98 protein-coding genes, 3 tRNA genes, 2 pseudogenes and 1 riboswitch (1 of these 104 running past the window's edge) are annotated in these 115,343 nt (G+C 60.0%); of the genes and pseudogenes, 64 read left to right on the forward strand and 39 right to left on the reverse strand.

Annotation, left to right across the window (positions count from 1 at the left end; translation table 11 throughout):
- Window positions 1-70: 70 nt before the first annotated feature.
- Entirely contained in the window at window positions 71-1,051 is a 981-nt protein-coding gene (locus AB5Y81_RS03950) for an IS5-like element ISKpn26 family transposase (RefSeq protein ID WP_201889691.1), read from the forward strand.
- A 209-nt stretch (window positions 1,052-1,260) separates the two neighbouring features.
- On the opposite strand, the gene AB5Y81_RS03955 is transcribed toward AB5Y81_RS03950, so the two are convergent.
- Window positions 1,261-2,348 (reverse strand): IS3-like element ISAs22 family transposase gene (locus AB5Y81_RS03955; protein WP_201889692.1). Its coding sequence is split into 2 segments (ribosomal slippage): window positions 1,261-2,096 and window positions 2,096-2,348, totalling 1,089 coding nucleotides; the frame shifts between segments, so codons are not numbered across the junction.
- Window positions 2,349-2,369: 21 nt separating this feature from the next.
- Between AB5Y81_RS03955 and AB5Y81_RS03960 the strand changes: the two are divergent.
- Window positions 2,370-2,513, forward strand: a pseudogene (locus tag AB5Y81_RS03960) (hypothetical protein); the annotation flags it as partial.
- A 26-nt stretch (window positions 2,514-2,539) separates the two neighbouring features.
- Here the strand turns inward: AB5Y81_RS03960 and AB5Y81_RS03965 are convergent.
- The 12 genes from AB5Y81_RS03965 to AB5Y81_RS04020 all read right to left on the reverse strand — a co-directional run bounded on the left by AB5Y81_RS03965 (window position 2,540) and on the right by AB5Y81_RS04020 (window position 21,273).
- Window positions 2,540-5,599, reverse strand: a complete 3,060-nt coding sequence (locus tag AB5Y81_RS03965) for a DEAD/DEAH box helicase (protein WP_201883049.1) — start codon at window positions 5,597-5,599, stop codon at window positions 2,540-2,542.
- The gene (locus AB5Y81_RS03970; protein WP_201883056.1) at window positions 5,600-7,660 is read right to left on the reverse strand and encodes an EH signature domain-containing protein; all 2,061 of its coding nucleotides are present in this window, start codon (window positions 7,658-7,660) and stop codon (window positions 5,600-5,602) included.
- Window positions 7,657-8,424, reverse strand: coding sequence for an OmpA family protein (locus tag AB5Y81_RS03975; RefSeq protein WP_024941047.1), 768 nt, complete (start codon window positions 8,422-8,424; stop codon window positions 7,657-7,659). The genes AB5Y81_RS03970 and AB5Y81_RS03975 overlap by 4 nt, the downstream gene beginning before the upstream one ends.
- Complete coding sequence (gene zorA, locus AB5Y81_RS03980; RefSeq protein ID WP_201883058.1) at window positions 8,424-10,484, reverse strand: anti-phage ZorAB system protein ZorA; 2,061 nt, start codon at window positions 10,482-10,484, stop codon at window positions 8,424-8,426. Before zorA ends, AB5Y81_RS03975 begins: the two co-directional genes overlap by 1 nt.
- A 173-nt stretch (window positions 10,485-10,657) precedes the next feature.
- Entirely contained in the window at window positions 10,658-11,371 is a 714-nt protein-coding gene (locus AB5Y81_RS03985; protein ID WP_005331303.1) for a M48 family metallopeptidase, read from the reverse strand.
- Window positions 11,371-14,502 carry a type I restriction endonuclease subunit R gene (locus AB5Y81_RS03990; protein ID WP_201883968.1) on the reverse strand — a complete coding sequence of 1,044 codons (3,132 nt, stop codon included), beginning with the start codon at window positions 14,500-14,502 and terminating at the stop codon, window positions 11,371-11,373. The genes AB5Y81_RS03985 and AB5Y81_RS03990 overlap by 1 nt, the downstream gene beginning before the upstream one ends.
- Before the next feature lie 74 nt (window positions 14,503-14,576).
- Complete coding sequence (locus AB5Y81_RS03995) at window positions 14,577-15,641, reverse strand: macro domain-containing protein (protein WP_201883062.1); 1,065 nt, start codon at window positions 15,639-15,641, stop codon at window positions 14,577-14,579.
- A complete protein-coding gene (locus AB5Y81_RS04000; RefSeq protein ID WP_201883064.1) occupies window positions 15,638-16,291 on the reverse strand; it encodes a DUF4433 domain-containing protein in 654 nt (217 codons plus the stop codon). Before AB5Y81_RS04000 ends, AB5Y81_RS03995 begins: the two co-directional genes overlap by 4 nt.
- Before the next feature lie 266 nt (window positions 16,292-16,557).
- Window positions 16,558-17,859 carry a restriction endonuclease subunit S gene (locus AB5Y81_RS04005; RefSeq protein ID WP_201883068.1) on the reverse strand — a complete coding sequence of 434 codons (1,302 nt, stop codon included), beginning with the start codon at window positions 17,857-17,859 and terminating at the stop codon, window positions 16,558-16,560.
- Window positions 17,859-20,306: a type I restriction-modification system subunit M gene (locus AB5Y81_RS04010; RefSeq protein WP_201883071.1), complete on the reverse strand. Its 2,448-nt coding sequence runs from the start codon at window positions 20,304-20,306 to the stop codon at window positions 17,859-17,861. The genes AB5Y81_RS04005 and AB5Y81_RS04010 overlap by 1 nt, the downstream gene beginning before the upstream one ends.
- A 185-nt stretch (window positions 20,307-20,491) precedes the next feature.
- On the reverse strand, window positions 20,492-20,938 hold the full coding sequence (locus tag AB5Y81_RS04015; protein WP_049636665.1) for a hypothetical protein: 447 nt from the start codon (window positions 20,936-20,938) through the stop codon (window positions 20,492-20,494).
- A 146-nt stretch (window positions 20,939-21,084) separates the two neighbouring features.
- Window positions 21,085-21,273, reverse strand: a complete 189-nt coding sequence (locus AB5Y81_RS04020; protein WP_021138010.1) for a DUF3283 family protein — start codon at window positions 21,271-21,273, stop codon at window positions 21,085-21,087.
- Window positions 21,274-21,387: 114 nt separating this feature from the next.
- On the opposite strand from AB5Y81_RS04020, the gene umuD reads away from it, so the two are divergent.
- Window positions 21,388-21,831, forward strand: coding sequence for a translesion error-prone DNA polymerase V autoproteolytic subunit (umuD, locus tag AB5Y81_RS04025; RefSeq protein ID WP_024941056.1), 444 nt, complete (start codon window positions 21,388-21,390; stop codon window positions 21,829-21,831).
- A complete protein-coding gene (gene umuC, locus AB5Y81_RS04030) occupies window positions 21,812-23,071 on the forward strand; it encodes a translesion error-prone DNA polymerase V subunit UmuC (protein ID WP_069554004.1) in 1,260 nt (419 codons plus the stop codon). The genes umuD and umuC overlap by 20 nt, the downstream gene beginning before the upstream one ends.
- Before the next feature lie 201 nt (window positions 23,072-23,272).
- Here umuC and AB5Y81_RS04035 read toward each other — a convergent pair whose 3' ends face one another.
- From AB5Y81_RS04035 to AB5Y81_RS04050, 4 genes are all read right to left on the reverse strand, one after another.
- A complete protein-coding gene (locus tag AB5Y81_RS04035; protein WP_201883175.1) occupies window positions 23,273-25,006 on the reverse strand; it encodes a UvrD-helicase domain-containing protein in 1,734 nt (577 codons plus the stop codon).
- The gene (locus AB5Y81_RS04040) at window positions 25,003-27,087 is read right to left on the reverse strand and encodes an ATP-dependent endonuclease (protein ID WP_201889693.1); all 2,085 of its coding nucleotides are present in this window, start codon (window positions 27,085-27,087) and stop codon (window positions 25,003-25,005) included. The genes AB5Y81_RS04035 and AB5Y81_RS04040 overlap by 4 nt, the downstream gene beginning before the upstream one ends.
- Before the next feature lie 373 nt (window positions 27,088-27,460).
- Complete coding sequence (locus tag AB5Y81_RS04045) at window positions 27,461-28,144, reverse strand: inovirus Gp2 family protein (RefSeq protein WP_201883973.1); 684 nt, start codon at window positions 28,142-28,144, stop codon at window positions 27,461-27,463.
- A gap of 499 nt (window positions 28,145-28,643) precedes the next feature.
- Entirely contained in the window at window positions 28,644-28,820 is a 177-nt protein-coding gene (locus AB5Y81_RS04050; protein WP_076362302.1) for an AlpA family transcriptional regulator, read from the reverse strand.
- Window positions 28,821-29,114: 294 nt separating this feature from the next.
- On the opposite strand from AB5Y81_RS04050, the gene AB5Y81_RS04055 reads away from it, so the two are divergent.
- Window positions 29,115-30,083, forward strand: coding sequence for a hypothetical protein (locus AB5Y81_RS04055; protein ID WP_201882704.1), 969 nt, complete (start codon window positions 29,115-29,117; stop codon window positions 30,081-30,083).
- 58 nt (window positions 30,084-30,141) lie between these two features.
- Here AB5Y81_RS04055 and AB5Y81_RS04060 read toward each other — a convergent pair whose 3' ends face one another.
- The gene (locus AB5Y81_RS04060; RefSeq protein WP_201882703.1) at window positions 30,142-31,467 is read right to left on the reverse strand and encodes a site-specific integrase; all 1,326 of its coding nucleotides are present in this window, start codon (window positions 31,465-31,467) and stop codon (window positions 30,142-30,144) included.
- Between the two features lie 316 nt (window positions 31,468-31,783).
- Window positions 31,784-32,584 carry a DeoR/GlpR family DNA-binding transcription regulator gene (locus AB5Y81_RS04065; protein WP_017763931.1) on the reverse strand — a complete coding sequence of 267 codons (801 nt, stop codon included), beginning with the start codon at window positions 32,582-32,584 and terminating at the stop codon, window positions 31,784-31,786.
- Window positions 32,585-32,839: 255 nt separating this feature from the next.
- Here AB5Y81_RS04065 and ltnD point away from each other — a divergent pair, with 255 nt between their 5' ends.
- The 10 genes from ltnD to AB5Y81_RS04115 all read left to right on the forward strand — a co-directional run bounded on the left by ltnD (window position 32,840) and on the right by AB5Y81_RS04115 (window position 44,881).
- Complete coding sequence (gene ltnD / locus AB5Y81_RS04070) at window positions 32,840-33,748, forward strand: L-threonate dehydrogenase (protein ID WP_279484745.1); 909 nt, start codon at window positions 32,840-32,842, stop codon at window positions 33,746-33,748.
- Window positions 33,745-34,995 carry a 3-oxo-tetronate kinase gene (gene otnK, locus AB5Y81_RS04075; RefSeq protein WP_279484746.1) on the forward strand — a complete coding sequence of 417 codons (1,251 nt, stop codon included), beginning with the start codon at window positions 33,745-33,747 and terminating at the stop codon, window positions 34,993-34,995. Before ltnD ends, otnK begins: the two co-directional genes overlap by 4 nt.
- A complete protein-coding gene (locus tag AB5Y81_RS04080) occupies window positions 34,988-35,620 on the forward strand; it encodes an aldolase (RefSeq protein ID WP_279484747.1) in 633 nt (210 codons plus the stop codon). The genes otnK and AB5Y81_RS04080 overlap by 8 nt, the downstream gene beginning before the upstream one ends.
- A 61-nt stretch (window positions 35,621-35,681) precedes the next feature.
- On the forward strand, window positions 35,682-36,455 hold the full coding sequence (otnI, locus tag AB5Y81_RS04085) for a 2-oxo-tetronate isomerase (protein WP_279484748.1): 774 nt from the start codon (window positions 35,682-35,684) through the stop codon (window positions 36,453-36,455).
- A 35-nt stretch (window positions 36,456-36,490) separates the two neighbouring features.
- The gene (gene denD, locus AB5Y81_RS04090; protein WP_279484749.1) at window positions 36,491-37,435 is read left to right on the forward strand and encodes a D-erythronate dehydrogenase; all 945 of its coding nucleotides are present in this window, start codon (window positions 36,491-36,493) and stop codon (window positions 37,433-37,435) included.
- A complete protein-coding gene (locus AB5Y81_RS04095) occupies window positions 37,432-38,934 on the forward strand; it encodes a GntP family permease (RefSeq protein WP_117404615.1) in 1,503 nt (500 codons plus the stop codon). Before denD ends, AB5Y81_RS04095 begins: the two co-directional genes overlap by 4 nt.
- A gap of 94 nt (window positions 38,935-39,028) precedes the next feature.
- Window positions 39,029-39,925 (forward strand): DMT family transporter, encoded by an 897-nt coding sequence (locus tag AB5Y81_RS04100; protein WP_279484750.1) that lies wholly within the window; start codon window positions 39,029-39,031, stop codon window positions 39,923-39,925.
- A 117-nt stretch (window positions 39,926-40,042) separates the two neighbouring features.
- Window positions 40,043-41,980 carry a methyl-accepting chemotaxis protein gene (locus AB5Y81_RS04105; RefSeq protein WP_279484751.1) on the forward strand — a complete coding sequence of 646 codons (1,938 nt, stop codon included), beginning with the start codon at window positions 40,043-40,045 and terminating at the stop codon, window positions 41,978-41,980.
- Window positions 41,981-42,488: 508 nt separating this feature from the next.
- Window positions 42,489-43,934 (forward strand): OprD family outer membrane porin, encoded by a 1,446-nt coding sequence (locus tag AB5Y81_RS04110; RefSeq protein WP_017763925.1) that lies wholly within the window; start codon window positions 42,489-42,491, stop codon window positions 43,932-43,934.
- Window positions 43,935-44,053: 119 nt separating this feature from the next.
- On the forward strand, window positions 44,054-44,881 hold the full coding sequence (locus AB5Y81_RS04115; RefSeq protein ID WP_279484752.1) for an SDR family oxidoreductase: 828 nt from the start codon (window positions 44,054-44,056) through the stop codon (window positions 44,879-44,881).
- A gap of 157 nt (window positions 44,882-45,038) precedes the next feature.
- Here AB5Y81_RS04115 and AB5Y81_RS04120 read toward each other — a convergent pair whose 3' ends face one another.
- Complete coding sequence (locus AB5Y81_RS04120) at window positions 45,039-45,371, reverse strand: DUF1904 family protein (RefSeq protein ID WP_065017474.1); 333 nt, start codon at window positions 45,369-45,371, stop codon at window positions 45,039-45,041.
- An 87-nt stretch (window positions 45,372-45,458) separates the two neighbouring features.
- Between AB5Y81_RS04120 and AB5Y81_RS04125 the strand changes: the two genes are divergently transcribed.
- The 4 genes from AB5Y81_RS04125 to AB5Y81_RS04140 all read left to right on the forward strand — a co-directional run bounded on the left by AB5Y81_RS04125 (window position 45,459) and on the right by AB5Y81_RS04140 (window position 49,015).
- Window positions 45,459-46,352 (forward strand): TraB/GumN family protein, encoded by an 894-nt coding sequence (locus AB5Y81_RS04125; protein ID WP_017782054.1) that lies wholly within the window; start codon window positions 45,459-45,461, stop codon window positions 46,350-46,352.
- 168 nt (window positions 46,353-46,520) lie between these two features.
- Complete coding sequence (locus tag AB5Y81_RS04130) at window positions 46,521-46,670, forward strand: DUF3149 domain-containing protein (RefSeq protein ID WP_010634864.1); 150 nt, start codon at window positions 46,521-46,523, stop codon at window positions 46,668-46,670.
- A 154-nt stretch (window positions 46,671-46,824) separates the two neighbouring features.
- Window positions 46,825-47,403: a DNA endonuclease SmrA gene (smrA, locus tag AB5Y81_RS04135; RefSeq protein ID WP_099359019.1), complete on the forward strand. Its 579-nt coding sequence runs from the start codon at window positions 46,825-46,827 to the stop codon at window positions 47,401-47,403.
- A 133-nt stretch (window positions 47,404-47,536) separates the two neighbouring features.
- On the forward strand, window positions 47,537-49,015 hold the full coding sequence (locus AB5Y81_RS04140; RefSeq protein ID WP_279484753.1) for a carboxypeptidase M32: 1,479 nt from the start codon (window positions 47,537-47,539) through the stop codon (window positions 49,013-49,015).
- A 69-nt stretch (window positions 49,016-49,084) separates the two neighbouring features.
- Here the strand turns inward: AB5Y81_RS04140 and AB5Y81_RS04145 are convergent, their stop codons facing one another.
- Window positions 49,085-49,486: a VOC family protein gene (locus tag AB5Y81_RS04145; RefSeq protein WP_024942943.1), complete on the reverse strand. Its 402-nt coding sequence runs from the start codon at window positions 49,484-49,486 to the stop codon at window positions 49,085-49,087.
- A gap of 201 nt (window positions 49,487-49,687) precedes the next feature.
- Here AB5Y81_RS04145 and AB5Y81_RS04150 point away from each other — a divergent pair, with 201 nt between their 5' ends.
- The 3 genes from AB5Y81_RS04150 (at window position 49,688) to AB5Y81_RS04160 (ending at window position 52,643) form a co-directional block, all read left to right on the forward strand.
- Window positions 49,688-51,253: an AlkA N-terminal domain-containing protein gene (locus AB5Y81_RS04150; protein ID WP_279484754.1), complete on the forward strand. Its 1,566-nt coding sequence runs from the start codon at window positions 49,688-49,690 to the stop codon at window positions 51,251-51,253.
- Window positions 51,250-51,729 carry a methylated-DNA--[protein]-cysteine S-methyltransferase gene (locus AB5Y81_RS04155; RefSeq protein ID WP_279484755.1) on the forward strand — a complete coding sequence of 160 codons (480 nt, stop codon included), beginning with the start codon at window positions 51,250-51,252 and terminating at the stop codon, window positions 51,727-51,729. The genes AB5Y81_RS04150 and AB5Y81_RS04155 overlap by 4 nt, the downstream gene beginning before the upstream one ends.
- A gap of 125 nt (window positions 51,730-51,854) precedes the next feature.
- Entirely contained in the window at window positions 51,855-52,643 is a 789-nt protein-coding gene (locus tag AB5Y81_RS04160; protein ID WP_042009179.1) for an SIR2 family protein, read from the forward strand.
- Window positions 52,644-52,787: 144 nt separating this feature from the next.
- On the opposite strand, the gene AB5Y81_RS04165 is transcribed toward AB5Y81_RS04160, so the two are convergent.
- The 4 genes from AB5Y81_RS04165 to AB5Y81_RS04180 form a co-directional block, all read right to left on the reverse strand.
- Window positions 52,788-53,159, reverse strand: a complete 372-nt coding sequence (locus tag AB5Y81_RS04165; protein WP_099359014.1) for an ASCH domain-containing protein — start codon at window positions 53,157-53,159, stop codon at window positions 52,788-52,790.
- A 110-nt stretch (window positions 53,160-53,269) separates the two neighbouring features.
- Window positions 53,270-55,129 (reverse strand): U32 family peptidase, encoded by a 1,860-nt coding sequence (locus tag AB5Y81_RS04170; protein WP_279484756.1) that lies wholly within the window; start codon window positions 55,127-55,129, stop codon window positions 53,270-53,272.
- A gap of 102 nt (window positions 55,130-55,231) precedes the next feature.
- Window positions 55,232-55,840 (reverse strand): LysE family translocator, encoded by a 609-nt coding sequence (locus AB5Y81_RS04175; RefSeq protein ID WP_010634872.1) that lies wholly within the window; start codon window positions 55,838-55,840, stop codon window positions 55,232-55,234.
- A gap of 128 nt (window positions 55,841-55,968) precedes the next feature.
- Window positions 55,969-56,910, reverse strand: a complete 942-nt coding sequence (locus tag AB5Y81_RS04180; protein ID WP_126882468.1) for a LysR family transcriptional regulator — start codon at window positions 56,908-56,910, stop codon at window positions 55,969-55,971.
- Window positions 56,911-57,112: 202 nt separating this feature from the next.
- Here AB5Y81_RS04180 and AB5Y81_RS04185 point away from each other — a divergent pair, with 202 nt between their 5' ends.
- The 11 genes from AB5Y81_RS04185 (at window position 57,113) to AB5Y81_RS04235 (ending at window position 69,848) form a co-directional block, all read left to right on the forward strand.
- On the forward strand, window positions 57,113-58,201 hold the full coding sequence (locus AB5Y81_RS04185; RefSeq protein WP_005303774.1) for a ketoacyl-ACP synthase III: 1,089 nt from the start codon (window positions 57,113-57,115) through the stop codon (window positions 58,199-58,201).
- Window positions 58,202-58,500: 299 nt separating this feature from the next.
- Window positions 58,501-59,715, forward strand: a complete 1,215-nt coding sequence (locus AB5Y81_RS04190; protein ID WP_279484757.1) for a methyl-accepting chemotaxis protein — start codon at window positions 58,501-58,503, stop codon at window positions 59,713-59,715.
- A 9-nt stretch (window positions 59,716-59,724) separates the two neighbouring features.
- Window positions 59,725-60,093 (forward strand): response regulator, encoded by a 369-nt coding sequence (locus AB5Y81_RS04195; RefSeq protein WP_005303778.1) that lies wholly within the window; start codon window positions 59,725-59,727, stop codon window positions 60,091-60,093.
- 14 nt (window positions 60,094-60,107) lie between these two features.
- On the forward strand, window positions 60,108-60,434 hold the full coding sequence (locus tag AB5Y81_RS04200; RefSeq protein WP_010634876.1) for an STAS domain-containing protein: 327 nt from the start codon (window positions 60,108-60,110) through the stop codon (window positions 60,432-60,434).
- Between the two features lie 26 nt (window positions 60,435-60,460).
- Entirely contained in the window at window positions 60,461-62,674 is a 2,214-nt protein-coding gene (locus tag AB5Y81_RS04205; RefSeq protein WP_017787734.1) for a chemotaxis protein CheA, read from the forward strand.
- 15 nt (window positions 62,675-62,689) lie between these two features.
- A complete protein-coding gene (locus AB5Y81_RS04210) occupies window positions 62,690-64,612 on the forward strand; it encodes a methyl-accepting chemotaxis protein (RefSeq protein WP_279484758.1) in 1,923 nt (640 codons plus the stop codon).
- A gap of 12 nt (window positions 64,613-64,624) precedes the next feature.
- Window positions 64,625-65,197, forward strand: coding sequence for a chemotaxis protein CheW (locus AB5Y81_RS04215; RefSeq protein WP_017763910.1), 573 nt, complete (start codon window positions 64,625-64,627; stop codon window positions 65,195-65,197).
- A gap of 65 nt (window positions 65,198-65,262) precedes the next feature.
- On the forward strand, window positions 65,263-67,434 hold the full coding sequence (locus AB5Y81_RS04220) for a methyl-accepting chemotaxis protein (RefSeq protein WP_123245450.1): 2,172 nt from the start codon (window positions 65,263-65,265) through the stop codon (window positions 67,432-67,434).
- Window positions 67,435-67,490: 56 nt separating this feature from the next.
- A complete protein-coding gene (locus AB5Y81_RS04225) occupies window positions 67,491-68,294 on the forward strand; it encodes a protein-glutamate O-methyltransferase CheR (RefSeq protein WP_017779178.1) in 804 nt (267 codons plus the stop codon).
- An 11-nt stretch (window positions 68,295-68,305) separates the two neighbouring features.
- Window positions 68,306-68,776, forward strand: coding sequence for a chemoreceptor glutamine deamidase CheD (gene cheD / locus AB5Y81_RS04230; RefSeq protein ID WP_017779177.1), 471 nt, complete (start codon window positions 68,306-68,308; stop codon window positions 68,774-68,776).
- Window positions 68,777-68,786: 10 nt separating this feature from the next.
- On the forward strand, window positions 68,787-69,848 hold the full coding sequence (locus tag AB5Y81_RS04235; protein WP_279463372.1) for a chemotaxis response regulator protein-glutamate methylesterase: 1,062 nt from the start codon (window positions 68,787-68,789) through the stop codon (window positions 69,846-69,848).
- A gap of 46 nt (window positions 69,849-69,894) precedes the next feature.
- Here the strand turns inward: AB5Y81_RS04235 and AB5Y81_RS04240 are convergent, their stop codons facing one another.
- A complete protein-coding gene (locus AB5Y81_RS04240; RefSeq protein ID WP_043147230.1) occupies window positions 69,895-71,127 on the reverse strand; it encodes a cysteine desulfurase-like protein in 1,233 nt (410 codons plus the stop codon).
- A gap of 335 nt (window positions 71,128-71,462) precedes the next feature.
- On the opposite strand from AB5Y81_RS04240, the gene AB5Y81_RS04245 reads away from it, so the two are divergent.
- From AB5Y81_RS04245 to AB5Y81_RS04280, 8 genes and pseudogenes are all read left to right on the forward strand, one after another.
- Window positions 71,463-71,547 (forward strand) — tRNA-Tyr (locus AB5Y81_RS04245).
- Between the two features lie 31 nt (window positions 71,548-71,578).
- Window positions 71,579-71,663: transfer RNA gene (locus tag AB5Y81_RS04250), tRNA-Tyr, on the forward strand.
- Between the two features lie 31 nt (window positions 71,664-71,694).
- Window positions 71,695-71,779: transfer RNA gene (locus AB5Y81_RS04255), tRNA-Tyr, on the forward strand.
- 134 nt (window positions 71,780-71,913) lie between these two features.
- Complete coding sequence (locus tag AB5Y81_RS04260; RefSeq protein ID WP_005303800.1) at window positions 71,914-72,186, forward strand: hypothetical protein; 273 nt, start codon at window positions 71,914-71,916, stop codon at window positions 72,184-72,186.
- A 741-nt stretch (window positions 72,187-72,927) separates the two neighbouring features.
- Complete coding sequence (locus AB5Y81_RS04265; RefSeq protein WP_017779174.1) at window positions 72,928-73,665, forward strand: EAL domain-containing protein; 738 nt, start codon at window positions 72,928-72,930, stop codon at window positions 73,663-73,665.
- A gap of 219 nt (window positions 73,666-73,884) precedes the next feature.
- Window positions 73,885-75,249 (forward strand): tRNA 5-hydroxyuridine modification protein YegQ, encoded by a 1,365-nt coding sequence (gene yegQ, locus AB5Y81_RS04270; RefSeq protein WP_005303943.1) that lies wholly within the window; start codon window positions 73,885-73,887, stop codon window positions 75,247-75,249.
- 1 nt (window position 75,250) lies between these two features.
- Window positions 75,251-75,499: a YfhL family 4Fe-4S dicluster ferredoxin gene (locus AB5Y81_RS04275; RefSeq protein WP_017779173.1), complete on the forward strand. Its 249-nt coding sequence runs from the start codon at window positions 75,251-75,253 to the stop codon at window positions 75,497-75,499.
- Window positions 75,500-75,523: 24 nt separating this feature from the next.
- A pseudogene (locus tag AB5Y81_RS04280) lies at window positions 75,524-75,610 on the forward strand (ferredoxin); the annotation flags it as partial.
- Between the two features lie 68 nt (window positions 75,611-75,678).
- Here AB5Y81_RS04280 and alr read toward each other — a convergent pair.
- Both alr and dnaB read right to left on the reverse strand, forming a co-directional pair.
- On the reverse strand, window positions 75,679-76,752 hold the full coding sequence (alr, locus tag AB5Y81_RS04285; protein WP_025202148.1) for an alanine racemase: 1,074 nt from the start codon (window positions 76,750-76,752) through the stop codon (window positions 75,679-75,681).
- A gap of 176 nt (window positions 76,753-76,928) precedes the next feature.
- Entirely contained in the window at window positions 76,929-78,323 is a 1,395-nt protein-coding gene (gene dnaB, locus AB5Y81_RS04290) for a replicative DNA helicase (RefSeq protein WP_123245446.1), read from the reverse strand.
- Window positions 78,324-78,768: 445 nt separating this feature from the next.
- Between dnaB and AB5Y81_RS04295 the strand changes: the two genes are divergently transcribed.
- The 6 genes from AB5Y81_RS04295 (at window position 78,769) to AB5Y81_RS04320 (ending at window position 85,270) form a co-directional block, all read left to right on the forward strand.
- A complete protein-coding gene (locus AB5Y81_RS04295; RefSeq protein ID WP_124249242.1) occupies window positions 78,769-79,626 on the forward strand; it encodes a Tim44 domain-containing protein in 858 nt (285 codons plus the stop codon).
- Window positions 79,627-79,784: 158 nt separating this feature from the next.
- Complete coding sequence (locus tag AB5Y81_RS04300) at window positions 79,785-81,326, forward strand: EAL domain-containing protein (protein ID WP_206865724.1); 1,542 nt, start codon at window positions 79,785-79,787, stop codon at window positions 81,324-81,326.
- A gap of 233 nt (window positions 81,327-81,559) precedes the next feature.
- Complete coding sequence (locus AB5Y81_RS04305) at window positions 81,560-83,398, forward strand: bifunctional UDP-sugar hydrolase/5'-nucleotidase (protein WP_279484759.1); 1,839 nt, start codon at window positions 81,560-81,562, stop codon at window positions 83,396-83,398.
- A gap of 86 nt (window positions 83,399-83,484) precedes the next feature.
- On the forward strand, window positions 83,485-83,826 hold the full coding sequence (locus tag AB5Y81_RS04310) for a DUF2956 domain-containing protein (RefSeq protein WP_279484760.1): 342 nt from the start codon (window positions 83,485-83,487) through the stop codon (window positions 83,824-83,826).
- Between the two features lie 125 nt (window positions 83,827-83,951).
- Complete coding sequence (locus AB5Y81_RS04315) at window positions 83,952-84,287, forward strand: hypothetical protein (protein WP_005303968.1); 336 nt, start codon at window positions 83,952-83,954, stop codon at window positions 84,285-84,287.
- 113 nt (window positions 84,288-84,400) lie between these two features.
- Entirely contained in the window at window positions 84,401-85,270 is an 870-nt protein-coding gene (locus tag AB5Y81_RS04320; protein ID WP_279484762.1) for a tetratricopeptide repeat protein, read from the forward strand.
- Between the two features lie 81 nt (window positions 85,271-85,351).
- Here AB5Y81_RS04320 and AB5Y81_RS04325 read toward each other — a convergent pair whose 3' ends face one another.
- Both AB5Y81_RS04325 and fkpA read right to left on the reverse strand, forming a co-directional pair.
- Entirely contained in the window at window positions 85,352-86,758 is a 1,407-nt protein-coding gene (locus AB5Y81_RS04325; protein WP_368146566.1) for a sigma-54-dependent transcriptional regulator, read from the reverse strand.
- Between the two features lie 139 nt (window positions 86,759-86,897).
- Entirely contained in the window at window positions 86,898-87,704 is an 807-nt protein-coding gene (fkpA, locus tag AB5Y81_RS04330) for an FKBP-type peptidyl-prolyl cis-trans isomerase (RefSeq protein WP_005303977.1), read from the reverse strand.
- A gap of 119 nt (window positions 87,705-87,823) precedes the next feature.
- Here fkpA and AB5Y81_RS04335 point away from each other — a divergent pair, with 119 nt between their 5' ends.
- Both AB5Y81_RS04335 and AB5Y81_RS04340 read left to right on the forward strand, forming a co-directional pair.
- Complete coding sequence (locus AB5Y81_RS04335; RefSeq protein ID WP_010634893.1) at window positions 87,824-88,792, forward strand: WD40 repeat domain-containing protein; 969 nt, start codon at window positions 87,824-87,826, stop codon at window positions 88,790-88,792.
- A gap of 14 nt (window positions 88,793-88,806) precedes the next feature.
- Entirely contained in the window at window positions 88,807-89,022 is a 216-nt protein-coding gene (locus AB5Y81_RS04340) for a SlyX family protein (RefSeq protein WP_005303987.1), read from the forward strand.
- A gap of 62 nt (window positions 89,023-89,084) precedes the next feature.
- Here AB5Y81_RS04340 and AB5Y81_RS04345 read toward each other — a convergent pair whose 3' ends face one another.
- Both AB5Y81_RS04345 and AB5Y81_RS04350 read right to left on the reverse strand, forming a co-directional pair.
- Window positions 89,085-89,723, reverse strand: coding sequence for a peptidylprolyl isomerase (locus AB5Y81_RS04345; protein WP_124249245.1), 639 nt, complete (start codon window positions 89,721-89,723; stop codon window positions 89,085-89,087).
- A gap of 232 nt (window positions 89,724-89,955) precedes the next feature.
- Complete coding sequence (locus AB5Y81_RS04350; RefSeq protein WP_010634894.1) at window positions 89,956-90,162, reverse strand: YheV family putative zinc ribbon protein; 207 nt, start codon at window positions 90,160-90,162, stop codon at window positions 89,956-89,958.
- A gap of 39 nt (window positions 90,163-90,201) precedes the next feature.
- Here AB5Y81_RS04350 and AB5Y81_RS04355 point away from each other — a divergent pair, with 39 nt between their 5' ends.
- From AB5Y81_RS04355 to AB5Y81_RS04370, 4 genes are all read left to right on the forward strand, one after another.
- Window positions 90,202-90,888, forward strand: coding sequence for a hypothetical protein (locus AB5Y81_RS04355; RefSeq protein WP_139752989.1), 687 nt, complete (start codon window positions 90,202-90,204; stop codon window positions 90,886-90,888).
- 182 nt (window positions 90,889-91,070) lie between these two features.
- Window positions 91,071-91,970: a chemotaxis protein gene (locus AB5Y81_RS04360; RefSeq protein WP_005304001.1), complete on the forward strand. Its 900-nt coding sequence runs from the start codon at window positions 91,071-91,073 to the stop codon at window positions 91,968-91,970.
- Between the two features lie 56 nt (window positions 91,971-92,026).
- On the forward strand, window positions 92,027-93,010 hold the full coding sequence (locus AB5Y81_RS04365; protein ID WP_208200463.1) for a hydrolase: 984 nt from the start codon (window positions 92,027-92,029) through the stop codon (window positions 93,008-93,010).
- A 107-nt stretch (window positions 93,011-93,117) separates the two neighbouring features.
- On the forward strand, window positions 93,118-93,360 hold the full coding sequence (locus AB5Y81_RS04370; protein ID WP_005304010.1) for a YheU family protein: 243 nt from the start codon (window positions 93,118-93,120) through the stop codon (window positions 93,358-93,360).
- A gap of 425 nt (window positions 93,361-93,785) precedes the next feature.
- Here AB5Y81_RS04370 and AB5Y81_RS04375 read toward each other — a convergent pair whose 3' ends face one another.
- Window positions 93,786-95,132 (reverse strand): UDP-glucose/GDP-mannose dehydrogenase family protein, encoded by a 1,347-nt coding sequence (locus AB5Y81_RS04375; protein ID WP_010634898.1) that lies wholly within the window; start codon window positions 95,130-95,132, stop codon window positions 93,786-93,788.
- Window positions 95,133-95,353: 221 nt separating this feature from the next.
- Here AB5Y81_RS04375 and arnB point away from each other — a divergent pair, with 221 nt between their 5' ends.
- The 9 genes from arnB to AB5Y81_RS04420 all read left to right on the forward strand — a co-directional run bounded on the left by arnB (window position 95,354) and on the right by AB5Y81_RS04420 (window position 104,409).
- Window positions 95,354-96,490: a UDP-4-amino-4-deoxy-L-arabinose aminotransferase gene (gene arnB / locus AB5Y81_RS04380; RefSeq protein ID WP_017763897.1), complete on the forward strand. Its 1,137-nt coding sequence runs from the start codon at window positions 95,354-95,356 to the stop codon at window positions 96,488-96,490.
- Between the two features lie 6 nt (window positions 96,491-96,496).
- Window positions 96,497-97,477, forward strand: coding sequence for an undecaprenyl-phosphate 4-deoxy-4-formamido-L-arabinose transferase (gene arnC / locus AB5Y81_RS04385; RefSeq protein ID WP_279484763.1), 981 nt, complete (start codon window positions 96,497-96,499; stop codon window positions 97,475-97,477).
- Window positions 97,474-99,465 (forward strand): bifunctional UDP-4-amino-4-deoxy-L-arabinose formyltransferase/UDP-glucuronic acid oxidase ArnA, encoded by a 1,992-nt coding sequence (gene arnA / locus AB5Y81_RS04390; RefSeq protein WP_279484764.1) that lies wholly within the window; start codon window positions 97,474-97,476, stop codon window positions 99,463-99,465. The genes arnC and arnA overlap by 4 nt, the downstream gene beginning before the upstream one ends.
- Window positions 99,458-100,357 carry a 4-deoxy-4-formamido-L-arabinose-phosphoundecaprenol deformylase gene (arnD, locus tag AB5Y81_RS04395; RefSeq protein WP_279484765.1) on the forward strand — a complete coding sequence of 300 codons (900 nt, stop codon included), beginning with the start codon at window positions 99,458-99,460 and terminating at the stop codon, window positions 100,355-100,357. The genes arnA and arnD overlap by 8 nt, the downstream gene beginning before the upstream one ends.
- A 69-nt stretch (window positions 100,358-100,426) precedes the next feature.
- On the forward strand, window positions 100,427-102,070 hold the full coding sequence (gene arnT / locus AB5Y81_RS04400) for a lipid IV(A) 4-amino-4-deoxy-L-arabinosyltransferase (protein ID WP_279484766.1): 1,644 nt from the start codon (window positions 100,427-100,429) through the stop codon (window positions 102,068-102,070).
- Complete coding sequence (locus AB5Y81_RS04405) at window positions 102,070-102,414, forward strand: EamA family transporter (RefSeq protein WP_017784357.1); 345 nt, start codon at window positions 102,070-102,072, stop codon at window positions 102,412-102,414. Before arnT ends, AB5Y81_RS04405 begins: the two co-directional genes overlap by 1 nt.
- Window positions 102,411-102,824: a 4-amino-4-deoxy-L-arabinose-phosphoundecaprenol flippase subunit ArnF gene (arnF, locus tag AB5Y81_RS04410; RefSeq protein WP_279484767.1), complete on the forward strand. Its 414-nt coding sequence runs from the start codon at window positions 102,411-102,413 to the stop codon at window positions 102,822-102,824. The genes AB5Y81_RS04405 and arnF overlap by 4 nt, the downstream gene beginning before the upstream one ends.
- Before the next feature lie 166 nt (window positions 102,825-102,990).
- Window positions 102,991-103,860 (forward strand): phosphoribulokinase, encoded by an 870-nt coding sequence (locus tag AB5Y81_RS04415; protein WP_010634905.1) that lies wholly within the window; start codon window positions 102,991-102,993, stop codon window positions 103,858-103,860.
- A gap of 15 nt (window positions 103,861-103,875) precedes the next feature.
- The gene (locus AB5Y81_RS04420; RefSeq protein ID WP_010634906.1) at window positions 103,876-104,409 is read left to right on the forward strand and encodes a DUF4136 domain-containing protein; all 534 of its coding nucleotides are present in this window, start codon (window positions 103,876-103,878) and stop codon (window positions 104,407-104,409) included.
- Window positions 104,410-104,471: 62 nt separating this feature from the next.
- Here AB5Y81_RS04420 and AB5Y81_RS04425 read toward each other — a convergent pair whose 3' ends face one another.
- Both AB5Y81_RS04425 and AB5Y81_RS04430 read right to left on the reverse strand, forming a co-directional pair.
- Window positions 104,472-104,768, reverse strand: coding sequence for an MliC family protein (locus tag AB5Y81_RS04425; RefSeq protein WP_005304042.1), 297 nt, complete (start codon window positions 104,766-104,768; stop codon window positions 104,472-104,474).
- Window positions 104,769-104,817: 49 nt separating this feature from the next.
- Window positions 104,818-105,222: an OsmC family protein gene (locus tag AB5Y81_RS04430; RefSeq protein ID WP_005304045.1), complete on the reverse strand. Its 405-nt coding sequence runs from the start codon at window positions 105,220-105,222 to the stop codon at window positions 104,818-104,820.
- 311 nt (window positions 105,223-105,533) lie between these two features.
- On the opposite strand from AB5Y81_RS04430, the gene crp reads away from it, so the two are divergent.
- Window positions 105,534-106,172 carry a cAMP-activated global transcriptional regulator CRP gene (gene crp / locus AB5Y81_RS04435; RefSeq protein WP_005304048.1) on the forward strand — a complete coding sequence of 213 codons (639 nt, stop codon included), beginning with the start codon at window positions 105,534-105,536 and terminating at the stop codon, window positions 106,170-106,172.
- Window positions 106,173-106,298: 126 nt separating this feature from the next.
- Complete coding sequence (locus AB5Y81_RS04440; RefSeq protein ID WP_010634908.1) at window positions 106,299-107,099, forward strand: putative RNA methyltransferase; 801 nt, start codon at window positions 106,299-106,301, stop codon at window positions 107,097-107,099.
- Between the two features lie 59 nt (window positions 107,100-107,158).
- Here AB5Y81_RS04440 and AB5Y81_RS04445 read toward each other — a convergent pair whose 3' ends face one another.
- The 4 genes from AB5Y81_RS04445 to AB5Y81_RS04460 all read right to left on the reverse strand — a co-directional run.
- The gene (locus AB5Y81_RS04445) at window positions 107,159-109,081 is read right to left on the reverse strand and encodes a glycoside hydrolase family 19 protein (RefSeq protein WP_279484768.1); all 1,923 of its coding nucleotides are present in this window, start codon (window positions 109,079-109,081) and stop codon (window positions 107,159-107,161) included.
- Window positions 109,082-109,156: 75 nt separating this feature from the next.
- A complete protein-coding gene (locus tag AB5Y81_RS04450; RefSeq protein WP_279484769.1) occupies window positions 109,157-111,535 on the reverse strand; it encodes a M66 family metalloprotease in 2,379 nt (792 codons plus the stop codon).
- A gap of 68 nt (window positions 111,536-111,603) precedes the next feature.
- Complete coding sequence (locus tag AB5Y81_RS04455; protein WP_279484770.1) at window positions 111,604-114,213, reverse strand: glycosyl hydrolase family 18 protein; 2,610 nt, start codon at window positions 114,211-114,213, stop codon at window positions 111,604-111,606.
- Between the two features lie 110 nt (window positions 114,214-114,323).
- Window positions 114,324-114,411: riboswitch (cyclic di-GMP riboswitch) on the reverse strand.
- 174 nt (window positions 114,412-114,585) lie between these two features.
- On the reverse strand, window positions 114,586-115,343 hold the end of the coding sequence (locus AB5Y81_RS04460) for a PAS domain-containing hybrid sensor histidine kinase/response regulator (RefSeq protein WP_279484771.1). 2,743 nt of this gene lie beyond the right edge of the window; the window shows 758 of its 3,501 coding nt (coding positions 2,744-3,501); the start codon falls outside the window, past its right edge — the gene reads right to left on this strand; the stop codon is at window positions 114,586-114,588.

Below are 115,343 nucleotides of genomic sequence, written 5' to 3' on the forward strand. Positions count from 1 at the left end.
AGGGAAGGTGCGAACAAGTTCCTGATATGAGATCATCATGTTCATCCGGAGCGCATCCCAGAGGGACATCATGAGCCATCAACTCACCTTCGCCGATAGTGAATTCAGCACTAAGCGCCGTCAGACCCGAAAAGAGATTTTCCTCTCCCGCATGGAGCAGATTCTGCCATGGCAGAATATGACCGCTGTCATCGAGCCGTTTTATCCCAAGGCGGGCAATGGCCGACGGCCCTATCCGCTGGAAACCATGCTACGCATTCACTGCATGCAGCATTGGTACAACCTGAGCGATGGCGCGATGGAAGATGCTCTGTACGAAATCGCCTCCATGCGTCTGTTTGCCCAGTTATCCCTGGATAGCGCCTTGCCGGACCGCACCACCATCATGAATTTCCGCCACCTGCTGGAGCAGCATCAACTGGCCCGCCAATTGTTCAAGACCATCAATCGCTGGCTGGCCGAAGCAGGCGTCATGATGACCCAAGGCACCTTGGTCGATGCCACCATCATTGAGGCACCCAGCTCTACCAAGAACAAAGAGCAGCAACGCGATCCGCAGATGCATCAGACCAAGAAAGGCAATCAGTGGCACTTTGGCATGAAGGCCCACATTGGTGTCGATGCCAAGAGTGGCCTGACCCACAGCCTAGTCACCACCGCGGCCAACGAGCATGACCTCAATCAGCTGGGTAATCTGCTGCATGGAGAGGAGCAATTTGTCTCAGCCGATGCCGGCTACCAAGGGGCGCCACAGCGCGAGGAGCTGGCCGAGGTGGATGTGGACTGGCTGATCGCCGAGCGCCCCGGCAAGGTAAGAACCTTGAAACAGCATCCACGCAAGAACAAAACGGCCATCAACATCGAATACATGAAAGCCAGCATCCGGGCCAAGGTGGAGCACCCGTTTCGCATCATCAAGCGACAGTTCGGCTTCGTGAAAGCCAGATACAAGGGGTTGCTGAAAAACGATAACCAACTGGCGATGTTATTCACCCTGGCCAACCTGTTTCGGGTGGACCAGATGATACGTCAGTGGGAGAGATCTCACTAAAAACTGGGAATAACGCCTTAAATGGCGAAGAAACGGTCTAAATAGGCTGATTCAAGGCATTTACGGGAGAAAAAATCGGCTCAAACATGAAGAAATGAAATGACTGAGTCAGCCGAGAAGAATTTCCCCGCTTATTCGCACCTTCCCTAAAATGAAAGAAGCCAATGCGGGGTAATCCCCCCATTTTTTGGAGCACTCAAAAGTAGAGGTCATGCGGCCTGTGCCAAGCGCTGTTTCGGCGTGTAGCCGCCCAGCGCCATATTGGGCCGCTCATGGTTATAAACCCACAGCCAGTTCGTGGCAAATTCCTGTAACTCATTCAGTGACTCAAACAGGTAATGGCCCAACCAGTCGTAACGCACAGTGCGGTTAAATCGCTCTATGTAGGCATTCTGCTGCGGGTTGCCTGGCTGGATATACCTCAGCGCAATCCTCTTCTGCTGCGCCCATTGCTTGAGCTCTTCGCTGATGTATTCCGGACCATTATCACAGCGGATTGCGGCTGGTTTGCCCCGCCACTCGATGACCTGCTCCAGCACCCGTTTGACTCGCGAGGCAGGCAAGGAAAAATCCACCTCGATGCACAGTGCTTCGCGATTGAAGTCATCGATCACATTAAACAACCGCACCGAACGACCATCGCTGAGCTGGTCATGCATAAAGTCCATCGACCAACAGTGATTCGGTTGGTCAGGGACTGCCAACGGCTCCGGCTTGGCCCGCACTAGCCGCTTCTTGGGTTTTATCCGCAGATTGAGCTCTAGCGCCCGATAGATCCGGTAGACCCGCTTGTGGTTCCAGCCAAAGCCTTTGACGTTACGCAGGTACAGGAAGCACAGTCCGAAACCCCAGTTGCGCTGGTTGGCGGTGAGGCGCAGCAGCCAGTCGGCAATTTCCTGGTTTTCATCAGCCAGCACGGGCTGATAACGGTAGCAACCCTCGCTCACCTTGAACACCTGGCAAGCCAGACGGATAGAAATGGCGTAATGAGCCACAGCCTTGGTCGACATCTCCCTGCGGGCAGATGGCGTCACCACTTTTTTGCCATCGCCTCGGAGATGATCTCAGCCTTTAGGCGCTCCTCGGCATACATCTTCTTAAGGCGACGATTTTCCTCTTCCAGCTCTTTGAGGCGCGCCATGAGAGAGGCATCCATGCCACCGAATTTGGAGCGCCACTTGTAGAAGGTGGCGGAGCTGATGCCATGCTCACGGCAGAGCTCAGGGACGGGTGAACCAGACTCGGCCTGCTTGAGGATGGCGATGATCTGTGCATCGCTAAAGCGTGATGTTTTCATGTAGAACCTCCTGCGTTCAAGATACGAGAAAATTCTACTTATGAGCACCTCAGTTTTTCGGGGGGATTACCGAGTTGGGGATTACACACCCAAGTTCAACCACGTTTTGGTGCACGTGCAATTGTCGAACGAAACAGGGTCTCCCTATTTTTGGATCGCTGCGGCGTCTATGGCGATGGCCCACTCCATTACTACAGACCCATGGCACTTGTCATTTCTCTTTCGCTGACGGCTTCGGGGGTGACCACTGCATCTTTCAGCATCAGCTTGCCGCGCAACAGGCGATCCAGATGGACATCGAACGCATCAAATCGCGGGTGAGTCAGGGTCGGCAAGTGGATAAACACTGGTTTTTGCTGGCCGATGCGGTAGACCCGGTCTGAGGCCTGGGCCTCTTTGGCTGGGTTCCAGTGACGCTCCAAGTGGATCACATGGTTGGCACTGACCACGGTCAGACCGACCCCTGCAGCCACAGGGGACATGATTATCACATTGAAACCGGCTTGAGCCTCGAACTGGCTGATCAGCTTCTTGCGCGTCAGATCCTCGACTTTACTGGCCACCGCCTTGGTGTCGCCATTGATGATGGCGATATCCAGGCCATAGATCTGATCCAGCCAGAGCTTGAGTACTCGCTGCAACCGCTTGGTCATCATAAACAGAATGACTTTTTCGTTCTGGCTACGGATCTGCTCCAGTAGCTGCAGAACAATGGTGAGCTTGCCGGATTCCTGCATGTACTGACGGGCCTGCTTGGCATCCTGACTGTAGAGCGCAGCTTCGTCATCCAGCCTTGGATGCAATGAGATGCTTCTGAGCCGGGAGAGTGCAGCCAGGGCCGCTCCTTGCATGTTTTCGTCACTAGCCCGGCGACTGCTATACTCATCGAGTACGGCATCATAGGCCTGCAACTGTAAGCCGCTCATGACGCGGCTCAATTCGGGGTGATAGCGTTGCAGCTGGCTATCTGCTTGCTGTACACCACTACATATGGTCTTGCTGGGTAGTCCCTTGAGCTGCTCCTCTTTGACTCGGCGTAACATGAAGGTACCTACGGTGCGGCGTAATTGCTCGCCGATTTGGATACGGATCAGGTCGCGTTCTTGCTCTTCGGCATTCAGAATGGGTTTTATCCAGCTGTCCCGGTAGTGTTGCCAGCTACCGAGCAGCCCGGGTTGGGCGGTATCCAGCAAACACCAAAAATCTCCCAGGCTGTTCTCCACTGGGGTTCCGGTTGCCAGCAGCTTGAAGTCAGCCTTGAGGCCTTTGGCTGCACGGGTCTGTAAGGCATTGGGGTTCTTGATGTTTTGCGCTTCATCGAAGATCACCATACCCCAGTCGATGCGGCAGAGTGAAAACTGGTAGTCCCGCAAGGTTTGATAAGTGGTGAGTACTAGCCGTCTGTCCATGTCCAGCCGATGGATCCCGGCCTCTGGGCCTATGGCCAGGGCATAGCGGATGCTTTGTTCATCTAGCATGCCGCTTTCATCTGCCAGCGAGGCCAACTGTACCGACTCTCTTTCTGCACCTCGGATCCGAAACCTCCCTAGATCACGACCTGCTTGCAACACCACCTGGTCGCGAAACGGCACGCTGTTATAGGTCTTGGCGACCTCATCTTCCCAGTTCTCCAGCAGACTCAGTGGCGCCACCACCAGAATGGGCTTTTCTGCCTGGCCCAGGCTGCGTTGACGATGCAGGTATTCACCGATGGTCACCAAGGTCATATAGGTTTTGCCCAACCCCATGTCATCGGCCAGCAGGCCGCCTTGCAGTCGGTAGAGATCCTCGGGATCTTCATGCAAGGCCACATTCAGCAGTTTTAGCATCCATTCGATGCCTTCTTGCTGGTGAGAGAAGGGCGTGCGCGCATAGCGTGACCAGTCAGGTGAGGCTGGCAGGGTGGCGAAATTGGTCTTGTTCAACAAGGTGGTATGGATGGCATCCGCCTCCTTGAGAATGACGGCAACGCGCTCTTTGACTTTTTCTTCGTCTACTGGTGTCTCAAGTGTGACTGATTCATCTGCTGGTTCATAGTCGAGGCCAGAATGGCCGGCAAGACGTTGCTTGATGGCGGTAACTTGTTTTTCCACTACATCGACGTTGGTGATGTCGATCGTCTGTTCACCAAAAGTCAGAGTGCTGGCGCCTTGGGCTCGTGCCGCTTGCAATAGATCTTCAAAACGTTGCAATTCCTCAGGCGACTGAATAAGTCCGCTGAGTACCTCCGGGGGTGATGGACGGGAGTCAAGAGCAAACCAATTGTTTTGGTTGGTATCCAGCCCGCCAAAGTCCATGTACTGTAGTCGGCCTACACCTGCGACCCTAATGGAGAAACCAACCTCGAGATTAACCAAGGCGGCATCCAAAAAAGCGGTAGGGGTGGCAATAAACTCATTGACCTTGTCGGCAGGAATGCGTGTATTGGCCAGTACGTTGCGGATCCCGGCCAACCGGGGTTCGTCCAGCAGTACTACGCGATTATCTATTCGCAACACGCCGCCATTAGCGCTCATATCTATCTGCGCCCATCGCTTCTGCAATTGATCTGGCGTGGATCCCTCTCCCAGACAGGGGCAAAGCTGCAGGCTACCATCCGGCATGCGGGTGGCTATGATACCTATGTTGTCCGGCACCACTACGTCAAGGCGCTCAAAATGACTAAGGTCGATGCGCATACCACTTCGTGCCGCCGTTTGCAGCTCGGCCATCAGTCGCAGGTTAGCGGTTTCGCCTCGCAGCTCGGCTGTCAGGGTCTCGTGTTGCTCCCAAGCCATCAGTCCCATTAATTCTGCTGGCGTCAGCCAATAGCATTCTTGGCTACCCAAGTACAGAAAGGGCCCTTTGCGGGTAAAGGGGGTTTCCCCTTCAGGCATACTGGCGGTAATGGCTACCCGAAAGCCGCTGTTACCGGTTCGGCCGTGAATCGTGGAGACAAATTGCCCGGGGAAGCGGGGCGGCAGGTCCAGGATCTCGGCTTGTTCGCCATCCATACCAGTGATGTCTTCTGCCTCAATATGAAAACCATTAGCAGTGGTCTCGGCCACACCCTGCTCGGCCAACATGTTGAGGCAGATGAGTTGCACCTTTTGCCGGGTGTTCCCCTGTCCTACTTGCAGTGATTTGAGCTCACTTGCTGGCAGGAAAAAATTCAACCCGCTGGAGTCAGGTTGGCTGTGAAAACCTAACTGGTTGTTGATGGCGTTGTCCGTGTCGCCAATAAAGGATCGCAAGAATTCGACTAAGCGCATTTAGTGGCCTTTATGATGCTCTTCATAAGCGGTTAATTCCGCGGCTGCTACGGATGTGAGGTGCCAGCCATATTGGCTGTTTTGCCAGCAGAGCGTACCAAGGGGCCCATAAAGCTGTTGATTGATCTCTTGAACTGTCATGCCCAAGACGTTGGCGCCATGACGAGCTCTGTCACCGGCATTGCTGGCAAAATATTGCAGTACCTTAAGCTCTAGCGGTTTGAGCTGGCTAACCCGGGGGCAGAGTTCGGAGAGCGAAGGCTCCGCAACAGTGTTAGCGCTGGTTATTTCATCCGAATGGGGTGTTGCTGGAGTGGGTTTGTTCTTGTATTTGAACCTGCCATTCAGCTTTGAAAGCTGCTCAGCTGATAACTTGTTCACTGCACGTGACGCATTCGCTGGGAGCTGCTGGGGTTCTTCATAAAGCTTGGCCTGATGGGATGCCTCCCTGACTTGATCTACTGGTGATGGACTGAGACTAGTTAGAGCTGACTGGTGAGTTATCGTGTCGACAAATGACTTGGCTGTCGGCTGGCTGGGAGTTGGCACCGGTGACCGTTTGGGATTGACTGCAGGGATGCCAAAGCGGCGAAGCTGGTATTGGTAGTCCTGGCGGCTCAGTAGTTGCTCCATATCCAGACCGATGCCGTTGTCTGCCAAGAAGGTGAAGACCTTGTGCTGCCAAGTGTGTGGTGTGTGGACGATGCTGGCGAGAGGAAGATTGCCATATCGTTTTTGGTAGCCAGCAGGAATGGTGGATGTCAGTGCGGCGTGGCTGAATATCCGTTTCTCATAAGTGGTCAGTATGTCACTTGGGGGCGCCAAATAGACCCAAATTTTGAAACTGTGGGAACCTTCAATCAGGTAGAAATCGCCACAGTCCAGATAGATCACCGCTTTATCGCTCATAGCCCCATCCATGGGAGCGAAGCTGGTTTTTACTTCCTTACCCAAAATCCCTTTAACGATTTGCTGGGCCCGGTTACCGAGTAGCAGACGGGTATTACGGATCAGTTTGAGTTTGAACAAGCCCTCCAGAAACAGCTTTCTGGCGGGAAACATCCGCTGTAATTCGTCGTTATGACTCTGGATCCCATATTGCTCAACGGCCTGCAAAAAGAGGCGAAGATCCTCTTTGGATAGCCAGCCTCTGACCTTTTGAATCCGTGCCTCGCCCAGTGGTTGCCACCATTGACGGTAATTTGTGGCGGCGCTGGATATGCGGGGATCGCCTGCCAGGTTGAGGATGAAGGTTTGCCAGGCATCGCTGGGCTCCTGGCCTGTACGGTCGATCAGGATCTCCAGCGCGGCATGGCCGATACAGCGGTCCCCCTCAAAGGGAGCCTTGCTGACCGAGGGTTTAAGTAGCTCATCCATCACAGGTGACCATTCGTCCAGTGACAAAGTGCGCAAGGTCTCGAGATAGAAGTGAGCCCGACAGATATCGCCATAGCGGCCATCATCTAGGCCTTGCAGGCCTAGTTCGCTAAATGTCGCACCAAGCTCGCGTCCTGCTTGTAGCGTCTGTTCGGCGAGCTGACGTGGGCCGTTCAGTCCAAGGAGTTTGTGCCCTTCTTGTTTTAGGCTGATGAGCGGGTTCGGCCGCAGGGTGGCAATACGAGGTTCTGGCAGTTGCTCCAGTTGTGACAGCAGTGCCTGTTCCAGCAGAGCACGAAAGCCATCATGTTGGTCTAGCAAGTCGAATTGGCGAAAGTAGAGCTGTACCAGTTGCTGAAGTGTTATTCGAGTCAGCCTGGGTTGTTGGGCATGCAACAGCGCGGAGAGGAGTTGGGGGCTGAGCAGCCGTTCGGCATACTGGTCGCCACTAAGCCAAAACCAACTGAGTGCACGAGCAGTGAGTCGGCGCTTCAGCAATCCAGGTAATGCCTCAAACCGGCCTGATATGGCCATGTTGCGCAGCAAGGTCAGCATCTGGCTGAAGGCGTCGTTGTGCCCTGCTGTCCCTTCCATCCTGGAAGCCTTCGTCTGGAGTTCGGTCCAGGCGTTTACCGTGGGTAGGCCCCAAGAGGTTGCCATGGATTTGGCCTCGGGCAACTTCATTGCTGAAGTTCCTCCTGCAGCCGTTCCTTCACTTGTTCGTACTGTGCGCTGTCTGGTCTGCGGATGGTAAAACGAATGTCGATGCGACGATTACGCTTAAAATCTGTCTCCGTCACTTGATTAGACACCGCTGGCCGTGTTTCTCCATAGCCACTGACCGAAAAGAGGGGATGGCCATCTCTATTTTTCAGCCGGGATAGTTGTTCATCACCGATGAGTGATTTTTCCCAAAACTGCCAGAGGGAAATGGCGCGGAAGGTTGACAGCCCCCAGTTACCCTTGCCCATAAAGCCCTGCAGGGGACGGTTGTCGGTATGTCCTTCGATGAAGATGGTATCTAGGAACTCCACTCGATTGTCACGAGAGATTACCATGTTAAGCACTTCGCCTATTTCCCTGGCCCGAGATTGATAGGTCGGACTTATATCAAAGGCGCCAGTTTCAAAGCCGAGCAGTTCGTTGGGAATGCTCAAGACGGTGTGATTCTGGCTGACCTCTACCTTGATGCCGCGCTTGCGCAGGGTCTCTACTGCTTCGTCAAGAATTGTGCGGCGTACTTGCTCGGCTTGTTTTAGCGCGACAATCTCTTCTTCAAACTTGGCTTGTTTATGCTCCAGCTCTTTTTGGATCTCCATCAGCTGCAGGATCAGGATCACCGAGGCCATAATAAAGATGACGAGCAGGGCGGACATGATGTCGGAAAAGGACATCCAGTAGGGATTTTCTTCGTCAACGTTGGTGGTTTGAGCTTTACGAAATTGCATCAGCGTTGCTCCAGCTCATCCAGCACACTGCTCATGGCTTCGGCCGTGTGATACATCTTGGTGGCATATTCCAGAGAAACCTTGTTCCACTGATCCATACGCTCATGAACCTGGGTGCTGACTTCGCTGGCGTATTTTTGCAGCCACTGTTCAGCCTGTTTTTCGATGGCTTCAACTTGGGAACGCAACGTCTCGCCTAAGGCATTGAATTCGGTTCTCACCCCTGTCAGGAATTGTTGCTGCGTTTGCTTCATCTCAACAAAGCCATGGCGAGCCTCACTGGCAGCCTGTTCGAAACGTTCTGCTCCCATCAGCAAGCCATCTTGCAATCTGGCCAGCATTTCGGCTTGTTGCTTGAGTTGATCAGTAAGTGCAGCATTTTGGCTACCGGCTTGCTCAATTTGTTGTGTCACTTGTTCCAAGCGCTGCCCCAGTAGATCGGCGGCAGAACGGACATTGGTGGAGAGCAGGCTTAGCTGATTGGCACTGCTGTCCATATGCTTGCTGCTCTGGGCTGCGGAATCGGTCACTTGCTGCAAGCGAGTCAGCAATTGCTGGTGCTGTTCCGCCATTTGGCGGCTTTGTTGTTGACCGGCTTGCACTGAGTCGGCTAAGGCGGTCAACAACGCTTGCTGCTGTTGTGTTACGTCAGTCAGCTGCTGTTGGAATTTATCCTGACGAATCTGTTCGCGAACATCCGCCTGAGCACCTTGTTGACTTAAGTTATCCAGCAGTTTGCCAACGGCATCCTGCAATGTGTTCTGTTGTTGCTGTACGGCCGAGGTCATAGCCTCGATTTGCTGTTGGCTCGCGGTGCCCAGACTGCCCAGCATTTTTTGTTGCTGCTCCAGTAACGTGGTTTGCTGTTGCTCATGTTGCTGGGCCAAGTCACCCATCATCTTACCAAATCGACTCTCCAACTGGCCTTGTCGTTCGTCTGCCGAATTGGCCAGTTGTTGCAACTGCTCCTGGAAACGTTTGGACTGCTCATCCTGAGCATCCAGGCTGCTAGTCTGTTGAGAGCTTAATTTACTAAACAGCTGTTCAAGACGTTCGCCCATGCTGCTGACGGCGATATTGACATCCGCGGCCACTTTTTCGAGCTGTTCACCCTGTACTCTGCCTGCCGAGCTCATACCCTCCATAAAGCTGCTTACCAGGTTTTCCATCACCTGGCTTGATTGTTGATTAGTGGAATGAACTAGGGTTTGGATGGCCGGCCCCATGATATTATTAAGTGTGTCAGTGAGGGCATTTTGCATAGCTTCGCTCATGCCATTGATGCTTTCCTGCAGCCTGTCACCAATTCGCTCGTGCAGCTCTTGTAGTGCTTCCTTGCTTTCTTTGCTGTGCTCGGCGATATGTACCAGGGATTGTTCCGCAGGGAGTCTTGGATAGAGGAAGTCAATCTTGTTTTGCAGGTCTTGAATATGGTTCAGCGCACTCCGCTCAAACAGCTTTTCAAGTAGATTGAGCAGGAGACTAAAGGTCACTCCCCAGACAGAGGTCATAAACGCTACAGCTGCGCCGGAGATCAGCTTGTTGATCCCGCTCTTCAGGGTTTCGATTTCGGTTGTGTTCCCCACTAGCCCTTCCAGTCCGATAGTTAATCCGACAAAGGTGCCAAGTACTCCTATCGCTACCAGAAAGCTGGGGGTGGCAGCCAGCAAACGGCTAGAGGTTAGGCCGGTCGCAAGGTTTTTTGCGTTGAAGAAATGCTCCGCATCAATCGTGTTGAAGAGCTGTTTCTTGTCAGAAGACAAGACAAGGCTTTCATCAAATTCTTGCCAGAGAAGGCCAATATTATCGGCATTCAGCGTTTTAGCTTTCTGAAGGGTTTCTCTGCGGGAGTCAGCCAATGTTTCTCTATCCTGCCCATCCAGCAAGGATCTCAATGCTTTGTTTTTTTCAATGAAGTTGCGGTAGTGCTTGAACAAAAAAAACAGGGATAGTGCAAAAATTAAGAAAGTGAGTGACCAGAACCATGCACTGATTCCATTGGTGGTGCCATTCAGCATCTGGCTAAAGTCAGGCCATAGGTGTTTAAGTAAATCCCACATGTCTAATCCCAAATGTTCAACTGATTCTTGAAAAAAACCGGCAGTCTTTAACCTAGTGTTTTGACCAGGTCGAGATAACGAATGAACAAAAACAAAGTAATCCGCTCAACAGATGAGCCGCGTCAATCTGGTTTTGCCGGCACCATACCACAAACTTACCTAACTACTTTTCCCTAATACCCCCACCGGTTAAACGCCAGCGGCATCTTGTTGAGCTTCTCGCGATGCTCGCGCCAGTTGGGCAGATGGGTATCCATCAGTGTGATAAATCGCTGGTTATGTTTGCGCTCTAACAGGTGAACCAGCTCGTGCACCACAATAAATTCCAGGCATTCGGGGGGCTTCTTGACTAATTCGAGGTTGATCCAGATGCGGGATGTATCTGTTTTGCAGCTCCCCCACATGGTCTTCATCCGTTTGATACCGACAAACGAAGGGGTGACGTTGAGCAAGGCCTGCCACTTGGCCATCAATATCGGCAGCCGCTGGCGTAGCAATTGGCGATACCAGCCCAGTAGCAAGGCTTCTCGCTTCGCGGCGTCATAATGAGCGGGAACCCGCATCCGGATCCACCCCCCTTGTAGCTTGACGCTGTGCGCTCCCTCAACCGGGATCACCTCCAATCTATAGCCCCGTCCCCAAAGGTAGTGCGTCTCGCCACTGCACATCTGGCGCTCGCTCTGACGTGGCTGCGCCTGAAAGTGGGCCTGTTGCTGCCGGATCCACGGCAAGCGTCTGACCACGGCCATTCTGATGGCCGTCTGTGACAGCGACGCCGGGGCCGAGACGCGCACGCGACCATCAGGGGGCAGCACATTGATGTGCAGGTTCTTGATCCCCTTATGCTGCAACTCCAGCGTGAGCTCACCAATGGTGATCAGGGGCATCAGTGGTACTCCTGCTGCGCTTTCACCAGCTCCATCACCTCGGCAACGGTCACATCGTATCCCTTGGTTTCTTCGGCAATGGCAAACGCGATCTCCCGCTCCTTGAAGCGATCGCCATACCAATCGGCCTTCTTGGTATAACGCACGGCGGTATCAATCCTGGCCACCAGCAGCTCATCCTTGCCCAGATTGTCATAGAGTGCCCGTTTGGCTGCCGTGTCTATGCTCTCTGGGTAGGCGCTCTGGCTATGGCTCTGTGGATATTTCACCTGCTTGGCCAGCTCGCGGACCTTTTCCAGATACTCCTGATAGGAGATGGCCTGCTGGCGGCGCAGATCGATCAGCTCATCGAGCAGCACCGACATCCTCTCGTAGTATTTGGGGTTGACCGGGTTCTCATCGACGATGGTCCGGCGCACGTTGTTTTCAATCGCCTCGGCCATCGACTCCTGATTGTCGCGCATCTCCTTGGGCAACCCATCCAGCGCCTCGGGGCCGCGCTGGATAATGAGCTCCAGCAGCCCCAGCTCCTCAAAGTCCATCAGCGTCTCGCTGGGATCGGCATCCACCCACAGATCCAGCATCTGGCGCATGCCCGGCTCGAACTGCTTCATATCCACCAGATCACCACTGGCCAGCTTGATCTCATCCCGGACCTTGGCGAAGTGTTCGACCTCCTGCTTAATCGAGGCGGCCTGCGAGGCGCTGTAACCCGCCTCCTCCAGCTCACCCGCCAGATTGGTAAAGGCGCGGATCAACTTGGCCACCAACTGATAGAGGGTCAGCCGCAATGCCTCTTTCTCGCTCAACGTCTCTTCATCGGCTCCCGGCTCACAACAGAAATAATGCTGATAATCGAGTTGCGACTTGGGCGCCTTCACCGGCTCACACAAGGCACGAACGGCTTCCAGAGCGTTATCCAGATCCTCTTTGGCCTGGGCCAGTCGATCCTTGAGCAGCCCGGCCACATCCTCCTTGTCATAACCCGCGAAGGCCTCGGCCGTATAGTCGTTGACCGTCTTCTCCAGCGACTTGAACAGGTCTTTGTAATCGATGATGTAGCCGTACTCCTTGTCGTCACCATCCAGCCGATTCACCCGACAGATGGCTTGGAACAGGTTGTGATCAGCCATCTTCTTGTCGATATAGAGGTAGGTGGCAGAGGGGGCATCAAAACCGGTCAGCAGCTTATCCACGACAATGAGCAGCCGCATCTGGCCCGGCTCTTTAATAAAACGCTGCTTGACCAGTTTTTCAAACTCTTCGACCCGCTTAGCCGCCTCATCCTCCGGCTGCTCGAAATAGTCGGCCAGCATCTTGCGATAGATGTTGTACTTGGCCAGCTTCTCCGTCAGCCCCTCGCCCGTCTCCTCGCCCTTGATCTCGCTGGCATTGGGTTGGTAACTGGTGACGATGGCGCACTTGCCAGCAAAACCGGCCTGGCTGAACATCTCGTAACTTTTGCAGGCTTGATAGACGCTGGCGCAGACCAGCATGGCATTGCCACGACCATCGGCCAGCCGGGGCTTGCGCTCGAAGTCGAGCAGAATATCGGCCACTATCTGCTCCAGCCGCGAACGACTGGAGAGCAGCTTCTGCATTGAGGCCCACTTCTGTTTAAGCTGCTGCTTGCCCAGCCGCGAGAGATCCTTGGTCTTGGTGTCGAACCACTCATCCACTTTCTTCTGGGATTTGACCCGCTGATCGATATCCCGCGCCTCGTAGCGCAGATCCAGCACCACGCCATCACTCACCGCCTCGTTGAACTTGTAGGTGTGAATGTAGGGGCCAAAGACCTCGATGGATTTTTTCTTGTCCTGCTTCATCAGCGGCGTGCCGGTAAAGCCGATAAACAGCGCCTCTGGCAACAGGCTCTTCATCGCCCCATGCAGCTTGCCGGACTGGGTGCGGTGGCACTCATCGACAAACACAAACAGCTGCCCCTTGGGGCTGAAGTCCGAGGGCAAGCTGCGGCGCATATCGGCAATAAAATCATCCGAGCTGCCATCATCTTCGTCATCCGACTCGCCTTCAGGCGTGCGACCGAACTTGTGAACCAGCGAGCAGATAAGCCAGGGGTTATGGGCATGCAGACGAGTCACCAGATCGGCCCCGCTTTTGGTGCGCAAGATCTCCTCCTCCACCCCGCTGAACACCTTCTCAATCTGCTCATCGAGTTCGGTGCGGTCGGTGATGATGAGCACCCGGCTGTCGGTCACATTTTCGCGGATCCACTTGGCTAGCCAGACCATGGTCAGGCTCTTGCCGCTGCCTTGGGTGTGCCAGATGATGCCGCCATCCCGACGGCGGATAGAGGCCTTGGCGGCACGGATGCCGAAATACTGGTTATGGCGGCAGGTCTTCTTGGTACCCGCATCAAATACGATAAAGTCGTGGATCAGCTCCAGAAAGCGCGCCTTGCTGCACAACTGCGCCAGATGCTGGTCCAGCAGATTGGCACTCGGCAGATCGACATGGTCGGAATGGATTGGATCGGCTGGCTCTTTCCACTCCAGATAGTATTTCTCGTGGGTTTCGATAGTGCCGTAGCGCACCCCTTGGGTGTCGTTGCCCGCCATCACCAACTGCATGGTGGTGAAGAAGTTACGGATAAAATCCTTCTTCTGGTTATCCAGGTTCTGGTGGATACCTTCAGAGACAGAGACGGTAGAGCGCTTGAGCTCAATGACGCCAAGGGCAATGCCGTTGACATAGAGCACCAGATCCGGCCGTTTCTTATGCTCGCCTTTGACCGTCACCTCTTCGGCAATGGCAAAGTCGTTGGCCTGCGGATTAGTCCAGTCAACAAGCCAGACGGTCTGGTTTTGCTCGCCTGCCCCTACTTTTTCCTTCACGCCATAACGCAGCAGGCGATAGACCTCCTTGTTGGCGTCATAGAGGATGCGCCCTTCGCCCAGGCTCGCCGCCCGATCCAGTTGCCTGAGCACCTTAGGGATCAGCGCCGCGTCCACTCCTCGCCCCACCAGCCAGGCGGTCAGCAGTTCCGGCTCGACATTGCGGTTGTTCTCCCGTGTATGCCAATCCCCCAGGTAGCGATAGCCCAGCTCCGCTTGAAATAACTTGATGACGCGGTTCTGGGTTGCCCGCTCCCGTTGGCCGACTGAAATCATGCTCTCTATCCCTGTTATTCTCTCAAGCCGCCGCGACAACCGCGCAGCCGCTGCTATTCGTTACACCAACGTCGTTACACCAATCCCTGCTGCAAACGGTTCAAGGCGATCTGCAGACTGCGATCATCAAACAGCCGCGCCTTGCGCTCACCCCACGGGGTTCCCGCTGGCCAGCGATGCAACCCCTCTCGCAGCGCGCTCAGCGTCGGCGCACAGCCCTCTTCGGCGATCAACCAATCGACCGTGGCCAATAACTCCATGCCATAGGGCGACTCAAAACCATCGATTAACGCGGTCGTCTGCTCCAGTATCGGTAAAAATGCTTTGGCCTCGGTCTGGAGATAAACGGCAAGCTCTTGTTTTTTGGCCTCATTAAACCAGATGACATCAAACGGCTTGCTATCCGGAATGCGCTTGTCGGACTGCAGATAACTGCCGTCCATCGCATTGAGCAGATGGGTCAGATTGTTGGCATAAGGGCCATAACGATGGGCCTTAAACTGCAACTGCAGCGGATCCCCCAGCGGGTTACGGCCAATGACCCGAGCCAGAAACCAGGCCAGTTTCTGGATCTCCAGCAAGCTGCACTCCATTCCTAAAAACCAGTAGCGGCGTACCAGTTCAGCAATCAAGGCCCGAGCCGGAGTCAGCTCCGCCACCCCGCCCCGCTTGGCCACATTTTGGTATTGGCTACTGGGCTCATAGAGCAGGATATCGATATCCAGATCGCCCAGTGCCGTTTCAATCGCCTGTTTGACCTCTGGCCAAGGCAGACCACCGTTGCCAGCCCCCAGCGGCGGAATGGCAATCGAAGAGACCTGCTGCGCCTGTAACCAGGCCCGTAGATCCTGCAAACCATCCTGGATCCACGCCATCTGTGCCGGATTGCGCCAGTGCTGTTTGGTCGGAAAATTCACGATCCAGCGCGGCCCCAGCAGCTCACCCGTCTGGGTAATAAACATCTTGCCGGTGACGACATCACACTGTTTGCACGCCTCGGCATAGGCGCGCATATTGGCCGGGAACCGCTCCTTGAACATCAAGGCGATCCCCTTGCCCATGACACCGACGGTGTTGACGGTATTCACCAGCGCTTCCACCGGAGCATCCAGCAGATTGCCTGTTGTATATCGAATCATCTGAAATACCACCCATCACGGACATAGACGGGGCGCGCGATCCCGACCCGATTCATGCATTGTTCCACGCTGTTCTTTATTTCTTCGTTGTAACACACCACGCCCAGCAACGCCTCGATGGGGCAATGTTGATGGATCAAGGCCTCGGCCTGATAGCGTTCCAGCTTGCTCAAATCGTCCGCATCACGCTTGAAGTCACGGCGCTGCAACAGTGGCCAGTCAATCCGCCCCAGATCGCCAAGGTCGACATAGAAATTGGCCCACTGGTAATAGGCATGGCTATCGGTAAACACAAACGGTAGCCCCAATTCAGCCATGCGATGCAGGCTGGAAACCAGGATCAGGATTTCATCATTTTCACGCCGGGGAACACCGCGCCCCGAGTGAATATTGCTGAGCATGGGCGAAAACGGCGTGAAGTAGAAGGGTACATAGTCATTCAACACGCCGTAAGGCGCCAGCGGCACCGGATGGCGTGCGCGCTTGGCAATCAGCTCCGGCAGCCCGATATGCACCCAGTGCGGGTTTTGCTGCTGACCATTCCCCGCCCACAGGCCATGGGTCAGGATCCATTCCAGGTTATCCCGATGCACGATCCGGAATATCAGCGCCTTCTGCGGATTCAGGCTCTGGCTATAGTCATAGGCCATGGGTGGCTAGCTCCTGCGATACCCAGCGCTTGATAAACACGCCAACGATGACCCCACCCGCTTTTCGTATGCGGGTGGCCGCTGTGCACGCCATCAAGCAACTCACAGTAAAAGTATCTCTTTCTTTTCAGATAGATAAACATCTATCGCGCCAATTAACAACGCCCCAGTCACGCAACAGTCAAGCAAATCCGGCGCTGGGTGGCTCCGGTGGCCAGGCTCGCGGCAGAGGCGGTCATCTGGTTGGGCTGCACTCATGCCCCCGTCTATGCCCCCACCGCCAGCGGCAGGCGGATTTTGCCGGTCAGCAGTTGTTGCATCATGCCTTGCTTCAAGGCGCGGGCCTTGTCCAGCTTTTGGGTCAATGCCTGCAGCTCGTTATCCATATCGGATAAAATAGTTGCGATGGCGGTTTGTTCTTCTGAACTTAACAATAGAAACGATAAATTTCGCAAATCACCTAACGAAAGGCCTTTTACCGTGCTCCCACTTCCAAGATCATCAATTTTTACTGCGTTCAGCTCAAACCAATAAAACAAATAACTGACAACAACATCGGAGTTTGGGAAAATTGCCTTCAAATCCTGATTAATAGCTACATCAACATCATAAACAACAGCTTTACCCAAAGCCATTCGGGTGGATGTGATCAATGTTCCTCGGGGTATCAAATTACTTGAGCTATTTGCAAGCCCTGTTTTTGTAATATATTCCTGAGCCATTGACGGGTTAAAAGTAGCGAAATCCTTTACGGTTACCCATGGTATTTCATTACCCCAATATGTTGGATTGGCCCTACTAGGAGTACCACCTCCGGTTACTTTTTGTATAACATCTCCAAGTGACACAACCTCCCAATCGTCCGGAATATCTCCCAGTTCGCTGGGCTTGTAGCCTTTGGGGGTGCCATCGGGGCGCAGGGCGAAGGCGGGCAGGCGGGTACGACCGGTCAGCAGTTGCTGCATGGTGGCGCTCTTGATGGCCTGTTTCTTGGCGATCAGCTGCTCCAGCGCATCGATCAGCGCATCGCTATCCGACAACACATTGGCAATGGCGGTTTGTTCTTGTTTAGTAGGAAATGGGATTGCGTAAGGAGTTATATGCTTATTATTAATTTGGGGAATGGATGTCGTATCCGCAACGGAGCTTAGTTTTTTATATATCAACTGATTGTACAAATATAGCGCATCTAAACTAAATGAGCATGTTAATGCCATTAAGTTAGTATCCATGAATGAGTCGCGCTTAAGCAATCTTATTTTATTTAATAAAATTGAAGCACCTCTCTTTGGAAAGATGACACTCCCCGCCCTAACTGTCTTTTGTGTGTCGATAAAATAAGGCGTTTCATCCGCATACATTAATCCATCATTCAACTGCTCTACTTTAAAATAAGGAATACCAGATTCCGTGAAATTGAATTTTGATGGACTTTCACCGCTATATATATCAACTAGCTCACCTAATGTCTTAATTTCCCAATCCTCAGGAATAACCCCCACTTCGGTTTGCTTATAGCCTACCGGGATCGCCTTGCCTGCTGCGTCTTGCATCATCTGCTCTGCCATTATGCCCACTCCAGCCCCATGCTTTTGAGATGCGCGGCCACCTTGGCCTCCAGATCTGCGACCTGCTGGGTCAGCTGCGGCAGGGTGGCGCGGTAGCGCTCCTCCAACTCCTTGACGCGGTTGGCCAGCTGCTGGGTAATGCGCTCAATCTCCGCCTCGATGGCCGCCTGCAAGCTGGCGCGCCACTTATCCTCCACCAGCAGTTGCTTGATCTCACCCTCTGTAAGCTTGGGGTAACGGGCAACCACGGCCCGATCCAGCGCCTCTTGCGCTTCTTTTACCGCCTTTTTAGCCTGGCTTTCGGCTTCGAACCGCTTGATGGCGGTTTTTAGCGCCGCCTTTTCCTCGGCATCGCTGGCCTGCTTGAGCCGCGCCTTCAGGCTGGCGGCGTTGATCTTGCCCGCGTCGTTGGCCGCGTCACTCAGCAGCCCCTCCTCGCCCCCCTGCTCTTCCAGATAGCTCTCCAGATGTTGACTTGCCTCATCCGCGGCGGCCTGCAGGGCGTCGATGTCGACCTGCTCATCGCTAAAGAAGCGGGCCACCAGCAGCGCCGGTGGCAACAGCTCGGCCTTGTATTTGCTCTTGCCTAGCACCAGATCCGGCGTCTCTTTAAGCTTTTCGCCCTTGTCGACTTTAAGCTCGCGCAGCACCTTGCCCGCCGCCCAGCCATCCTGGCAGAGCACATAGACATCGTCCTGCATCACGGCATGCCAGTAGTCCAGCAGCAGTTGGTAGATATCGTAGTTATCCAGCAGCGGCAGCGGCGCATAGGCGGCGAGCAGCGATTCGCTGATCTCCTCGATCAATGCCTTGGGCGATTCGCCCGGCTCAATCTCCGCCAGATGGCACTCTGTAAACCAACGTGAGAAGGGTTCGAGTGAAGCAGACGCAAAACAGACAAATTCGGGATGCGCCAGTATGGTGCCCTTGACCTTGGCGGCCGCCACCAGAGCATGGCTATAACCGGCATGGGCCGGAGCAAACAGATCGGCCCGCAGAGTCGGGAACACCTGCCAGTAAGCGCCCAGGGCGTCGATATCCCGATTGGGAATGCCGCCTTTGAGGTGCGCGGCCAGATCGTGCAGATCCTCGGCCTCGCTGGCATCGATATAGCGCGGAATATTCAGGTTGTAGTCGTTGGCGGCGATCTCGGAGAGCGGCACGGCGCGGCTGTAACGGGGGATCAGCTGCTCACGGGTAAAGGTATCGACGATCTTGTGGATGTCCTGCTCGCGCAGCCGGTTCTTGTTGCCATCTTTGATAAAGCCTTTGCTGGCATCGATCATAAACAGGCTCTGGCTGCTGTAGCCGCTGGTCTGGATGGCGCGCTGGTGTGCCGTCTCTTTGTCGATGACGATGATGCAGGCCGGAATGCCGGTGCCGTAGAAGAGGTTGGCAGGCAGGCCGATAATGCCCTTGATAAAGCCTTGTTTGAGCAGATTCTCGCGAATGCGCGCCTCGGCATTGCCACGAAACAGCACGCCGTGGGGCAGGATCACCGCCCCCTTGCCGCGACTGTTGAGGCTCTTGATGATGTGCAGCAAGAAGGCGTAATCGCCATTTTTCTCCGGCGGTACGCCCCAGACAAAGCGGCCAAACTCATCGTGCTCAGCATCCAGGCCGCTGGTCCAGTTCTTGTTGGAAAAGGGCGGGTTGGCGACGGCAAAGTCGAAGCACTTGAGCTGGTTGTTGCCCTCCTTCCACTGGGGCGCGGCCAGGGTATTGCCCTTCCAGATCTTGGCGGTCGGATTGTCGTGCAGGATCATGTTCATGCGCGCCAAGGCGCTGGTGGCGTTATCCATCTCCTGACCGTAGATGGTGAGCCCCTTGGGTCCCGCCTCGTCACTGGCCTTGAGCAGCAAGGAGCCGGAGCCGCAGGTAGGGTCGTAGACGGTGGCATCTTGCGGCGTCTGGCGGCTGATGCCGATCACCTTGGCCAGAATGCGCGACACCTCGGCCGGGGTATAGAACTGGCCCTTGGACTTGCCCGATTCGGTGGCGAAGTGGCGCATCAGGTATTCGTAGGCATCGCCTAACAGATCATCGCCCTCGGTGCGGTTGGCGGAGAGATCCAGCCCCTCGAAGATGCCGATCAGCTTGGTCAGGCGGTCGATCATCTCCTTGCCCTTGCCGAGCTTGTCTTCATCGTTGAAGTCGGCGATGTCGATCACGCCTTTGAGATCATTGGCTTCGGCCAGCGCCGAGATGGTGAGGTTGATCGCCTCGCCGATATTCTTATCGCCCTTGAGCGCCACCATGTCGTCAAAGCTGGCCCCTTGCGGCACCTCAATCATGGCGTAGGGGTTGCCCTTGGCCTTGTCGGAAACGTACTTCACAAACAGCAGGGTCAGCACATAGTCCTTGTACTGGGAGGCGTCCATGCCGCCGCGCAGTTCATCGCAACTGGCCCACAGGGAGGAGTAGAGTTCGTTTTTCTTGATAGCCATGGAAAGGGTTCCAATAAGAGTCAGTTTGCGCCAAGGGCGCATGGAAAACGAAAAGAGGCGATTGTTTGCACCCATACGGGTGAGCACGCCAGAGATTGCCAACGAGTTTACCCACTTGACCCCGTGGCAACCATGGTGGATATCACATCAGTGACGGATAGGCAGATCGTTTGCTGCAAAAGCCATCATTTGCCTTCCAGCAAGGCCGGCGGTGTGCTCTCGCCACGGCATTTGAGTTGCCCCAGCGCGTTGGTTCGACAGACGGTGCCATCAGATGCACGCAACTGACCAAGTGCATCTTCACGCCATGTCACCCGTTCACCGGTTTTGGCATTGCTGCCGCGAATATTGCCCAGCGTGTCTTGCCGATAGGTAGTGCCATCGCTCCCCTTAAGATTGCCGAGCGCGTCCTTACGCCAGGTCGTTCCGGTTCCCGAGTCTTTGATGTTGCCAAGCGCATCCTCACGTAAGGTGCCCTGCTTGCCATCGTCACATTGATAGCGGGTATGGCCCAATGCATCTTTTCGATAGGTGCAGTCGGCTGCAAACACGACTTGCGGCGTTAGGCTCAGCAGCAGTGCGGCCAGCGACCACTGGCGTGTCGCTAGCCAAAAGCCGGGTTGGTGACTCATTGCATCTCTCCTCTGACGTGAACTCGATTGACTATACCGGGCCAGCCGCTCAGCCTCGATACTGAGGTTTTTAACATGTCGTGTTTTCAGGCGGATGCGTGATGGCAAGACGTCCACTGAGGCGCGTTCAGTCCAGCTTGAGATAATTAACCTCGTTTGTATTTACCCACTTGCTCAAGAAAGTAGCTGCCCAGCTCACCCTTATGCTGGCTTGCTTCGCTTTCTGCGCTGGCCAAGTGACCGTTGCGCTCTTTCCATACGGCATATGCGGCAGCCTTCTCGACCTCGACCCGTTCTTGCTGCTCTTTCGGTAGGGCACACAGATTGTGACTCATACTGATCTCTTTGTTATTTGTTGGCGCCATGGTACGCCATCAGTGGCATGCGGGACTTGCGCTGGTTCAAAGGTGGTGCGCTATAATAGCTGTATATAAACACAGGTGTTTGCCATGAAGCTGTTAACCCCAGACCCATCACCCGCCGAGGTGACCATCCCGCTGTTCTTGCACCGCGCCTCTTGTGGCTTTCCCAGCCCAGCCAGCGACTATCTGGAAGGGAAGTTGGACCTCAACACCCACTGCGTGTCGCACCCTGCAGCAACCTTCTATCTGCGTGCCGAGGGGGAGAGCATGACAGGGGTCGGCATCTTTCCCGGTGACTTGCTGGTAGTAGATAAGAGCCTGACCCCGCGCCATGGAGATGTGGTAATTGCACTACTCGATGGCGGCTTCACGGTAAAGACCTTGCAGCTCAAGCCGAGGTTGCGGCTGTTGCCAGCCAATCCGGCGTTCGCGCCTATAGACCCTTGTATGAGCCTCTCTTTGGAGTTGTTCGGAGTGGTCACCCATGTGATTGGCAATCTGAGGCAGCGTGATGGCTATAGCGCTCGTTGATGTAAACAACTTCTACGCCAGCTGTGAGCGGCTGTTTCGCCCTGAGCTGCGTGGCCGCCCGATCGTGGTGCTCTCCAACAACGATGGATGCGTGGTGTCGCGCAGCCCCGAAGCCAAGGCGATGGGCATCAAGATGGCTGGGCCCTACTTCAAGATCCGCGAGCAGTTCGAGGCGCATGGCGGTGTGGCATTCAGCTCCAACTACGCGCTCTATGGAGACATGTCTGGCAGGGTGATGAGCACGTTGGAGACCATGGCCCCCGAGCTGGAGGTCTACTCCATCGATGAAGCATTCCTGTCACTGTCAGAGTCGTTTGCCGGGGACCTGACAGCCTATGGGCAACAGATCCGGCAGCGAGTTTGGCAGTGGACCGGCCTCACGGTAGGGGTTGGGATCGGCCCCACCAAGACCCTCGCCAAGCTGGCCAACTATGCAGCCAAGAAGTGGCCTGCCACGGGCGGCGTCGTGGACTTGCGTGACGAGCTGCGCCGTGCCCGGCTGATGGCTATCACCCCGGTGGACGAGGTGTGGGGCATAGGACGGCGCTTGGGGGCCAAGTTGGTGGCACAAGGCATCAACACCGTGGCTGACCTGGTGGCTAGCGATGCCAAAGGGTTACGCGCCCAATACGGCGTGGTGGTCGAGCGGATCGTACAGGAGCTGCGTGGCCTGCCTTGCGCAGAGCTGACCGTTGAACCGGCGGCGAAGCTGCAGATCCTCTCGAGCCGTTCCTTTGGTGAGCGCGTGACTGACCGTGGAGAAATGGCCCAAGCGTTGTCAGGCTTTATGGCTCGCGCAGCCGAGAAGCTGCGGGCCGAGGGGATGTGTTGCCAGCGGGTGCACCTGTTCGTGCGAACCAGCCCCTTTGACGAACGAGCCCCTTACTACAGTGAGCAGGCTGGCGTCCGGCTGGTCTGCCCTAGCGATGATACCCGGTTGCTGCTGCAGCAAGTGAACGTGCTGCTACCGCAGATTTGGCGCGACGGTTACCGTTATCAGAAGGGGGGCGTCATGCTGAGTGAGTTCACCCCCAAGGGGCAACAACAGGCAGATCTCTTTGCCCCGTCCTCCGCTCAATCAGATGCGCTGATGGCAGTGATGGACCAGATCAAAGCCAAGGGATTGGGGCGCGTAGGCTTTGCCAGCCAAGGCACTGGGTCGCCTGAGTGGATGATGCGACAAGAGCACCTGAGCCCCTGTTACACCACCCGCTGGGAGGACCTGCCGGTGGCGAGGTAGCCCGAGTCGATTAGCTATGGGGCTAGATGGTTACGCGTCAGGATTCAATACCTCCCAACGTCCGCACTTACGCGGCCCAACAAAACGTAATCGCCCATCTTTGACCAGTACGGTAACAGCTCTCTCCACTGTACTGGTCGACTTGCCAATCCGCATTGCGACTTGCCGACACAAGAAATTGTGCACGCCAGTATGAAACATCTATTCGGCAATAATAAGCTCTTCGATATTGTCATGTCCAAAAAGACGATTCACCGCTGCGAGAGCTGTATCCGGCATGCTCTGTGTGGCCAGCACGGCGAGTCGCGTCATAGGTCGGGAGATGGATACATAAAAGAGATTACGAGCACGATAGAAGCCCTTCGTGTTTTTTGCATTCAGCGCATTTGTCTCAATTAGCTCGAGTAGTTGTGGCCAGTTATAGTGGTTCCAGCCGCCTCCCAGCACTACAAGAACGTTCTCAAACTCCGAGCCCTTGACGCTATGTTGCGTAGCAAAGGCGGTTTGCTTTTCGATGAACTTGATCACCTCGACGACCTCTCCGTAAGGAATGTCCCGCAGCTTGCTGTACCGCATAAGTGCGGACGCATCCTCAGGTATGGGGTCGCCGTTTAGTGCGATGAGTTCTTCGTCACGCCGCAATACGCGGTCTGGTGGCGATGGACGTCTTGTCACCTTCAGGTGGTCAATGACCTGTCCGACCGTGCCTTCTGCACGCAGCTTCTGGAGAGCATCCATGTCGCGACGCCAACAGGCTTTGTCTTCATGTTTGGCTATCGCAGGACCGGATCCGAATGCCCTGAACATATCGCCGTAGCGAGATGCGCCGTAGGCTGCACATATGGGTTCAACGACTTCTGCAAAGAACTTGATCGTCGGGTCTTCCTTTTTTACGAACAGATCGTTACGGCCACTGAATACCTCAGCGAGGTTGGGATAGCCCTGTTCAGCGGCTAGGACGTTGTGGGTAAGCATCAGTACCTTCGTCCTGCTCAGGTCCCAGCCCTCGGCTTGCAGCCGTTGCATCAAATTTTCCCGAGTGCATCGGGCCAAATCAGGTGGCAGATCCTCTTTGGAGTGCCTGTCATTTGTCCGTTGACCTTTGTAAGCGTTGGTGTGAAAGAAGCGCGCCTCGCCCTTTGCCTCGGGGTCATGAACGGCTTGGTGTAGTTCAGGGCGCAGCTTATTCAGCACATCTACGACTGCGGGAACCGACCGAAAGTTGGAGCCTTTGGCAATTTCTTTGATCGGATACTCCGCGAGCTCGTATTCACTTCGATAAATGGTTTGCCAGTGGTCCCCAAATAGACCAACGAGGGGCCCGGTTTCGGGCTTTAAAAAGTGCTCGTTAATCGCCTCCATGAATTGGCGATGGGTATCTTGATACTCGTCGATAAAAATCACTGGAAACTGCTGGGTCAAGATGCGTCGAAATTTTTCCTTCTGTAGAAGCTTGGCCATCATCTCTGGGATGTCGTCGTGACTCAGCGTGACTCTGTCCATGTCGACGCCGAAGAATCCCAGGTCGTAATCCACAGGCTTTGAGCCAATACCTCCGCCTTGTTCGACTTTCTCTTTCCTATCCTCCATTTCCCCCACGAGGTCACGTAGCGCCTTCTGAAACTGGCGTAGGAATGCCCACGAGAAGCCATGGATGGTATTGACCAGAATAGCGGGATGATCCTCAATCTCCTGAGCAATCTCATTACGGGCAACTTCGGTGTAGGTGATGCAGGCTACCTTTTGCCCCGCTCGGATCAAGGCTGGGCCTCGCTCCGCAATCAATCGCTTCAGCGCGGCGACCAGGGAATACGTCTTGCCTGCGCCGGCACCAGCTTCAAGGCGAAAGCTGTGACCCGCATCAAGAGCCTCATTGATCTTTCTTTGAGCCTCTTGTGCAGCGATGAGTGCGGGATTCTCGTCAGGTTTAGTCATATTGCCTCCTCCTTGGCTGGCGCTTCAACGTTCTGTGTGGGTGGAGGAGGAGGGGCGGAAAGCCATGCCAAGCCTTCCTGGATATAGCGGGGTACCACCCATTCTTTCTCGCGAATGGCGAACCGCAAGGCCGTATCCGCTTTCGCGAGCCCCTGGGCGATCTCCCACGCTTCAGTGGCCTCGTCCTGTTCCTTTGGCCACTCAAATCGATCCGGGTTTGCTAAGACGAGCGCGTCTTCGTAGCTGCGGGCGCATACGTTCGTACCAGGCTTCTCTGCTATCTGATAGGCAATGCGACGGTAACCGCTTTGCTTCTCTTCGGCAGTCTTGGCAATAAGCTCGGCAGGAGTGATTTGCCAGTCATCCTTTCCATCGGTATCTTCGGGGCGAAACCATTCCTTGATAGCCGCGTTCGACGTCCGCTTGCCTTCAGCCACAGGGCACTTGTCCCAAGTCGTAATCGTTTTTCCTTTCTTGTTCTGCTTTTCAACAGGTTTGGTTGAGTCCAGGTCGGTGACGACCAAGGTCTTGAGTTCGAGAAAGTCGAGGAGTGGATAGAAGATGTGCGCATAAGCTCCGCCGACCTCGACGCAGGTCACGTACTGTCTGGCCAGCTTGTGCTTGTCGTCGAGCGACCTATCAACCAATTCGCACAGCCGAGGCATCAGCAGCCGCTCCGTCGTCCCCTCGACCATAATGGCCTTGTCCGCAAAGTACAGATCGCACTTGGTCAATGTCATGTACTGGTGCAGGAAGTTCTGGTCGTCGGGAGAGATACTGCTCATGCCCTTCTTGAAATCTTTAACCTTGGTCTGACGAGCATTTGCCTGGCTCGGCGACTCATTTAGGAAATACCGTACTGCTTCAAACGATGCGGCATTTGCAACATGCGGAGAATGCGTCGTGATGACGAACTGAACGCTCCACGCAGCTTCTTCGGGGTAGCTCGCCGACAGCTTTCTAATGGCGGCATTCAGTTGACTGATGAAAACCTCTTGCATCTGCGGATGCAAATGAGCCTCAGGCTCTTCGACGAAGATTAGATGTGTGGCTGGGCGGGTTGCCTTGGCTCGGTAGGCCTTGTGGTAGCTTTCGAGCTGCAACAACATGTAGATCAGATTGCGAGTGCCGAGGCCGTTATAGCCTTCCGGAAGATGTACCCCGTCTGTGCCGGTGTAGACCACTTTTGTGTGGTCCGAAAGCAGGGCCTCAACATTCAATGAGGTCTCGGGCCGAAGCTCGGTATCGTTGAGGCTTGGAAAGCCCAGAACTTCCATGGCAGGCAGCAGCTTCTTCAGCATTTCATCGAAGTTACCTTGAATGCTGCGTTCGATGCCTTCGACTGACGCCTTCAGCTTTGCCGCCAGATCCTGATCTCCTGCTGCGGCCGTAGGTGCGGAAGCGGTCTTGAATAGCGCGCTGAGCAGTTTGCCAATGACATCTGCGTCGCCATGCTTCGCATGGTCGAGCGTTCTTTGTGCTCGAACGAAATTGCACTGCAGTAAAGCCGCTAGTGCGGCCGTACCCTCAAAATCACGCCGATTGGTATCATCCGTGGGGTCGATGGCGAACACGTGAATGTTGTATGCCTTAGGCAAGGTACCGCGTAATGAGCGGAAGAAGTGTGTTCTTGACTCGACACCTTCTGGCTCGGCAGGTACATCGAGCAGAGTGTGGAGGGTTGCCAGCGTCGCTTTGTACTCGACGCGAACAATGGCTGTGGTGGAGTCAATATCCAAATCAATCACGAATGGCGAAAGAGGCCCAAAATTCGTAGCTGCACAGTCATAGCGAAAGGTTAGCGTAAGAGAGATCTTTGGGAGCACGGCGAGTACATCTTCTGGTTTTGCTCCCTCTTCTCTCAGCGTCTTTGCCTCGAAGAATCGTTCTCGCTGACTAGCCGAGAAGTCTTCCAAGCGAAACCGTGCCCCGGTCTCTCCGGTAAAACGATCAAAAATATCGGTGAACGATGTCTTTCCGCTGTTGTTGCGCCCTACGATTACCGTGGAGCTTTTCTCTAGCATGACTTCAACATCTTGAAGGAGCCGGAATCCCTCAATCCGAACCTTTTCAATCTGCATTCAATTTCTCCCGATAGAGCTAACCAGCACCTGTACCGCTGGGCTTGCACGCGCTGTAAGTCATGTGAATACGTTGTGGCTCACATGCTGTGATATAATCAAATGAAACCATGGTATACCACTGTGGGCTTACGCGGCTTGCTCTGGTTCACAATTGCTGGCTTCTAACACCTATAAAAACATGTGGATTAGATCTTCAGCTCCTGAGGATTTGGCGGGAGTTTATTACCAAGTTTACGGCAAGCATCTACGCTAAAGTGTCTGATGACAGTCAACAAGGGGAATTTGCTCAACAGATCCGGGAGTAGAAACTCCCGAATTGAATTTGAATGGCCAAGCATCCCCACTAGAGCCAGTGAATTAAGTGTGAACATTACCTTATCCGTTCACTACGCCCGTAATTACGTCCACCTTCTACTTTCGAACGCAATTTAAAGAAATATCCAATCCTCTCCAAGAATTTATAAAATTTCTCATTGTGCAGAACTGCATCTCTGCGATCAAATCGATACTCTGCGTCAGGAGGGAAATGAACCAAAGACGCATAGTCAGGGTATGCAAGCCTCAATGCTCTGCACCAAGCTTTACGAATACGCGTAGCCATGTTATCCGCATCAAAATTAGCGTAATCACCAAGATAACCGTAATCATCTCGGTTAAATAGTAGCACCACGTGATAATGAGGGTGCTGGCTTGTTACTTGCTCCTTTACCCAGATATAACCCAAGAAGAATGGTTTACCAGTCTTACCCTTACGATGACGTAACGCATGTATCTGGCTTTTTAGTGAAGCAATAAAGCGCGTAATAACCTTTTCCTCTTCTACCTCCGGTGGAAAGCTTGTCGGCATGTCCGGATCATCCATAACTGGTATATGAGGGAAACGCAGATCAACGCGTACAGCAAATACTCGTGGATGTTTATTCAAAAAGTTTATGATTACCTCCACGGATGTTTTCAGTTGTTCCAAGGATATTTTACCATGCTCGGCTTCAGCCACAACTTGCAAGTTGTCTAGCTCGTTGCCTATTAAACAATACCCGCCATTTGATTTCATATACGGCCCTATGATTTACATGGAATACCCATGCCAGTTGGTTAGATGCTCAGGTGACAGTACTCATCGTCATTAATGAGGACTGCTGCGTAAAACTTTACAGCCAACTGATACCTTGCTCTATTATCAACCTAGTGGGTTGATATACCAACCTGCATTTAGCACTCTGTGCTTTGCATATGCTGCGCTATGCCGATGTATACGGCTAATGGCTTGTATCTGACGTACAAGCCTGATGTATATCTGATTGGTATACACTTCGTGTATATCACATGTTCTCGTTGGTATACTCTGTGATACACTCTGACGGTGTATCACCCTCTCCCTCGATATATCTCCTACACCCTCTACCTTGGTATACACCTTGTGTGTATATATTACTATTACCGGACTTATCGACCTCCTTAATCACCGGGAAATACGTGATTATTTTAAATAAAACCCCAGTAATACCGGTTATTAAAGCAAGAAAATTACTCTGAACTTAGCTTGCCCTCTCCTATCTAGCAGATGCCTTCGAATCAATCCATTCTATTACTTCACTCTGCATCCAAGCGACCGCTCTAGGCCCTAAACGAACGACACCAGGGAACTCCCCTTTGCTCATCAAACGATAAATTGTCGCTTTGGATAGCGTCGTCATTTCCGTGACTTCTTTGAGTTTGATTAGTTTCATTTTTTGGATCCGGCTATTTTTCCATAGCTGGACCAACAATGTTAATATTTACGTTTATAGCTTCTCACATTGCCCCTAAGCCGATTAGCCATGCAGAAGAAACAATCACTAGTTTTCCCAGAGTGCTTCAATGCCACTAAGTAGGTTAGATTGCAGAGCCTGAGCCATGCACTCACAGGTCATCCCGCCAACATAAGCAACAATAAAAGCTTGAAAAATACCATGAAAAATCACACACTAAACGCAACCATAAATCAACACAAAACACTACAATGTAGATTAAGGGGGGGTATTATGGCAATTCATGATAATGGTGTGGATGTGCAAGTTTATAAGAAATTAGATGACCCTATTTTTGTGGACTACCTCTGGTATAGAACAGGTCAAATCAATCAAGCTCAAGCTGTAGATACACCACCTCGCCATATACTAATCAAGAATTTAAAAGATGCCTGCAATACTGCTAGTGCTTTTGCTTTTATGCATAACTACAATGTAAGAAATGAACGACCTAATGGACTTGAAAAATGGATTGACACTTTACTGGATGAATTTCACACAAGATGCCTTACAGAAAAACATTATTACTGGCTAGATAATAAAAATACGAGGCTGCATTACTTCACATGGAGATTTTTGAGTCACTTAGGTATATCCATAGAAAAAAAAGACCAACAACTAGAACATAAGTGCGTGTTTTTATTGAGCCCATCAATACTCGATGAAAACATAAAAACGCACACACACACTAATAAAAAATGGAATACTGAAATAAGTACGCAGGATATAACTGCACTTATCAACAGACTACCTTGCAACAAAATAGAAAAGGAAAAATTAGTACGAGCCATATCCGAATCTGCTGAATCAGCAATGAAAAATGATGATGTTAAGTTTTGGCTTAACAAACAAAACAAGGAAAAAACAACATGGCTACACAAATATCTTGAGCATAAAGAAATAGATTATGTCCCATTAGTTTTAAATGGTACATCAGCTCAAAAAGATGATCTTGTTTCATTTTTAGATGTATTAAGCATCACTAATATTGATAGATATAAACTTTTAGTTTCCAACATCAAGAAGGCATGGAGCCAAAAAGTATATCGTGATAAAAATCTAGAAAAGAAACAATACAGCATTAACATGAGTAAAGATATAGGTAATATTCTTGACGAACTAAGCCAAATGGAACAGAAAAATAAAAATACCATCATAGAAGAGTTGATTAGAGAGGCATACGCAAAACGGTGCGCAATATAAAAAATGGACTGAATGATTAAATCATTCAGTCCATCACTAAAAATCATCATAGCCACATTTACTTTCTATTAAAGCTCACCTTCACAACGTTATTAACTGCTGCTTCAGTAACAGGATCTTGCATCACCTCATCAGCTACCAGTCTCCCCCAATTAATCCAGACAAGTCGGGTTTTCTCGGTATGACGTGAACGGTGATAAGTTCTAATAAGTTTGTTAATGGGGGTGTGATTCAAGCAAAGCTCAATAACTCTTTCCTCAACACCTAGCCTTTCAGCCCAGTTAGTAGCCGCACTACGCCGCAAATCATGGACAGTAAATGGGTCCATATCAGGTAAACATCGTGCGATGAATCGCCTTAGAGCCCGAGTAATGGAATCAACTAAAATCGGCTCGATTTCATCTGTTTTTGGACGATCAGATTCGAATACTAAATCACCATTGGCATACTGCGCCTGCTCTTCAATGACCGATTTCGCCTGAGGGGAAATAAAGACAGTATGAGCTCTACCATTTTTGGTTTCAGGTATAGTCCATATATCATCTTTTATCTGTGAAAAACGCATATTAGCGACTTCACCTCTACGACATCCGGTCAGTATTAATAACTTAATCGCATTCGCAGCAGGTATAGAAATCGTTGCATGGCGAGAAACACCACGCCCTCCGGCCGCCAAGCTACCACCACTCCCAAGATCCTCATCTATCGCCTTCCATAACCTGCGCAATTCGGGGACGGTCAACCATCGCTCTCTTGGCGAGCCAGCACTGGCACCAAAATCTTTTGGGCGCAACAGTCTCGCAGGGTTGGCCTCAAGCAGACAGTGAACCACTGCATAATCTAACATCTGGTTAAGCGTTCCCAACCCTTTACGGGTTTCGTCTTTTGTTGCACGCCTAGTTATCTCTAACGCTTGTGCCAAGTGGGCACGAGTCAGATCGATTAAGCGAATGTTGCCCAGAGTCTTCTTGAGATGACGATTCCAACGATCCTGATGGCATTGGAGGGTTTTGGGTTTGACGACCTGAGCAACACGCTGTGCATCAAGCCATCGTCCAAGCAACTGATCCATCGTCAGGGCCGTTTCATTTTTAGCCTTTTCTTGCGCCGCAAACTTGGTGGGATCAATGCCCCGCTTCACAAGCAGCAACGCTTTCCCATGCTCCTCTCTGGCTTTAGCCAGAGTCAGGGCAGGATAACTCCCCAGCAACAATTCTCCTTCACTACCACCAATCTTGAAGCGATATACAAAACGCTTGAGGCCACTTTCACGGATTTCTATTTTGAGCCCGCCACCATGCTTCGATTGAATCGCATAGCGTTTCACTTTAACCCCTTCAACTGGCTTGAGTGACGAGATCTCCAAGTCTTTACTTATCGCCATCCGTACCCCTCCCCGTACCCCTCCAGTGCAGTGCATTGGAGTGAGACTTTATGAAACCCCTTGATACAGACATATTATGTAACCAGCTGTTTTTAATCAAAAAAACATTTCGTATAAAACCAACTGATTCTATATGAAACTAATAATTTCTGGACTCCTAAGGGACAGGCCACTGGTTCGACTCCAGTCGGGAACGCCATACAAAACAAGGGGTTGGCATCGTCATGATGCCAACCCCTTGCTCGTTTTTGGCCAAGGCCGCCGTTCGGCCGATGGCGAGTACGTCGGCAGCCCGTCGCCACCGACCCAGCCCGGACTAGCCTGCCAGCTCAGTGGAATAGTGTGCATCCCCTCCCAGCGGAACCAACGTGAGCCTGACACCGTGCTGGGCCAGCACCTCGCGCGCACTCTCGGGCAGTTGCCCGTCGCTGATGACCTGATCGATTGCTTCCCAGCCCACCACGTTGAAGGTACCCACCTTGCCGTATTTGGAGGAGTCGCAGATAAGTATTCGGGTCGCTGCAGCCTCCACCACGGCGCGCTTGACCGGCACCTTCTGCTCGCTGGGAGTGGAGATCCCCAGGGCATCCCAGGAGGAGGCCGACAAGAAGGCCACATCAAGGTGCAGATTGCGCAGGAAGTGGGCGGTCGCCTCGCCGGCGCAGGACTGGTTCTCCCGAATGACCTGCCCGCCGGTGTGGTAGAGGCGGCCACGGCCGTGCTCGATCAGGTAGGCGCACACCATGAAATCGTTGGTCACTATCATCAAGTCTTCCCGCGGCGCCAGCTCGCGGGCCAGCTCGAGGGAGGTGGTACCCGCATCCAGATAGACGGAGCTGCCCGCGGCCACCTGCGCCGCGGCACTGTGCGCAATGGCGAGCTTCGCCTCCTGCATCAGGCTGCGCTTGGTGGCGTGGGAGGGCTCGCTCTTGATCCGCTCGGAGAGGCTCACGCCCCCCGACACCGAGAGGACTCGCCCCTGCTCTTCGAGCTTCTGGATATCGCGCCTGATGGTCATGTGGGATACCTGCAGCCGTTCGGTCAGTTCCGTGATGCTGACGGCACCGCGCTCGGCCAGCAGGTGCAGGATCTGTTGCTGTCTCTCTACGGGGATCATGGGCAATCCGTAACGCTAAAACGAGCACCCATGTTACCCCAGCGGGATGGGAAATTTTGATAAAAAAGCAAATCAAGGCTCACAGTTCACAACAAATCACATCATAACCGCCACCAAAGTCACTCAATCGGCTCCTCATCGCTTTTAATAACAAAAATTAACACCATTGAAGTTAAATTTTGTGACACCTGCCTGATATTTCACCACCACAAGCCCCTACTATCGGTTCATTCGTTGTAATCGAGGAACTGACAGATGAGCAGACCCTATCACGTTGCCGTCATCGGCCTGGGCGCCATGGGCATGGGCGCCGCCCGCTCCTGCCTGCGGGCCGGGCTCACCACCTACGGCATCGATCTCAATGCAGAGGCGCGCAACCGGCTGCAACAGGCCGGTGCCGCCGCCGTCATGGCCGATGCCCGCCCCCTGGCGGAGACGCTCGATGCGGTGTTGCTGCTGGTGGTCAATGCCGTTCAGGTGCGCAAGATCCTGTTTGGCGAGCACGGCCTCGCCGCACATCTCAAACCGGGCACAGGCATCATGATCTCCTCCACCATAGCCGCAGAAGAGGCCGCAAGCTTGGCCCGCGAGCTGGCCAAGCTGGATCTGCCGATGCTGGACGCCCCGGTCTCCGGCGGCGCCATCAAGGCCGAGGCCGGCGAGATGACGGTGATGGCCGCCGGCGCCGATGCCGCCTTCGACAAGCTGGCTCCTGTGCTCGATGCGGTGGCCGGCAAGGTCTACCGGGTCGGCAGCGAACCGGGCCAGGGCAGCACGGTCAAGATCGTTCACCAGTTGCTGGCCGGCGTGCACATCGCCGTGGCCGCCGAGGCCATGGCGCTGGCCAGCCGGGCCGGCATCTCGCTCGACCTCATGTACGACGTGGTGACCCACGCCGCCGGCAACTCCTGGATGTTCGAAAACCGCATGGCCCGGGTGCTGACCGGCGACTATCAGGCCCGCTCGGCGGTGGACATCTTCGTCAAGGATCTCACCCTGGTGGCCGACACGGCGCGAGAGCTGCGCTTCCCGCTGCCGCTGGCGAGCACCGCCCTCAACATGTTCCTCGCCGCCAGCAACGCCGGCCACGGCAAGGAGGATGACAGCGCCGTCATCAAGATCTTCGACGGCATCACCCTGCCAGGCACGGAGGAGGCACGATGAAACTGGGCGTGATTGCAGATGACTTTACCGGGGCCACCGACATCGCCGGTTTTCTGGTGGAAAACGGCCTCGCCACCCTCCAGCTTGCCGGCATCCCGCCGGCGGTGGATCTCAGCGGGATCGATGCCGTGGTGATCAGCCTCAAGAGCCGCTCCTGCCCGGCGGACGAAGCGGTACGCGACTCGCTGGCGGCCCTCGACTGGCTCAAGGCGCGCGGCTGCCCGCGCATCTATCAGAAGTACTGCTCCACCTTCGACAGCACGGCGGCCGGCAACATTGGTCCGGTCACCGATGCCCTGCTGGCGGCACTGGAGAGCCGATTCACCCTGATCTGCCCGGCCCTGCCGGTGAACGGTCGCACCGTCTATCAGGGCAACCTGTTTGTCGGCTCCCAGCCGCTGGCCGAGTCGGGCATGCGCCACCACCCCATCACCCCCATGACCGACAGCAACCTGCTGCGGTTGATGGAAGCCCAGGGGACGGGCCGCGCCGGACTGGTGCCTTTCACCACCATAGCGCAGGGCCCTGATGCCATTGCCGACGCCTTCGAGCAGCTAACACAAGCTGGTGTGCGTTATGCCGTGGTCGACACCCTCACCGAGCAGCACCTGCTGGATATCGCCGCGGCCGCCATCGAGATGCCGCTGGTGACCGGCGGCTCCGGGCTCGCCATCGGTCTGGCCAGGTTGCTCGGCAACGGCAATCCGGCCGCCGCCCGCGCCGCGGGAAGACCGCTCGGCACCCGCGCCGTGGTGCTGTCGGGCTCCTGCTCAGAAATGACCAATCGCCAGGTGGCCCGCTATCGGGAGCTGGCACCGGCACTGGCCCTCGACGTGGTCGCTTGCCTGACGCAAGCCGACTACCCGGCCGAGCTGGCCCGCTGGGTGCTGGATCAGCCTTCGTCACCCGCCCCCATGATCCACGCAACCACCAGCCCGGATCGGCTGGCCGAGATCCAGGCCCGCCATGGCCGCGACGCGGCGAGCGAGGCGGTGGAGCAGTGCTTTGCCCGCCTCGCCGTGCTGCTGCGCGCCGCCGGCATAGACAGCTTCATCATCGCCGGCGGCGAGACCTCGAGCCGGGTCACCCAGGCCCTCGGCGTCGCCGCCTTCCACATAGGCCCGCAGATCGCCCCCGGCGTGCCCTGGGTGCGAGCCACCGACGCCCCCCTCTCGCTGGCCCTCAAATCGGGCAACTTCGGTGACGAGACCTTCTTCAGCCGGGCACAGGAGTTTTTCCATGACTGAACAGGCACTACGCGACACCATGGTGATGCTGGGCGCATCCCTTTTCCAGCGAGGCTATGCCACCGGCGGCGCCGGCAACCTCTCCGCCAAACTGCCGGACGGCACCCTGCTCGCCACCCCGACCGGCTCCTGCCTCGGCCGGCTCGATCCTGCGCGTCTCGCCCGGGTGAGCATGAGTGGCGAGCACCTGGGGGGCGATCGCCCCTCCAAGGAGGTGGCCTTCCACCTCGCCATCTACCACAACAAGCCGGACTGCCAGGCCGTGGTGCACCTGCATTGTACCCACCTGACCGCCCTCTCCTGCCTGGAGGGACTGGATCCGGCCAATGTGATCCGCCCCTTCACCCCCTACTACGTGATGCGGGTCGGCCAGCTGCCGCTCATTCCCTACTACAAGCCGGGGGATGCCCGCATCGCCGAGGAGCTAGGGCGCCGCGCCCCCGAAGGCAACGCCTTCCTGCTGGCCAACCACGGCCCCGTGGTGACCGGCAAGGATCTGGTGGACGCGGTCAACAACATGGAGGAGCTGGAGGAGACGGCCCGCCTCGCCCTGCTGCTGCACGGCCAGCGGATCCGCTACCTGAGCAAACCCGAGATCGACGAATTGAGGAGTCTGAAGCCATGAGCCAACTCTGGTCCGTCCCTCTGACCCGATACAAAAACAACGTATTGAGGAGCATCACATCATGAGCAAGTTTGCCGCCAACCTCACCATGCTGTTTACCGAGCAGCCGTTTCTGGAGCGCTTCGCGGCGGCCCGCGAGGCCGGCTTCGCCGCGGTGGAGTTTCTGTTCCCTTACGAGTGGCCGGCCGCCGAGCTGGGGCGCCAGTTGCAACTGCACGGTCTGACCCAAGCGCTGTTCAACATGCCGCCGGGCAACTGGGCGGCAGGGGAGCGCGGCATGGCCGCCATCCCGGGGCGGGAGGCCGAATTTCGCGCCCACCTGCCAAGCGTGCGCGACTACGCTCTGGCGCTCGGTTGCAGCAAGGTGCACGCCATGAGCGGCATCGTGGATCCGGCACAGAGCCTGGCAGCCCACCGCCAGACCCTGATCGACAACATCCGCTTCGCCGCCGACTTCCTGGCCGAAGACGGTATCAAGGTACTGCTCGAGCCTCTCAACGATCGGGATGTACCCGGCTACTTCCTGGCCCACCAGCTCGACGCCCTGGCCCTGGTGCAGGAGATAGACAGGCCCAACGTGGGGGTACAGCTCGATCTCTACCACGCCCAGATCATGGACGGAGATCTCACCCGTCTCATCGGCAAGCTGGGCCCGGCCATCGGCCACGTCCAGATCGCCTCGGTACCGGATCGCCACGAGCCGGACGAGGGGGAGATCGCCTACCCGCACCTGTTCAAGGTGCTGGAGCAGGCGGGCTACCACGACTGGATCGGCTGTGAATACAACCCCAGAGGCAACACCCGGCAAGGCCTGACCTGGCTGGCACAACAATAACGACCCTACACACGAACGAGTCTGAGGATAGCAAAATGCAGATCATCATCACCGGTGGAGGCGGCTTTCTGGGACAGAAGCTGGCCCGCGCCCTGTTGCACAGTTCCTTACCCTTCAGCGAGCTGCTGCTGGTTGACATTCAGGAGCCACCAACCCTGGCCGACCCGCGAGTGCGCTGCCTGCAGGCGGATCTGACCGCCCCCGGGGTAGCCGAGTCCCTCATCAGCGAACGCACCGCCGTGGTCTATCACCTCGCCGCCATCGTCAGCAGCCACGCGGAGCAAGACTTCGATCTCGGCTGGCAGGTCAATCTGGACACCACCCGCAGCCTGCTGGAGGCGTGCCGTCACGCCCGCCCAGGCATCCGCTTCGTGTTCACCAGCTCGCTGGCCGTCTACGGCGGTCCGCTGCCGGAACTGGTGGACGACGGCACCGCCCTCACTCCGACCTCCTCCTACGGCGCCCAGAAGGCGATGGGGGAGCTATTGGTCAACGACTACAGCCGCAAGGGCTACGTCGACGGCCTGGCGCTGCGTCTGCCCACCATCTGCGTGCGGCCTGGCAAGCCGAACCGCGCCGCCTCGTCGTTTGTCAGCAGCATCATCCGCGAGCCGCTGCAAGGAGAGAACGCCCTCTGCCCGGTGAGCCCGGAGCTGCGCCTCTGGCTCTCGAGCCCCGCCACCGTGGTGGCCAACTTCCTGCTGGCCGCCACCCTGCCAAAGGGGGATGCCCGCAGCATCAACCTGCCCGGCATCAGCGTCACCGTCGGCGAGATGCTGACGGCGCTGACCCAGGCAGGCGGCCAGGCGGCGCGGGATCGAGTGCAATTTGCAGCCGACCCGGCCATCGAGCGCATCGTGGCGAGCTGGCCGGGACGCATCGACAACCAGCGGGCCAGCGCCCTCGGCTTCGCGGCAGACAGGACGTTTGCCGAGATCATCGACAGTTTCATCACCCATGACATGCAGGAGGCATCATGAGCGACATCCCAACCCCCATCATAGGTCTCATCATCGCCGTCTTCGTGCTGGTGTTTCTGGTCATCCGCACCCGGGTGCACGCCCTGATCGCCATGCTGGCGGCGGCCTGCATCGCCGGGATCACCGGTGGCATGAGCATCGACAAGACCCTCACAGTCATCACCCAGGGCTTTGGTTCCACCCTCGGCAGCATCGGCATCGTCATTGGCCTCGGGGTCATGATGGGCCGCCTGCTGGAGGTGTCGGGGGCCGCCGAGCAGATCGCCTACAGCTTCATCAAGTGGCTTGGCAAGCGGCGTGAAGAGTGGGCGCTGGCCATCACCGGCTACATCGTCAGCATCCCCATCTTCGTGGACTCCGCCTTCGTCATCCTCTATCCGGTGGCCAAGGCGCTGGCGAAAAGCGGCAAGCGCTCCCTGCTCACCCTGGGGGTGGCGCTGGCGGGTGGCCTGGTGGTGACTCACCACACTGTGCCGCCGACTCCGGGCCCGCTCGGCGTGGCCGGCCTGTTTGGGGTGGACATAGGCGCCATGCTGCTGATGGGCATGGCCTTGGCCATCCCCTGCGTGGTGGGCATCGTCTTCTACGCCCAGTGGCTCGACAAGAAATATCCCGAATTTGCCCAGCAGGTGCAAAAGACCCCGGACGAGCTGCAGGTCACCTATGAGCAGTACCTCAAGGAGAAGGAGGGCAAGACCTTGCCGAGCCTGACCCTGTCGCTGCTGCCGATCCTGGTTCCCATCGTGCTCATCTTCCTCAAGGCCATCTTCACCACCCTCGCCACCCTGGAGGGGATGGACGGCCTGATGGCGAACCCGCTGGTGCAGGGCATCAACTTCATCGGTACCCCCATCATAGCGCTGGCCATCAGCGTGCTGCTGGCGGTCTACACCCTGGTGCCGCACATGGACAGGCACGCCACCGCCGCTCGCCTCGAGGAGGGGCTGCAATCCGCCGGCATCATACTGCTGGTGACGGGGGCCGGCGGGGCGCTGGGGGCCGTGCTGCGCGACAGCGGCGCGGGTCAGCAACTGGCCGAGCAAATCGCCCTGCTGCCCATCTCCCCCATCCTGATCCCCTTCATCGTGGCGACCCTGGTGCGCCTCATCCAGGGATCCGGCACCGTGGCCATGGTGACGGCGGCCTCCATCTCCGCCCCCATCCTGGCGCAGATCCCCGGGGTCAACATGCTGCTGGCCGCCCAGGCCGCCACCATGGGGTCGCTCTTCTTCGGCTACTTCAACGACAGCCTGTTCTGGGTGGTCAACCGCATGATGGGGATCTCGGACGTGAAACAGCAGATGATCGTCTGGTCCATCCCGACCACCATCGCCTGGGCCATCGGCGGCACCGGCGTCGCCCTGCTCAACCTGCTGTTCGGCTCCGGCGGCACCTGGCTGGATCCCTTGCTGCCCCTGCTGGTGCTGGCGCTCATCATCTGGGGCGTGCGTCGCCAGCAGTTGCCCGCCATCAGCAGCGCGGTGGCCGACAGCAAATAATCGCACTGCCATACCACCGAGGTATGGCCACCAGGGAGGGCCGGTCTGCTAGACTGGCCCTCTTTTTGTCCATTCATCTGCAAAGGAGTGTCGGATGTCTGCTACTTCGTGGTGGGACAAGTCCACCGGGCTGGCGCTGCTGACCATAGTGCTGTGGGCCTCGCTGGCGGCGCTCACCTCCCGGGTCACCAGCGTGTCACCGCTGGTGCTGGTGGGGCTGGTGCTGTTTTTCTGCGGGGCGGGCGCCCTGCCGTTCTGGCGTCAGTGGCGGGCTCGTCCGGTCAACTGGCTGGTGACCATCAGCGCCCTGCTGCTCTATCACCTGCTGCTGTTCATGAGCTTTCGCCACGCCCCCGTGCTGGAGGCGAACCTCATCAACTACCTCTGGCCGCTGTTCATCATTCTGTTCACCCCCTTGCTGCTGCCGGGTCACCCGCTGCACGGCCGTCACCTGCTGGCCGGCGCCCTGGGTCTGGCCGGCTCGGTGCTGGTGATGGTGAACGGCGAGCTGCAGCTGCAACAGGCCTATCTGCCGGGCTATCTGCTGGCGCTGGGGGCCGCCATCGTCTGGGGCGCCTACTCGGTGCTCTCGCGCCGGCTGCCGCCGGCCCCGGCGGTGATGACGGCGGCGGCCTGCCTGCCCGCCGGGTTGCTGGCGCTGCTGCTGGCCTGGCTGCTGGAGGGACCGCTGCCGGTGGCTCAAATTCCGGCCGGTGACTGGGGCCTCATCATAGGGTTGGCACTCGGCCCCATGGGGGCGGCGTTCGTCACCTGGTATCTGGCGCTGCGGGACGGGGATCCGCGCCGGATCGGGGCGCTGTCCTATCTGACGCCGCTGCTGAGCACCCTGCTGCTGGTGCTGCTCAACGGTGAGCAGCTGACCCCCCGCCACCTGCTGGCCGGCGCCCTTATCATGGGCGGCGCCCTGCTAGGCATGCTGGGCAAACCCCCGGCCCGCCACCAGCAGGAGGCCCCCGCCCTGCGGCCGTAAGCCAGCCCTCTCGACAGTCAGTCGGGTCGTCTGGCTGACTGTCATAAAAGCGCCATCTCTGCTGCTTAAGCTCACGCCGACGCCCATCGCCGTGGTTCAACAAGCAGGAATGCTGCCGTGAAAATTGCCCATTATGCCTCCCTCTCTTCTCTCGCTCTGCTGCTGGTCGCCGCCGTGCAGGTCGCTGCCCTCTGGCACGGCTGGCAACAGCTCAACCAGGCCGAGCTGGCCCAGCACCAGCACGAACGACTGCAGCAGCGGCTCACCGGTACCCTGCAGGGCACCCTGCGAGACTACCTCGCCAGCGGCGATCCGCTGCGGCTGACCGAAGCCGAAGGGGTGCGCAAGCAGGCGCTCGCCCAGCTCTCCCAACAGGATGAGGCGCTCACCACCTCGCTGCGCACCTTGCTCGAGCAGATGGGAGCGCGCATCGACAGCAACTATCTGGCGGCGGGCAAGCTCTCCGGCAACAGCCAGTGGCTGCTGCAAAATGCCGAGAACGAGCTGACCGATCAGGCCAGGGCGCTGCTGCGATACGGTCAGCAAGGGGCGACGGGGAGCGACCCGGCCAGCGCCGAGCGCTATCGCCAGCTGGCAGGCGACCTGCTGGCGGCCCTGCCGGCGCTCGCTCACCTGCGCCAGAACTACATGGAGCAGGCCAGCCCCAAGCTGCTGGAAGGGTTGCAATTCGAGCTGGCGGCCCTGCAAAAACAGGCCGAGCAGCTGGCGGCCCTGCCGAGTCTGGCGCTTTTCGAGGCGCCTCCCGCCGACGAGTTCACCCTGGGGGAGCCGGAGCGCAAGGAACTGGGGGATCTCCCCAAGGCCGAGCTGATCTCGCTGCTCAAGCGCTACCCGCAGGAGCTGGAGAACAGCCGCAAGGCGCTGCAACAGCAGCAGCAGGCACGCCAGGCGGTGCAGCAGGACATTGACCAGATGCTGCAGGCCACCGGCCAGATGGGCAGCGAACTGGCCGCCGCCCGCCAGGCGGTCAACCAGCGGCTGGCCGCCATCCTCGGCAGCCTGGCGCTCTGTCTGGTGCTGGTGGCCCTGCTGTTTGCGCTGGTGCAGCGCCGCTGGCTGGTCAGGCCGCTGCTACGCCTGCGCGCGGCCTTCCTGCAGCTCGACGAGACCGGGCAGGCCGAGACCCTGCCAGAGGGGCGCGAGCGCAACGAGCTGGCCGACATCGTCGCCAGCTACAACCGCCTCATCCTGCGCCTGCAACAGGATCAGCAGCAGAAAGAGGGCCAGCTGTCGGCGGTGTCGCAAAGCCTGCAGGGAATGGTCAACCAGGTGCAGGAGATCCATCACAGCACCCGCACCACGGAGCAGGCGGTGGACGAGAGCGATCTGATGATGAGCGAGCTGAACCAGCTGGCCGGCGAGGTGCACCAGGTGGCCGCCGAGATAGCGCAGCACGCCCAGCACAACGAGCACTCCATGAGCCAGAGCGAGCAGCTGGTGGGGGGCATGTTGCAGGCCACCGCCCAGACCGGGCTCGCCATCGACGAGAGTGGTGGCGCCCTGGCCCAGCTCAAGCGCTCGGTGGAAGATGTGACCGCCATCGTCGACGTGATCGGCCACATCTCCCAGCAGACCAACCTGCTGGCGCTCAACGCCGCCATCGAGGCGGCGCGGGCCGGGGAACAGGGGCGCGGTTTCGCGGTGGTGGCCGACGAGGTGCGCCACCTCTCCGCCGATACCCAGCGCTCCCTTGGCCAGATCACCGAGATCCTGACCAGACTGACCCAGGCGGGGGATCAGCTCGGCACAGTACTGGCGCGGATCACCGCAGAGGCCGCCGCCCAGCGTCAACAGGCGGAGCAGCTGCGCCAGACCACCCAGGCGGTGCGGGAGATGGCGCGCAGCACGGCGGTCATCGCCCTGCAGGGGGCCGACAACGCCAAGAGCCAGGAGCACAAGCTGGCCAGTTTTGCCGATCTCATCGGCCGCATCAGCCAGCACGCCCGCCAGGGCAGCCGCCTCTCGGTGCAGGTGTCGGAGCACATCCACCACCAAGCCAGCCAGATCCCGCGCATCCTCGGCCACCAGGCCTGATCCGCGCCGGTTCAGCCGGCGCCCCCAACCCGGCCCCTGCCATCGCGCAGGGGCTTATCTTTTTTTGTGGCACAAAATTATCTGTTATCCGCAGGTTAACGAGGAAAGATCCCTCTGCACAGTGCGATCCGTCCGGATCGGCCGGCAATTTCATCTGAAAACGTTGTCATCGCCGTTATGAGCGGGCTGGGAGTGTCCACAACGAGCGTCATGATTATTTGCACTCGGTCATATTTTTGAAACTTGGTGGGAACTTTCCATTGATATTTCGCACCGCGAACGTACTCTTGAGCTGTCCGATAGCCAAGTATCGGAACACAAAAAAACAAAATATGTGATGAACAGAACTGCACCCACCGCAGATGTGCCAAGACGTCGCGGCCGCAGCCGACATACTCGAACTTTTTGCCCTTCGGGGTCTTGATTGCAATGCCAATACCGAGCGGCGGGCACCTGCCTGACTGCCGGACAAAAAAAGCTAAGTCCATAAAATCAGGAGCAATACAAAATGGAAAAAGTGATCTTCAAACGTGCCGCATTGAGCGCAGCCGTCGTTGCTGCCATGCTCGCCCCCGGTATGGTGTTGGCTGCCGACGAAGCAGGTCCCGCCTATGCAGCCGCCGCCAGCAAATTCTATGAAGAAGGCAAACTCAACGGTGGCCTCTTCTACTTCCAGCGTGATCGTCAGCGTATAGACGGCGACCCCACTGCCAAGAACAAAGAAGGCAAGTACCAGTCCAACCTGAGCCACGCCACCACCCAGGCCTCCCTGAACTTCAACTCCGGCTACGCCTGGGACGTGGTGGGTATCGATGTGGGCGGTTTCGGTGCCTATGACCTGGCCGTGACCGAGAACCACCCGGTCAACCAGGAGAACGAATTCTCCTTCGCCGGCAACAAATGGGGCGAAAACTACAAGGACGGTTCCCCGGAAGGCGGCTTCAGCCTGGCCAACGCCTCGCTGAAATTCAAGGCGCTGGACGGTGCCCTCACCGCCAAGGGCGGCCTGACCCAACTCTACGTACCGGGCGTGATCGGCGTGAACTGGTCCTATCAGCCGGGTACCTACCGTGGTGGCCAGATCGAGGGTAACTTCGGTGGCCTCTACCTGACCTACGCCATCGCCGACGAGTACAAATCTCCCTGGTACAAGGAGACCCAGAAGTTCTCCCGCGCCAAGGCATGGATGGATCCGTTCGCCGATGAAAACGTCATCGACTACATCCAGGGTGTAGCGGCGCGTTACACCTTCGAAAACGGCACCTCCATTACCGGTTCTTACGGTAACTCCGAAAACTACATGGACAGCTACCACTTCAAGCTGGCCCACAAGTTTGACGTGCTGGGCGGCCTCTCCACCAGCTACCAGTTCTACGGCTCCGACACCGAGACCTATCAGAAGGGCGGTGCCGACATCGAGACTTACGACGGCCTGGCATGGCAGCAAGCGCTGACCGCCGCCTGGGGCATGGGTCCGTACGGCTTCCGTCTGGAAGGTCTGTGGACCAAGGCCGAGGGTAACGAAGGCAACTACCTGCCCCGTCTGACCCGTGGCTACGGCAACTCCCAGGGCGCGAACGAGATCTGGTGGGACTCCCGCTCCGACTGGAACGCCAACAACGAAAAAGCGCTGTTCTTCGGCGTGACCCGCTCCCTGGATGACCTGGTGGGCGCACCTGGCTGGTCCGTCGGTGTCTCCGGTGCCTACGGCTGGGATATCCAGAAAGGCGACGGCACCAAGGCCACCAACGGTGAAGATACCGAATGGGCAGCCAACTTCGACGTCATGTACACAGTGCAGGATGGCAAGCTGAAGGGCACCCTGTTCAAGCTGCACTACACCGATTACAACAACGACATCAGCCAGGGCGGCGGTTGGACCGAATACCCCAACATCTTCGCCTCCGAGAAAGACGTCAAGTTCCACATCATCATGCCGTTCACCATCCTGTAAGCAGGTGGTTGAAGTTAGCAAACCGGGCCGATTGGCCCGGTTTTCTTTTTTCTGATCAGCGGGTTAACATGCAAAGCCGCAGGCGCTTATGCCTGCACCGTCACCACAAGGATGCGCCCATGTCCCGCTTCGTTCTGATCACCGGCTGCTCCAGCGGCATCGGCCTGGCCGCCGCCAAGGCGCTCGGCCAGCACGGCTACACCGTCATCGCCTCCGCCCGCAAGGCCGAGGACGTGGAGCAGCTGCGCCAGCTGGGTTTGCTGGCCGTCGAGCTGGACTTGGCCAACGAGGCCAGCATAGAGAGGGGCGCGGCCGAGGCGCAGACACTGGCCGGTGGCCGCCTGTATGGCCTGTTCAACAACGGCGCCTACGGCCAGCCCGGCGCGCTGGAGGATCTGCCCACCCAGGCGCTGCGCGAGCAGTTCGGCACCAACCTGTTCGGCTGGCACCACCTCATTCGCCAGCTGCTGCCGGCCATGCTGGCGGCCGGCGAGGGGCGCATCGTGCAGAACAGCTCGGTGCTGGGGCTGGTGGCCATGAAATATCGCGGCGCCTACAACGCCAGCAAGTTCGCGCTGGAAGGGTACACCGATACCCTGCGCCTGGAGCTGGCCGGCAGCGGCGTGCAGATCAGCCTGATCGAGCCCGGTCCCATCGACACCCGCTTTCGGGCCAATGCCCGCGCCGCCTTCCTGCGCCACATAGATCCCGTCGCCAGCCGCCATCAGGCAGCCTATCAGCAGACCCTGAGCCGGCTGGAGCGCGAAGGGGGTGCCCGCGGTTTTACCCTGCCAAGCGAAGCCTGCATCGCACCGCTGCTGCATGCACTCGGCAGCCCGCGCCCAAAACACCGCTACCCGGTCACCTTCCCGACCCGGCTGTTCGGGGTGCTGCGCCGCCTGTTGCCAAGCCGCCTGCTCGACCGGATCCTCGCCAAGTCGGCCTGACGGCAACCGCTTCGCCCCCCGGCACGCCCGCACACTACTGGCAACCAGAGGCGACGACGCGCATCGTCGCCTCTCGTCTCATCTCCACCAACCGGCATCAGAGTGCAGCGCCAGAGTGGCTTGAATCAGCCAAGCCGCCATCCCTGGCCGTCCCCGCTCAGTAGTGCTGGCCGTTGCTGTAATAGCAGCTCTTGACGATGGGCAGCACCTGCACCACCACATAGGTCTGCTCCCCCAGCACCGCTTTCAGGTGGCGGGTGATCAGTGCCGCGGCCGCGTCCTGCAGCTCCTGCGGGCGTTCGAACCAGACCAGCTCGACGAACGGAAAGCCAGCCTCGCGCTCCCCTTCGCGCACCCAGTGACTGTCGATGCACTCCAGGGTGACGAACTCCGGTTTGCCCCCGGTGAGGGCACAGAGATCCGTCAGCAGGGGGGTACTTATCTGCTTGAGGGTGTCGACGGTGACGGCCCGGAAACGAAGGTGGGGCATGGGAAAACCTCTTGGCTGTGACAAATGAGGACTTATCATAGGGGTTATTGTGACGAAGAGAAGCCATCCGCTGACATAAGGTGCCCCATGAGACTCCATCGCCTGCTGCTCCCCTTCCTGCTCTGCCTGCTGCTGCCGCTGAGCGCCCTTGCCGACCCCGCCTTCTATCGGGTCAGCAAGGGCGATCAGCAGCACTGGCTGCTGGGCTCCATCCACGCGGGCAAGCCCTCGCTCTATCCGCTGCCCGACCCCATAGAGCGGGCCTGGCTGCAGAGCCGCGCCCTGGTGCTGGAGGTCGATCTGACCCACATCAGCCAGCAGCAGTGGCAGGAGATGGGGGCCATCACCCGGCTGGTGGACGGCAAGACCCTCAAGGAGCACATACCGCTCGACCTCTACCGGCGCACCATCATCGCCGCCGGCCAGAACGGCCTGACCGAGAACATGCTGGCCCCGCTGCGCCCCTGGTTCGCCGCCATCACCCTCACCCAGGCGGCACTGGAGCGCACCGATTTTCGCAGCGCGCTCGGGGTGGATCAGCACTTCGCCAAACAGGCCACCGACGGCGGCAAGCCCATCATCGGCTTCGAGACCCTGCTCGAGCAGCTCGGCTACCTCGCCAGCGTCGGTGACAACCAGACCCTGATGCTGGAGAGCACCCTGGACGAACTGCCCGAGCTCGAGCGCGGCTTTGGCGAAGTGATGAAGGCGTGGGAAGAGGGGGACGAGGCGACCCTCATCGACCTGCTCAAGTCGGAGATGGCGCCGCCCAAACTGCAGGCCTGGCTGGAACAGACCCTGCTGGCGGAGCGCAACCACAACTGGCTGAAGAAGTGGTCCACCCTGCCCAACGAGAGTTTCATCGTGGTAGGGGCGCTGCATCTTTACGGCGACCAGGGGCTGCTCGCCCTGCTGGAACAACAGGGCTGGCGCATCACCCCGCTCACCGAGCCGGGTCCACGCAAGCCGGCCCGCCAATAAGGCGCAGGCGGGGCCACACCGGCCCCGTCAGGGTCTTTATATGGGAGGGCGCTCACAGATCCGGCTGCCGATTTAATAACCACAAGGGGACTTGATCGAGATCATCTCTTTGCTCCCAAAGAGGTATCTATCATGCCTGTCATCAATGGGATGACAGGAGTGCACGAGATGGATTTTTGGATGAACCTGATGTTCGGCAACAGCGTGGGACTGATGTCCATGTTGGTGATTATCGGTACCTTCCTGCTGATCAGTTCCTACGCGGCTTATTTCATCTACAAGGTGATGAACGCCAAGCCGCCGAAAGAGGGCCAATAAGCCTGCGTCAGGCGATCCCCGATCGCCTGATCCCGCCCTCGCCTCCCCCTTTGCTCAGGGTCTGAGCAGACCCGCGCCACTGCCGCGCCCGCCACTTTCAGATCCGCCCCCGCCCGCTATAATGGCCGCTCATTCCACCTGCGGGGAGCCTGCCGTGTCTCAAAACGACGAACTCTCACTGTTTCGCAATGAAGTGGCCGATGTGCGCCCCATTCGCAACGACCATGTCCGCCTCCAGACGGCCAGCAGCCCGACCGACGCCCAGCTGGCGCGGCGCCAGGCCGCCACCGCCGAACAACTCGCCCTGGATCACCTCAGCATGGAAGCGGTCGAGATGCTCGACCCCCACGCCATCGTCGGCTTCAAGCGCGACGGGGTGCAGGAGGGGGTCTACAAGAAGCTGCGGCTCGGCAAGTACGAGCTGCAGGCGAGCCTGGATCTGCACCAGAAGACCCTGAACGAAGCGCGCCAGAACCTGGTGCAGTTCATTGCGGATTGCGAGCTGCGCGACATCCGTTGCCTGCTGATCCTGCACGGCAAGGGAGAGCGCAGCACGCCGCGCGCCCTGCTCAAAAGCTATGTCAGCGCCTGGTTGCCGCAACTGCCGGCGGTGATGGCCATGCACAGCGCCGAGCGTCGTCACGGCGGCGGTGGTGCCCTCTACGTGCTGCTACGCAAGAGCGAGCGTAAGAAGGCGGAGAACCGCGAACGCCACCAGAAGCGGCTCGGCTAGCCAGCGCCCGTCATCTGGTCAGTCATCCTAAGCCAGGGTGGTAAAACGCACGAGGGCAGTGTTAGCATCGATCGGCCCCGAGCATGCCAGGTACGGGGTGCACGCCATCAGGGACGATAACAAGGACAATCCCATGTCATATCAGAAACTTGAACAACATCAGCAGCAGCTGCACCGGCTCTCCCACCTCTCGGCCATCTGTGGCTGGGATCAGGCCGCCATGATGCCGGAGGGGGGCAACGAAGCCCGCGCCGAGGCCATGGCCGAACTGGGACTGCTGATCCACCACAAGCGCACCGCCCCCGAACTGGGCGACTGGATTGCCAAGGCCGAGAGCGAGCCGCTGGACGAGATCCAGCGTGCCAACCTGCGCGAAATCAAGCGCCACTGGCAGGATGCAAGCCTGCTGCCCGGGGATCTCGTGGAGGCGCTGTCGCTCGCCGGCAGCAAGTGCGAGCACGCCTGGCGCCGCCAGCGCAAGGAGAACGACTGGGCGGGCTTTGCCCCCAACCTCACCGAGGTGGTGACGCTCTCGCGCGAGGTGGCTCACCTGCGTGCCGACGCGCTGGGGGTACGCCCCTACGATGCCATGCTGGCGCTCTATGAGCCGGGCATGACCAGCGCCCGGCTCGACGAGATCTTCGGCGATCTGACCGGCTGGCTGCCCTCCCTCATCCAACAAGTGAGTGAGCAGCAAAAGAGCGAAACCATCCTGATCCCGCAAGGCCCCTTCCCCATCGCCGCCCAGCAGGCGCTCGGCCAACAGGTGATGGGGCTGCTCGGCTTCGATTTTGCCCATGGCCGGCTCGATGTGAGCAGCCACCCGTTCTGCGGCGGGGTGCCGACCGACGTGCGCATCACCACCCGCTACAACGAGCAGGAGTTCGTCTCCAGCCTGATGGGCATCGTCCACGAAACCGGCCACGCCCGTTACGAGCAAGGCTTGCCGCGCCAGTTGCTGGGCCAGCCGGTGGCCGAGGCGCGCTCCATGGGCATTCACGAGAGCCAGAGCCTGTTCTGCGAGATGCAGCTCGGCCATGATCCCGCCTTCCTGGCGCTGCTGGCGCCGCACATTCGCGCCCACTTCGGCGAGCAGGCGGCGTTGGCGCCGGCAAACCTGGTCAAGCTCTACAACCGGGTCGAGCCCGGCTTTATCCGGGTCGATGCGGACGAGGTGACCTACCCGGCCCACGTCATCCTGCGCTACGAGCTGGAGCGCGATCTGATGGAAGGTCGCATCGAGGTGGCGGACATCCCCGCGCTGTGGGACACCAAGATGCAGCAGTGGCTGGGGCTCTCAACAAAGGGCAACTACCAGAATGGCTGCATGCAGGACATTCACTGGACCGACGGCTCGTTCGGCTACTTCCCGAGCTACACGCTCGGTGCCATGTATGCGGCGCAGCTGCGCTTCGCGCTCGAGCGGGAGCTCGGCAGCATGGGCGAGCTGATCACGGCGGGCCGCCTGCCGGAGATCTTCGCCTGGCTGGGTCGCCACATCTGGTCCCAGGGCAGCCGCTACAGTACCGACGAACTGGTCAGCCGTGCCACTGGCGAGGCACTGAATCCGCACTGGCTGCGCAAACACCTCGAGCAGCGCTATCTGAAGTAGGGCCAGCGTGCCCACCAGCAGATAACAAACGGGGCCTCGCGGCCCCGTTTTTCATGGCGGCGTGGCGCCTCAGCGCCCGTCCGGCACGCCGGTGAACTCGCGCAGCTGCAGTATGTTGCCCTCGGGGTCAAACGCATTGCGCACCACGAAACCTGGCCCTGACCACTGCTGCGGCAGCAGGCCGCCACCGAGATCGGCCGCTTTCGCTTCCGCCCAGGCGAGGCTAGGCACGGTAAAGAACAGCTTGATGGCGCCCTGCTCGCGCAGCTGCGGCGGCGTGGTGATGACCACCTGTTCCGCATAGGGGGCTGGGATGGCGTGCAGCAACAGCTGGATGTCGGCGTTTTCCTGCACGATCAGCTCGCCACTCTGGCTGCGGATCTCCATCTGCAGCAGGGTGCGATAAAAGTGGCTCAGCAGGCCGGGATCCCTGGCATAGATCAGGGCGCCGGCACGTGCGGGTCCTGGCATGGCTCTCTCCTCCTTGGATGTTGTCAGCCCAGATTCGCACACTTGCCACATCAAACCGATCTGTTTTTCATACCGTGCACACGGCATCGGCTTTATTTCAATTGCTGTCCGTTTCTGGCTAGTCATAGCCCCCGTTCCTGCTTAGTCTCTCACTCATCCGGGCCGCCGTGCCCACCCCGTTTTCGGCGCAAGGAGCCACCGATGCCAACAGATCACGTCATGACGATGCCGCCGGCCCCAGAGGATGAGGCAGACCTGCCGCTCAGCGCCGAGCAGTGCCATGCCGCCCGCCTAGCCCGCGATGCACGTTTCGACGGTCGCTTCTTTACCGGCGTGCTCTCCACCGGCATCTACTGCCGGCCTGTCTGTCCGGCGCGGCCACCGCACGAGCACAACGTGCGCTACTTCCAAAGAGCCGCCGCAGCGGAGCAGCATGGCCTGCGCCCCTGCCTGCGCTGCCGGCCTGAGCTCGCGCCCGCCGCCCCCGGCGATCTGCCGCCGACACTGGCACGCCTGCTGGCCCGGATCGATCGCGGCGAGCTGGCGGAACGCTCGCTCACCGCGTTGGCGAAACAGGCAGGCATCAGTGAGCGCACGCTGCGCCGCCAGTTCGAGCAGCACCTCGGCGCTTCGCCAAAACAGGTGGAGCAGACGCGCCGGCTGCTGCTCGCCAAACGGCTGCTGACCGAAACCCGGCTGCCCATCACCGACATCGCGTTTGCGGCGGGCTTTGCCAGCATTCGCCGCTTCAACGATGCCTGGCAGCAGGCATACGGGCTGGCGCCGCGGGCGCTGCGCCGTCAGAGCGAGCCAACCGGCGGCGACGCCGCCCTGACGCAGGCTGCACCGCAGACCGAGGAGGGGGCGATGATCACGCTGCAACTGCCCTACCGCCCCCCGTACGACGTGGCGGCCATGCTGGCGTTCTACCGGCTGCGCGCCATTCCGGGGCTGGAGCGGGTAGATGGCGAGGGGTATGAACGCTGGCACCGGGTCGGCGATCGGCTCGCGCGGGTGCGCATCAGCCAGGGCAAGGGGCACAGCCTGCAGCTCAGCATCCATGATCTGCCGCCCGCCGCGCTGCCGGATCTGCTGTATCGGGTGCGCCGGATGTGGGATCTCGATGCCGACATGCAGCGCATCGGCGCGCGGCTCGGGCAGGATCCGCTGCTGGCGAGCCTGCAGGCGCGCTGGCCGGGAGTTAGGCTGCCCGCCGGCTGGGATGAGTACGAGGTGATGCTGCGCGCCATCGTCGGCCAGCAGGTGTCGGTCAAGGGGGCCATCACCATACTCGGGCGGCTGGTGGCGCGCACCGAGGCGCAATTCGGGGTGGCGCAGTTGCCCACCCCTGCCCAGCTGTGCGAGCTCAATCTGGACGGTATCGGCATGCCCGGCAGCCGGATCAGAACGCTGCAGGGGCTGGCGCAGGCGCTGGCCAGCGGCGAGTTGAGCTTGATCAGCGCCAGCGATGAGCAACTGCTGGCACTGCCCGGCATCGGCCCCTGGACGGTCGCCTACTGGCGGCTGCGCTGCGGACTGGACCCGGATGCCTTCCCCGCCTCGGATCTGGTGCTACTGAAGGCGCTGGGGGGCGGCACCAAGTTGCCGGTAAAAGCGGTATTGGCCCACAGCGAAAGGTGGCGGCCCTGGCGCGGCTACGCGGCGAGCTGGCTGTGGCATGCCATGAGTGAAGAGCCGGCCCTGCTGACCGAGTCGGCACCAGGCTGCGCAGCAAGCGACAACCAAGCAGAGGAGACAACCCCATGATCCGCTACGATATCTTGCCCAGCCGCTGCGGCGATCTGCTGGTGGCCATCGACGAGCGCGGCCTGCTGCACGTGGACTTCGTGGCGGGGCTGCGCGCGCTGCCCGACATGAGTGGCTGGCGACAGGACAAGGTGGCGCTGGCCCCTTTTCTCGCGCAATTTGAGGCCTATTTTGCCGGCCGCCTGCAACGCTTCACCCTGCCGCTCGCACCAAGAGGCACGGCGTTTCAGCAAGCGGTCTGGCAGGCGCTGTGCGACATCCCCTACGGCGAGACCCGCAGTTACGGCGACATCGCCCGCGCCATCGGCAAGCCCAATGCGGTGCGGGCGGTGGGCGCCGCGAACGGCCGCAACCCGCTCTCGATTATCATTCCGTGCCATCGGGTGATCGGCCAGAATGGCAGCCTGACCGGCTATGCGGGGGGATTGGAGATTAAAAAGGCGTTGTTGCAACTGGAGAATATCAGTGAAAGATAATGTAATGCCTATAAGCCATAGACACTATCTATCATAAAATAATATCCACCACAGATTTACGATTTCATCGATTTTTCTAACCCGAGTATAGTGGCAGAACCATATTTATTAAGGAGAGATTAAATATGGAGCAGCTACTATCGGCCTTTAGACAAGGCAACGTCATTCTTTTTGTTGGGGCCGGGGTATCGATGAACCTTGGCCTTCCATCATGGTCAACCCTGCTCGACAAGATCGCCAAGGATCTTGGCTATGAGCCTGAAATATACAAATCTTTTGGCGATCACTATGCGCTGGCAGAATATTATCGTTTACAAAAAGGCAGCATAGGCCCTTTAAGAAGCTGGATGGACAGAGTTTGGCATTCACCTGACATCGATATTTCAACATCCAAAGTCCATGAATACATTGCCAAAGCTAACTTTCCGATAATATACACCACCAACTATGACCGCTGGATAGAGCATGCCCTCGCATATTACGGCAAGCCATTTACCAAAATCGCATCGGTATCAGACTTTACCAGAATAAAAAGTGACAAGGTACAAGTTGTAAAATTCCATGGTGATTTTGATGATGACAAGTCCATTGTCATTGATGAGACCAGCTATTTTGAGCGGCTTGAATTCGAAACACCACTGGATATAAAACTGCGTTCGGATGTGCTGGGTAAATCAGTGTTGTTTATCGGGTATAGCTTGGCCGATATCAACCTGAGGCTTTTATTTTACAAACTTTCCAAATTATGGAAAGCCAACCGGGCGGGTGATGCCCAGCCGAAATCGTATATTTTCTCGGCCAAGTCGAATCCGGTACAAGAGGCCGTCCTTGAGCAATGGGGGATCAGCATGATCTCATCTGAAAAAGAGAACCCAGGAGAGGCATTAGAGGCGTTTCTGAATAAATTCCAATAATTGAAAATCTTGAAGGCACCTCCCCGCACCAGGCTTGCTCTGTGCAGTATCGAAGGGGCTGTGCGGCCACCTCACCACCTCCGATAACACTCTCCATGGGGATCACCCCACAAGCCGATGCCTGTTCCTCTGCCCAGCCCTGTTTTAGCCGCAATGTGCGCCCAGAACGCCCGAGCCGTCTACCTCATACAACTTCCTCTGCGCCGGCAAGACGGGCCCATCGACCACAGGGCGCACGTTGGACAGCCGCCATGCAAAGTAACCCGGCTCCCAGCCCCCGGAGCAGGCGGCCAACACCTCATCGGGTTGCCACTCATGGGCCTCCTCGATATCAACCAGGGCGACCGCTCGACCGGCCGGATCCACAGGATGATCGGCGCTGAGGTATCGGCCATTTTCAACGATCAGCAGGTCGCGAATGGGCAGTGAGGGAGGCAACCACGAGCGAACCTCGAGCGTCTTCTTGCCCGAAGCAATATTGGCACCATGGGGCGCCACGATGGAGAGTGCGAGCATAGATCCTTCCTTGCAGCTTGCTGGGGATCCCTGGCACAGGATGATACCTCAAGGCAAAACGGGTCACACAAACCCAGCCATGTGCATGGAACCTGGCGGCATCGTGCTCCTCAGCGCTTCAAACTCCCCATCACATGCATTTCACAGCGGTGACAATCAAAGCGCAGGCGGAAGGTCTCCTTGCCCATCTTGAGTTCCAGCGGCTCGGCCTTGAGACCGGGCACCTCGTTCGGGCAGAGGTTCTGGCTGTAACGGATACAGTGTTTGGTGATCATCAGCACCACTTCCCGCTCCTCCTTGTTCGCCTCATAGGCGGGGGCGATGCGCTCCACCCCGTGCTCGCGGAAGAACTGCTCGGCCGCGCTGTTGAGCACGTTGCCAAGGTAGGAGAGACGGTGCAGGGGATAGTGGATATCCCGCAGCGCGATGCGCCGCTCGGGGCGCTGGTAGCCGGCCAGACGGGCAGCCTCCAGCGCGGCGATGCCATCCCGGCGCAAACCGTTGAGCATGGATGCGGCAATGAATAGCGGGTGAGTAAACGCCAACTCAACCTTGCGCGCCACGAACAGGGTATTGCCGAGTTTGCCGAGCTGATCCCGCGCCTGTTGCAGTGCCCGTTCCGGGTTGTCGGCCGGCTGTTTGTCACAGGGGAGCGTGACGGTGGCACTGATGCCCTGCTCATCGGTGAGCGTGAGGCGCAATCCCTCATCACACTCTGCCAGCACCATATCGACCCGGATGCGGCGATCGGCGCTCGCCTTCTCCAGCACCTTGCTGAATGCCTGATCGTGGTTGCGGTAGATTTCTGTGCCCACCTTCAAGCCAGGCATACGCTCTGACAGGAGTAACTGCTTACCTTCTACTTTGTTCAGGCGCATCCCCACCAGCTCGTTGTTCGGCTTGAAGAAGCCGAGACCGTCGCCGTTGTTGAGGGTGACCTGCTTGCCGTCGATCTCGATGCCGTCCCTGGTGACGCTGGTGACCCGGCCCAGCGGCTCGCCCACGTATTTCGGGCTCTTGGTGGAGTCGATCCCGGGTTGGCGACCATGGAGGAAGTAATCGGTGCTGCCGCGGTTGAAGCTCTTCTTCGGATCAGGCGTGAAGCTGTAGCTGCAGCGGCCGGCCGAGGAGGCCACCAGATCGCCGCGGCGTTCCAGAATGGCGTCGAGCTTCTGGCGATACCAGGCGGTGACGTTCTTGACGTAGTCGAGTCCCTTGAGGCGCCCCTCAATCTTGAACGAGCGGATCCCCGCTTCGATCAGCGCCTCTAGGTTGTCGGTCTGATCCATGTCCTTGAGGGAGAGCAGGTGGCTGTCGGCCACCAGCACCTCGCCATCCGGCTTTTGCAGCGAGCAGGGCAAACGGCAGAGCTGGGCACATTCGCCACGGTTGGCGCTACGGCCGGTCCGGGCATGGCTGATGTTGCACTGACCGCTGTAAGAGACGCAGAGCGCACCGTGGATAAAGAACTCCAGCTGCACATTGGTGGCCGCGCTGATCTCGCGGATCTGCGCAAGGGACAACTCGCGCGCCAGCACCACCTGGGAGAAGCCCACATCCTGCAGAAACTTCACCTTCTCCGGGGTGCGGTTATCGGTCTGGGTACTGGCATGCAGCGCGATGGGGGGCAAATCGAGCGCCAGCAACCCCATGTCCTGCACGATCAGCGCATCGGCCCCCGCTTCATATATTTGGTGGGTCAGCCGCCGGGCCTGCTCCAGCTCGTGATCGTGCAACAGGGTGTTGAAGGCGACGAAGACCTGGGCGCCGAAGCGGTGGGCATGGCGCGCCAGCGCTTCGATATCCTCTATGCTGTTGCCTGCCGCGCTGCGGGCACCAAAGGCGGGGCCGCCCATGTAGATGGCATCGGCACCGTGATTGATGGCTTCGATGCCGTAGGTGAGGTTCTTGGCCGGAGCCAGCAGCTCCAACCGATTGTGGTGGCTTAACGGGTGCTTGTTCTGGTGCATGGTCTCGGAGTCAGGGCGGACAGCAAATGGGCGCCACTCTAGGGCATTGCCACCCTCCCCGCCTTGATCCCGCTTAAGATCACCGCAAAATACAGGATTGGATCAGAGCACCACCTTCAAGGCCAGCCCCAGCAGCACCAGACCGCTCACCTTGTCGATGACGAAGGATTTTGCCTTGAGCCAGGCCAGCACGGGACCACGAGAGAGAACCAGCGCCACCAGCACATACCAGACGGCGTCGATCCCGCCGGCGGTCAGCATCATGATGCCCCCCTCGCGCCAGCCGGTATCGGCATGCACAAACTGGCTGAACAGAGCGATGAAGAAGACCGCGAGCTGGGGGTTGAGAAAGGCCACCATAAAGCCTTCAAAGGCGCCTTGCCGACCGCGCAGCTGATGCACCTCTTCACTCGCCTCCCCCTTGGCGGGCTTGGCCAGCAGCGCCTTGACCCCGAGCCAGGCGAGAAACGCGGCGCCACCGTAGCGAATTACGTCAAACAACAGCGGGGTTTGAGTGATCAGGATGGCGAGGCCCAAAGCCGTTATCAGCGCATAGATGCCCACCCCGAGGCCGTGGCCAAGGGCGGTGGCCACGCCGTGCCCCTGTCCACCCTGCACCGTGTTGCGGATGATCAGTGCCAGGCTCGGCCCCGGGCTGATGGCGCCCATCACGCAGATTGCGGCCAGAGCCAGCCAACTCGTCAATTCCATGGTGTTCCTTGTCTCAAGCGGAAGATGAATGTCTGCGCTCAGGGTAAAGGGCCCCTGGTTATGCCAGAAGTGAAAGTTGGGAATAGAACCCATAGCCAATGGCTATAGGCCAACACAAGCGTCTGTTGCTAGCGGGGCGGGTTCAACACCTTGCGGCTCGCCGCCACCGTGCGCTGCAGGTGCTCGCGCAGGTAGGGATAGGCCAGTTCGCGAAACCACTTGTGGGCCGGATCCTGATGGTGGCGCTGATGCCACAGCAGATGATACTGCTGGGTGCGGCTGACAAACGGCAGATCGCAAAAATGCAGGGCGTGCTCACAGGATAGCTGCCAGGCGATGTGAGCCGGGGTGGTCAGCAGGCAGTCGGTGCGCAGCAACACCTCCACCGCCGCCTGAAAGAAGGGCACCCGGGCAAACCAACGCCGACTCAACCCCTGGGGTGCCAGCACCTGCTCCACCGGGCTGTCCTTGTCGCCCCCGCCACTCACCTGCAGGTGGGGCCAGGCGAGGTAGTCATCGAGACTGAGCGAGCGCCCCGCCAACGGATGGTGGCTACCCATCAACACCACCAGCCGATCTTCCCCCTGATGCAGGCCGCGGATCTGATCCGGCACCAGTTCGGTGATGGTGGAGACCATGTCCAGCTCGGATTGCCACAGCTGCGGCAGCAGACGCTTGTCCCACAGGCTGTACTCCAGCGCCGCCAGCGGCGCCTCCCTGGCCAGCGCCGCGCAGATGTCCGGCAGGATATGCTGGGCCACGTAATCGGAAGAGGCGAGCCGGAACACCCGCTCGCAGCGGCTCGGGTCAAAACCGGGAGCCTCGTAGAGTCGCTCCAGCGCACCGAGGGAGTCCGCCAGCTGGGCGGCCAGCGCCTCGGCCCGCGGTGTCAGCAGCCAGCGCTGCCCCTCCCGCACCAGCAACTCGTCGCCAAACTCGCTGCGCAGCTGGCCGAGCTGCTTGCTGATGGAAGGCTGGCTCAGGTGCAGCAGCTCCGCCGCCCGGCTGATGTTGCGGGTCTCCAGCAGCACCTTGAGGGTCGGCAGCAGGTTGAGGTTGGCTTTGTGCAAGGGGTGGTTCCATCCAGTGACGAAAGCCCTATCTTAGGGCAGCCAAGCTCCGCGGTTTAAGCGAAATTTCCCGCCGGCCCCCGCAACCTGGCGTGACCCTGCAGCCAGATAACCATGACCACAAGATGACAGTGGTTGCCCCGTGCGGCATAATTGCGCGATTTTCCGCCCGCGGGCGATCCACTTGAGAAGCGGTAACAAGATGAAATACGCCAATATCACAGGCTGGGGCAAATGCCTGCCTCCCTCCGTACTGACCAACGACGACCTCAGCACCATCATGGATACGTCGGATGAGTGGATCTACCCGCGCACCGGCATCAAGGCTCGCCGCATCTCCCACGTCAGCACCTCCGATCTGGCCACCCTGGCCGGCCGTCGCGCACTGGCCTGCGCCGGGCTGGAAGCCAGCGACCTCGACGGCATCATCCTGGCCACCGCCACGCCGGACAACCTGCTGCCGAGCGCCGCCTCCGCGGTGCAGAAGAAGCTGGGCGCCACCAATGCCGCCGTGTTCGACCTCAACGCCGCCTGCACCGGTTTCGTCTACTCCCTCTCGGTCGCCACCTCGCTGGTACAGACCGGCATGATGAAGAAGGTGCTGGTGATCGGCGCCGAGCGACTCACCTATCTGCTGGACTGGGCCCGTCGCGATACCGCCGTGCTGTTTGGCGACGGCGCCGGCGCCGTGGTGATCGAGGCGAGCGAGCAGGAGAGCGGCCTGATCGCCAACAAGCTGGGCTGTGACAGCGAGGCGCGCGAGATCCTGCACGTGCCGAACTTCGGTACCGACCGGGTGCGTTTTGCCGACATCGACGGCCTCTTCACCTTCAACTTCGAAGGCCAGGAGATCTTCAAGCGGGCCGTACGCGGCATGGGCGAAGCCACCAACACGGTACTGGCACAGGCCGGCATCGCACCGGAGCAGATCGATCTGATCGTGCCGCACCAGGCCAACATCCGCATCATCGAGACCCTCGCCAAGCGCATGAACGCGCCGATGGAGAAGGTGATGGTCAACATCGAGCACTACGGCAACACCTCCGCCGCCACCGTGCCCATCGCCCTGTGCGAGGCACTGGAGCAGGGCCGCGTCCAGCCGAACAGCTATCTGCTGACCGCCGCCTTCGGTGCCGGCCTGACCTGGGGCGCAGCCATCATCAAGTGGGGCGAGCGTGTTACCCCCATCAAGGCGTGCGAGGCCGAACTGCCGCCGTGCGACAAGAGCGCGCTCGAACTCATCGCCCATGCCGTGGAAGGGTGCCAAAAAGCCCACGCCAACGAGGCATAAAGCCGCCCGCACAACGCCGAGAGCCTGCCATATGCAGGCTCTTTTTCGTTCTCCCCTCCTTCCTTATTGTGCAGATACGCCATTCCCCGCCAGCAAGGGGCTGCAAGCTGCCAAGCGTCCCCTCCATATTCCATTTTTCTCAGTAACCCCAATCAAGAAAGAGCAATTTGTAACCAGGCGATTTTTTTGCGCTAACCTTACTGAGTTATTGATAATTAGCGGGTTGTGCTTGGCTCATTCGGTCTGACTGAAATGACGGCTCACCCTCTTCACATTCAAGAGCAGGGGCGAGTTTGCGTATGACAGACAACACACGGGCACACACCTTAGCCTTCTGGGAGCCGGTCAGCTGGGCTTGCGGCCTTGGCCTGGGCCTGTTCAGCACCCTGCTGTTGCTGCTCGCGGGCAGCCCCCTTCCTTATCTGCTGGCCAACCTGGCGGCTGCACTGGCCGCCACTCTCTGGAGCGCCCGCCACTACCACGCCAAACCCGCCGACAAAGAGAGTGAGGAGAAGCAGACCCCCCCATTTGCCGATAACGGACTCAACCACTCCATCATCGGGCTCGAGCAGGTATGTGAAAAAGCGGTGCCTATCTGGTCGCAACAGATTGAAAATTCTCGCCAGCAAACCGAAGGAGCCATGATCGATCTCACCCAGCGCTTCGCCGGCCTGACCACCAAACTGGAAGAGGCGGTCGCCGCCTCCCACAATGCCGCCGGCGATCTGGGTGGTGAAAAATCGGCCGGCATGGCCGCCGTGCTGGCCCAGAGTCAGGCCCAGCTCAATCAGGTCATCACCATCATGCACTCCACCCAGGCCAACCGCGATGCCATGCTGGCTGAGATCAAGACGCTCACCGCCTACACCATAGAGCTCAACACCATGGCGCTCGACGTGGCCAAGATTGCCTCCCAAACCAACCTGCTGGCCCTCAACGCCGCCATCGAAGCGGCCCGGGCCGGTGAGGCTGGTCGTGGCTTCGCCGTGGTGGCTGACGAGGTGCGCACCCTGTCGCGCCTCTCCAGCGAGACCGCCCAGAAGATGACCGACAAGGTCGACACCATCAATGCCGGCATCGGCCGCGCCTTCCAGATTGCCGAGAGCGCGGCCGGGCGCGACCAGGTTGCCGTCAGCGACGCCGAGCACGCCATCGAGCAGGTACTGGAACGCTTTCGGATGGCCACTACCAGCCTGGCGGAATCCGCTGCTCTGCTGCAGAGCGAGAGTACGGGTATTCACCGCGAAATCTCCGATGTCATCGTTTCGTTACAGTTCCAGGATAGGGTCAGTCAAATCCTCAGCCATGTGCGTCAAAACATGGACAGCCTCAACGACCACCTGGTCTCGTCTCGCAACAGAACACACCAGTCAGGCCCCATCCGGATCGATGCGGAGAGCTGGTTGGCGGACATGGAGCTCTCATACGCCACCGATGAACAACGCAACATTCATCACGGTCGCCAGCACCAGGCGGCAACCCCTTCCAGCAATGCGGATGTCACTTTTTTCTAGGAGAGAGATATGCCCAAAACAGTCCTGATAGTGGATGACTCGGCCACCATACGCCAGGTCGTCGGCATGACGCTCAAGGGTGCCGGTTACGAGGTGATGGAGGCCAGTGACGGCAAGGATGCCCTCAAAAAGCTCGATGGCAAGAAGATCAACCTCATCATCAGCGACGTCAACATGCCGAACATGGACGGCATCAGTTTCGTCAAGGAGGCCAAGAAGCTGGCCAGCTACAAGTTCACTCCGGTGATCATGCTGACGACAGAGTCCCAGGACAGCAAGAAGCAGGAGGGACAGGCCGCGGGAGCCAAGGCCTGGGTAGTCAAGCCGTTCCAGCCGGATCAGATGCTGGCTGCCGTGGCCAAGCTCATCATGCCCTGAGCCGGGAGGCGTTCATGCCGCTGCAAATCGAAACGGGTGAGCACAAGTGTGTCGTGACCATCTCGGGCGAGATGACCATCTACACAGCAGCCGAGCTGAAACAGGCGCTAACACCCCTGCTCTATCGCCAGCAGGAGCTGGAACTGGATCTCTCCCAGGTCAGCGAAATGGACAGCGCCGGTTTGCAGCTGCTGCTGGCGGCCAAGAAGACGGCGCAGCAGGGAGGCTATCCGCTGCATCTGGTCATGCACAGCCATGCCGTGCTAGATGCCCTTGAGCTGTGCCAGCTGGCGGCCTTCTTCGGTGATCCCACCCTCATTCCCCACGCCGATCACGCCTAACCGGTTCTGCGGACAAGGAGTCATTCGTGAGCATCAATCTTGATCAGGCCCTGCAAACCTATATCGCCGAGGCGCGCGAGCTGCTGGAGGAGATGGAGTCCGCGCTGCTGACCCTGGAGAACGACCCGGACAATGGCGAGCTCATCGGCGCCATCTTCCGGGCGGCGCACACCATCAAGGGTTCCGCCGGCTTGTTCGGCCTGCAACCCATCGTCAGCTTCACCCACATCGTCGAGGACCTGCTCGATCAGGTGCGCAACCAGCAGCTGGCGATCAGTGAAGCGCTCATCAAGGATCTGCTGGAGAGTCGGGATCACATCGAACGCCTGGTCAGCCTGGTAGCTGAACAGGGGGAAGCCCTTGGTGCGGATGAACAGGCTCAGGATGAGTTGCTGCGGCGCAATCTGGCTCGTCACCAAAGCGGCAACCAGACCACGCTGCCGGAGCGGACCCAGCCTGCCGATGCCGATCCGGTCAGCAAGGAGGAGGGTCATGTCAGCGCTACCTCCCTGTGGCACATCTCCCTGCGCTTTGGTCTTGACGTGCTGCGCAACGGCATGGATCCCACCTCTTTCCTGCGCTACCTCGGTACCATGGGCACCCTCTGCGCCATCGAGACCATTCACCATGCCCTGCCGGAGTGGGAACACTTCGATCCTGAGAGCTGTTACCTCGGCTACGAGATCGATCTGGACTCCCAGGCCGACAAGAGTGCCCTGAGCGATGTGTTCGAATTCGTGCGAGACGACTGTCTCATCAGCATCTTGCCGCCCCACAGCAAGATCGCCGAGTACATAGCGCTCATCAACGCCCTGCCGGAAGACAACGAGATGCTGGGGCAACTGCTGGTCAAGACCGGCGCACTGACGGCCAGCGAGCTCGCGCTCGGCCTGCAAGCCCAACATGAGCAGCCGCAGGCCGACACCAACAAGCTGGGGGAGATCCTGATAGCCCAGGGTGCCGTCAACGAAGTGGTGGTGGACGCCGCGCTCAAGAAACAGAATCAGAGCAAGGAGAACAAGAACAAGGAAGGACGTTATGTCCGGGTCCACGCCGACAAGCTGGATGAGTTGATCAATCTGGTGGGAGAACTGGTCGTGGCCAGCTCCGGCGCCAACCTGCTGGCCCAGCGTTCCCGGGATAGCCAGTTGCAGGAGGCCAATTCCACCATTGCCATGCTGGTCGAGGAGATCCGCGATGGTGCCCTGCGCCTGCGCATGGTGCCCATCGGCGATACCTTCAACCGCTTCCAGCGGGTGGTGCGGGATGTCAGCCACGAGCTGAACAAGGACATAGCGCTGGTGATCACCGGCGGCGACACCGAGCTGGACAAATCGGTGGTGGAGAAGATCGGCGATCCCTTGATGCATCTGGTGCGCAATGCCATGGATCACGGCATAGAAGCGGCCGAGAAACGGCTGGCGGCCGGCAAGCCGGCACGGGGCACCCTGACCCTCAACGCCTATCACGACTCCGGCAGCATTGTCATCGAGATCCAGGACGATGGCGCCGGCCTCAACAAAGCCAGGATCCTGCAAAAAGCGCAGGAGCGGGGGCTGGCAGCAGCCAATGCCACCCTGTCGGATCAGGAGATCTACCAGCTAATCTTCGAGCCCGGCTTCTCCACCGCGGAGGCCATCACCAATCTCTCCGGACGCGGGGTGGGCATGGATGTGGTCAAACGCAATATCCAGGCCCTGCGTGGCAGTGTCGAGCTGGACAGCAAGCCCGGCCTTGGCACCCGGGTACAGATCCGGCTGCCGCTGACTCTGGCCATCATCGATGGCTTTCTGGTGCGCGTCAGCACCACTTACTACGTCATCCCCCTCGATATGGTGATCGAGTGCGTGGAACTGACCCAGAGCGCGCTGGACGATACCCAGGGGCGCAACTACATCAATCTGCGTGGTGAAGTGCTGCCATTCGTCCGGTTGCAGCACTACTTCGATGTCGAGGGAACCCGTGGCCGCCGGGAAAATATCGTGGTCGTCAGCCATGGCGGCAAGAAGTCAGGATTGGTGGTCGACGAGCTGCTGGGGGAGTTCCAGACCGTCATCAAACCGCTCGGCAAGCTGTTCCAGCGCCTGCAGGGGATCAGCGGCTCCACCATTCTGGGTGGCGGCGAGGTAGCCCTCATTCTGGATATTCCCTCTCTGATCCAGCATGCCATCGACCAGGAGCTGGGCCAGCTGAGCCAGTACGCCATTCCACGTCTGCAATCCCAACCAAGAGTCAATTAACATCAGGAGCCTGACATGTTCAAAAACTCCACCATCAAACTACGACTCACCATTCTGCTCTGTCTGCTCTGCGTACTGCTGTTTGGCGTAGGTGTGCTCGGGCTCTACAACATGCATAGCAGCAACAAAGGGCTGCAGCGGGTCTACAACGACCGGGTGGTGCCGCTCAAGCAGCTCAAAACCATCTCGGACAACTACGCCGTCGCCATCATAGACAATGTCAACAAGGCCAATGCCGGTCTCGTCGGCGCCGAGGAGGCGTTGCAGCAGATCCAGCATGCCCAGCAGCAGATCAAGCTGGAGTGGCAACACTATCAGGCCACCAAGCTGACCGCAGCCGAACAGAAGCTGTCGGCCGAGGCCAACAGCCTGTTCAATACCGCGGATCGAGACATCACCAGGCTGGAGGCCTTTCTCTCAAATCAGCATGGTGTCATTGCGGATACGCTCAATGAGTTTGACGGCAAGCTATATAGCTCCATCGACCCCATCGGCAGCAAGATAACCGAGCTGGTCAGCCTGCAGCTCGACGTTGCCAAATCAGAATACGAACAGGCCCAGGCCTGGTATGACGTCATGCTGCTTACCATGATGGCTGTGGTCGCCGCCGGCATGGTGGCTGCAGCCTGGTTTGGCATCGTCCTCATTCGCAGCATCATCTCTCCCATCAACCAGGCCCTGCAGGTTGCCAACCACCTGGCGGACGGCAATCTCGACGTCACCATCGACATCGGAGCCCACGATGAAGCCGGCCAGCTGTTGCTGGCCATGCAGAACATGGTCAACAAGCTGACGTCCCTCATTACCGACATAGAAACGCTGGTGACCGCCGCCGTCGAACAGGGGGATTTCAGCTACAAGATTGAACTGGACGGACGGCAGGGTTACATCAAGCGCCTCTCCGAACTGCTCAATCGTCTCTCCAACGTGACCGACACCAGCCTCAACGACGTGATGCGCATTGCCACCGCCCTGTCGCAGGGTGACCTCACCCAGAAGATTGAGCAGCCCTACCCGGGAATTTTCGGTCAGACCAAGGATGGCCTCAACAGCACCATCGCCGCGCTGACCGCCATCATCGAGGAAGTTCGCAACGCCGCCGACAACCTGACCAACGCCTCCAACCAGGTCAGCACCACGGCCCAGTCCCTCAGCCAAGCCACCAGTGAGCAAGCAGCCAGCGTGGAAGAGACCAGCGCCTCCATTGAACAGATGAGCGCCAGCATCAACCAGAACACGGACAACGCCAAGGTGACCGACAACATGGCGAGCAGCGCCGTACTGGAGGCCACCGAAGGGGGCCGTTCGGTACAGCAGACGGTTGCAGCGATGCAGCAGATCGCCCGCAAGGTCAGCATCATCGACGACATCGCCTACCAGACCAATCTGCTGGCGCTCAATGCCGCTATCGAGGCGGCCAGGGCCGGTGAACATGGCAAAGGCTTTGCTGTGGTCGCCGCCGAGGTCCGCAAGCTGGCCGAACGCAGCCAGATCGCGGCGCAGGAGATAGGCGAACTCTCGTCAAGCAGCGTCGATACCGCCGAGAAGGCGGGCAGTCTGCTCGACAAGATAGTGCCCTCCATTCGCAAGACCTCCGATCTGGTACAGGAGATCAACGCTGCCTCCGGGGAGCAGGCCAGCGCCGCCAACCAGATAAGCCTTGCCATGAGCCAGCTCAATCAGGTGACCCAGCAAAATGCTGCCAGCAGCGAGGAACTGGCCGCCACTGCAGAAGAGATGAGCTCCCAGGCCAACGAGCTGCAGCAGACCATGGACTTTTTCTCCCTGCAAGGCAGCGGCCGCTCACCCAGACAGGTCGAAAACCTGCACAAGGGGGTGTCTCCCAGAGGCAAGTTTGTGATGCCGGCCCAGCCCCCGTTGCATGGCAATGTGGCTGCGCAACCGCAGGTTGACGAAACCGATTTTGTCCGCTTTTAACCGGAGAGCCTCATGAGCATGTCTACCGAAGTGGTCGCCCAGCCTGGCACGCTGGTACATGACAATCAGGGTGATGCCCAGTACCTGACTTTTCTCATCAACGGCGAGATGTTTGCCATCAACATTCTCGGGGTCAAGGAGATCATCGAATACGGCAACATCACCCCCATCCCCATGATGCCGAGTTTTATTCGAGGCGTGATCAACCTGAGGGGAGCCGTCGTCTCTGTGGTGGATCTCAACGCCCGTTTTGGCAATGCCCCCTCCAGCATCACTCGCCGCAGTTGCATCGTGATCATCGAGAACGTGCACCCGGACGACCCGGAACACGGCAATCAGGACATAGGCGTGGTGGTGGACTCCGTTTCCGAGGTACTGACCATCCCCTGCAACGAGATTGAGCCGCCACCAAGCTTCGGGGCCCGCATCCGGGCAGACTTCATCAGCGGCATGGGCAAGGTCAACGGCAAGTTCGTCATTCTCATCAATACCGAGAAGGTGCTCTCCATCGACGAGATGGCCCAGCTCAGCGAACTGACCCAGCAGCAGGAACGGCTGCTGGAACAAAAACCACAAACGCCATGACAACAACATAAATCAGCGTTTCGCTCCACCACACAGCAATGACATGTCGCACAAGGATAAGGCCCATGACTCAATCACTCTTTGGCAATCTGTTTGGCAACGGCAATGCTCATGCCTTGCTGCAGGAACAACTGCGCCAGTTGACTGGTGCAACCCGCAACCTAGCTCAGGGGATCCAGCAAGGCAAACAGCCCGCCCAGCTAGAGCTGGACACGCTCACCGGCCCTCTCAAGGAGCTCTGCCAGGAGTTCAATGCCGTACTGGGGCTGCTGGGAGATCGCCTTGGCAGTGCGCTCGCCGCCCGCGAGGCCAACCAGGCGCTCTACGAAGAAAACCTGCGAGTGCGCAAGGCGCTGGATGGTGCCTCGACCAATGTGATGATCGCCGATACCAATTTGAACATTGTCTACATGAATGAAGCCGTGCTGGCCATGCTGGGACTGGCAGAGTCGGATATTCGCAAGGATCTGCCGAGCTTCGACGTCAGGCATCTGATGGGCAAGAACATCGATACTTTCCACAAGGAGCCCTCCCACCAGCGCAACATGCTGGCCAAGCTGGACAAGACCTACCGCACCCAGATCACGGTCGGAGGCCGCACCTTCTCCCTGATCGCCAACCCCGTTTTCAATGACGGTGGCGAGCGGCTCGGCTCCGTGGTGGAGTGGGCCGACCGTACCAAGGAGATCGCCATCGAGAATGAAGTGAAAGCTGCCAATGCCGCCGCCAAGCAGGCGGCCGCCGAAAGTCTGCGAGTCAAGAAGGCGCTCGACGGGGCCAGCACCAACGTGATGATCGCCGATACCGATCTCAACATCATCTACATGAACGAAGCGGTCAGGGAAATGCTGGGCCAGGCTGAAACCGACATCCGCAAGGAGCTGCACCACTTCAACTCGGCCAACCTGATGGGCGCCAACATCGACAGCTTTCACAAGAATCCAGGCCATCAACGCAGCATGCTGGCCAAGCTGAACAACACCTACCGTACCCAGATCATGCTGGGGGGACGCACTTTCGCCCTCATCGCCAACCCGGTATTCGGCGACGATGGCGAGCGGCTGGGCTCCGTGGTCGAATGGTCGGATCGCACCAAGGAGGTCGCCATCGAGCGAGAGATGTCGGAAATCGTCCAGTCCGTCATCAATGGCGAACTGCACCGCCGCATGGACCTCACCGGCAAGAGCGGCTTCTTCCAGAACCTTGGGGAGGGGATAAATCGTATCGCCGAGGTGATCGACACCAGTCTCAACGACGTGATCAGGGTGGTTCAGTCACTGGCGCGCGGGGATCTGACCCAGCACATAGAGGCCGATTACCCCGGCGTATTCGGCACGACCAAGGACTCCCTCAACCAGACCATCGTCTCGCTCACCAACATTGTTACCGAGGTGCTGGGGGCATCCGACAACCTCTCCAGCGCCGCCGAGCAGGTCAGCGCCACCGCCCAGTCCATCAGCCAGTCCAGCAGCGAGCAGGCTTCCAGCATGGAGGAGACCAGCGCCTCCATCGAGCAGATGAGCGCCAGCATCAACCAGAACACCGACAACGCCCAGGTTACCGATGGCATGGCCAGCAAGGCTGCCAAGGAGGCGGTAGAAGGCGGCGAGGCGGTCAAGCTCACGGTCGATGCCATGAAGCAGATTGCCAAGCGCATCGGCATCATAGATGACATCGCCTACCAGACCAATCTGCTGGCCCTCAACGCCGCCATCGAGGCGGCCCGGGCCGGCGATCACGGCAAGGGTTTCGCCGTGGTGGCTGCCGAGGTACGCAAGCTGGCGGAGCGCAGCCAGGTAGCGGCCCAGGAGATTGGCGAGCTGGCCTCAAGCAGTGTCGACATGGCGGAGAAAGCGGGCCGTCTGCTCGATCAGATGGTGCCCTCCATCAACAAGACCTCGGATCTGGTGCAGGAGATCAGCGCCGCCTCCGCAGAGCAGTCAACCGGCGTCAGCCAGATCAACATCGCCATGAACCAGCTGAGCCAGGTGACCCAGCAGAACGCATCCTGCAGCGAAGAGCTGGCCGCCACCGCCGAGGAGATGAGCAGCCAGGCCGAACAGCTGCAACTGGCGATGGAGTTCTTCACCCTTGAGCGGCACAAGCTCAATGCCGGCCAGAAGGTGGCAGCCACCCGCACCGGCCCCCGCGGCCGCTTCATGCTCGAGAACAGTGCCGCAGAAGGTAATGGCAACCTGCCCCGACCCCACAATGACGGTGATTTTGTTCGCTTCTAACCCGGATGCGGGTGAGTGGAGCTCACCCGCACCCCGTTTGTTTCGGGAGTCCTTCCGTGTATCAGACCCAGTTGCATGATGATGAATTTGCGCAGTTTCAACGCTGGATCCACCAGACGGCGGGGATCGATCTGTCACCGGCCAAGAAGGCCCTGGTCGCCAGCCGATTGTCAAAACGGCTCTGTTACTATGAGCTGGAGAGCTATGGCGACTATTTCAGCCTGATCATGCACAACCGCGGCAGTGAACTGCAGATTGCGCTCGATCTGCTCACCACCAACGAGACCTACTTTTTTCGCGAACCCAAGCACTTCGAATTTCTCGGTAACAAGGTGCTGCGCCAGTTGCCAAAAGAGCGGATGGTTCGGATCTGGAGCGCGGCCAGCTCTTCCGGCGAAGAGCCCTACAGCCTGGCCATGACCCTGGCCGACCATCTGGAGCTGGGTAATTGGGAAGTGATCGCCTCGGATATCTCGACCCGGGTGCTGGAGCAGGCGAGAACGGGGCTCTATCCCATCGAACGGGCCCACAACATCCCGCTGCCATTGTTGATGAAGTACTGCCTGAAGGGGGTCGGCTTTCAGGAGGGCACCTTCATCATCGATCGCAAGCTGCGCGAGAAAGTGCAGTTTTACCATATCAACCTGAATCAGGAGTTGCCTGACATCGGGCTGTTCGATGTCATCCTGATCCGCAACGTGATGATCTATTTCAACCGGGAAACCAAGGGACAGGTACTGCAGCGGCTGGTGCCGCGCCTGAGAAAAGGGGGCTACCTCATCGTCAGTCACGCCGAGAGCCTGAACGGCCTGCCCCACGGCCTGCAACTGGTATCCCCTTCCATCTATTTGAAACCTTGAGTTTTTTCAGTATGAAAGAGGTCATGCTGCAACCGGGCGAGTTCTTCTTTGGGCAGGATGACGCCATCATCCGCACCCATCTTGGCTCCTGCGTGGCCATTACCATGTGGCATCCGGAGCAGAAGCGAGGTGGCATGTGCCATTACATGCTGCCCAGCCGCGGCCACAGCGCACCGGGTCTGGACGGTCGTTATGCCGATGAGGCAATCCAGCTTTTTATCCACGAAATAGGCAAGCACCCCGCCCCCATCCACGAATACGAGGTCAAGCTGTTTGGCGGCGGCAACATGTTTATAGAACAGCAAACGCTCAACACCATGAATGTGGCCATCAAGAACATCAAGGCGGCCTGGCAGCTGACCCAGCACCTGGGCCTGACCATCAAGGCCCATCATCTTGGCCATGCGGGACACAGAAGTCTGATTTTCGAGCTGGCCAACGGCAATGTCTGGGTACGTCATCATCGCTTGCCACACCGCTAAGGGGACGGGAATGAAACAGATAAGAGTCATGCTGGTGGATGATTCCGCCGTGGTGAGGCAGGTGTTGCAGGCCATTCTCGAGCAGGAGCCCGATATCAAGGTGATTGCCACCGCCTCCGACCCGCTGTTTGCACAAGAGAAACTGAAGAAGGAGTGGCCAGACGTGATCGTGCTGGACGTGGAGATGCCACGCATGGATGGCATCACCTTTCTCACCAAGATCATGGCCGAGCACCCCACCCCAGTGGTGATCTGCTCATCCCTGACCGAGAAGGGGGCGGAAACCACGCTGCAGGCGATGGCCGCCGGCGCCGTCGACATCATCACCAAGCCCACGGTCGGTCTGAAAAGCTTCCTGCAGGAGTCAGCACAAGAGCTGGCCATGGCGGTACGCGCCGCCGCCCAGGCCAATGTCAGACGCCAAGTCAGAACCCAGTCCACCACGGTCGCCCCCAAGCTCAATGCCGATGCCATCATTGCGCCAGCCAGCCAGCATGCCATGGCCCAGACCACGGAGCGGATCGTGGCGATCGGCACCTCCACCGGCGGCACCCAGGCACTGGAGGCCGTGCTGACTACCCTGCCCCGGGTCTGCCCCGGCATCGTCATCGTGCAGCACATGCCGGAGAAGTTCACCGCCTCCTTTGCCGAGCGGCTCAACAACCTGTGCCAGATAGAGGTGCGGGAAGCCAGAAGCAACGATCGGGTGATCCCCGGGCTCGCGCTCATCGCCCCGGGCGGCAAGCACATGCTGCTCAAGCGCAGCGGCGCCTACTATCACGTCGACGTGATGGACGGCCCCCTCATCAACCGCCACCGCCCTTCGGTGGACGTGCTGTTTCGCTCGGTGGCCAAGTTTGCCGGCAGCAATGCCACCGGCATCATCATGACCGGGATGGGGGATGACGGTGCGCGCGGGCTGCGCGAGATGCTGGAAGCAGGCGCCAATACCTTTGCCCAAGATGAGGCCTCCTGCGTGGTCTTCGGCATGCCCAAGGAGGCCATCAAGCTCGGCGCCGCCCGCCATGTCCTGCCGCTGCAGGATATCCATCACGCCATCGTGGGCCGCTAGCAGACAGATGAGGTGACACAGCCCGGCCTGACCGGGCTGTGTTGTTTCAATGCGGCATGTCGTCGAGCAGGGCGAACAGGCGATCAATCTCCGCCGAGGTGTTGTAGTGCATGCAGCCTATTCGCAGCACACCGTCGCTCACCCCCAACTGTTCCACCAGCGCCAGCGCATAGAAGTGGCCGGCCCAGCTGCACACCTGATGTTGCCCCAGATACTCGGCCATCTCGGCGGGACTATGACGGCTTGAGGTGAGGGCGAAGGTAGGAGTGCGCCCCTTGCTGCCCTGAATGCCGTGCAGGGTGAACCAGGGGCGCTCGGCCAGCCTGGCCAGCAGATGCTCGCTGAGCTGCCGCTCATGGGCCTGGCTGCGGGCAAACGCCAGATCGAGGCGAGCTTCCAGCTCATGCTCGGCGCCGTCCAGCCCGGACAGGGAGGCCAGATACTCTACGGTCGCTTCTACTCCCGCCAGCGCCTCCCAGCTCTGGGTACCGGTTTCCCACTTGTAGGGCGCCACATCTTTGGCCGGTTCAACCTTGTAGGGGGTGAAATGCGCCAGGTGGCGATGCTTGCCGAAGAGGATGCCGAGGTGCGGGCCGAAAAACTTGTAGGCGGAACAACCGAGGAAGTCGCAATCCCAGGCCTGCACGTCGATGCGCTCGTGGGGCGCAAAGTGCACCGCATCTACGTAGAGCAGGGCCCCCACCCCGTGCACCGCATCGGCGATACGCGGAATATCGACCAGAGTGCCCGTGGTGTTGGAGGCCGCTGTTACCGCCACCAGCCGGGTTTTGGGTCCGAGCAGGCTGAACAGATGCGCATAGTCCAACCCCCCGGTCGTCACATCGACTCTTGCCTGATGCACTACCACGCCACGATCCGCTGCCGCTTGCTGCCAGCTGGAGACGTTGGAGTAGTGATCGAGCGCGCTGACGATGATCTCGTCCCCCGCCTGCCACTCTCTGGCCAAGGCACGACTCAGCGCAAAGGTCAGGGTGGTGAAGTTGGCGCCGAACACTATCTCTTCAGCCCGCTCCGCCCCCAGCAAGGCAGCCACCGCCAGCCTGGCCCGCAGGGCCTGCTGCTCGGTCGCCCTGGCCGAGAAAAAGGGGCCGCCCAGATTGGCGTTGAAGCGGCCGAGGTAATCTGTCATGGCCGTGAGCACGGCGTGTGGTACCTGGGCCCCGCCGGGGCCGTCAAAAAAAACGGGGGTTTTGCCTTCAACCAACTGATTGAGAGCGGGGAACTGGCCGCGCAACACAGCGATATCGAGAGCCTGCATAGGAGAAGTCCACAATCCATGTTAACAGTTGAATAACATGGCGAGAGTAAAATGCGGCAGCAGCAATGTCCATCAGCGAAGCGGTCAGCCATCACACTTACAAAATAAGGTGAATTTTTCAGTATAAAACGCTGCCTGATGGCAACCGGCTAGTGCGACACCTCGCCTCGCCACCATCCTGATCAATGCCAGACAGCAGCAGGGAAGTCGTTGATAAGCGTGAAAAATGAGCGATAAATATCAAAAAATGACCGAATGATACTTTTTTGTCGCCAGATATGCCCGCAAGGGGTTCACAAAGGGCGAAGATCTGATAGTATGCGCCTCGCACTTGGGGAGGGGTTCCCGAGCGGCCAAAGGGATCAGACTGTAAATCTGACGGCTCTGCCTTCGAAGGTTCGAATCCTTCTCCCTCCACCATTCAAGTGCAACAATCAGGAAAATACCCCGTGGAGGGGTTCCCGAGCGGCCAAAGGGATCAGACTGTAAATCTGACGGCTCTGCCTTCGAAGGTTCGAATCCTTCTCCCTCCACCATCTTCCTGAACAATTTGTGTAGTACCCCTGTGGAGGGGTTCCCGAGCGGCCAAAGGGATCAGACTGTAAATCTGACGGCTCTGCCTTCGAAGGTTCGAATCCTTCTCCCTCCACCATCATTCAAGAAAACCCGGCCTAGTGCCGGGTTTTCGCTTTTCACGCATCTATCCATTTGACACTGTCAGATCTGACAATTGCCTGTGGGCCCGCTTTTGGAAACAGTATTGCCATATCGTTCAAGGACATGACCATGTTTGAGATCTGGGATGAAGCAGGGCAGGCGAAAGGATTGAACCTGCAGCAATTGCAACAGCGGCTGACCAGCTACCGGGGTGAGGTGATGGTGCGTTATATCAACCGCATCGGTTTGCCGACCACCCTGTTTCTGACCGTCGACAAGGGTCTCGCCTATCAGCGTTTCAAGGCAGACACCCCCCTGCTCGACTGGGACTGGCTGGCACAGGCCATAGAGCCAGAACAGCGCAAAACCCCATTGCTGCCGCTTGAGGCCGTTGCCCGCTGATAGTCAGCGCCCGCGATACCGTTACATGTAGAAATGAACTCAATATCGGTATTTATTTTAAAAATTCTCTCCAAGACTTTTACCACAAGCTACTCACTATAGCTGGCCATGCGGCGGGATATATCTTCTCAACCAAGCAGCACATTTCTTTAATTCCAACCATCATCCCCCCCACTCATCATGCCCCCTGCGAAATATCCCGCCAAACTATGAACCAATGAAAACAATCTTGATAAAATACATCGAAAGCTCGCCATCAATATTTTTGGTCAGTCACCAAGTCTGTTTCTCATAAACATTCTATTTTCCCCTCCCCTGCTGGCCTGGTTGATGACCCCAGAGGGAACGCCACCCAAGCCCTGCCGACTTTGCTCTGCTAAGGTGGTGAGCAAGGCAGGCCAGTTAGCGGGTAATCCAATGAATGGCAACCCTCACCAACACCTTGGCATCAGCAGTTTGAGCGCCCAATTTTTACCAAATCATGCTGACCTGCCATACAGCGTTGACATACTTGTTCAAGCCGAAATTTAGGCGCTGTTATTTAATGCCAGCAACCGGTTAGCTTCTCTGCATTATCACATGCAGTCAGGAAGTATTAATTTTATATAAAAAATATATTTCATCGAGGCACATAAATATATCCACCCGGCTAACTCACCCATATTATCAGAGAGTTCCTACAGAACATTCCGCGCTCCCTCCGCTATTATCCACGGCCATATCCGTCAACAGGTGAGTGCCGTGTTTGCATTTCAAGAAGAGTACCCAATGAGTGACATGGCAAGCATCCCGGTGGCCGAGCTTGCTGTGCCCTTCTATCAGCCGATCATAGGGCGGGATCATCAGGTCAAGGGCTATGAGGTGCTGGCCAGACGCTGGGATCCGGCTCAGCTGAGTTATCAGGGCATCGACTTTGCCTCCCTCAGTGAGGAGCAGTCACTGCATCTGGACATCGTCATGCTCAGAGCCGTCATGCGGGATCTGCCGACCCTGGCAAAGGCGGGCTCCTATCTGCTCTCCATCAACCTCAACCCGACCCTGAGCAGCCCCACCTATCAGAACCTGTTGTTGCTGGTGCTGATGCAGGCGCGCAAGCTGGGGATCGAGATCTGGTTCGAGGTGCTGGAGCACGCCCCGCTGCACCCTCCGCATCGGGCGCTGATCGAGGTGCTGCGCGAGCACGGTGCCCACATCGCCTGCGACGATTTTGGCACCCAGGCCTGCAACTTCCAGCGAGTGATGGCGCTACCCTACGAGATCATCAAGCTGGATCGCTCCCTGCTGCTGCAAGCCAGCAAGACACCCCATGCCCTGCGCATGCTGACCGGTCTGGTGGAGTACCTGCAGCGGCTTGGCATCAAGGTGGTGTGCGAAGGGGTCGAAACCCTGCAGCACATCGAGACAGCCAACCGGCTCTGCTGTGACTATCAGCAGGGCTACGCCTACGCCATGCCTTCCCCCCTCTCCCGCTGGGCCTGAGCGGCCCATTTTACCCGTCGACTCGCGCCGGGGATGATTCCCTGCCAAATTGCATGATACGGTGAGGGCGAGTACAATCTCGCACCCCGTTTATCCGGCCGATGCCGGGTATGCCGTGACCGGGTGTGCGGTGTGAGTATCCACTCCCGGCACAGCTCAACCCATACGACGCCATCAGGTGGCGCCGTCCTGATTTGCAATCAGACATAAGAGTCCGACATGTTTAAACCAGAATTGCTCTCCCCCGCAGGTTCCCTCAAGAACATGCGTTACGCCTACGCCTATGGCGCCGATGCCGTCTATGCCGGCCAGCCCCGCTACAGCCTGCGGGTGCGCAACAACGAATTCGATCACGAGAACCTGCAGCTCGGCATCAACGAAGCCCATGCCCTCGGCAAGCAGTTCTACGTGGTGGCCAACATCCAGCCCCACAACTCCAAGCTCAAGACCTTCATCCGCGACATGCGCCCCGTGGTGGAGATGAACCCGGATGCGCTGATCATGTCCGACCCCGGTCTCATCATGATGATGCGTGAAGCCTTCCCGGACATGCCCATTCACCTCTCGGTGCAGGCCAACGCGGTCAACTGGGCCACGGTGAAGTTCTGGCATCAGATGGGTCTGACCCGTGCCATCCTCTCTCGCGAGCTGTCGCTGGACGAAATCGAAGAGATCCGCATGCAGGTCCCTGAGATGGAGCTGGAAGTGTTTGTCCATGGGGCGTTGTGCATGGCCTACTCCGGCCGCTGCCTGCTCTCCGGCTACATCAACAAGCGCGACCCCAACCAGGGCACCTGCACCAACTCCTGCCGCTGGGAGTACAAAGTGCACGAGGGTAAAGAGGACGAGGTGGGCCAGATCGTCCATCGTCAGGAGCCCATCGCCGTGCAGAAGGTCGACCCGACCCTGGGTGCCGGCAAGCCGACCGATGCGCTGGTGCTGCTGGAAGAGTCCAACCGTCCGGGCGAGTACATGAGCGCGTTCGAGGACGAGCACGGCACCTACATCATGAACTCCAAGGATCTGCGCGCCGTCGAGCACGTGGAGCGGCTGACCAGGATGGGCGTCCATTCGCTGAAGATCGAAGGCCGTACCAAGTCCTTCTACTACTGTGCGCGCACCGCCCAGGTCTATCGCAAGGCGATCGACGATGCGGTAGCCGGCCGGCCGTTTGACCGCAGCCTGATGGGCACCCTCGAAAATCTGGCCCACCGCGGTTACACCGAGGGCTTCCTGCGCCGTCACAACCACAGCGAATACCAGAACTACGACTACGGCTACTCTGTCTCCGACACCCAGCAGTTCGTCGGCGAGATCACCGGTCGCAACGGCGACATGGTGGAAGTCGAGGTGAAGAACAAGTTCCTGGTGGGCAACAGCCTGGAGCTGATGACCCCGCAGGGCAACCTCAGCTTCAATCTGGAGCAGATGCAGAACCGCAAGGGCGAGCTCATCGATACCGCGCCGGGCAACGGCCACGTGGTCTACGTGCCGGTACCGAAGGAAGTGGACGTTAACTACGGCATCCTGCTGCGCAACCTCGGCGAGCGCGAGGACACCCGCCAGCCCCACTCGGCCGCCTGAGATGTCCCTGCTCATCACCGACAAGTGCATCAACTGTGACATGTGCGATCCCGAGTGTCCTAACCAGGCCATCAGCCTCGGCGAGGAGATCTACGAGATCGACCCCAATCGCTGCACCGAGTGCGTCGGTCACTACGAGAAGCCGACCTGCATCAGCGTCTGCCCTATCGACTGCATCATCTGGGATCCCGCCCATGTGGAGACCGAAGAGCAGCTGATGGAAAAGTTCGTGCGGATGCACAGGCAGTAACACTGGCATCAGCGTCAGCTCTACATGGACTGCATCCTCCGGGATCCCCTCCATATGGTGGAAACCGAAGAGCAGCTGATGGAGAAGTTCGTGCGGATGCACCGGCAGTAACATCGGTAATCCACAGGTATAAAAAAGCCCCGCATGCGGGGCTTTTTCACGTTTGGCGCTCACGGCAGCTAGACGTATTCCATAAAGACGCGGGAGGTGAGCTTGGTGATGAGCTCGTAGGGGATGGTGCCGATCTGGTCGGCCACCCGCTCCACCGGCAGCCCTTCACCCCAGAGCACCGCCTCGTCGCCCGCCTTGTCGGTGGCGCCAGGCCCCAGGTCCACCGTGGTCATGTCCATGGAGACGCGCCCCACCAGGGGCACGATGCGGCCATTGACCAGCACAGGCGTGCCGTTGGGGGCCATCCGTGGATAACCGTCGCCGTAACCGATGGCGATGACCCCGAGCCGGGTATCGCGATCCGACACCCAGTTGGCGCCATAGCCCACCGGCTCGCCCGCCTTGTGATCCCGCACCGCAATCAGTTGTGTCTTGAGGGTCATCACCGGCTGCAGGTCGTAATCCGCCGCCACCGTATTGGGGAAGGGCGATACGCCGTAGAGGATCACCCCTGGGCGCACCCAGTCGCAGTGGGAATCCGGCCAGGCCAGGATGCCCGCCGAGTTGGCCATGGCCCGCTCGCCCAAAAGCGGCGCGGTCAGCTGGCTGAACAGGTCGATCTGTTCGCGGGTGGTGGGCTGTTCCAGCTCATCGGAGCGGCTGAAGTGAGTCATGATATTGAACGGCTGCACCACGTTCTTGCACTTGCCGAGCCGCTCGATAAAGGCAGGCATCTCGTCGGCCCGCACGCCGAGCCGGTGCATGCCGGTGTCGAGCTTGAGCCAGGCCACCACGGGGGCGGGCAGCTCGGCCTGCTCCAGCGCCTCGAGCTGCTCCCAGGTGTGCACCGCGGTCTGCAGGTTGTTGGCCGCCAGCACCGGCAGGTCGGCGGCGCTGAAGAAACCCTCCAGCAGCACGATGGGCTTGACCACGGCGCAGGAGCGCAGCATCAGCGCCTCTTCGATGCGGGCCACCGCGTAGGCGTCCGCATCCACCAGGGTGCGGGCGACCGGCAGCAGGCCGTGGCCATAGGCGTTGGCCTTGACCACGGCGATGATCTTGCATTCGGGGGCGTGGCGTTTGACCACGGCGAGGTTGTGGCGCAGGGCCGCTGTATTGATTTGGGCGATAGCCGCTTTCATCTGTTTTCCCTTACGAGGGCATGATAACGCGCCAACGCGTCAGGCACCGGGTGGTGTCAGCCCTCAAATGTCATCGTCTAAGGCCGGACCGGCAGAATTGTCGAACCGGGAAAACTGTTTATGGAACTCTCTTTACCATCATCAGGGTGACGCACGCAGAGCGGGTCACCTGATGATCAGTAGTCATCATCAAACGCCGGACCCGCGTAGTTGTCAAAGCGCGAGAACTGCCCCTGGAAGGTGAGCCGCACCCGGCCGATGGGGCCGTTACGCTGTTTGCCGATGATGATCTCGGCGATCCCCTTGTCGGGGCTGTCGTCGTGATAGACCTCGTCGCGGTAGATGAACATGATCAAGTCCGCATCCTGCTCGATGGAGCCCGATTCCCGCAGATCCGAGTTGACCGGGCGCTTGTCGGCGCGCTGTTCCAGGCTTCGGTTCAGCTGGGAGAGCGCCACTACAGGGCACTGCAGCTCTTTCGCCAGCGCCTTGAGGGAGCGAGAGATTTCACCGATCTCAAGGGTACGGTTGTCGGAGAGGCTCGGCACCCGCATCAGCTGCAGGTAGTCCACCATGATCATGCTGATGCCGCCGTTGTCCCGCGCCACCCGACGGGCGCGCGAGCGCACTTCGGTCGGGGTCAGGCCGGAGGAGTCGTCGATGTACATCTTGCCCTTCTCGAGCAGCAGCCCCATGGTGGAGGAGAGCCGTGCCCAGTCCTCGTCGTCGAGCTGACCGGTCCGCACCTTGGTCTGGTCAATGCGCCCCACCGAGGCGAGCATACGCATGATGATCTGCTCGGAGGGCATCTCGAGGGAGAAGATCAGCACCGGCTTGTCGGCGGTGAGCGCCGCGTGCTCGCACAGGTTCATGGCAAAGGTGGTCTTGCCCATGGAGGGACGGGCCGCGACGATGACCAGGTCCGAACGCTGCAAACCGGCGGTCATCTTGTCCAGATCGTTGTAGCCCGACGAGACGCCGGTCACCCCGTTGTGGGGGGTCTTGAACAGCTCTTCAATCTTGTCGACGGTCTGCTCGAGGATGAGCTTGAGCGGCTGAGGGCCCTCGTTGGCGCTGGTGCGCTGCTCGGCGATCTGGAATACCTTGCTCTCGGCAAGATCCAGCAGATCGTTGGAGGTGCGACCCTGGGGCTCGTAGCCCGCTTCGACTATCTCGTTGGCGACCGAGATCATCTCCCGCACCACCGCCCGCTCGCGCACGATTTCGGCGTAGGCGTTGATGTTGGCGGCACTCGGGGTGTTCTTGGCGATCTCCACCAGATAGGCGAAGCCACCGGCCTCTTCGAGCTGCTCGGAGCGCTCGAGCTCCTCCTGCAGGGTGATGAGGTCGATGGGGTTGCCCGCATTGGAGAGCCGGGTCATGGCCTGGAAGATCAGGCGGTGCGGGCGGCTGTAGAAATCCTTGTCGATCACCCGTTCGGCGACCCGATCCCAGGCCTCGTTGTCCAGCATCAGGCCGCCCAGTACGGACTGTTCGGCCTCAAAAGAGTGGGGAGGTACTTTCAGCTGTTGTGTCTTGGCGTCTTTTTTCGCCGTCACTTGCTCTGCCATACACATAAAAACCGCAGCGGGAAGGGGACGGGAATTTTACAAAAGAAACCCCGCCATCGCGAGCGCAAATACGCGCTATTCACTTCTCTGTGGCCCAACCGCCCTCCTGTTGGTTGCTGCCATCGCCTCCTGATGTCCGTTGCCGCGCAAAACGGGGCTCAAACCACGATAAAGGGCCAGACCAGGGTCAGTTCACCCTTGCTCTGTCTGGTTTTGCTGCGCAGTTTGCGCTCCTTGCGGCTCAACCGTCTGTTTTTCATGGGACATACTCCTGCCATTGACACCCACACGACGTGGTTCTTCGTTCATGAATAATTCATGCCAATCATGGTACATATTGGCCCAAGCTGCGACACATTTAGGGACATGCAGCCTGCCATGCGCCTCGCTGAGCTTGCCAAAGCAGAGCATGCCCCACCCACTGATGAGAGTGAAAAGAGTCAAAATGAAAAAGATGCTGACCCTGTTTGCCGTGATCCTGGCCATTGGCCTGGGGGCACCTCACGCCGAAGCCAAGAAGTTTGGCGGCGGCAAATCCTTCGGCAAGAGCTACAAGACGGCGCCGGCCCAGCCCGCCGCCAAGCCGGTCGACACCAAGAACCCGACCGTGGGCGCCCAGGCACCCAAGAAAGGGGGCATGATGGGCGGCCTGCTGGGTGGTCTGCTGGCCGGCGGCCTGTTCGCCTACCTGCTGGGCAGCGGTGCCTTCGAAGGGCTGCAAGGGATGGACTTCCTGCTGATCGCCCTGCTGGCACTGGGCGGCGTATTCCTGTTCCGCACCCTGCGCAAGGGCAAGATGGCGGCATCGCAGCAGCAACAGACGGCCTATGCCGGCTATCAGCCGCCCCAGAGTGCGGCTCCCCAGCAGTTCGAGCAGAACCACAGCGCCCCGCAGGCCACCGGTTTCGCCGACAGCGACGTGCCGTTCCGCCTGCCGCCAGGTTTTGACATGAACGGTTTCCTGGCCGGCGCCCGCGATCACTACCGCACCCTGCAGGAAGCCTGGAACAAGAACGATCTGGAGAAGATCCGCGAATACGTCAGCCCCGAGCTGTTCGAGCAGCTCAAGGCCGACCGCGCCGAGCTGACCGGTGAGCAGCACACCGAGGTGATGTATGTGGATACCCAGCTGGTGCGCGCCGACTACGGCAGCGACTGGGCCCAGGTGAGCGTGCGCTTCAGCGGCCGCTACATGGATCGCCAGGAGCAGGTCGAGGAGGACATCAAGGAGGTGTGGCACCTCGAGCGCAACCTGGCCAAGGACAATGCACCCTGGCACATCGTCGGCATCGAGCAGCTGTAAGCTCGACCAGCCAGAGATGACGGATAAAGGCGGCCTGCGGGCCGCCTTTGCTTTTTGGAGGTCGCTGAAGCCCCTTGTGGTGGCTAGGAGATTGAGGTGTGATTGTGTAGTATGTCCGACCTTTTTTTGTTCAATTGAACCTTCACGAGGCGTGGTACATGGTGTTCCCCTTTCTGCGTAGCAGCAACATGCCTCGTCTCCTGGCCAGCCTGCTCTGCTGCGCCATCCTGATCCTCATCTCCCTTGCCACCCTCTACTGGCAAACCTGGTCGATGACCCGGCAGCAGGCCCAGACCGCCGCCGAACGCGCCATCACGCAGATCGACAGCGCCCTCTCCCATTCGACCCAGGCAGCCAGGGCGGCCCTGCCGCTGGCCAGCCGCCCCTGTCGCGAGGTGGCCCGCGAGCTGCGGGTGCTGGTCGCCACCTCCCCCTATGTGCGCTCGATCAACCTCTCCCGCAACGGCCGCCTCTACTGCTCCTCCATCTTCGACGAAATCGATCTCGAGGACCGGCTGCAGGACGATCGCCACGAGCGGCTCAGGCTGGAGGCCGTGACCCGGCTCGGACGCAAGCCGTCGCTGCTGTTTTATCACCTGAGCGAGGGGAACAACGCCGTGGTGGTCGCCATCAACCCCTATCACCTGAGCAAGCCGCTGCAGTGGCGCCTCGCCGGGGCGCACAGCTGGGTACAGATAGGCGAGCAGTGGCTCGACCTGCGTGGCAAGGTGCACGATGGCCAACCGCCCAGGCTGCGGGGCTTCAACTACCGACTCGACTCGGCGGCATTCAACTACAGCCTCAATCAGGGATTTCCGCTGAGCGCCGTGCTGACCACCACCCTGCAAAAACAGAGCACCATCATACTGCTGATCCTGCTCCTGGGAGGGCTGGCCGGCCTCGCCACCTACCGCTGGTGGAGCCATATCTCGACCCCGACCCAGGAGCTCAGACGCGCCATCATCAAGCAGGAGTTCATCCCCTATCTGCAACCCATCGTTGTCAGCCAGAGTGGCCAGCTGCACGGCTGCGAGGTGCTGATGCGCTGGCAGCATCACAGCCAGGGGCTGATCCGGCCGGATCTCTTCATCCCGCTGGCGGAGGAGAGCGGCCTCATCATCCTGATGACCCAGACCCTGATGCAGCAGGTGCGGCTGCAGTTCGCCCCCCATGCGGCGGCGCTGCCACCCCGCTTCCACTTCAGCTTCAACATCTGTGCCCGTCACTGCCAGCAGCTGAGCCTGGTGGATGACTGCCGCACCTTTCTCGCCGCCTTCGCCGCCAACGAGGTCACCCTGGTGCTGGAGCTGACCGAGCGCGAGCTCATCACCCCCAACCAGCTCACCGGGCAGCTGTTTGACGAGCTGCGGCAGATGGGGGTCAGGATAGGGCTGGATGACTTTGGTACCGGTCACTCCAGCCTCACCTATCTGCAGCAGTTTCACGTGGACTATCTCAAGATCGACCAGAGCTTCGTCGCCATGATCGGCACCAACGCCCTCTCCCGCCACATTCTCGACAGCACCATCAATCTGGCGACCCGGCTGGGGTTGAAAACCATCGCCGAGGGGGTCGAGACCCGGGAGCAGGCCGACTTTCTCACCGAGCGTCACGTCGACTATCTGCAGGGTTATCTCTATGGCCGCCCGCTCACCCCGCAACAATTTCTGCAGCGGCTGAACATCATTTCAACGCCCTGAATCCCGCCCGGGCACGGCAGGGTTGCATCACCCGCCGTGCTGATGGAAAATCCCCGCCGCGCCCCTGTCCTGCTGCGCAAAATCACGCAAACGTTTATTTGCTTTATTAATGTGCAGTAGCTCAAAGGAATCAGCTCTGTTTATTTCCAATTATTACTTTTTGCCTAGAATCGCCACACTCCTGTCATGCAGGAACGATATACAGGACTATAACAACAAGAGGAATATTACCGATGAAGAAGACGCTACTGGCCGTCACCGTCTCAATTACCCTGTTCGGGCTGACCGCCTGCAATTCAGAAAACAGCAGCAAGGAACATATTCCGCTGGATCTGACCATTGCCCACATCAATGATACCCACGCCCACCTCGACCCGACCGAAAATGCCCTGGCGATCCAGCCGAGCGGGCAGGAGCTGTTCAAGTTCAACGCCAAGCTGGGCGGCTATCCGCGTCTGAAGTTCAAGCTGGACGAGCTGCGCAGCCAGGCGGCCAGCGAAGGCCGCAACTTCATGGTGCTCAACGGTGGTGACGCCTTCCAGGGCACCCTCTACTTCACCCAGTTCAAGGGGGAAGAGGAGTCCCGACTGCTCTCCGACATGGGTATCGATGCCATGGTGCTCGGCAACCATGAATTCGATCTGGGCAACCAAGCAATTAAAGACTTCGTCTCACGGGTGAATTTCCCGGTATTGGCTTCCAATATGGTGAAATCCAGTAGCGCCACCCTGAAGGACAGCGAGAATATTCACGAATATGTCATTAAGGAAGTCAATGGCGAGAGCGTGGGTATTTTCGGACTGGTGCTGGAAAATATGCATGATATTTCCTCACCGGACAAAGACACCCAATTCCTGCCGATGATTGAGACCGCCCAGAAAATGGTCGACACCCTCAAGTCCAAGGGTGCCAACAAGATCATCATGGTCACCCATATCGGCCTGCAAAATGACCAGGCGGTCGCCAGGGCTGTCAACGGCATCGACCTGATCGTCGGCGGTCACTCCCAGACTTTCCTCGGCGACATCACCGAGCTCAACAGCATCGGCTACACCGCCCACAACCAGAACCCGGCCGACGACAACACCTATGCCCAGATCGTCAACAACCCGGACGGCGGCAAGACCTGTATCGTGCAGGCCGGCGAATGGGCCAAGGGCTACGGCCTGGTCAACGTCTCCCTGAGCAAGGAAGGCGAGCTCACCAAGTGTGAAGGGCGCAACACCCTGATGACCGGCGACGACTTCACCAAGGAAGTGGCCAAGAAGAAGGTTCCGCTGAGCGGCACCGAGCAGACCAACGTGGTCGACTTCATCAGCAAGTCTCCGGTCATCGAGATCGTGCCGGAAGACACTGCCATGCGCGACGTGATCGACACCGAGTACAAGCCGGCCGTGGCCGAGCTCGAGGCCAAGATCATCGCCGACGTGCCGACCAAGCTGCCCCACGTGCGCGTGCCGACCACCCCGGACGGCGCTGGCCTCATCGATCCCCTGGTGGCCGAATCGCTCTACTGGAAGCTCAACAAGCTCAACACCAAGGTGGACTTCACCATCCAGAACGCCGGTGGTGTGCGTGCCGACGTGAACGCGGGCCCGCTCTCGGTCGGTTACGTGATGGGGACCCTGCTGCCGTTTGGCAACAAGATCGCCGCCTTCAACCTCAAGGGCAAGGACGTGCGTGCCACCCTGGAGTACGCCGTTGACTACTCCATCGGTCTGGAGACCGGGATCGCCGCCTCCAGCGGTGCCTTCCCCTACGTCGGCCACCTGAGCTACACCTATGACGGCAAGCTGGCCAAGGGCTCCCGCATCACCAAGCTGGAGATGTTGGACGTCAACGGCCAGTGGCTGCCGCTGGATGATGAGAAGGTCTACCGCGTTGGTGCCAACACCTACATCGCTTCCGGCAAGGATGGCTACAGCGGTCTGCTCAAGCGCGAAGAGCTGCCCAACAAGGGTGACTACGTCGACTCCGGCGTGGGCGAGAACGAGATGTTCATGGAGTACGCCGAGTCCCAGGGCACCCTCAATCCGCTGCCCTATGCGACCGTGACCTACTACAAGCCCTGATCCGGCTCACAAGCTGTTGCAACGGCGCCTGAGGGCGCCGTTTTTATGGCATACTCCCCGCCAATCGATGCCGAGGAGACCCTTTGATGGCGAAGTACGACAAGATTTCCCCCGAGACCCAGCAGGAGGCGATGAAAATTGCCCGCGCCAACCAGAAACCGGGACAGACCAAGGAGCAGACCCAGCTGATCGCCCAGGGGATCCAGAAAGGCATAGACGAATACAAGAAGCAGATAAAGGCGCGGGCCCGCGAGGCCAATCGCCAGAAAAAACTGCAGGCCAAGGCCAAACAGTCTCACCCAGCGCAGCAGGATGAGGAGCAGGACGACATCGTCGAACTGGTGGAAGTGACCCGCCAGCATCCCCTGCCCTGGCTGCTGCTGGGATTGAGCTGGCTCGGCTTTGCCGCCTGGTACTGGCTGCGCTGAGACGCCGCCGGCAAACCTTTGCCTGGGATCTTCTTCACAGCCCGGGCCCTTGTGGCTGGTCATCCCGGCTGCGGGCTGATTAAATCCCGCCACTGCTGTTTACCCCCTTTTTCAGGATATCCGTTATGAACCCGGCTCCCCTCTACCTGTTGGCCCCCCTGGTGCTGTTTATCGTGACCCTGCTGCTCTATCGCATCTCGCCGCTGCGAGCGGTCGCGGCCGGCAGCGCCCGCTGGTTCATCCTGCCCGCCTTCACCCTCTTCATTCTGCTCATCATCATCAATGGTGCGGCAGACCCTAGCCTGCGCAACCCGGCCTTCCACTGGCTGATGCCGGGGCTCGGCTTTGCCCTCAGCCTGTTTCCGGCCCTGCCCAAGGCACTGGTGCCGCGCCTCGCCATCAAGGAGGGAGCCTTCGCCGCCCTCGGCCTGATGCTGATGAGCCTGGCCATGGTCTACTGACCGGCTGGCCGCTGCCGTTGCCATGACTCAAGGGGCGCTCTGTGACGAGGGCCCCTTGTACAAACAATGGCTTGCAGGCATCTTGGTGAAAGGATCGCCAGCAAGGAGGCCAGATGGACAATCCGCCTGATTTCATGGCGCAGTGGGATTACAAGGACCCCGCCGCCACCGCCCTGCGTTTTCATGCTCTGCTGCCCGAGGCGCGCGCTGCCGCCGACCTGCAATACGAGCTGGAGCTGCTCACCCAGATAGCCCGCACCCATTCGCTGCAACGCCAGTTTGCCGAGGCACACCAGCTGCTCGACGAGATAGAGCCCCGCCTCACCGAGGCAACCCCGCGGGCCCGCCTGCGCGCCTTGCTGGAGCGCGGCCGCACCTTCAACTCCGCCGGCGACAAGGCCAGCGCCAGGACGCTGTTTGAACAGGCGTGGCAGCTTGGGCTCAAGCACAAGGAGCTCTATCTCGCCATCGATGCGGCCCACATGGTGGCCATCGCCGCCCCGCTGGAGGAGCAGAGCCGCTGGCATCAGCTGGCGATGGAGCTGGCGGAGCGCAGTCAGGATCCAAAGGTACGCGGCTGGCTCGCCACCCTCTACAACAATCAGGGCTGGACCCTGTTCGAACTGGGCCGGCTGGAAGAGGCCCGCCAATGTCAGCAAAAATGCCTGGCCTGGCACGAGCAGCATAACAATCAGGCCAAGGCCTTTATCGCCCGCTGGAGTCTGGCCCGCCTGAGCCGGGCCCAGGGACAACACGAGCAGGCCCGGGCCGAGCTGACCCAGCTGAAGGACGACATGGCTGCCGCCGGCGCGCCCGAGGATGGCTATGTGTTCGAAGAGCTGGGGGAGAATGCGCTGGTGCTGGATGAGCCGGCCGCCGCCGAATACTTCGCCCGTGCCTGGTTTCTGCTGTCGCAGGATCGCTGGCTCAAGGCCAACGAGGCAGAGCGGCTGGCCAGACTCAAGGCGCTGGGCAAGCTCTAGTCAACCATCGTCAGAAACGCAGCGGGGCGGCCAATGGGCCGCCCCGCATGCTTCATCCCCCGAGGGGGTAGCCCCAGGACGTCAGACCAGGCTCGCCTCCTCCCAGCTCTGTTTCTTGCGATAGATGGTGGAGGGGCTGATCTCCAGCAGGGCCGCCGCCTTGGGAATATTGCCGTCACAGCTGGCGATGGCCTGCTCTATGGTCTCTTTTTCCACCAGCCAGAGCGGGCGGATCGGGGCATTGGACATCACAGGCTCGGTGCTGCCGACCGGCGCCGGGGTGGATACCGCCAGCGGCAGGCCCCCCCGGCTGCCGTTGAGGGGCGGCGGCAAGATGTCAGGGCTCACCAGCTCGCGGTCGTTGAGCACCACTATGTTGCGCACCACGTTCTGCAGCTCGCGCACGTTGCCGGGCCAGGGGTAGTCGAGCAGCACCCGCGCCGCCTCGGCATCGAAATCCTTGAAACGCTTGCTCTCTTCCTTCGCGTAACTCTGCAACAGGTTGCGCGCCAGCAGCAGTATGTCCTCGCCCCGCTCGCGCAGCGGCGGCAGGCTCAGCGGGATCACGTGCAGCCGGTAGTAGAGATCCTCGCGAAAACGCCCTGCTTTCACCTCCACTAGGGGATCCCGGTTGGTGGCGCAGACGAAGCGCACGTCCACCGTCTCCAGCTTGCCGCTGCCGACCCGCTGCAGGGTGCCGGTCTGGATGAAGCGCAGCAGCTTGCTCTGCAGGTCGAGATCCATCTCGCAGATCTCGTCCAGAAACAGGGTGCCGCCGTCAGCCAGGCTGGCCGCCCCCTTGCGATCCCCCTGGGCGCCGGTGAATGACCCCTTCACGTGACCGAAGATCTCGCTCTCCATCAGGTCATGGGGAATGGCGGCGCAGTTGAGGGCGATGAAGGGTTGCTCCCGACGCGGGCTGCACTGGTGGATGGCCTCGGCGCACACCTCCTTGCCGGTACCGCTCTCGCCGGTGATGAACACGGTCGCCTTGCTCGGCGCCGCGCTCTCTATGATGCGATAGACCGCCTGCATCGGCATGGAGGCGCCGATGAAACCGGCAAACGAGCTGCGCTCGAAGTTCTCCCGGTACTGGGCCACCAGCGAGCTGAGCTGCTGGTGCTTGAAGGCGTTGCGAACGGTGGCGCACAGCCGCTTGCCATCGAACGGCTTGGTCAGAAAGTCGAAGGCACCGAGCCGCATCGCCTCCACCGCCACATCCACCGAGCCGTGGGCGGTGATCACCACCACCGAGCAGGGCAGCTGCTGTTCGGTGATCTGCTGCAGAATGTCCATGCCAGACATGTCGGGCAGCTCGAGATCCAGCAGCACCACGGGGGGCGGGCTGCTCAGCAGCTGGGCCAGGGCCTGCTGGCCACAGTCGGCCCGCAGCACCTCATAACCATCCTGGGCCAGATACTGTTCATAGACCACTGCCAGACTGCGGGTATCTTCCACCAGCAGGGCTCGGGGTTTGCTTTCCGCCACGGCGCCATCCTTGCAATTGATTTTGTTGTCTATTTCGCCATCTTAGCACAGTTGGCGACTCTCTCTTTTATCCCGCCATTCGGCAGGATATACAAGCAAAAACGGCTCCCTAAGGAGCCGTTTTTTCAACGCGGGCCGTTTACTTCTTGGCGTTCTCGCCATCGGCAGCCGGCTTCTCGATGGCCAGCAGCTCAACGTCGAACACCAGCACGGCGTTGGCCGGGATGGAGCCTGCACCGTGCTCGCCATAGGCCAGCTTGGACGGCAGGAAGAACTTGAACTTGGAACCAACCGGCATCAGCTGCACGCCTTCGGTCCAACCCGGGATCACCTGGTTGAGCGGGAAGGTGGCCGGCTCGCCGCGATCGACGGAGCTGTCAAACTTGGTGCCGTCGGTCAGGGTACCGGTGTAGTGTACCTTGACGATGTCGGTGGCCTTCGGCTTGGCGCCGGTACCCATCTTCTCGACCTGGTATTGCAGGCCGGATTCGGTGCTCTTCACGCCCTCTTTCTTGGCGTTGGCGGCCAGGTACTCTTCACCCTTCTTCAGGTTTTCCACCGCATCCTTGTCAGCCTTGGCCTTGGTCAGCTCGTTGATCTTGGCATCGTATTGCTGCAGAACCTTCTGGATATCCTCGTCGGTCATCTTGGCTTCTTTGCCCAGACCGTCGGTGACGCCCTTCAGGATCACGGCATTGTCCAGCTTGATGCCGAGCTCCTGCTGGCGCTCCAGGGTATTGGCGATATAACGACCCATGGAGAGGCCAATTGCATAGCCGGATTGCTCTTCAAAGCTCTTGGCTTCAGCCTTGGGGGCCTCTGCCGGCTTGCTGGCTTCTGCCTTGACCTCTGCGGTATTCGCAGCAGTCTTCTCGTCTTTTTGGCAAGCAGTCAGACCTACGGCAACCGCCGCAGCCAACAGGGACACCTTCAGAAAATTGTTCATCAGTTTCTCCAAAACTCTAAATACCGCTCTCGGTTCCTTCGTGAAATGAGAGGTTTATCGTGATAAGCGCCTTATACTAACGCCGTGATCGCAGGTAACGAAAGCATGAGACAGGAAAAATGATAAAAAGTGCCATTTATCTCGTCGCGGTTTGCCTGATACTGACAGGCTGCGAACAGAGCTCATCGCCGGACCGGCAACTGACCCTCGCCAGCCAGGGGCTGCTGAGCGCCGATCTGGCCAGTGACGGCAAGCAGGCCATCGTCTCCAGCCTGGGCCAGGGCACGGTAGTGTGGGACCTGGAGCAGGACAAGGAGCGCTGGCGCTGGCGCCAGTCCGACAATCCGGACGACTTCGTCATCATTACCCGCTTCTCGGCGGACAACAGCCACGCCGTGACCGCCAGCCTGAATACCTTCGGGATCTGGCGCCTCAAGGATGGCCAGTCCCAAGGCTACTATTCGCTTCCTGAATCCAGGCTGAGGGACATCGCCCTCTCCGCCGACGGTCGCCAGGTGCTGATCGGCCGGGAAGACGGCAAGGCGGAGGTGGTGGACACCCGCACCGGCCGCAGATTGCAATTCCTCGGCCACACCGAGCAGGTCAACACAGTCGACATCTCCCCCAACGGCCGTTACGCCCTCACCGGCGGCAACGACTACAGCGCCTACCTGTGGGATACCCGCAGCGGCCAGGTGGTGTGGCGCTTCAACCACGCCGGCCGGGTGGTGCTGGCCCGGCTCGATCCGAGCGGACGGCTAGCCTTCACCGCCGACAGCCGCCAGGCCAGCATCTGGGATCTGAAAACCGGTAAGGAGCTGAGCCGGCTGCAATTCGACCACCGCTTCGAGGTCTACACCACGGCGCGCTTTGCCAACGACGGCAAGTGGCTCATCACCGGCGCCCCCTCCCGCCAGCTCTCCCTGTGGCAGGTGAGCGACGGCAGCCTGCTGCAGAGCTGGCGCGTCTCGCCCCATCCCAAGGTGAAACCACCGAGCGCAGTGGTCTACGGCGTGGCTTTGCGCGACAATAGCCACCTTGTCAGCGCCAGCTCCAGCGGCCTGGCCGAAATCTGGACTATCAAGTAAGGACCAAAAGGCCCATGAGTCAGCAATTAAACGATCGCCTCGAAACCCTGGAAAGCCGCCTCGCCTTCGCCGAATACACGGTGGAGCAACTCAACGAGGAGGTCACCACCCAGGGGCGCGAGCTGGATCGGCTCAAGCATCGGATCCAGCTGCTGGTGGACAAGCTGCAGAGCGTGCAGCCAAGCCAGATCGCCAGCATGGCCGAAGAGACCCCGCCGCCGCACTACTGAGTACGCAGCCATAAAAAAACCCGCGCCTGGCGCGGGTTTTTTTATCATCGGCCATGCCGTGATCAGTGCTGATGGCCCTTGCCACCGCAACCGCCGCCACCGCAGCAGCCGCCGTGACCATGGTCGTCGCCGTGGTCATGATCATGATCGTGGCCGTGATGGCCACCGCCGCAGCAACCGCCGTGCTCATGGTCGTGACCATGATCGTGGTCGTGGCCATGATCGTGACCGCAACCACCGGCACCGTGCACGTGGCCGTGGGCCAGCTCTTCGGCAGTGGCAGCGCGCACGTCCTTGATCTCGACCTTGAAGCCCAGGGTCACGCCGGCCAGCGGATGGTTGCCATCCACCTTGACGAACTCTTCGGACACTTCGACCACAGTCACCGGACGGTGACCTTCGTCGGTCTCGGCCACAAAAGTATCCCCTTCAGACACTTCCATGCCGTCGAACAGCTCGCCCGGCACTTCTTGCACCAGGTTCTCGTCGTACTCGCCATAGGCCTGGCTCGGCGTCAGGGTGACGTCGAACGCCTCGCCCACGCTGCGCCCTTCCAGCTCGGCTTCGAGGCCGGAGACCAGATAACGGGTACCGTGCAGATACACCAGAGGCTCTTTACCGACAGTGGTGTCGATGACTTCACCGTGTTCGTCGGTGACCGTGTATTCCAGCGTAACCACGCTCAGGGGAGCTACTTTCATGTCAGGGATCCTGCGGATAGAAAAAAACGGGCCCAGAATACCTCAAAAAGGCAGACAAGCATATGGTGGGCCCGGCTCAGTCGTGATGAAAAAGCCAGCAGGGGATGGCAATGCAAAGCCGCCCGCCATCCCGTTGGCCGGCGCTCATGGGAGTGAGCGGCGCGCTGGCCCGTGCAGGCCGGCGACCGCCATCAGCCCGAGGGAGAGGCACAGTCCGCGCTCTGCCCCTCCATTATTCCGGGCGAAACACCCCGATCACCTGCTCGGTCTCGCGGGTTACCTTGGCCACCTCGGCCTCGGTCTGCACCTGGGTGTCCCCGCACTCGACGCAGGTCACCTTCTCGACTCCATGCTCCATATACAGCATCATGGTGTCCATTTTGCCGCACGCCGGGCAGACAGCCCCGGCAATGAAGCGTTTTTTACGTCTGGTTTCCATTTTCGTTACCTCCGGGCAGCATCATATCAGGGTTTTTACATGCATCACGCCATCGAACATCAGCATTTTTTCACCCCCCATCTGCAAGTCGGCGTTCGCAAACGCGTGCCGGCAGGGCAACTGCTGCGGATTGCACGGGGTGCGGCGCTGCTGCGACTCGGCGCCCATGAGCTGCTGCTGACGGCGGGAAGCCACTTCTGGCTCTGTGCCGATGCCCTTGCCGCGTTTAGCCCGCTGGCCGGCTGCCGTTACGATCTGCTGACCTGCTCGGTGCGTGTCGACCAGCCCGCCCAGGCGGGCTGGCTGCAACCCGGCCCGCTGCTGGATCCCCTGTTCGACAGCCTGGCCGACTGGCAGCGCCCCCGCGACTGGCACGGCGCCTACGGTCACCGGCTGCAGGTGCTGCTCGACGAGCTGCAGGGCTGCCCCATCCAGCCGCAAGCAGATGTTGCGCTGCAGACCGCCTGGCAGGGGTTGGCCGCTGGCCAGGCTGGCGGCAACGAGGCATGGCAGCAGGCGCTGGCGCAGCGCGGTCTCAGCGAACCGGCACTGGCGGCCGATGCCCTGCGGGCGCAGTGGCAGCTGCTGCAGGCGGTGCGTCTGCTCAAGAGCGGCAGCAAGGCTCCTCAGGTGGCGAGCAAGCTCGGTTACGAGGATGAGCGCGCCCTCGATCACGCCTGCCAGCAGTGGCTCGGCTGCCCGCTGGCAACCCTGCTCGCGGTCTGACCGCCCTCTCGCAGCTCGGCCCCCGGCGGTTCGCACCAGGGCGGATCGCCGCAATAAATGGATGAAATGAGTCCAGTTTTACGGCAAACGGTCGTTAATAACGGAAGGGCCATTTCTCCTATAATCCTTTATGCTAGGGGCCTGAATCGACTGATACCGTTTTGACTCACAGGACATCTGCCATGAAAAGCAAGGCCAACCAATCCCAGGGCATGTTGCTGTTTCATCTCTCGGCCAAGCAATCCTTCGCCATCGGCACCCTCAAGGTAAAAGAGATAGTGCCCTACACCCAGCTGACGGCCATGCCGCACTCGCACCCGACCGTGCTCGGCGCCGCCAGCATGCGTGGCACAACCATCCCGGTGATCGACATGGCCATGGCGGTGGGTTATCGCCCGATCAGCCAGGAAGAGATGCCGCACTGCTTCATCATCATCACCGACTGCCGCCGCACCCTGGTGGGCTTTCTGGTGCGCGGCATCGACAAGATCACCGAATGCAACTGGCGCGACATAGCGCCGCCCCCCGCCTCCCTCGGCCACAACGTGTTCGTGACCGGCGTGACCCGGGTCAATGACCAGCTGATCCAGCTGCTGGACGTGGAGCTGATCCTCTCCCGGGTCTACCCGGACGACCCCAGCCACCTCTACCCGGTGCTGACCGACGTACAGCGTGAGCGGATCAAGCCGATGCGGATCCTGCTGGTGGATGACTCCTCGGTCGCCCGCCGCCAGCTGATGGCGGCACTCGATTACATCAACATCCCCTACGAGGTGTGCACCAACGGCAAGGATGCGCTGACCCTGATGCAGACCCGTGCCGCCCAGAAGACCCCCATAGACATCCTGGTGAGCGACATCGAGATGCCGGGGCTGGACGGCTACGAGCTGGCCTTCGAGGTGCAGAGCGACGCCAAGCTGGCGGGGGCCTACATCATCCTGCACACCTCGCTCTCGAGCGAGATCAGCGTGGAGCGGGCCCACCAGGTGGGTGCCCACGAGGCGCTGACCAAGTTTGAAGCCAACGAGCTGATCCAGGCCATGCTGCGCGGTGCCGAGCACCACGACAGCCTGCCGGCCTGATCCCGACGGCGAGCAGCCCGGCTGCTCGCCGTTTCCTTTTCTGTCCCGGACCCAGCATGCTGATCGAGAGCCACTTCCACGCCCCCTGGTGGGCGCGCAATCCCCACCTGCAAACCATCCTGCCCAAGTGGCTGCGCCGCCAACCGGCCCGCTTCGTGGCCGAGCGCTTCGAGCTGGCGGACGGCGACTTCGTCGATCTTGCCTGGAGCGGCGAGACAAGCCAGGATGAGCGACCGCTCATCGTGCTGTTTCACGGGCTGGAGGGAAGCATTCACTCCCACTATGCCAAGGGACTGTTCGCCCACCTGCAACGCCAGGGTAACGAGGCGGTACTGATGCACTTTCGCGGCTGCAGCGGCGAGCCGAACCGACTGCTGCAGGCCTATCACTCCGGTGCCATCGAGGATGCCCAGGCGGTGATCGCCGAGCTCGGCCGCCGCTTTCCCGGCAAGCCGCTCATCGCCATCGGCTATTCGCTGGGGGGCAACATGCTGGTCAATCTGCTGGCGCGCGCCTGCCCGAGCGAGCTGAAGGCGGCGGTGGTGATCTCGGCGCCGCTGCGGCTGGACAGCTGCGCCGATCGGGTCAATCAGGGCTTCTCGCGGGTCTATCAGCGTTATCTGCTGGGCACCATGCGCCACAACCTGCAGCAGAAGATCCGGCGGCAGGCGGCAGCCAGCGCCCGCTGGCAGCCGCAGCAGGTGTGCGCCATCGCCACCCTGCGCGACTTCGACGAGCAGGTCACGGCGCCGCTGCACGGTTTTGACAGCGCCGATCACTACTACCAGCGCTGCTCGGGCCTGGGGATGCTGGCGCAGATCCCCATCCCCACCCTGATGATCCACGCCGCCGACGACCCCTTCATGACCGAGGCGGTGATCCCGCAGGCGGAGCAGCTCTCCCCCATGGTGCGTTACGAGCTGAGCCGGCGGGGCGGCCACGTGGGCTTCCTGCACGGTACCCCTTGGCGGCCAAGATTCTGGTTGGAGGAGCGGATCAGCCAGTGGCTGCAGGAGCAGACTCAAGGTACGGGCCGGTAGCCATGGCGGCCGCTCTCTCACCTCATCGGCGGGCGGCCAGATAAATCCCTTGCGCTGGCCGACCACAGATAGACAATACCCGCTCTCTGGTAACGGAAGATGAAACCATGATAATCCCCTGGCAAGAGCTGGATGCAGACACCCTCAACAACCTGCTCGAGCACTTCGTGCTGCAGGAAGGCACCGAGTATGGCGAACAGGATGTCAGTCTGGCCGACAAGGTCGACGATGTCAGAGCTCAGCTGCAGCAGGGCGTGGCGGTGATCGTGTACAGCGAGCTGCACGAAAGCGTGAACATAGTGCCCAAGGCGACCCTCGACAGGGCGCAGGTGGACGACCTACCGCAATAGCCTGCCCTTCGCCGTTGCGGGCCTGCCACCCTGGCCGCCCTTCCCCCTGTCTGTTCCCGCCGGATCTCCCTGCACCCGATAAAACAACATGGCCCTGCGCAACTGCGCAGGGCCATGTTGACTGGCATTGCTGCCATCTTGCCGGATCTTGTTCATGCCGGTTCTGCAAACACCCTGCGCCCCTGGCGCGGCCTGTCCTCTCTCCCCGATAGCGGATAACGACAAGGTTGACCGCAATAATTAAGCGCCGGGTCATATCGACAAAATAGAATAAATAAAGTGAAGCGGTTCACAATATTAAATTATGATGACAAAACTCGCCCTCACCATAAAAATAGTGAGAGCAATATCTCGCTGCAGCCAATATCCAGCAGATTAATCCGCCACACAGCTGATTATTGATGGCGGCCCAATATGACAAGATGTTATTTCATTACCGATTCGCCCCGGCCGATGGCGTAATAATGGAACCCATGATCTTTCATGCGGCCCGGATCAAACAGATTGCGACCATCCACGATCAGGGGTCGCTTCAACGCCTGCTTGATAGCAGCAAAGTTGGGGGCCTTGAAGTGGTTCCACTCGGTGCAGATCACCAGGGCATCGGCCCCAAACAATGCGGCCTCCTTGGTGCCCATCAAGCGCAGCTTGTCGCAGTTGCCGTAGATCTGCTGGGCCTCCTGCATCGCCTCGGGATCATAGGCCTGCACGGTCGCACCGGCCTGCCACAACGCCTCCATCAGGGCCCGGCTCGGCGCCTCGCGCATGTCGTCGGTGTTGGGCTTGAACGCCAGACCCCACAGGGCGATGGTCTTGCCGGCCAGGGTCTCCCCTTCGGAGCGGAAGAACGCTGACAGCAGCTGAAACAGCCGCGATTTTTGCAATTCATTGACCCGCTCCACCGCCCGGATCAGCGGCGTGTCGTACTCCAGCTCCTGGGCCGTGGCCAGCAAGGCTTTGACATCCTTGGGAAAACAGGAGCCGCCATAACCACAACCCGGGTAGATGAACTGATAGCCGATGCGCTGATCCGAGCCTATCCCCTGGCGCACCATCTCGATGTCGGCGCCGACCCGCTCGGCCAGTCCGGCCATCTCGTTGATGAAGCTTATCTTGGTGGCCAGCATGCAGTTGGCGGCGTACTTGGTCAGCTCGGCGCTGCGCACATCCATGAACAGGATGCGGTCATGGTTGCGGTTGAACGGCTCGTAGAGCTCGCGCATCAGCTGGCGGGAGGCCTCATTGGCGGTGCCCACCACGATGCGATCCGGCCGCAGGCAGTCCTGGATGGCGGAGCCCTCTTTCAGGAATTCGGGGTTGGAGACCACGTCGAAGGCGAACGACTGATCCCGCTGCTGCAGGATACTCTTCACCCTGGCGGTCACCTTGTCGGCGGTGCCCACCGGCACGGTCGACTTGTTGACGATGATGACGGGCCGGTCACGATGCCGGGCGATGGTTTCGGCCACCGTCAGCACGTGGCTGAGATCGGCGGAGCCATCTTCCCCCGGTGGCGTCCCCACCGCCAGAAACTGCACATCACCGTGTTCGACGGCCTGTACGGCATCCGTGGTGAACACCAGGGCGCCGCTCTTGATGTTGCGTTGCAGCAGGGTGTCGAGCCCGGGTTCATAGATAGGGACATGACCGTCCATCAGGGCAGCCACCCGCTGTTCATCGACATCGACACAGATGACCTGGTGACCGACGTCGGCCAGCACGGTGGCCTGAACCAGGCCCACGTAGCCACTTCCAAATACAGTAATGTTCATATTGATACAACCAGAATGTCAGAGAATTTGTAATTTGGAAAAACAAAGAGTTTGGGGGGTTATAAATATTTATCACATTACCTAAGATGTCCGCACCAGTTAATTGTTACCAGCTGTTTCTGGACCATTGCAGGCCCGCTTTTATATCCGTATGTTGAGTAAAACCGTTTGGGGGAGCCCAATTTAATGGGCGCTGATTAATATTCTTTGTTGGATCTCATATGCAAGATTTTCTGCCATTTTCACGGCCAGCCATGGGCGATGCCGAGATAAGTGCTGTCTGTGATGTATTGAAATCGGGCTGGATCACCACGGGCCCGAAGAATCATGAACTGGAGCAGCAATTCTGCCATACCTTCGGCTGCCAGCATGCCGTTGCCCTCTGCTCCGCCACCGCCGGTATGCACGTCACCCTGATGGCGCTGGGCATAGGCCCGGGAGACGAGGTGATCACCCCCTCCCAGACCTGGGTCTCCACCATCAACATCATCACCCTGCTGGGGGCCGAGCCGGTCTTCGTCGACGTGGATCCGGATACCCTGATGACCAGCGCCGAGCTGATCGCCCCGCTCATCACCGCCAGGACCAAGGCCATCATCCCGGTGCACTATGCCGGTGCCCCCCTCGACCTGGACCCCATCCTCGAGCTGGCCGGCCGGCACGGTATTCCGGTCATCGAGGATGCCGCCCACGCGGTCGGCACCCGCTACCGGGAGCGCTGGATCGGCGCCAGCGGCACCGCCATCTTCTCCTTCCACGCCATCAAGAACATGACCTGCGCCGAAGGGGGCATGCTGGTGACCGACGACAAGGCATTGGCGGACAAGGTGCGGATGCTCAAATTCCACGGCCTGGGCGTGGATGCCTTTGATCGCATGAGCCTGGGCCGCAAGCCGCAGGCGGAGGTGATCACCCCGGGCTTCAAGTACAACCTGGCCGACATCAACGCCGCCATCGCCCTGGTGCAGCTGGCGCGCCTGCCCGAGCTCAACGCCAAGCGGGCCGAACTAGTGGCCCGCTATCAGGAGCGACTGGCCGGCCTGCCGCTGGCACCGCTCGCCGTGCCGGGCTACCCCCACCTGCACGCCTGGCACCTGTTCATGGTGCGGGTCGACCCCGAGCGCTGCGGCCTCGATCGGGATCAGCTGATGCAGGCGCTGCAGGAGCGTGGCATCGGCACCGGTCTGCACTTTCGGGCAGCCCATACCCAGAAGTACTACCGCGAACGCTACCCGACCCTCAGCCTGCCTCATACCGAGTGGAACTCCTCACGCCTGTGCACCCTGCCACTCTTCCCGGACATGACGCTGGCCGACGTTGACCGCGTGGTCGCGGCCCTTATCGACATATTGGAGTAACCAAACGTGAACAACACTGACATCAAGCTGGTTTCGGTGGTCATCCCCGTCTACAACGAGGAGGCCAGCCTGCCCGTGCTGCTGAGCCGGGTCACCGCCGCCTGCGATCAGCTGTCGCAGGATTACGAGGTGATCCTGATCGACGACGGCAGCCATGACGGCTCCACCGAGCTCATCAGCGAAGCCGCCGCCATTGAGGGCAGCAAGCTGGTCGGGGTGCTGCTCAACCGCAACTATGGTCAGCACGCCGCCATCATGGCCGGCTTCGAGACCGCCAAGGGGGATCTGGTGATCACCCTGGATGCGGATCTGCAGAACCCGCCGGAGGAGATCCCCCGCCTGGTGGAGGCCGCCATGCAGGGCTACGACGTGGTGGGCACCATGCGCCGCAACCGCCAGGACTCCTGGTTTCGCAAAACCGCCTCCAAGCTCATCAACAAGTCGGTGCAAAAGGCCACCGGCGTGCACATGAGCGACTATGGCTGCATGCTGCGCGCCTATCGCCGCCACATCATCGACGCCATGCTCTGCTGCCAGGAGCGCAGCACCTTCATCCCCATCCTGGCCAACAGCTTCGCCCGCCGCACCATAGAGCTGGAAGTGGGCCACGCCGAGCGGGCCCACGGCGAGTCCAAATACGGGCTGATGCACCTCATCAACCTGATGTATGACCTGGTCACCTGCATGACCACCACCCCGCTGCGGCTGCTCAGCATCGTCGGCAGCGTAGTGGCGGGCATCGGCTTTACCTTCTCCATCCTGCTGATCCTGATGCGCCTCATTCTGGGCGCCGACTGGGCCGCCGATGGCGTCTTCACCCTCTTTGCCATTCTCTTCACCTTTGTCGGCGTGCAGCTGCTGGGCATGGGGCTGCTGGGAGAGTACATAGGCCGCATGTACACCGACGTGCGCGCCCGTCCCCGCTACTTCATCCACCGGATCGTGCGCACCGCCACCACCCCTTCGCAACAGGAAGCTGAACAATGAAAGTCGTCGTCTTTGCTTATCACGATATCGGTTGCACCGGCATCGAGGCCCTGCTCGAGGCAGGCTACGAGATCCAGGCCGTCTTCACCCACGCCGACGATCCGGGCGAGAACCGCTTCTTCGGCTCGGTCGCCCAGCTCTGCGCTGAGCACAACCTGCCGGTCTACTCCCCCGAGGACGTGAACCACCCGCTCTGGATCGAGCGCATTCAGGAGATGGCGCCCCAGGCCCTCTTCTCCTTCTACTACCGCAACATGCTCAAGCAGGCGATCCTCGACATCCCGACCGTCGGCGCCTTCAACCTGCACGGCTCCCTACTGCCCGCCTACCGCGGCCGCGCCCCCATCAACTGGTGCCTGGTCAACGGCGAGACCCAGACCGGCATCACCCTGCACCAGATGACCGCCAAACCCGACGCCGGCGCCATCGTCGCCCAGCAGGCGGTGACCATTGCCGACGACGACACCGCGCTGACCCTGCACGGCAAGGTGCGCCTCGCCGCCCGGGCGCTGCTGGAGCAAGAGCTGCCCAAGCTGCGCGCCGGCGACATCCGCCTCACCCCGCAGGATGAGAGCAAGGCCAGCTACTATGGCCGCCGCACCCCGGCCGATGGCGAGCTGCACTGGCACCGCCCGGCCCGCGAACTGCACAACCTGGTCCGCGCCGTCACCCAGCCCTACCCGGGCGCCTTCAGCTTCGCCGGTGATCGCAAGCTGACGGTGTGGAAGAGCCACTGGCTGGCCCAGCAGAGCGACAAGCAGCCGGGCACCATCCTGAGCCAGGAGCCGCTGCGCATCGCCTGTGGTGAAGGGGTGCTGGAGATCGTGGCCGGTCAGGCCGAAGGCGGACTCTATGTGCGCGGCGCCCAGCTGGCCCGCGAACTGGGGCTGGTGGAAGGGATGAAGATCGGCGCCAAGGCGAGCAATGCCCTGCGCAAGGCGCGGCTGACCCGGGTGCTGATCCTCGGCGTCAACGGCTTCATCGGCAACCACCTGACCGAGCGCCTGCTCCAGGATGGCGGCTACGAGGTCTATGGCCTCGACATCGGCTCCAGTGCGGTGGATCGTTTCATCGGCCACCCCAACTTCCACTTCGTGGAGGGGGACATCAGCATCCACACCGAGTGGATCGAGTACCATATCAAGAAGTGCGACGTGATCCTGCCGCTGGTGGCCATCGCCACCCCCATCGAGTACACCCGCAACCCGCTGCGCGTGTTCGAGCTCGACTTCGAGGAGAACCTCAAGATCGTCCGCTACTGCGTGAAGTACCACAAGCGCATCATCTTCCCCTCCACCTCCGAGGTGTACGGGATGTGCGACGATCACAGCTTCGATGAAGACAGCTCCCGCCTCATCGTCGGCCCCATCAACAAGCAGCGCTGGATCTACTCGGTCTCCAAGCAGCTGCTGGACCGCGTCATCTGGGCCTACGGCAAGAAAGAGGGGCTCAACTTCACACTGTTCCGTCCCTTCAACTGGATGGGGCCACGTCTGGACAGCCTGGACTCCGCCCGCATCGGCAGCTCCCGCGCCATCACCCAGCTGATCCTCAACCTGGTGGACGGCACCCCGATCCAGCTGGTGGACGGTGGCGCCCAGAAGCGCTGCTTCACCGACATCGAGGACGGCATCGAGGCCCTGTTCCGCATCATCGAGAACAAGGGGAACCGCTGCGACGGCCAGATCATCAACATCGGCAACCCGGACAACGAGGCCAGCATCCAGCAGATGGCCGAGATCCTGCTCGCCAAGTTCGAGGCTCACCCGCTGCGTGACCAGTTCCCGCCGTTTGCCGGCTTCAAGCTGGTGGAGAGCAAATCCTTCTACGGCGATGGCTATCAGGACGTCTCCCACCGCCGGCCGAGCATCGCCAATGCCCGCCGCCTGCTGGACTGGGAACCGACCATCGAGATGGAACAGACCATAGGCAACACCCTGGACTTCTTCCTGCAAGGGGCGGTCACCACGGGAGTCGAGCATGACTGAGGTAGGTCTGCGGATCGACGTCGATACCTTCAGGGGGACCCGTGACGGGGTGCCCCGCCTGCTGCAACTGCTCGACAAGCATCAGGTCAAGGGGAGCTTCTTCTTCTCGGTCGGACCGGACAACATGGGGCGCCACTTGTGGCGCCTGCTAAAACCCCGCTTTCTGCTCAAGATGCTGCGCTCCAACGCAGCATCCCTCTATGGGCTGGACATCCTGCTGGCCGGCACCGCCTGGCCCGGCAAGTCCATCGGCAAGCAGCTCGGCTCCCTGATGCGCGACACCGACAGCGCCCATCACGAGGTGGGGCTGCACGCCTGGGATCACCACGGCTGGCAGGCCAACACCGGCCGCTGGGACGAAGCCGAGCTGATTCGTCAGACCCGGCTCGGGGTGGATGCGCTCAACCAGATCCTGGGGCGCGAAGTGGACTGCTCCGCCGCCGCCGGCTGGCGGGCCGACCCGCTCACCACCCAGGCCAAGGAGCAGTTCGGCTTTCGCTACAACAGCGACTGTCGCGGCAGCGGCCTGTTCCGGCCCCTGCTGCAGGACGGTCTCCCCGGCACCCCGCAGATCCCGGTCAACCTGCCCACCTTCGACGAGGTGGTGGGCCATCAGGTGACGGTCGACGGCTTCAACCGTTTTCTGCTGGATCAGCTGGCGACCCCGCCGGTGCAGGGCCCTCACGTCTACACCATCCATGCCGAAGTGGAAGGGATCGTGATGGCGGATCAGTTCGATGCCCTGCTCGGCGAAGCCAGGGCGCGCGGCATCCGCTTCGTGCCGCTCGGGGATCTGTTACCATCGGACCCGACCGGCTTACCTACCGGCCGGCTGGTCCGCGGCACCCTGCCCGGGCGGGAGGGCTGGCTCGGCTGCAAGGCCGAGGCCTGAAATGAATGACGCCACCTCGGGTGGCAGGACTAACCATAGCGCTAATCACACCATGCAACAGAGGATGTCATGACGTTGACCAAGTGGGCCCTGCCCCTGTTCTTTCTCTTCTTTTACCTGCTGCCGCTCGACCAGCGGCCGCTCTGGAGTCCGGACGAAAACCGCTACGCCGAGATAAGCCGGGAGATGGTGAGCACCGGAGACTGGGTCGTCCCCCACTTCCTGGGCTTGCGCTACTTCGAGAAGCCCATCGCCGGCTACTGGTTCAACAGCATCAGCCAGCAGCTGTTCGGTGACACCAACTTCGCCGTGCGCTTCGCCTCGGCCGCCGCCACCGGTCTGAGCGCCCTGCTGATCTGCTGGTTTGCCCTGCAGCTGTGGCAGTGCCGGCGCAAGGCGTTCCTCGCCGGACTCATCTATCTGTCGCTACTGATCGTCTACGGCATCGGCACCTACAGCGTGCTGGACGCCATGGTGACCCTCTGGCTCAACGCCGCCATGGTGAGCTTCTACATCATCCGCAAGGAGGGCTCCCTTGCCAGCCGGATCGGCGGCTATCTGCTGTTCGGCCTCGCCTGCGGCATGGGCTTTCTCACCAAGGGCTTCATCGCCCTGGCGGTGCCCGTGGTGGTCATAGTGCCCTACGTCATCTATCAACGCCGTCTGCTCGAACTGGTGCGCTTCGGGCCGCTGGCCATCCTGAGCGCGGCCCTGCTGGCGGCCCCCTGGGCCATCGCCGTGCACCTGCGCGAGCCGGACTACTGGCACTACTTCTTCTGGGTTGAGCACATCCAGCGCTTCGCCGCCGACAACGCCCAGCACAAGGCCCCCTTCTGGTACTACCTGCCCATGGGGCTGCTTGGTACCCTGCCCTGGCTCGGCCTGCTGCCCGGCGCCCTGCGCAAGGGCTGGCAGGAGCGCAAGATAAACCCGGAGACCCTCTACCTGCTGGCCTGGGTGGTGTTGCCCTTCCTCTTCTTCAGCGTGGCCAAGGGCAAGCTGCTCACCTACATCCTGCCCTGCTTCGCCCCGCTGGCCATGCTGATGGCCGCCAGCGCCGTCGACCTGCTCAAGGAGGGGAAAGAGCGGGCCTTCAAGGTCAACGCCTGGCTGAACGGCCTGTTCGGCCTCATCTGCCTGATCGTGCTGGCGGTGCTGGCCTTCTCCCCCCGCCACGCCGTCTACGGCGAGGAGGATCACGGTGCGCTGGCGGTGGCCATGGTCATCTTCGCCGGCTGGAGTCTGCTCGGCTTCGTTCAGCTCAAGGCCATCAGCCAGCGTTGGACCCTGAGCGCGCTCTGCCCCATGGTGCTGGCCATCGGCCTGCCCTGGGCGCTGCCGCAATCGCTGATCGACTCCAAGCTGCCGGAGCGCTTCATCGAGGCCAACCAGGCCGTGCTGATGAAGTCAGGCACCCTGCTGGCCAACGACGTCGGGCTAGCCTCCTCCCTCGCCTGGGGCACCCGGCGCAGCGAAATCAACCTGTTCGACAGCAAGGGGGAGGTCCATTACGGCCTCGGCTACCCGGATGCAGCGGGGCGCTACGTGGCCCGCGCCGACTTCCCGGCCTGGCTGGCACAGGCGCGTAAAAATGGCCAGGTGGCCCTGTTGATGAAGACGGATCGCGACGGCAACACCGGGCCCGTACCCCCCGCCGACGAGACCATCGTCAGCCACCGGCTGACCCTGCTCATCTACCACGGGGCCCAGTGATGGACATGCTGCTGCTGTTGCTGGTGTGCCTGCTGACCTGCAGCGGCCAGATGCTGCAAAAGCAGGCGGTCATCAGCTGGCAGCGCCGCCCCTGCAACCACTGGCAGAAGCTGCGTTCCCCCTGGCTCATCGCCAGCGTGGCGGCGCTCGGCAGCGGCATGCTGCTGTGGATCTACCTGCTGCAGCGGCTGCCGCTCGGCATGGCCTACCCCATGCTCAGCATCAATCTGGTGCTGGTGCTGGTGGGCTCCAGACTGTTCTTTCACGAACAGATCAGCTACCACAACTGGCTGGGGGTGGGCGCCATCATAGTGGGCGCCCTGCTGCTGGGAGGTTTGCTATGAGCGGCGGCCATCAGCAGGCGCTGAAGGGGTATCTCTACGTGCTCGGCAGCATAGTGCTGGTGACGGTGGCCCAGCTCGGCATGAAGTGGGGGGCGATCCAGTTGCCGGCCTGGCAGCCGGATCTCGCCCTGATGCTGGCCCATCCGCTGCCGCTGCTGGTGATCCTGGCCGGCATCGGCTGCTATGTGCTGTCGCTGCTCTGCTGGCTGGCGGCGCTGCACTCCACCCCGCTCAACATCGCCTACCCCCTGCTCAGCACCAGCTATGCGCTGGTCTACCTGCTGGCGGTCAACATCCCGCTCTTCGCCGAGCCGCTGGAGCCGGGCAAGGCGCTCGGGGTGCTGTTTATCCTGCTGGGGGCCATGCTGGTGGGGATCAAGCCTGCGGCCGGCAACAAGCAGGCAGACTAGTTTTTCTCTTGTTTGTCGCAAGGGCTGCCATGGCAGCCCTTTTTTTGTCTGCCGCCGATGCTGGCACGCCAGCGAAGCAGTTGCGCGGCGGTACTGTCAGACCGCACACTTGACCGTACTCGGAACATGCCCTTATAACGGAAACTCCCAAGGAAGAGAGAATTCTATGTCGGCCAAGCATCCCATCATTGCGGTTACCGGTTCGTCCGGTGCCGGCACCTCCACCTCCACCATCGCCTTTCGCTCCATGTTTCATCAGCTCGGATATCAGGCGGCCGTGGTGGAAGGGGACAGTTTTCATCGCTACACCCGCCCGGAAATGGACGTGGCGATCCGCAAGGCGCGCGAACAGGGGCGCCACATCAGCTATTTCGGTCCCGAGGCGAACGACTTCGGCCTGCTGGAGAGCTTCTTCCAGGAGTACGGCCAGAACGGTAGCGGCCAGTATCGGCGCTACCTGCACAGCTTCGACGAGGCGGTGCCCTTCAACCAGATGCCGGGCACCTTCACCCCCTGGCAGAACCTGCCGAACGACACCGACCTGCTGTTCTACGAGGGGCTGCACGGCGGCGTGGTCACCGAGGATCACAACGTGGCCCGCCACGTGGACTTTCTCATCGGGGTGGTGCCCATCGTCAACCTGGAGTGGATCCAGAAGCTCATTCGCGACACCTCGGAGCGCGGTCATTCCCGCGAAGCGGTCACCGACTCCATCGTCCGCTCCATGGACGACTACATCAACTTCATCACCCCCCAGTTCTCCCGCACCCACATCAACTTCCAGCGGGTGCCGACGGTGGACACCTCCAACCCCTTCAGCGCCAAGGTGATCCCGAGCCTGGACGAGAGTATGCTGGTGATACGGTTTCGCGGCATCAAGCAGGTGGACTTCCCCTACCTGTTGTCGATGATCGACGGGTCCTTCATGTCGCGGATGAACACCATAGTGGTGCCGGGCGGCAAGATGGGCTTCGCAATGGAGCTGATCCTGCGCCCGCTGATCCAGCAACTGCTCGAAACCGGCAAGATCACCTGAGCCAAGGAGCTGACGATGCGGTTAGCATTTATCTCTGTGGGATTGGCCGCCCTGCTGGGCGGCTGCAGCAGCGGCCCCGCTGCACCGACCCTGGAGGCGGGCACCATGGTGGTGCGCCCGGCGGCCAGCTGGCCGTTCGGGGCGACGCCGCGCTATGCGCTGGCCGAGCAGTTCCAGTATGCCGGCGACAGCGCCGAGGGCTGGCTGGAGCCGGTCCAGCAGGCGGTCAACCAGGCGCTGGGCAGCAAGGGGTGGCAGAGCGTGCCCCTCGACGAGGCCGACCTCTGGGTCGCCATCGGGGTGGCCGGCAGCAAGGATCTGAGCGATGGCGAGATCTTCGCCCGCCTCGGCATGACGCCGGGGCTGCAGGCCAAGGCCGATGCCCGCAAGGGGACCCTGGCCATCGTGCTGCTCGACCGGCGTACCCAGCAGGCGGTGTGGAGCAGCGCCATCTCCCTGGCCAGCGACGTGGCCATCGCCGAAGGGGATCGCCAGCAGCTGAGCCGGCAGCTGGCCGCCAAGATGCTCGACTCCCTGCCCACCCGCTGATCCCTTCCTTTAAATGCAAAACGGCCTGCATCAAGCAGGCCGTTGCGATCACACCATGACAGTCACTTGCGCTGGCAAGTCAGCAGGGTTACCCCTTTCTGGCTGAGGATGGCCTGCTTCTCCTGGTTCCAGAAGGTGGTGACACCGTCGGAATACTTGGCACCGGACTCCGCCTCGACCCGGCCCAGCTTGTGGTAGACGCCGGCATAGGGGAACTGCACCATGTCGGCCTGGGCGTCATAGGTCACGGCCAGCATCTCTTCACCACACTGATACTGGTTGAACTGGTATTGGGTCGGCTGCGGCATGCTGCAGGCCGCCAGTCCCAGCAGGGGGAGCAACACTATCATTTTTTTCATTGCACTTTCCTTATGTCATGGCGTTATTCGATCGGAATAATCACGGCTATCAGGCTTCAACAATTTGATAACTATGGGTAATTTCTACCGCTTTTTCCAACATCAGGGAAACTGAACAATATTTTTCCATCGACAGATCCACCGCGCGGGCCACCTGTTTCTCGGCCAGCCCCTTGCCGGTCACCACGAAGTTGAGGTGGATCTTCTCGAACACCCGCGGTACCGAGTCAGCCCGCTCTCCGGCCAGCTCCACATGACAGGCGGTCACGGATTGACGCGCCTTCTCCAGAATGGAGACCACATCGATCGAGCTGCAACCACCCACCGCCAGCAGGATCATCTCCATCGGGCTGGCACCCTCGCCGGGGTTGGCGCCGTCCAGGATCACCTGGTGACCGGACTCACTCTCGCCCACAAACTTCATGCCTTCCACCCAGCTGACCTTGGCTTTCATTTCACTTTTCCTCTTGATGACGACAGATCTGACCGACATAGCATACCCCAGACGGCGCGACAGCGGCACATATCCGCCATTTTCACGAACTTCCGGGCTAACTAGATCAAAATCAACATCTGATGCCCCCAGCTTCCTTACAATGGCGAACGGAGCGCAGCAGGGGTTGCAAGGGGAGCTGGCAAAAGCCCTCAAAGCCTTGTCAGCACAGACAAAGGCTCTTATCCTACTGCGACTAATACAAGGAATGGCAAGGTTGGCAGCTTGCCCGGACGCACGAGTCCATAAAAAGACACTACAGAGGAATTCTCATGGTCATTGGCAAACCGCAAAGCGATCCCACCCTGGAATGGTTCTTGTCGCACTGCCACATTCATAAGTATCCCGCCAAGAGCACCCTGATCCACGCGGGTGAGAAGGCGGAAACCCTCTACTACATCGTCAAGGGCACTGTGGCCGTCTTGATCAAGGACGATGAAGGCAAGGAGATGATCCTCTCCTATCTGAACCAGGGCGACTTCCTGGGTGAGATGGGTATGTTCGAGGAGAACGAGAATCCCGAGCGTTCCGCCTGGGTGCGTGCCAAGGGCTCCTGCGAAGTGGCCGAGATCTCCTACAAGAAGTTCCGCCAGCTGATCCAGGTCAACCCGGAAATCCTGATGCGCCTCTCCGGCCAGATGGCCAAGCGGCTGCAGCACACCAGCCAGAAGGTCGGCAACCTCGCCTTCCTGGACGTGACCGGCCGGATCGCCCAGACCCTGCTGAACCTGGCCAAGCAGCCGGATGCCATGACCCACCCGGACGGCATGCAGATCAAGATCACCCGTCAGGAGATCGGCCAGATCGTCGGCTGCTCCCGCGAGACCGTCGGCCGGATCCTCAAGATGCTCGAAGAGCAGGAGCTGATCTCCGCCCACGGCAAGACCATAGTGGTGTTCGGCACCCGCTGATCCCCGCTACTGGCGGCCCCGCACTGGGCCGCCGGATAAAGAAGGCTGCCACGGCAGCCTTTTCTGATCGCCTCCCCTATAATCCCGAACGCCCCTGCCAGCACGGCTTTCGCCAAGAGAGATCCTATGCACCTTCAATGCCCCATTTGCCGCAGCCCCCTTCAGCTGCATGACGCCTCCAAGGGGCGCTACTGCGCCAACAAGCACCACTTCGATCCCGCCCCGGAAGGCTATCTGGATCTCATCCCCGGCAAGAAGAATCCCAAGGACAGCGACAGCCGCGCCCTGATGCGCGCCAAGCGCCACTTCCTGGAACAGGGCCACCAGCTGCCGCTGGTCGAGGCGATGGCCAGCCTGCTCTCCCCCCTCGAACCGCGCGAGCTGATCCACCTGGGCTGCGGCGAGGGCTACTACTGCCGCGCCCTGGCCGAACGGCTGCCGGGCTGGCAGTTTGCCGGCGTCGACATCGCCAAGAACACCATCTTCGCCGCCAACAAGGCGCAGCCGGAAGGCCAGTTCGTCATCGCCGATCCGGCCCGCGCCCCCATCATGCCGGGCACGGCCCAGCTGTTGCTGGTCAACGATCTCAAGGTCAAGACCGAGCTGCTGGTCAACTGGCTGGCACCAGGCGGCTACCTGCTCTACCTGCAGCCGGGGCCGCGCCATCAGTGGCAGTTGAGGGTCAGCCTCAACCCGGTCAGCATGGAACACCCGCTGAGCTGGCCGAGCCTGGCCGGCCTCGACCCCATGGGTCAGCTGCGCTGCCAGTTCAGCATGCAGATGGATCAGGGCCTGCGCGAGCACATTCTGGAGACCAGCCGCCTCGGCTGGCGTGCCAGCGGCGAGCAGCGCCACGCCTTCACCCACCAGGGACCGGACGCGCTGGAGCAGGATCTGCTGCTGAGCCTGTGGCAAAAGCCGCTGTGAGCATGCCCACCCCATGAAAAAAGGCCCTGACGGGCCTTTTTTATTGCGCGGAAATGCCGTTACAGCTTGCTCCAGGCATCGCTCCAGGCCGTGCCCTTGCCGGGCTCATAGGCCCAGGCCGCACCGGCACACCAGCCGGTGTAGGGATGGGGCTTGCACTGGTAGTTGCCCCCCAGGTTGCTCACCTTGTCACCGGCTTTGTAGGCGGTGCCCTCCTTATAGGGCGGGTTGCCATCCGGCGGCGTGGTGCCGCCGCTGCCCTTGATCAGGATCTCGTGGGTGGCGCTGCGGCTCAGCCCCTTGTCGTCGGTCACCTTGAGCACGAAGCCGTAACGGGTGTCGTTGGCCGGGGTCGGCGGCAGGGTGGCACTCAGGGTGGACTGGGTCAGGTCCGGGGCGCTGGCCCCGGCCGGTAGGGTCCAGGCGTAGCTGAGGGGCTTGCCTTCCGGATCGCTCGAGCCCTGGCCGGAGAGCAGCACGGTGGCGCCGCCCAGCGCCTCGCTCGGGCCACTGATGCTGGCCACCGGCGGCAGGTTGGTGCCACCACCGTTGTCCTCGATCACCACCTCGGGGAAGAAGTGCTGTACGCAGCGGCTGTAGTCACGCTCCTTGAAGGCGCTGAAACGGGTCTGGTAGCCCACCAGCTTGCAGGCATAGCTCTTGCCGCCATTGGGGTTGCCCGGTACATAGCTCCAGTCGTTCTCCCAGTAGATGGGCAGGGCGCCGGATCCAGCCTCGTCGAACACCTTCATGTTCTTGCAGCCGAGCACCTCGTCGGCGGGCACAGGCACCCCCAGATACTGGGCCTGGGCCTGGTAGTAGGTGATGCGGTTCTGGGACTGGGCATGTTCGGCCGCACCGCCGCACTCTACCCCGCCGTTGATGATCTGGGTGGTCACCCCGAAGCCCGGCACCAGGCCGTTCTGCCGGTCGTGGGCGTTGGGCTGCCAGGTGCCATCGACCACGTGCAGCATGGAGGGCTTGGGCGGCTGCGGATAGACGAAGAAGAAGACGGCGCTGGCCAGGTTGAGCCAGGTGTCCGCCACTTTCTCCGGGTTGTCCAGCAGGGTGCGCACTGTGCCGAACATGGCCTCGGAGAAGGGGCCGTAGTTGTAGTTGTACGACAGCTGCTTGGCACCGCGACCGAAGTAGCTCTTGAACTCGCCGTTGTCGAACTTGCCGCACGGCCACTGCTGACCCTGCCACACCTCGGGGTTGCACTCGGCGTTGTAGCCGCCGCGCATCTGCTCGGTCCAGCCCATCTCGCGCACCCACACCAGGCCCTGGCGCCACTCGGGCTCGGGTCGCCAGTTCTCGTGGCCGCCGGTCTCCTGGGCGAAGTGGGCGAACATAGTGGCCAGCGACTTGCGGCAGATGGCCTCAGCGTTGCGCCCGTCGCTGTAGTCGCCACAGAAGGCCGGGAACTTGGCCACCGCCTGCAGGAAGCCGCGATAGGTGTACTCCGGCGCCCGCAGCGGGAACAGGAAGTTGAACTGCGACTCGCTGAGCAACCCCTCCACCCGTTTGACGTTGGCGGGGTTGAGCGGCAGGCCAGGGGCCACCGCCTCGACCACGGCGTTGTCGCGGGTGGCGATGGAGGCCTTGACCGCCGTCATGGCCGGGAAGTCGGTGAGCGCCTGCTCCCTGGCATCCAGCTCGCTCTGACTCAGGTAGACGGGGCTGCCGTCGGCGGTACCGCTGCCGCCCTGCGCGGGCGGGGCTATGCCCTCCCCGTCACCCGGTGGCGTCGCTTCACCCTCCCCCATCAGCGCCCACGGCGAGTCCCACTCGTTGGCCACCTGCAGCCCCGGGCTCTGGCCCGGATTGGCATACCACTTGGCCTCGTAGATCTGGCCGTTGAAGCTGACCTGGCTGCCGCCGGCATAGCCCTGATTGATGTCATAAGGGGTGGCGGCCCACAACTGGCCACTCAGACAGAGCGCGGCCAGCAGGGTGGCCACAGAGGACTTTCTTGTCATCATATTTACCTCTTGCTAGAGAAGGGCGGGGCTTGGCCCCCGCCCATGGCACCTCGCGTTGCGCGAGGCGAAAAGGGATCAACGCGTCGCCAGCGGCATGCCGTTGACCGTGTAGCCGAGCCCGGCCGGCGCAGCCGCAAGCTGGGCTTCAGCCTGTGACTGGTTGCGGCACAACACGCTGGCGCTGCGCGGCTCGCTCGCGGTCGGCACATTGACATGGAACTTGTTCATCACGCTGGCGTTCAGCCTGTGGTTGGCCAGCTTGAAGCGCAGCAGGCCGTCGCGGGTCTCCACCTGCAGCTGGCAGTCGCTGTTGCCGAGCCGCTCGCCGTCATCGCCATAGGCAAAGCCGTAGGCGCCGTGCAGCGCCGGGTAGAGGTAGCTCGGCAGCTGACCCTGCGGGTCGTAGTAGCCGACCAGGGTGGTCACCGGCACGCCGAAGGCAGCGGGCTTGCGATCTACCGCCAGATCCGCCGGCGCCCCCTCGTTCCAGCGGCTGCCGTCTGAGGTGTAGCTCTTCTTGAAGCCGCGCGAGACGGTGATCTGCTGGCCGTTGATGAAGAGGGTGCTGTTGTAGCCGGCATTGTGGTCGATGCTGACGATGCGGCCGCGATTGACCGCCGAGGCCGCCGGCAGCTGGATGTTGCGGGTCCAGTTGCCATCCCACATGGCCACCTTGACCAGATCGTACTCGGCCAGCAGGGCGGCCAGCCTGACCTCCCCCAGATCGCTCACCGGCGCGGTGATCTGCTCGGCGAGAGTGACCCGGTGGCGGTAGGGCTCCATCTTCGCCTGGCTTTCGTTCCACTTGCTGAAGCCGGTGGGCGAGCTGGCATCGAACACCGCCTTGCTCTCGAGGAAGCGCTGGATGATGGCCGCCGAGTTGGGGGTGTAGAGGGTGAAGCGGTTGAAGCCGGAGAGCGGCTCGCCGCCGGCCATGGCGTCGAAGCCGAACTTGCGGCCATCAAACGGGGCCTGGCACTGGCCGTCGAGGCAGGCGCTCTGGCCGCTGCGGCTCGCAAAGAAGTTGGGGATGAAGCGGTTCTTGTCGCCATCCCAGCCCCAGGTGGCATTGATCTGGTCGGCGCTGCGGTGCACCGAGCCGGCAAAACCGCCCACGTAGTGGCCGAGGCCGTAGTTGTGGCCCACCTCGTGGCTGAACTCGTTGCCAAGGGAGGCGTCCAGGGTGACGATGCCGCCCCCGCCGGAGCCGCCATGCACCTGCACCCCGTTGGCGTACTTGCCGCGGCTGTTGTGGGCCGCCAGCTGGGCCACCACGTAGGGGTGGCTGCTCTCCCCCTCCCCGGCGGTGCTGTTGATGCCGTAGTTGGCATTGTCGATGCCAAGGGAGATGAGCTCCTTGCCGATGCGCTGGCGCATGGTGCCGCTGTGCCAGCCCCCCTCGCTCGGATCAAAGTCGGTGAGCAGGGTGCCATCCGGCAGCATCACTTCCGGCAGCGCCAGCGGCGCATACTGGCTGACGACGAGGCGGCTGGCGGGAATGGTCTGGAAGTACTCCCGCTGGGCCTCTTTATCTTTGGCAAAGGCGAACTGGTCGCGCGGGCTGGTCAGCATGCCGATGTCGATGGTGTGAATGAGCAGCTCCCCCGGCGCCCCCACCTTGAGGTCGGTCAGCTCGCCGCTCAGATCCCCCTGGCTCAGGCGCAGGGTGAGGCCGGGCATGATCCACTCGGCCGGCAACACGGCGCTCCAGGCGTCGCTCGCATAGGTGATGCCGTTGTTTTCCAGCTCGCCATCGCGGATCCACTGGCCGCGCACGAACTTGAACTGCTGGCTCTGGCCGCGGGAGAGGGTCACCTGACGGCCGCTGAAGTAGACGGTGGAGTTGTAACCAGCATTGGAGGAAAGGCGCACCATCTTGCCCTCCAGGCTCGCATCGCGGGGCAAGAAGATGTCGCGCACCCAGCGGCCGTCGGCGGTCTGGATGGTGACCAGGGCATGGGGTTGCAACTTGCCGAGCAGGAAGGCGCCGCTCGGATCGCTCAGCCTGGCCAGCTCGCTGCTGCTGTTGATGACGGTACTGGTGCCGGGGCCCGGGGTGAAGTCGACCCCCTCCTCCGGCGTCCCCTCCAGGTAGTAGGCGGTCTTGGGCAGGCGGGAAGGCGGCTCCAGCGTGAGGCTGCCGAGCAGCTTGCCGGCGCCGTCGCGGGCCTCGAGCGCCAGCGGCGCCTCGTTGCCGGCCTGCAGCGGGCGCACCAGCAGCAGGCTCTTGCGCAGGGCGGTGAGACGGGGCTGGTTGTCACCCTCCCGCGGATGGGCGGGCAGGATCTGGCTCTGGGCAAACTGGACCCCGGCCAGCAGCGATCCCTGCAGATCGTTCTGCGGCCGGGTGGTGTCAAAGACCATTGGCGTGGGTGGCTGAACGGCGGCCAGCAGCGGGCCGCTTGCCAGGGCTGCGCCGATCAGGCAGGCAAGACGTGTGGTGCATGTGGTCATGGTGGTGCTCTTTTGTTGTTATGGGGGAAAAGGAGGGGCATGCCTGGCATGCCCCTGTGGATGGTGAATTACTTGCAGCTGGCGGCGCCGATGTCCTGCCAGACGTCGTGCTTGCCTGGCTCGTTGCCGCGGGTCCAGTACTGGGCCTTCCACTGGCGACCGTTGTGGCTGGTCACGTCACCTGCGTTGTAGGCGACATTGGCATCCCAACCCAGCTGCACCTGGCTTATCAGCTTCCACTGATCGGCGCTGCGGCTCGGCTCATTGCCCTGGGTCCAGTACTTGGCCTGCCATACCAGCTGGTTGTGGCTCACCTTCTCGCCACCGTTGTAGGTGGTCGCGGCCTTCCAGGCCGGCCAGTTGGAGGCATCCGGATCGGTGGCGTTGCAGTCGCCACCACCGCTGACCGGGGTCACGGTGAGGCGGGTAGCGGCCTGTGCATCCAGTGCGCCGTCGGTCACGGTGACGGTGAGGTCATAACCGGTCTCCACGGTGACGCTGGGGCCGGTCACTACCAGGGTCTTGCTGTTCTGACCGCTGGCGGTGAGCCCGGCCGGCACGCTCCACTGATAGCTCAGGGTGTCGCCATTGGGATCGCTGGCGTTGGCGGTGATGCTCACCTGCTTGCCGGCCTGCACCGAGACCTTGTCCTGCACGGTGACGACCGGCGGCAGGTTCGGCTGTGGCGCCTTGTTGGTGACCACCACCTGATCCTTGGCGCTGAGGTTGTGGTCATCGATCACGGTCAGCTCGAACACCAGGTTCACGTCCTGGCTCACCGCATCGACGGCTACCTTGGCCTTGGCCTGGGTGGCGTCGCTCAGGGTCGCCTTGGGACCGGAGATCTGGGCCCAGCTGTAGCTCAGCACCGCCCCTTCCGGATCGCGGGAGGAGGAACCGTCCAGCACCAGCTCGGCCGGCCCGGTCACCGCGAGATCGCTACCGGCATTGGCCACCGGCGGCTTGTTGACCGGCGGTGTGCTATCGCCGTGGCCCAGCCCCTCGTGCATGGCGTTGAGAATGTCGCCGTTGTCGGCGTCGATTTCCCAGGCGAACATGCCGCCAAGCTGGTTGGCCAGCACGTACTGCCCCTTGGCCTTGACCGAGCGCTCGTCATCGAAGGTGATGAGCTCGCCGGTGGCAGCCTTGAACACGGACGGTGCCTCGGCCACTTCGTCATAGCTGTACTGCCAGTCGCCGGCCATCTTGCCCTTGGCGATGCCGCGATAATCGATGACCCCCTTCTCCCAGATCCCTTCCGCCTCGGTGCCCGCAATCGGGCCGGTGGCGGTGCCAGTGAAGGGGTTGTTGCCCTGATACCCGCTGACGCCGGTCCAGCCGCGGCCATACATGGCGGCCCCCACCACCACCTTGCCGGGCTCGACGCCCTGACCCAGCAGCGCCTTGACCCCCTTGTCGGTGGTGTACTTGGTGTTGGGATCCCAGCTCGACTCGTAGAGCGCGGTCTGGTGACCCAACCCAGTGTTGGTCCAGGCGCCGTTGAAGTCGTAGCTCATCAGGAAGATGTGATTCATGTATTGCTGGGCGGCGCGATAGTCCACCTTGGCAATCTTGTCGCCGCCGGCACTGATGGCGGAGGTGAGCTCATAGGTGCGGCCCGTCTCTGCGCTCAGCTCGTCGAGCATGGCGCGCAGCTCCTTCATCAGCAGAACGTAGGTCTCGCCATCGGAGGGGCTGCCGAGGTTGGGATTGGCCCCGAGGCCACCCGGGAATTCCCAGTCGATGTCCACCCCGTCGAAGAATTTCCAGGTCTGCAGGAACTCCTTCACCGACCCGACGAAGGTGTCGCGTTTGGCCTTGTCACCGAAGAAGAAGAAGGGGTCGGAGAGAGTCCAGCCACCGATGGAGGGGAGGATCTTCAGGTCCGGATAGGCCTTCTTGAGCGCCATCAGGTTGCCGAAGTTGCCCTTGTAGGGTTCGTCATAGGCGGTGAGATTGCCCTGCCCCATCTGGATGGCGGCCCAGGGATCGTGGATGGAGACCTTGAAGTCCTCGCGCCCGGCACAGGAGCGCTGCAGCGCCTCGAAGCTGCCAGAGATCTCTTTGAGGCTGTCGTTGATGCCGTTGCCACCGCAGATCGGGGTGAAGCCATAGAGGATGTGGGTCAGGTTCTGGGCCGGGATCTTGTCCACGGTGAACTTGCGACCATAGACCCCCCACTCCACGTAGTAGGCCCCCATCACCTTGCCGGTCTTGTTGACGTAGGGCTTGTTGTTCTCCTTGAGCGGCGCCTTGAGCGGCAGCAGGTGGCTACCGTCGGTGTCGGCCACCAGGATCTCTTTCTTGTCGGAGAGGGTACAGCCGTCGGCGTTGCACAGGGCCACCTGCATCTGGTAGCGGCCCCCCTGGGTGACCTTGAAGTTGGCGGTGCCGGAGGCGGAGGCGGCACCGGACCACACCTCCTTGCCGTCGAGCAGCACCTTGGCGGTCTGGCCGACATCACCGGACCAGAGGTTCCAGCTCACGCTGACCGGGGCACCATCCTTGTGGACCGTCACCAGCTTGTTGTAGGAGGTGGCGGCCTGGTCCACTTCGACGATGGCGAACTTGGTTTCGCCCCAGCCGATGGTGGGTTTGCCGGGGGCGGCAGCGAAGGCGGAGGAGGCGCAGAGCCCCCCGACGATCAGTGCCAGTACGGAGGGTTTTGGACTTAACATAGTTGAATATCCTTATTTCGTTCTTGGAATAGATAACGAAAAAGGCAACGCAACCTGACAGGTAACGCAGACAACATCGCACCATGGCTTGGCCCATGGACGAAACAACCTGTGGTGGCCCCGCTATCTTAGGTACCGCTGACCCTTAGACCGGAAGCTTTGCGTCCCGGACTTTCGTCCGGTTTGCCTTTTGCACAACTTGATTTGCGATAAAAATAATCGCGACCTGACTATAAGGGAGTCAAAGGAGAGAGGGCAAACCCCTGATTGATTATTAATAAGTCACTTTTTACCGATTTTGAGCCTCAAACGAGAAGAAAAGGCACATTTCCGGGTCGGAAAGTGCCGATCTTGCCACTTGGGGGCCGCCGATTAAAAATCGGACGAATTCCCGGATTCGTGATCACCATCAAGTTTGGCCGGCCGCAAGATGCTGTTCATCAGCGCCCGCAACTTGAGCGGTTTGACCGGTTTGCTGATGTAGCCGTAGCCGTGTTCCCGGATCTGCGCCTGCAGCTCGCTCTTGCGATCCGCGCTGATGATGATGCCGCCGATATGGTTGCCGTGGGCCAGACGCAGCATGTGCAGCGCCTGCAATCCGGTCTTGCCGTCGTCCAGATGGTAATCGGAGAGCACCAGCTGCGGCAGGAAGCCGCCGGCGATAAGATCCTCCGCCTGGGCCTGGCTCTGGGCGCACACCACCTCGCAGCCCCAGCGCCCCAGCAGTGACTGCATGGCGATCAGGATATCGCTCTCGTTGTCGATGCAGAGCACCCGGATCCCCTCCAGCTGGCTGTCGCGCTGGGCAGGGGCCGCCACCTGCGTCGTTGCGACAGGACGGGTCGCCAGGTTGAGGGTGACGGCAAACACCGAGCCCGCCCCCGGCCAGCTGCGCAGGGTCAGGTTGTGGCCGAGCACCAGGGCGATGCCGCGAGCGATGGCAAGGCCGAGCCCCAGCCCCTGCTCCCGCGCGGTGCGGGAGTGATCGAGGCGGGAGAACTCGTCGAAGATCGCCTCCTGCTTGTCGGCCGGAATGCCGGGGCCGTTGTCCCACACCTCGATGCGCACCTTGTCGCCGAGCCGGCGACAGCCGAGCAGCACCCGGCCGCCCGGGTTGTAGCGAAACGCGT

Origin of the sequence: Aeromonas sp. s2 (assembly GCF_040907935.1) — a bacterium.
In the GTDB taxonomy this organism is placed as follows: domain Bacteria; phylum Pseudomonadota; class Gammaproteobacteria; order Enterobacterales; family Aeromonadaceae; genus Aeromonas; species Aeromonas dhakensis.

Coding starts and splice junctions, on each gene's coding strand:
- AB5Y81_RS04355 (WP_139752989.1), top strand. CDS start 90,202: ATGCATCACGCCATCGAACATCAGCATTTTTTCACCCCCCATCTGCAA.
- AB5Y81_RS04275 (WP_017779173.1), top strand. CDS start 75,251: ATGTCCCTGCTCATCACCGACAAGTGCATCAACTGTGACATGTGCGAT.
- AB5Y81_RS04020 (WP_021138010.1), bottom strand. CDS start 21,273: ATGAGTCACAATCTGTGTGCCCTACCGAAAGAGCAGCAAGAACGGGTC.
- AB5Y81_RS04405 (WP_017784357.1), top strand. CDS start 102,070: ATGGACATGCTGCTGCTGTTGCTGGTGTGCCTGCTGACCTGCAGCGGC.
- AB5Y81_RS04140 (WP_279484753.1), top strand. CDS start 47,537: ATGTCATATCAGAAACTTGAACAACATCAGCAGCAGCTGCACCGGCTC.
- AB5Y81_RS04335 (WP_010634893.1), top strand. CDS start 87,824: ATGATAAAAAGTGCCATTTATCTCGTCGCGGTTTGCCTGATACTGACA.
- AB5Y81_RS04110 (WP_017763925.1), top strand. CDS start 42,489: ATGGAAAAAGTGATCTTCAAACGTGCCGCATTGAGCGCAGCCGTCGTT.
- arnF (WP_279484767.1), top strand. CDS start 102,411: ATGAGCGGCGGCCATCAGCAGGCGCTGAAGGGGTATCTCTACGTGCTC.
- dnaB (WP_123245446.1), bottom strand. CDS start 78,323: ATGGCAGAGCAAGTGACGGCGAAAAAAGACGCCAAGACACAACAGCTG.
- AB5Y81_RS04425 (WP_005304042.1), bottom strand. CDS start 104,768: ATGAAAAAAATGATAGTGTTGCTCCCCCTGCTGGGACTGGCGGCCTGC.
- arnT (WP_279484766.1), top strand. CDS start 100,427: ATGACGTTGACCAAGTGGGCCCTGCCCCTGTTCTTTCTCTTCTTTTAC.
- AB5Y81_RS04315 (WP_005303968.1), top strand. CDS start 83,952: ATGAACCCGGCTCCCCTCTACCTGTTGGCCCCCCTGGTGCTGTTTATC.
- AB5Y81_RS04160 (WP_042009179.1), top strand. CDS start 51,855: ATGGAGCAGCTACTATCGGCCTTTAGACAAGGCAACGTCATTCTTTTT.
- AB5Y81_RS04115 (WP_279484752.1), top strand. CDS start 44,054: ATGTCCCGCTTCGTTCTGATCACCGGCTGCTCCAGCGGCATCGGCCTG.
- AB5Y81_RS04340 (WP_005303987.1), top strand. CDS start 88,807: ATGAGTCAGCAATTAAACGATCGCCTCGAAACCCTGGAAAGCCGCCTC.
- AB5Y81_RS04145 (WP_024942943.1), bottom strand. CDS start 49,486: ATGCCAGGACCCGCACGTGCCGGCGCCCTGATCTATGCCAGGGATCCC.
- AB5Y81_RS03950 (WP_201889691.1), top strand. CDS start 71: ATGAGCCATCAACTCACCTTCGCCGATAGTGAATTCAGCACTAAGCGC.
- AB5Y81_RS03995 (WP_201883062.1), bottom strand. CDS start 15,641: ATGATTCGATATACAACAGGCAATCTGCTGGATGCTCCGGTGGAAGCG.
- AB5Y81_RS04065 (WP_017763931.1), bottom strand. CDS start 32,584: ATGATCCCCGTAGAGAGACAGCAACAGATCCTGCACCTGCTGGCCGAG.
- umuC (WP_069554004.1), top strand. CDS start 21,812: ATGGCTATAGCGCTCGTTGATGTAAACAACTTCTACGCCAGCTGTGAG.
- AB5Y81_RS04320 (WP_279484762.1), top strand. CDS start 84,401: ATGGACAATCCGCCTGATTTCATGGCGCAGTGGGATTACAAGGACCCC.
- AB5Y81_RS04125 (WP_017782054.1), top strand. CDS start 45,459: ATGAGACTCCATCGCCTGCTGCTCCCCTTCCTGCTCTGCCTGCTGCTG.
- AB5Y81_RS04310 (WP_279484760.1), top strand. CDS start 83,485: ATGGCGAAGTACGACAAGATTTCCCCCGAGACCCAGCAGGAGGCGATG.
- AB5Y81_RS04350 (WP_010634894.1), bottom strand. CDS start 90,162: ATGGAAACCAGACGTAAAAAACGCTTCATTGCCGGGGCTGTCTGCCCG.
- AB5Y81_RS04195 (WP_005303778.1), top strand. CDS start 59,725: ATGCCCAAAACAGTCCTGATAGTGGATGACTCGGCCACCATACGCCAG.
- AB5Y81_RS04100 (WP_279484750.1), top strand. CDS start 39,029: ATGTCTGCTACTTCGTGGTGGGACAAGTCCACCGGGCTGGCGCTGCTG.
- AB5Y81_RS04295 (WP_124249242.1), top strand. CDS start 78,769: ATGAAAAAGATGCTGACCCTGTTTGCCGTGATCCTGGCCATTGGCCTG.
- AB5Y81_RS04175 (WP_010634872.1), bottom strand. CDS start 55,840: ATGGAATTGACGAGTTGGCTGGCTCTGGCCGCAATCTGCGTGATGGGC.
- AB5Y81_RS04370 (WP_005304010.1), top strand. CDS start 93,118: ATGATAATCCCCTGGCAAGAGCTGGATGCAGACACCCTCAACAACCTG.
- yegQ (WP_005303943.1), top strand. CDS start 73,885: ATGTTTAAACCAGAATTGCTCTCCCCCGCAGGTTCCCTCAAGAACATG.
- AB5Y81_RS04130 (WP_010634864.1), top strand. CDS start 46,521: ATGGATTTTTGGATGAACCTGATGTTCGGCAACAGCGTGGGACTGATG.
- alr (WP_025202148.1), bottom strand. CDS start 76,752: ATGAAAGCGGCTATCGCCCAAATCAATACAGCGGCCCTGCGCCACAAC.
- otnK (WP_279484746.1), top strand. CDS start 33,745: ATGAAACTGGGCGTGATTGCAGATGACTTTACCGGGGCCACCGACATC.
- AB5Y81_RS04415 (WP_010634905.1), top strand. CDS start 102,991: ATGTCGGCCAAGCATCCCATCATTGCGGTTACCGGTTCGTCCGGTGCC.
- AB5Y81_RS04445 (WP_279484768.1), bottom strand. CDS start 109,081: ATGATGACAAGAAAGTCCTCTGTGGCCACCCTGCTGGCCGCGCTCTGT.
- AB5Y81_RS04035 (WP_201883175.1), bottom strand. CDS start 25,006: ATGACTAAACCTGACGAGAATCCCGCACTCATCGCTGCACAAGAGGCT.
- AB5Y81_RS04200 (WP_010634876.1), top strand. CDS start 60,108: ATGCCGCTGCAAATCGAAACGGGTGAGCACAAGTGTGTCGTGACCATC.
- umuD (WP_024941056.1), top strand. CDS start 21,388: ATGAAGCTGTTAACCCCAGACCCATCACCCGCCGAGGTGACCATCCCG.
- AB5Y81_RS04055 (WP_201882704.1), top strand. CDS start 29,115: ATGGCAATTCATGATAATGGTGTGGATGTGCAAGTTTATAAGAAATTA.
- arnA (WP_279484764.1), top strand. CDS start 97,474: ATGAAAGTCGTCGTCTTTGCTTATCACGATATCGGTTGCACCGGCATC.
- AB5Y81_RS03970 (WP_201883056.1), bottom strand. CDS start 7,660: ATGAAGTTGCCCGAGGCCAAATCCATGGCAACCTCTTGGGGCCTACCC.
- AB5Y81_RS04165 (WP_099359014.1), bottom strand. CDS start 53,159: ATGCTCGCACTCTCCATCGTGGCGCCCCATGGTGCCAATATTGCTTCG.
- AB5Y81_RS04040 (WP_201889693.1), bottom strand. CDS start 27,087: ATGCAGATTGAAAAGGTTCGGATTGAGGGATTCCGGCTCCTTCAAGAT.
- AB5Y81_RS04060 (WP_201882703.1), bottom strand. CDS start 31,467: ATGGCGATAAGTAAAGACTTGGAGATCTCGTCACTCAAGCCAGTTGAA.
- AB5Y81_RS04305 (WP_279484759.1), top strand. CDS start 81,560: ATGAAGAAGACGCTACTGGCCGTCACCGTCTCAATTACCCTGTTCGGG.
- fkpA (WP_005303977.1), bottom strand. CDS start 87,704: ATGAACAATTTTCTGAAGGTGTCCCTGTTGGCTGCGGCGGTTGCCGTA.
- zorA (WP_201883058.1), bottom strand. CDS start 10,484: ATGTGGGATTTACTTAAACACCTATGGCCTGACTTTAGCCAGATGCTG.
- AB5Y81_RS04220 (WP_123245450.1), top strand. CDS start 65,263: ATGACTCAATCACTCTTTGGCAATCTGTTTGGCAACGGCAATGCTCAT.
- AB5Y81_RS04260 (WP_005303800.1), top strand. CDS start 71,914: ATGTTTGAGATCTGGGATGAAGCAGGGCAGGCGAAAGGATTGAACCTG.
- arnB (WP_017763897.1), top strand. CDS start 95,354: ATGCAAGATTTTCTGCCATTTTCACGGCCAGCCATGGGCGATGCCGAG.
- AB5Y81_RS04430 (WP_005304045.1), bottom strand. CDS start 105,222: ATGAAAGCCAAGGTCAGCTGGGTGGAAGGCATGAAGTTTGTGGGCGAG.
- AB5Y81_RS03990 (WP_201883968.1), bottom strand. CDS start 14,502: ATGATTTCAGTCGGCCAACGGGAGCGGGCAACCCAGAACCGCGTCATC.
- AB5Y81_RS04185 (WP_005303774.1), top strand. CDS start 57,113: ATGAAATACGCCAATATCACAGGCTGGGGCAAATGCCTGCCTCCCTCC.
- AB5Y81_RS03985 (WP_005331303.1), bottom strand. CDS start 11,371: ATGCCCCTGATCACCATTGGTGAGCTCACGCTGGAGTTGCAGCATAAG.
- AB5Y81_RS04365 (WP_208200463.1), top strand. CDS start 92,027: ATGCTGATCGAGAGCCACTTCCACGCCCCCTGGTGGGCGCGCAATCCC.
- AB5Y81_RS04215 (WP_017763910.1), top strand. CDS start 64,625: ATGAGCATGTCTACCGAAGTGGTCGCCCAGCCTGGCACGCTGGTACAT.
- arnD (WP_279484765.1), top strand. CDS start 99,458: ATGACTGAGGTAGGTCTGCGGATCGACGTCGATACCTTCAGGGGGACC.
- cheD (WP_017779177.1), top strand. CDS start 68,306: ATGAAAGAGGTCATGCTGCAACCGGGCGAGTTCTTCTTTGGGCAGGAT.
- AB5Y81_RS04120 (WP_065017474.1), bottom strand. CDS start 45,371: ATGCCCCACCTTCGTTTCCGGGCCGTCACCGTCGACACCCTCAAGCAG.
- AB5Y81_RS04360 (WP_005304001.1), top strand. CDS start 91,071: ATGAAAAGCAAGGCCAACCAATCCCAGGGCATGTTGCTGTTTCATCTC.
- otnI (WP_279484748.1), top strand. CDS start 35,682: ATGAGCAAGTTTGCCGCCAACCTCACCATGCTGTTTACCGAGCAGCCG.
- AB5Y81_RS04010 (WP_201883071.1), bottom strand. CDS start 20,306: ATGGCTATCAAGAAAAACGAACTCTACTCCTCCCTGTGGGCCAGTTGC.
- AB5Y81_RS04000 (WP_201883064.1), bottom strand. CDS start 16,291: ATGGCCTATGACTATAGCCAGAGCCTGAATCCGCAGAAGGCGCTGATA.
- AB5Y81_RS04015 (WP_049636665.1), bottom strand. CDS start 20,938: ATGAGTCACCAACCCGGCTTTTGGCTAGCGACACGCCAGTGGTCGCTG.
- crp (WP_005304048.1), top strand. CDS start 105,534: ATGGTCATTGGCAAACCGCAAAGCGATCCCACCCTGGAATGGTTCTTG.
- denD (WP_279484749.1), top strand. CDS start 36,491: ATGCAGATCATCATCACCGGTGGAGGCGGCTTTCTGGGACAGAAGCTG.
- AB5Y81_RS04240 (WP_043147230.1), bottom strand. CDS start 71,127: ATGCAGGCTCTCGATATCGCTGTGTTGCGCGGCCAGTTCCCCGCTCTC.
- AB5Y81_RS04155 (WP_279484755.1), top strand. CDS start 51,250: ATGATCCGCTACGATATCTTGCCCAGCCGCTGCGGCGATCTGCTGGTG.
- AB5Y81_RS04235 (WP_279463372.1), top strand. CDS start 68,787: ATGAAACAGATAAGAGTCATGCTGGTGGATGATTCCGCCGTGGTGAGG.
- AB5Y81_RS04210 (WP_279484758.1), top strand. CDS start 62,690: ATGTTCAAAAACTCCACCATCAAACTACGACTCACCATTCTGCTCTGT.
- AB5Y81_RS04095 (WP_117404615.1), top strand. CDS start 37,432: ATGAGCGACATCCCAACCCCCATCATAGGTCTCATCATCGCCGTCTTC.
- AB5Y81_RS03965 (WP_201883049.1), bottom strand. CDS start 5,599: ATGCGCTTAGTCGAATTCTTGCGATCCTTTATTGGCGACACGGACAAC.
- AB5Y81_RS04455 (WP_279484770.1), bottom strand. CDS start 114,213: ATGTTAAGTCCAAAACCCTCCGTACTGGCACTGATCGTCGGGGGGCTC.
- AB5Y81_RS04050 (WP_076362302.1), bottom strand. CDS start 28,820: ATGAAACTAATCAAACTCAAAGAAGTCACGGAAATGACGACGCTATCC.
- AB5Y81_RS04150 (WP_279484754.1), top strand. CDS start 49,688: ATGCCAACAGATCACGTCATGACGATGCCGCCGGCCCCAGAGGATGAG.
- ltnD (WP_279484745.1), top strand. CDS start 32,840: ATGAGCAGACCCTATCACGTTGCCGTCATCGGCCTGGGCGCCATGGGC.
- AB5Y81_RS04080 (WP_279484747.1), top strand. CDS start 34,988: ATGACTGAACAGGCACTACGCGACACCATGGTGATGCTGGGCGCATCC.
- AB5Y81_RS04375 (WP_010634898.1), bottom strand. CDS start 95,132: ATGAACATTACTGTATTTGGAAGTGGCTACGTGGGCCTGGTTCAGGCC.
- AB5Y81_RS04345 (WP_124249245.1), bottom strand. CDS start 89,723: ATGAAAGTAGCTCCCCTGAGCGTGGTTACGCTGGAATACACGGTCACC.
- AB5Y81_RS04190 (WP_279484757.1), top strand. CDS start 58,501: ATGACAGACAACACACGGGCACACACCTTAGCCTTCTGGGAGCCGGTC.
- AB5Y81_RS04440 (WP_010634908.1), top strand. CDS start 106,299: ATGCACCTTCAATGCCCCATTTGCCGCAGCCCCCTTCAGCTGCATGAC.
- AB5Y81_RS04450 (WP_279484769.1), bottom strand. CDS start 111,535: ATGACCACATGCACCACACGTCTTGCCTGCCTGATCGGCGCAGCCCTG.
- AB5Y81_RS04045 (WP_201883973.1), bottom strand. CDS start 28,144: ATGAAATCAAATGGCGGGTATTGTTTAATAGGCAACGAGCTAGACAAC.
- AB5Y81_RS04005 (WP_201883068.1), bottom strand. CDS start 17,859: ATGGCAGAGCAGATGATGCAAGACGCAGCAGGCAAGGCGATCCCGGTA.
- AB5Y81_RS04300 (WP_206865724.1), top strand. CDS start 79,785: ATGGTGTTCCCCTTTCTGCGTAGCAGCAACATGCCTCGTCTCCTGGCC.
- AB5Y81_RS03975 (WP_024941047.1), bottom strand. CDS start 8,424: ATGCAATTTCGTAAAGCTCAAACCACCAACGTTGACGAAGAAAATCCC.
- AB5Y81_RS04170 (WP_279484756.1), bottom strand. CDS start 55,129: ATGCACCAGAACAAGCACCCGTTAAGCCACCACAATCGGTTGGAGCTG.
- AB5Y81_RS04420 (WP_010634906.1), top strand. CDS start 103,876: ATGCGGTTAGCATTTATCTCTGTGGGATTGGCCGCCCTGCTGGGCGGC.